Below are 113,935 nucleotides of genomic sequence, written 5' to 3'. Positions count from 1 at the left end.
CTGTCCAGGCTGTCGGGTTTACGCGACATCCTGCTGGCCATGTCAAAGCCCTTATCCACCCCTTTGGACACAAGACGGCGCACCACCTGACGCACGATCATGTCAATGATCCGGTTGGCGTTCATTGTTCTACTCCATTGCCTCGCCGCCAATATAGCCGATTGCGACGTCAGAAAAAGAGCGCTGTGATCACTCTCCTTCGAACATCTCGCTCTGGTCGTCGTCTTCGATCTCTTCGCGCCCCTCGCCCAACGGCATTGCACCGGGGGGCGGACGGTTTTCCAGCAGCCCTGCGGCGCGCAACTCCTTGAGGCCCGGCAAGTCGCGGGCGTTTTCCAACCCGAAATGATCCAGAAACTGCGGCGTCACCACAAATGTGACCGGACGGCCCGGGGTCATGCGTCTGCGGCCCAGCCGGATCCACTCCATTTCAAGCAGTTGATCAATCGTCCCGCGTGAGACGGAAACGCCCCGGATCTCTTCGATCTCGGCCCGGGTACAGGGTTGATGATAGGCGACAATCGCCAGCGTTTCGATCGCGGCCCGGCTCAGCTTGCGGGTCTCGACCGTTTCCTTTTGCATCAGAAAGCCCAGATCGGGTGCAGTGCGGATCGCCCAGGCATCCCCCACCTGCACCACGCGCACCCCGCGCCCTTCGTAACGTTTTTGCAGCATTTCAACCGCTTGCGCGGCATTGCTGCCATGGGGCATCCGCGCTTCAAGATCGGCCAGAGTGACCGGCTCGGCGCTGGCGAACAGCACGGCCTCGACCATACGTTCCTGTTCAGCCATGGGAGGGGCTTCGAACAGGGTGCCGGTCTCTTCGGGGGCGTCAGTCACGTGTCTGTCCTCTTGCGCAATTGGATCGGAGCAAACGTATCGCTTTGCTTCATCTCCATATGTCCTTCTTTCACCAGCTCAAGTGAAGCGGCGAATGTGGCCGCCGTGGCCGATCTGCGGCGAACCGGATCGGCATCCCAGCCCTCGGGCAAATAGGTCTCCATATCCGTCCAGGTACCGGCAAAGCCAATCAAGGGGCGCATCCGTTCCAGGGCTTGTTCCATCGTGAACACGGCATCACGGTCCATGACAAAGGGACGGAACTCATCGCGGGTGCGGATACGGGCATAGCCCTGCATCAGGTCCAGCAACGTGGCGGAATAGGTCACGGTGCGGATGCGGGTGACATCTTCGCCCTGCCCGCGTTTGAAGAAATCACGGCCCAGTTGGTCGCGGGCCATCAGCCGCGCGGCAGCATCGCGCATGGCTTGCAACCGTTCCAACTGAAACGCCAGATGCGCGGCCAGTTCCTCACCCGAGGGCCCCTCGTCATCGGGATCAGGCGGCAGAAGCAAGCGCGATTTCAGAAACGCCAGCCAAGCGGCCATCACCAAATAATCAGCGGCCAATTCAATGCGCAGCGCCCGCGCCTTTTCGACAAAAGCCAGATATTGCTGCGCCAGCGCTAGAACCGAGATTTTGCGCAGGTCGACCTTTTGGGTGCGCGACAGGGTCAGCAGCACGTCCAACGGGCCTTCAAACCCGTCCACATCAACGATCAGCGCTTCGGCGGCCAGCCGATCGGCGACCGAGACCGGGTCTTCGCTGAAAAGGTTATCGTTCATATACCTGCCCGCCCATTAGGGCAGATAGTTCCGCCTCAGCGGCGTCGATGTCAAGTTCCTGCGGCGGTTTACGCATGGCCAGCGCCCGCTCGGCCCGGCTTTGGGCCGCTTGGGTCATTTCGCCTGCGGCCTGCAACACCTCAACACGTTCGTCAAAGCTGCCATTGCAGTGCAGAACGACGTCGCAACCAGCATCCAGGGATTGCCGCGACAGATCGGCTAAAGACCCCCTGAGCGCTTTCATCGAGATATCGTCGGTCATGATCAACCCGTCAAATCCAATCTCGTCACGGATCAGGCGAATCATGGCAGCTGAGATTGTGGCGGGTTGCGGATCGATGCGGTCATAAACCAGATGCGCGGTCATGCCCAATGGCAGGTCGTTCAGCGCGTGGAACGGTGCGAAATCCTGTGACTTGAGGTCCTCAAGACCCAAATCCACATGTGGTAGGTCATAATGGCTGTCGAGCGTGGCGCGCCCGTGGCCGGGGATGTGTTTCAGAACAGGCAGCACACCGCCGTCCAGATGGCCCTGCGCCACGGCTCGGCCAATCCGGGAAATCGATTTTGGGTCAGTGCCATAGCACCGGTTCTTCAGAAATTCGTGTGTCTCATCCCGCGCCACATCGACCATGGGCGCGCAGTTGCTGTCGATGCCAAGCTCAAACAGCTCGCGCGCGATCAGGCGATAGCGCAGATACATGGCGCGTTCGGCCTGATCCCCGGCTGCCCTGGCGTGGTCCAAAGGGGGTAGCCATTCGCGCGCCAGCGGCGCGCGCAGACGTTGAACGCGGCCCCCTTCCTGATCGATCGTGATGGGACAGTTGCGCCCTACGGCCTCGCGGAAATCATCGCACAAGGCCCGCACCTGATCGGAGCTTTCGATGTTGCGCGCAAACAGAATAAACCCGAACGGGTTCATATCTCGAAACAGGGCGGTCTCTTCGGAACTCAGTCGAAGCCCTTCGGCATCGGTGATCGCGGCGCCAAAGTTCACCGGACGCTGACCGGGATACAGTCAGCCCCTTGTGCAACCAACGCGGCGCAGAACTGGCGCGAGTCGCTTAGGTCATCAAACCCCATGACACGCAGGCGATAGAACGTCCGCCCACCACTTGAGGTTTTCTGGATAACTCGTTGTTTTCCATTCATGAATTCACTAAACCGACTGTTCAGGCGATCCCATTCAGCCTGCGCCACATCGACACTTTCATAAGCCCCAACCTGCGCCAGACGCGTGCCCTTGGCCAGAGTATTTGGATCCACATCCAGACCTACGGCCGCTTTGACCGCTGCGTTAATGGCGTCTTCAGTGGCGCTGCTGGTGGTGGCTCGGCGCGAGATTACACGTGCAGGTCGCGTCTGTGGGCGCAGCGACCGGCGCACGCCCGGCAGCGCGGCCAGTTCCGGGTCTGGCAATTGGGCGGCAAGATCCGCGGGATCGATGGCAGGTTCGTCTTCAGGTGTCGCCAGCGAGGCCAGTTGAAGGCCCGGAATCTCGACCGGTTCGGTGATGGTCAGGCCTTCGGCTTCGGCGACGGCACCGTCTACTGCGGCTTGCCGTATGTCATCCGCCAACCGCGCCTTGGCCTCTTCCAGTTCTTTTTCGGTTTCTGCGGCCTGCAGCTGCCCCATCGGCGCGTCTTCGTCGCTGAGCGACACTGGTTTGGGGGCAAGGATCAGGCGATCCGCAGGGGCTGCGGCTGACCCAACGGCCGCCACAGTGTTTACGGCCAGACCCTGATGATCTGCTGGCGTTCCGCCCGGATTTTCAGGCTGTATGCGCATCGGCCCTTCGGCGGCGCGCACCACAGGAACACCGCTGACATCGCGCACGATCAGTTGATAGCCCCAAACCACGACACCGGCGACCAGCGCCAGCGACGCGGTGGCGCCCAGGAAATTCACGATACGGCTGAACCCGCCACCCCGCGGTGCTGGATCGCGATAATCGTCTTCAGAATAACCGTAATCTTCTTCGGGATGCGCCTGGTTTTTGAAATGCGCCCGCTCGGGGACTTGATGCCCCGAGTAATCATAACTCGCCATATCCGCCTCACTGCCCTGCTGCACCCTTAAAAGGGCGCGCGGGTCATTTCTTGCCTACCTCGATCCGGCGGTTCGGGCGAAATTTGTTATCGCATCTCCTGCGCCGGGGTAACGCCAAGAATACCCAAGCCCGCCGAAATCACAACAGAAACGGCACGGGCCAAAGCAATTTTCGACTGGCTTGTGGCAACATCGCCATCTTGGATGAACCGCAGTTGGGTCTCGTCATTGCCCTTGTTCCAGAGCGCATGAAAATCCCCGGCAAGTTCATAGAGATAGAATGCCACCCGATGAGGTTCGTTGGTGCGCGCAGCTATCTCGACCAGACGCGGCCATTCGGCCAGCTTCTTGGCCACGGTCAGCTCTGACTCATGGTCGTTCCGGCTTAGATCAGCGGCAGCCAAAGTAGCATCATCCGCCGCGATCCCGGCCTCAGCCGCTTTGCGCAGCACGCTCATGACCCGGGCATGGGCATATTGCACGTAGAACACCGGGTTCTCGCGGCTCTGCTCCAGCACCTTGTCGAAATCGAAATCCAGAGGCGCGTCGTTCTTACGGGTCAGCATCACGAACCGGGTCACATCCGGGCCCACCTGATCGACCACATCGCGCAGAGTGACGAAATTCCCTGCCCGTTTCGACATCTTGAAGGGCTCGCCGTTTTTCCACAGCTTCACCAGCTGCGTCAGTTTGATGTCCAGCGGCACCTTGCCATCCGACAGCGCCGACACCGCCGCTTTCATCCGTTTGACATAGCCGCCGTGATCTGCACCCAGAACATCGATCAGCGCGTCAAAGCCCCGATTTATCTTGTCGTAGTGATAGGCGATATCGGGGGCAAAATAGGTCCAGCTGCCATCTGACTTCTTGATCGGGCGGTCGACATCGTCGCCATGCTCGGTCGACTTGAACAGTGTCTGCTCACGTGGCTCCCAATCTTCGGGCTTTTTGCCTTTCGGCGGTTCCAGAACGCCGTCATAGATCAGGCCTTTGTCAGTCAGAGATTGCAGCGCGGATTCAATCCGCCCCGTGCCATAGAGCGACTTTTCCGAGAAGAACACGTCCATCTCGACGCCCAGCGCCTTCAGGTCAGCGCGGATCAGGTCCATCATCGCGTCGGTCGCGAAATTGCGCAGCTCTTCCAGCCAGTCGCTTTCCGGCTTGTCGATCAGGCTGTCGCCATATTTCTCTTTCAGCGCCTCACCGATCGGGATCAGGTAGTCACCGGGATACAAGCCCTCGGCAATCTCGGGGCTCAGCCCGTTGGCTTCGCGGTAGCGCTCGTAAGCCGACCGCGCCAGCACATCCACCTGCGCACCACCGTCGTTGATATAATATTCTCGCGTCACCTCATGGCCGGAATAGGCCAGCAGGCTGGCCAGAGCGTCGCCGAACACAGCGCCGCGCGTATGCCCCACATGCAGCGGCCCGGTTGGGTTGGCCGAGACATATTCCACATTGACCTTCTGACCATGGCCCATGGCCGAGCGTCCAAAATCAGTGCCTTTCTCCAAGACTGCCGCGAATACACCCTGCCAAACAGAGGGCGCCAACCGCAGGTTCAGGAACCCCGGTCCCGCGACTTCTGCACTGGTGATCCGATCATCCGCCGCCAGCTTACCGGCCAGTGCTTCGGCGATGTCGCGTGGCTTCATCTTGGCAGGCTTGGCCAGCACCATCGCCGCATTGGTCGCCATGTCCCCATGCGCAGCGTCGCGCGGCGGCTCAACGGCCACGTTGTCAAAGCTCAACCCCTCGGGCAGCGCGCCCTCGGACTGCATCTGCGCCAGCGCATCCAACACCAGGCTGCGGATCTCGGAAAACAGGTTCATTTCGAATGTCCTTTTGCTTGTCGGGCGGTTTACCACGCAAAGCGCCAAGGTCAATGGACGCCTATCGTTGGTTTAGCGCTGGCGCGCCGTCGCCTCGGCCCTGCCCCAGACAATCGCCCCCCATGCGCTGCGCCATCGTCGCCGTGCAAGCAGCCGACGCCCCAATCTGGAACCGAGGCTGTGGCCCCGCGATGATTGCGAACCCACAGACGCAAATATGACCAATGAGCAGCCCAGCCAGCGGGTCCGGGCCATCGTTTATATCGCGATTGAATGATCCCCGGTCAGTCGGGCGTGATCCTGCAGGGCAAACCTGTCGGTCATGCCCGCGATATAGTCGGATACGATCCGGGCGAGTGCGGTTTCATCCACAGCGGCCTCGATATCGCCATGCCAGTGACCGGGCATCTGTTTGGGGTCGTTCAGATAGATCGGGAACAGCTCTTCGACCACTTTACTGACCTTGGCCCGTACCTCCATCACGCTGGGTGCGCGGTACATGCGGGAAAACAGAAAAGCGCGGATTTGTTTGAGCTGCGCCCATAGCTCATCCGAGAACTGGATGACGGGATAGCCCAGATGTCGGATCTCTTCGACCGATTGCGCACCCGAAGCGGCGATCAACGCGCCAGACGTATCGATCACATCCGAGACCATGACCCCAAAAACCCGCCGCAAAGCCTCATGTCGGCGTCGGTAGGCATCGAGCTGCGGGTATTTGGCATCCACCTCGGCAAAACAACGGTCGATGATTGGAAGCTGTTGGATGTCCTCATCGCTGAACAGACCAGCGCGCAACCCGTCAAACAGATCGTGGTTGTTATAGGCGATGTCATCCGACAACGCCGCCACCTGCGCTTCGGCGCTGGCATGGGTGTGCAGTTCCAGATCAAACTCCTGAGTGCACGCAGCCAAGGCCCAAGGCAATTCGCCCACCACAGGGCCGTTATGTTTGGCGATGCCCTCCAGACACTCCCATGTCAGGTTGCAGCCGTCAAAATCGGCATAGTGACGCTCAAGCTTGGTCACGATCCGGATGGCCTGCGCGTTGTGATCGAACCCGCCATAAGGCTGCATCAGGGCGTGCAACGCGTCTTCGCCAGTATGCCCAAACGGCGTGTGGCCCAAATCATGCGCCAGTGCCACGGCCTCGGTCAGTTCGGGGTTCAGCCCCAGCGCACCCGCGATGGTCCGTGCCACCTGCGCCACTTCAATCGAATGGGTCAGACGAGTGCGATAACTGTCACCCTCATGTTCAACAAAGACCTGCGTTTTGTGTTTCAGCCGCCGAAAGGCGCTGGCATGAATGATCCGATCACGATCACGCTGAAAGCATGACCGGAAACTGCTTTCTTCCTCCGGTACAAGCCGCCCCCTTGCGCGACCTGGATCCGAGGCAAAACCCGCTATTTTCAAAGGTCTTGTCCTTGTCGCCTGTCTGTGGGTTTCATATATTGTACCTCAACCGGGAAATAAACCTTTGGAGTTTGGCATGAATCTGCCCCCAACCGTCACAGAACGCGCCTTTGATCGCCTGGCCGAGATTGGCGCCGCAGATCAGGGACAAGCCTTGCGCGTCGCAGTGGAAGGCGGAGGATGTTCCGGGTTTCAATACGAAATTGCTTTGGATGAGCCCAAAGAGGATGACCTGGTCCTGGAGGGCAAAGGCCAAAAGGTGATCGTCGATGCGATCTCGCTGCCGTTTCTGGAAAACGCGGTGATCGATTTCACCCAAGAACTGATCGGCGCGCGCTTTGTGATCGACAACCCCAATGCCACCTCTTCCTGCGGCTGCGGCACGTCGTTCTCGATGTAATTTCGCACGCACCAAGTACAGACAGAGGCTTGGGCAACGACGCCGAATGAGATCATTTCTTGGAACAGACCCATCTGAGAGAGTGGCCTTTCTCAGCCATATGCGAACAGATTGATCGGTCCTCGCTACCCGAGCGACCAGAATACGCCAAAGGCCTTTAGACCTCAGGGGTCGTTTCCCGTTCCCGGTGCCTTGACCCGGCGTGCGCAGCCATAACGACTGTTCGGCAGTCTCGACAATCGACCAAACACGATGAAACGCCCTGCTATCCGACGATTTTTGGCTTTGTGGAAAGCGTTTTCTTGATCTGTGAACCGTATCTCAGCATGATCCAAAGATGTCGGTCGATATCTACAAGTGGCTAAACGATCTCGAACTGGGTCAATACGCAGATGTTTTTGCGGAAAACGACATTGATGCGCGTGTTTTGCCCTTATTGTCCGGCGAAGACCTGAAAGAGCTTGGAGTCAGCCTCGGTCACCGCAAAATCATACTCGCAGCAATCCAGAGCCTGCAGGATCATCAAAGCGCGGCGCCTTCTATCAAAACCGCCGATGAACCTGTGCGTGAAATGCCACCGACCTCAGCTGCGGCTACTGCGAATGACAGCAATCCTTTGTCCCGAACACACGCCGCGCATAGTACCGCCGAGAGACGTCATGTAACCGTCGTGTTCGCTGATCTTGTGGGCTCGACCGAACTTACCAACCGGTTTGATCCAGAGGACATGCGGGACTTGCTGCAGAGCTACCAGGATGCCGTAGCAGGAGCGGTAAGCCGGTATGGGGGCTATGTCGCAAAGTATCTGGGTGACGGTCTGCTGGTGTTTTTTGGCTGGCCCAGGGCCTACGAAGATCACGCCATTCGAGCGATTAAAGCGGGCCTAGATGCTGTCCGACGTGTCAGCGTGCTTAAAGCGCCAGATGGAGAATGCTTATCGGTCCGACTTGGCATCGCAAGCGGCGATGTGGTGGTCGGCGACACCGTGGGTGAAAACACCTATGAAGAAGGAGCGATGACCGGCCCGGTCGTCAATCTTGCGGCGCGAATTCAGGAACATGCCGAACCAAATTCGGTCGTGGTTTCAGTTGAAGAAACCGAAACGGCGTTGCATCGGATATTCGAGTTCGACTCGCTTGGACAAGTCGAACTCAAAGGCTTTGCCGAGCCGCATACTTTGTTGAAAGCGGTATCGGAACGCAGTGCGGAAAGCCGGTTTCGAGCTGTGCATCGAGAAGATGTCGACAGCGTAATGATCGGTCGCGACTACGAAAAAGGGATCCTGCTGCAATCATGGCAACGTGCTCAGAGCGGCCATGGAGAGGTCGTCCTTCTTGCCGGAGAAGCCGGGATCGGCAAATCGCGGCTGACTGAGGAATTCCTTGCCTCCGACGCCGTCGTCGAACACGCTGATGTCATCAGGTTGAACTGTTCCCCCTATCTCAGCAGCAGCCCTTTTCATCCGGTTACCCAGCGAATTTCACAAGATGCCGGTGTTGAGCCGGACTTTGATGATGACCGGATCCTGCGGCATGTCCGAAAAGTACTGGAAAGCCGATCCGGGCTGGATTGGGAACAAGTTCTGCCGGTCTTTGCGGCACTGGTCGCCCCCCGCAGCGCGCTCGCGCGTACCGTTCTCGAGATGTCGCCACAGGAACAGCGCGACAAAACCATTCAAACCTTGATCCACACAGTACAGGTCAGGTCGAACGTTCAACCGGTTATTCTTTGTTTCGAAGACGCGCATTGGATGGATCCGTCCACACACGCCTTGTTGGAGCGGTTTAAGTCTATTTGCACCGATCTTCCGCTCATGATCCTGATCACACATAGGCCCGGTTGGGACTTGGCGTGTGATGAAGGGGATACGCATGTTCAGACTCTTGTCCTGCGCAGGTTCGGAACGGCGCATGTCGCGAACCTGGTTGAAAGCATCACAGGCCAAAGCCCGGACGACGCTCTGATATCAACAATCATCGAAAAGACAGATGGTGTGCCTTTGTTCGTCGAAGAACTGACACGGGCAATTGTTGAGGCGGGTGAGCAAGGGCAAGTCCACATACCCTCTTCTTTGAAGGGCGCGTTGATGGCGCGGCTTGATGCCGTGTCGAATGAGGCCAAACAGATTGCACTTACGGGCTCTGTCGTTGGTCGCGAGTTTGAGCCGGGTATTCTGGCAGCGGCGATGAACCTTGACGCCGCCCATGTTAACAAATGCCTCGAAGAACTTGCGCGCACAGGTCTGATCTTTGAAAGCGGGAACAATCGCGGGCATTTTGTTTTCCGCCATGCGCTGATCCGCGATACGGCCTATCAGTCAATGCTGAGTGCGACACGCAGAAAACAACACTCAGTGGTCGCACGTGCCCTCATGCAGTTGAGGCCCGCAGAGATCGAACGCCGACCGGAACTGGTTGCCCGCCACCTTTCTGAAGCTGAAGAATGGAAAGAGGCATTCGAAAAATGGAAGATTGCGACAGAAATGGCATTGGCACGATCTGCCAGCCAAGAGGCGATGACACACGCCCGGGAAACCCTCCGAGCCGCCCAAGAGCTTGGGTCTGAGGCCAAGGCAGAAAGGGTCGTGGGCCAAATCCTTGTTGGTCGCAGCCATGACAGCCTGGGCGAATTGCCGGAAGGCATCGCGATTTTGCAAGAGGCGTCGACAGCGGCCCGGGCGATCGGAAATGTCGAACTTGCTGCGGACGCGGCCAACCATTTTGCTGACTCGAGCATGATGTCGAGCAAGCGGCATGGCGACGCGATCGAGCTTTGCAGAAATGCGCTGAAAGACCTGCCCCAGGATGACGAAACCCGCCGCTGCCGTTTGATGAGCCAACTCGCACGCGCGTATATGTTTGTCGGCAATTTGGCCGAGGGCGCAGAATTCGGACAGAAGTCGATGGAACTGGCGGCAAAACTGGGCGACCACAAATCGCAGTTCTCGGTGATGATGATGCATTTTGGGGCCCCGTTCATCGCGCGCAAAGGAAGAGATGCGCACCGCTGGCGAGAGCACCTGGATGCGATGCACGAAGTGGCCGAGCATCTTGGCAGCATCGATCAGGGGCGAGACCGAACTCTCAGTCTGTTCGTCGGGGCTGAAATGGCTGATCGCGAATTGATGGACCATTCCCTGGATCTGCTCACCGAGATTTCCGAGAAGGACAATCATCTGCAACTCTATTGGGTGCAGAAGCACGCACGCGCCATGGTTGCAATCATGGATGGTGATTTTGACCAAGCCGAAACACACGCGACCGAAGCGGTAAAGATTGGTCGCAAGACCCATGGCGAGCATGTCGAAGGCGTGTTCGGGGTTCAGATGTTTACCATCCGGCGCGAGCAAAACCGTCTTCACGAGGTGGCGCCGGTCATCAAAAAACTGATGTCAGAAAGTCCTGAAGATATCTCGTGGAAGCCCGGCTTTGGGCTGATCGCAGCCGAACTTGGGTATAAAGAACCTGCCGAGCGCATTTTGAACGAAATGGCTGAAAACAATTTCGATTTACCGCCCGACGCCATGTATTCGACCACATTGTCCTATTTGGCCGACATTTGTGTCGCTGTTGAACATCAGGATCATGCCAAGACCCTTCTCGAATTACTGGCACCTTACGAAGAGCTAACGATCACCGCAGGGGCAACAACTGTTTGTTCCGGCGCGGCAGCGCGGCGGTTGGGTAATCTGTGCACCGTTCTGAAAGATTGGGACACCGCAGAGCAGTTGTTGTGCAAGGCCATCGAAATCGACACGCGCATGAAGTGCCCGCCCTGGATAGCGCATAGCAAAGCAGCGTATGCCAAGGCTTTGAGACGCAGGGGCCGCCCAAACGATGTTGAACAGGCTTTTCAACTGGAAGGGGAAGCGTTGGAAATTTCGCAAAAATTGAGTATGGTTTCCCTTAGGTCAAGGCTCGAAGGAGTAGCGAGTTAACATACGAAAAACAATCTGGGGGACCGTATGCCAAGGTATATAATCGAAAGAAACTTTGCCGAACAATTGAAAATCACCGATGATGCCAAGATCCACATCAAAGAGATTAATGACGAGGTTGGTGTTGAGTGGATTTTCTCGTTTCTGAGCGCTGACAAACGTAAGACATACTGTTTGTATGAGGCCCCAGATGAAGAAAGCCTGAGAAAGGCGGCCGAGCGTCTGAATATCCCAGCCGATGTAATAACGCCAGTGGATCGGATTGATCCCGCGATTTTTGCCTGACCTTGGGTTTCGTCCAAGTTCCAAGACCCCTTTTCGTTCGATTCATCTGAGCGGAAAACAATCATAAGAGGCAGACCTGCAAGAAGCCCCACCTAACAATAGGGAGGCCAAAACATGTTTGACCTAATAACACTCGACGGAAACAAGACACGTGTGAGTCAAGAGGCTTTGGACGCGCTTGATTCATCCCTTCGTGGCGGTGTGTATCAACGAGGTTCGGCAGAATACGAAGACGCTCGAACAACGTGGAACAGCATGTTCGAACGCTACCCCGGCTTTGTCGTCCGCGCCTTGGGCGCAAGCGACGTACAGAAAGCCGTGAATTTTGTACGCGACGCTGGCCTCGTAATGTCGGTTCGCTCGGGTGGGCATCAGATAGCAGGACACGCAGTTGCAGACGATGCGGTGATGCTTGACCTGTCGCAGATGCGCTCGGTCCATGTTGATCCGGTGAACAAGACAGCGCGGGTGGCACCCGGAGCGCTGCTCGGCGATGTTGATCGCGAAACGCAAGCGCATGGGCTTCTTGTCCCGACCGGGATCAATTCGACCACGGGTATTGCCGGTTTGACGCTGGGTGGTGGGTTTGGATGGACCACACGTAAATTCGGCATGACAATCGACAACCTTATCTCTGCAGAAGTCGTGACTGCGGACGGCACAATTGTCACCGCATCAGCCACGAGCCATCCGGATCTGTTCTGGGCCATCCGGGGAGGTGGTGGAAACTTCGGAGTTGTCACATCTTTCGAGTTTCAGTTGCACGAGCTTGGACCCGACGTCTTGTCAGGCCTGATTGTGCATCCGATTGAAAAGGCGCCCGAACTGCTTGCGGAATATGCTGTAATTGCAGACACATCGCCTGACGAACTCACCGTGTGGAGCGTGATGCGCAAAGCGCCCCCTTTGCCTTTCCTGCCCGAGGAATGGCATGGGCGGGAAGTCCTGATCTTCGCCGCCTGCTATAGCGGACCAATGGAAGACGGCGAAAAAGCCATGGCTTCACTGCGCGCATTGGGAGATCCGATCGCCGATGTTATTTCTCCACATAGATTCGTCGATTGGCAGGGTGCTTTTGACCCTCTTCTGACACCAGGGGCTCGCAATTATTGGAAAAGCCATGACTTCGACGCCCTGCCGTCGGACGCCATCTCGGAGCTTCTGAAAGCCATTTCCAACCTGCCTGATTCCGCTTGCGAGGTCTTCATAGCGCATGTCGGCGGAGCAATGGCGCGCGTTGATACGGGTTCAACAGCCTACCCCCAAAGATCGGCGCACTTTATCATGAATGTTCACACGCGCTGGGAAGATCCCGGAAAAGATGCCGAATGTATCGACTGGGCGCGCGATCTTTATGATAATATGCAACCGCATTCCAGCGGCAGCGCCTATGTAAACTTCATGCCCGAAGATGAAGCGGACCCAACAACCGGTGCTTACGGCGACAATGTTGACAGGCTATCCAAGATCAAACGCAGCTACGACCCCGCCAACCTATTTCGTGTTAACCACAACATCTTGCCAACCTAGCTGGTTACAAACGAAGGCGCTGCAACGGGTCTGAAACACGCGCCTTCGACCATCATCAGAGATGAGCAGACATCTCGCCGGCTCCGGGTAAAGCAGGCGCACTGGTCGTTCGTCATACGCTTTGAAACTGCGGTGCCGTTTGTTATGTCGATTTGACAAACGGTATGGGTCACACAGACCTCATCACATTTGGTCCCCGGTCAATTTGGCAAATATCAAGCTCGGACGCGGCCCCATACTTGCCGTTGGTCCCGTTCTACGCGATAGGTTGCCTCAGCCCATCGGAGGACCGCAGATGAAAATCGCCACGTTCAATATCAACGGCATCAAGGCGCGGATTGAAGCACTGCCCAGATGGCTGGATGACGCGCAACCCGATGTGGTGCTGCTGCAAGAGATCAAATCGGTCGATGAAAACTTCCCGCGCGAGATCTTTGAAGAGCGGGGATACAACGTCGAAACCCATGGCCAGAAGAGTTTCAACGGCGTAGCGATCCTGTCGAAGCTGCCTCTGGAAGACGTCACACGCGGCCTGCCCGGCGATGACAGTGACGAACAGGCTCGTTGGATCGAGACGACTGTGATCGGCAAACAGGCGCTGCGGATTTGCGGTTTGTACCTGCCCAATGGCAACCCGGCGCCGGGTCCGAAATATGATTACAAGCTTGCGTGGATGGAACGGCTCTTTGCACGGGCGCAAGCGCTGATCGGCTCGGAAGAGCCTGCCTTGATGGCTGGCGACTATAACATCATCCCGCAAGCGGAAGACGCCAAGCGCCCTGAGGCCTGGCGCGAGGACGCGTTGTTCCGGCCGGAAAGCCGGGCAGCGTTTCGCAAGATTCTGAACCTTGGGTTCACCGAAGCGTTTCGGGCCGTTACGCGCGGGCCTGAGCACTATTCCTTTTGGGACTATCAGGCGGGTGCCTGGAACCGAAATGACGGTATCAGGATCGATCATTTCCTGCTGACCCCTCAAGCCGCTGATCTGATGCGTGACTGCAAGATCGATGCGGAAATTCGCGGCCACGAAAAGCCATCAGATCACGTGCCGGTTTGGGTTGATCTGGATCTGTAACGGCTTAGGCCGTCGGATCGTAGTCATAAATCCAGTCATAGCGCCGCCCGAGTTGAGGGCCCAAAACCATCAATCCCGCTTGCGCGACAAATCGGGCCGGGCCGCGCAGATGGAAATTGCGCGCGTTCGCGCCTGCCGCCGCAACGACTTTTGTCGCGCGCGGTTTTCGGGTGGTTTCATACGCAGACAGTGCCCGCGCGATGTCGGGCTGGTTTTGAAAGGTACGCGCCAAACACCAAGCGTCCTCAAGTGCCAGACAGGCGCCTTGGGCCATGAAGGGCAATGTCGGATGTGCCGCATCGCCCAGCAGAGCAAGCCGCCCGTTTTGCCATTGCTGCGCCACAGGGCGCAGGAACAACGCCCATAGGTTCGCCTGCTCGACCCGATCCAGGATTTCACTGACCGTGCCGCCAAAATCGGCAAAGCGGGCGCGCAGGTCTTTTGGATCGCCCTCCTGCCGCCAGCCCTCGGCGCGCCAATCCGAGCGTTCTTCGACTGCGACGATATTCATCAGGTTCTGATCTCGCAGAGGATAGGTGACCACATGTCGACCTGGCCCCATCGTCAGCACCGCGCGCGGGGTGTCGTCTCGACCTTTCCAGGGCATGGTGGCGCGCCAGGCGGTCTGCCGGGTAAATCGGGGCTCTTCAGGACCATTCAGAATGGGTCGGATGCGGCTGCGGCCCCCGTCGGCAGCGATGATGCAGTCGGCCTCTAGCTGTGTGCCGTTTTCAAGCTGGACAAGCGCCCCGTCCGGGGTTGTCAGAACCGTTTCGACACAGGCATCCAGACGAATATCGACCCCTGCCTGAACGGCGCCCGCGTGCAATAGATCCAACAAATCAGCGCGGTGGTAATAGTAGGTGGGCCCAGCCTTGGGGCTTGGGATCCGACTGACCAAACGCCCGTGACGATAGTCGCGCAGCTCGGTGCCAAAGGATCTCTGGCCGGCTTCGGGCGTCTCGGATGCGACCCTCAAAGCGCGCAGAACTGCCATTCCATTGGCAGAAATCTGAAGGCCCGCGCCAACCTCGGTCAAGGCAGGGGCCTGTTCAAGCACGGTTATATCCCCGCCTTGCTGGCGCAGAGCCAAAGCGGCGGCCAGACCACCGATCCCGCCCCCGATGACACAGAATTTCAAACCGTTGACACCCATGCCCCCGCTTTAACGCAAAAACGCCGGAGCAACAGGCCCCGGCGTTTGATTTTCTTATTCAAAAGATGCGGCGATCAATCGTCGCGATGAACCTTTTCGCGACGCTCGTGACGCTCTTGCGCTTCCAGCGTCATGGTGGCGATCGGACGCGCATCCAGACGTTTCAGCGAGATCGGATCGCCGGTCATTTCGCAATAGCCATACTCACCCTCGTCGATACGGCGCAGGGCCGACTCGATCTTGGCCACCAGCTTGCGCTGACGGTCCCGTGTGCGCAGTTCCAGCGCGCGGTCAGTTTCTTCACTGGCGCGGTCTGCAACGTCGGGAATGTTACGGGTATTGTCCTGCAAACCCTCGATTGTATCGCGGCTGCCTGCAAGAAGTTCGGTTTTCCAATCCGTCAGCTTGCGACGAAAATATTCAAGCTGTCGGTCGTTCATGAACGGCTCATCTTCAGCCGGGCGGTAATCTTCCGGCAGGAAAACTTCCTGTTTCATTTTTGCTCCCTCGGTACGGGCTGAACCGTCGGTCGCGGTCGTGTCACCAGACATTCGGCACTCCCCTTCTGCGGTGCGTTTAACTGACGGCGCGAAGATTGTCACTATGCAAACGTTGCCTGTAAGCGTCGCCATGCGGCCTTGTCTAACTATGAGACATGCAACAAAAAAGCTTGTTTTCTGTGGAAATTAACGGGCTTTTTCAAGGCGCGGCCCACAACCTTTTCTGGTTGCATCGTTTCGAATCATACCGCGCAGACCTCAAACAGCTTCACATCCGCGTGAAGCTGCAACGCAGCGACCCGTCTTGCATTGCAGAACGCCCGACGGTAACCCAGAGCGGTCTGACCCGATCAGGGCTGACTGAACGTTGTCAACGAGGATCACATGACCGCACGTTTCCAGGGCACAGCCGAATATGTCGCCACCGACGATCTGACCATTGCCGTGAACGCTGCGGTCACGCTGGAACGCCCTTTGCTGGTCAAGGGGGAACCTGGAACCGGCAAGACCGAGCTGGCCAAGCAGGTGGCCGGAGCCTTGGGTCTGACCATGATCGAATGGAACATCAAATCGACCACCCGCGCGCAGCAGGGCCTTTATGAATATGACGCGGTCAGTCGACTGCGCGACAGCCAATTGGGCGAGGAACGCGTGCACGATGTCGCGAACTATATTCGCAAAGGCAAGCTGTGGCAGGCGTTTGAAGCGGATGAAAAGGTCGTGTTGCTGATTGATGAGATCGACAAGGCCGATATCGAGTTTCCCAATGACCTGCTGCAAGAGCTCGATAAGATGGAGTTCCATGTCTATGAGACAGGTCAGACGATCAAGGCCAAGCACCGCCCGATCGTGATCATCACCTCGAACAACGAAAAAGAACTGCCCGACGCCTTTTTGCGCCGTTGTTTCTTTCACTATATCCGCTTCCCCGATGAGCCCACGATGCGCCGCATCGTCGAAGTTCACCACCCCGGCATCAAAGACGCGCTGCTGACGACGGCTCTGACCCAATTCTATGAGATCCGCGAAACCCAGGGGCTGAAGAAAAAGCCCTCAACCTCGGAAGTGCTGGATTGGCTCAAGCTTTTGCTGGCCGAAGATCTGACACCCGAAGATCTCAAGCGCGACGGGGCCAATGCGCTGCCCAAGCTGCATGGCGCCTTGCTCAAGAACGAACAGGACGTCCATCTGTTTGAACGGCTTGCCTTTATGGCGCGCTCGCAGCGCTGAATACCGCCGCATTGTTGACGATCCGGTGATGATCGCTTGCCAAGGGTCAGGTCGGATGTCAGCATGACGACAATTCAGGGGGCGGTCCTGTCTTCTGCAGGAAAGGATGGCGCATTTGCCGAATACTCCTCTCATTCGCCCCCTTCGTGCCGAGGATCGCGAGGCCTGGTCAAAGCTGTGGCGCGCCTATTTGGCGTTTTACGAAAGCACAGTGAGTGATGAGGTCTATGACAGCACCTTTGCCCGGCTCATGGGTGAGGATCCGCAAGACTTCTCATGCCTGGTGGCCGAATTGGACGGGCAGTTGGTCGGTCTGACGCATTTCCTGTTTCATCGGCACGCGTGGAAGGTGGAAAACGTCTGTTATCTGCAGGATCTGTTCACCGCACCACAAGCCCGTGGTGCAGGTGTCGGGCGCGCATTGATCGAAGCGGTCTATGCCGAAGCCGACCATCAGGGTGCACCTGCTGTCTATTGGCTGACGCAAGATTTCAATGAAACGGCCAGAAAACTCTATGATCGTGTCGGCAAGCTGACGCCCTTCATCAGGTATCAGCGGCCATGAGAACGGCTCTGGCTCTCATAGCGGCGGCAGCGCTTGCCGCCTGCACCACCACCCCAGCGGTGGAACAGCCGACGCGGGTGCAGGCCATCGAAGCCGCCCTGCCCCCGGCGAAATCCTTTGGCGCCACTCGTCCGCAACCGGCGGCACGATCAAACGCAAATATTGCCGCCGATTTCCTGGATCTGCATTTTGCGCTGGAAAGCGGAGCGGAGTTGCCGGTTTTCACCCGGTTCGAAACCCCGATTACGGTGCGTCTGACCGGGACGGTTCCTCCAACCATGCAATCGGACCTGACCCGACTTCTGTCGCGCTTGCGCCGCGAGGCGCGTCTGGACATCAAACAGATCTCGGACGGACCGGCCAGCATCACGATCGAAGGCGTCAGCCAAGAGCAGATCCAACGCACCCTTCCCCAAGCGGCCTGTTTCGTGGTGCCAAATTCAGCCAGTCTGGAAGAATACCGGCGCGACCGGCGCAAGCAGAAAAGCAACTGGACCGCGCTGCGCAGCCGCGAGAAGATCGGCATCTTCATTCCCTATGACGCCAGCCCGCAAGAAATTCGCGATTGCCTTCACGAGGAACTCGCCCAGTCGCTTGGACCTCTGAACGATCTCTATCATCTGCCGGATTCGGTGTTCAACGACGACAATTTCCACACCATCCTGACCGGGTTCGACATGCTGATCCTGCGCACGGCCTATGCACCTGAACTTCGCAGCGGCATGACGCGTGATCAGGTCGCGGCGGTTCTGCCCGGCATATTGCGCCGGTTGAACCCGCGCGGTGAAAACATACCTGCCCAACCGGTATCCGAGACCCCGCGCGAGTGGATCAAGGCCGTCCAGACCTCGCTGGGATCAACATCGGCATCTGCCCGGCGGGTGCGCGCCGCGGAACAGGCCGTTCGCATCGGCGAAGAACAAGGCTGGACCGATCACCGGCGCGCCTATCCGCACTATCTTCTGGGCCGCATGGCGCAGTTTGACGATGCCGAGCGGGCCCAATGGCACTATGCGGTGGCGCTAAAATACCTCAAGGCAACCCCCGGCACCGAAATACATCAGGCTCACGTGACGGCGCAAACCGCGTCTTACGCCTTGGCCCGAGGACGGGGCCCATCGGTGATCCCCGAATTGGACGACGCCATCGCCGTCATGCAACAAGCGGAAAATGCTGCGTTGCTGGCAACGTTGCTATTGTTAAAATCCGAAGCGCTGCGGCAATCCGGTCGCCCGGATCAGGCACGCACCGTCAGGCTGGACAGTATCGGATGGGCACGCTACGGGTTCGGTTCGGATCTTGTGGCCCGTTCCGTGTCGGATGGCATCGCTGAACAGGCCGCGCGCAACACGAACGGGTAAGGCGCATGTTGGTTGTTTTGGGAATGGCGATCTTGGGGGCCGCGCTTGGTGCAATGGCGGCACGCAAGCGCAATGGCAACAAGGCCGATATGGCGCAATATGCGGCAGGGTATGGCATCGCCTTCGCTCTGCTAGGTCTGATCCTGTCTCTGATATTGGTGAGGTTCATCACGTAACCCCATGTTTTTACCCTTTTTCGAGAACCTTCGCAAAGCTGGTATCCCCGTTTCACTACGGGAGTACCTGACCTTTCTGGAGGGGATGAAAAAGGGTCTGGCCACATATGATGTCGAGGCGTTCTACTATCTCGCCCGCGTGTCGATGGTGAAGGATGAGCGCAATATCGACAAGTTCGACCGCGCCTTTGCCACCAGCTTTGAAGGGCTGTCTGAGATCGGTTTCGATCAGGTGCTGGAGGCTGTGGACATCCCCTCCGACTGGCTTGAGAAGATGGCCGAAAAGCATCTGACAGCCGAAGAAAAGGCCGAGATCGAGGCCATGGGCGGCTTTGACAAGCTCATGGACACGCTGCGCGAGCGTCTGAAGGAACAACAAGGCCGTCATCAGGGCGGCAATAAATGGATCGGCACCGCTGGCACCTCTCCCTTTGGGGCCTACGGCTACAACCCCGAAGGGGTGCGCATTGGCCAGAAAGAAAGCCGCCATCAGCGTGCGGTCAAAGTGTGGGATAAGCGTGAATTCAAGAACTTGGACGACACAGTTGAACTGGGTACGCGCAACATCAAGGTTGCGCTGAAGCGTCTGCGTCGATGGGCCCGTGAAGGTGCGGCGGAAGAGCTGGATCTGGACGGCACCATCCGCGCCACGGCCGAGCATGGCTATTTGGACGTCAAAACCCGCCCAGAACGCCACAACGCGGTCAAGGTACTGCTGTTTCTGGATGTGGGCGGCTCGATGGATCCGCATATCAAGGTGGTGGAAGAGCTGTTTTCGGCCGCGCGCACCGAGTTCAAACACCTGGAATATTTCTACTTCCACAATTGCCTGTATGAAGGCGTCTGGCGCGACAACCGCCGCCGGTGGTCAGAACAGACCCCCACCCATGAGGTGCTGCGCACCTATGGGCCGGATTACAAATGTATCTTCGTCGGCGATGCCTCGATGAGCCCCTACGAAATCGCCTATCCCGGTGGCGCGAACGAGCACTGGAACAAAGAGGCAGGCCAGGTTTGGCTGCAACGCGCGCGCGACCAATGGGCGTCAAACCTCTGGATCAACCCGGTGCCCGAGAAATACTGGGGCTACACCCACTCGATCAGCATGATCCAAGAGATTTTCGAGAACCGCATGGTGCCGATGACACTGGCCGGTCTGGAACAGGGTATGCGAGAGCTGACGCGGTAGCCCTCGGTTCCAATTGAGGCCTGTGTGCTTTGACGCATTAACGGACACCGCTGTAAAGGCTTGGTGTTTTCAAGCAGTTCCTCTTGCGGGGCGGTTATTTTCGATATTGAACTTCATACCGTCCAGCAACTCGTCCAAGTCGGGACGCGCAGCAGGCCCATTCGAGATGTCGACCAACATCAAGGTACCGTCAGGCCGAATGCCAAATGCGCCAGGTTCTGCAAATCGTTGCGATGTTTCGGCCTCGGACAGTGGATCTGACACATAGAGACCCAGCCCACGCATCTGCGTCTCGGTCATTCCGTAGCCTAGATCAAACGTCCATCCGAACTCGTCTTTGTCAGCCAGAGCTTTTTCCTTCGTGTCCGCTGACACGACCACCACATCCAAGACACTGACCCATTCGGATAGCATCGCATTCAGCTTGTTCAAAAACCGCTTGCACCGTGGACAATGGCGCCCGCGATAGACAAAAAGCATGGTCCATCGATCTTTGGGCTGACCCACTTCAATCCGGTCGCCAGATACACTGTCGAAACTGAGATCTCCAATTGGAGCGTTCACCTTTGGTTTTTGCGACATGTCGTTTCCTTTTCATCTCATCCGGCGAACGCCTTGGTCATACCGCGCAGCAGCCTGAAGATAGATGCGCGGCAACCTTTTGGGAAACACCCGGTTACACTATTCGCAGAGAAATGTCAGTGAGGAGCTTCAAAACGGTTTTGTCATTTCTGTTTAGGTTCACCACATCAGGCATAAAACCCGTCTTGTCCGGCGTCCATTCCCGATCTTTCGTGCCACGCATGAAGGGTTGATATGTAACAAACCCTATCTAGCACATCCTCAAGAAATCGGATCCCAGTTCAGCCAAACTGGCCTATGCGATACCGAAGAGAATGATTGCCCAGAAACACGACACAAGAGGGCTGACGCGGGAGAGCAAAAACCGTTGTAACACCCAGAAATTTCGCTTGACCTGAAGTTAGGTTGAGATTGCACGGTGTCACCATTGTGGATCCTGACTGAAAGGCCTTCAATGCACGTCTTAGCCGTTCTTGATCATCCCGATCCAAATTCTTTCACTGCCGCTGCCGTCGCCAGTTTCACAAAAGGCGCATTGGCCGCAGGGCACAGCACAGAGATCGCGGATTTGCATGCCGAAGGCTTTAATCCGCTTTGGTCGATGGGCGACATCGCCAATGATACCGGTTCAACACCACCCAAAGACATAGTCGCCGAGCAGCAGCGCATTGCCCGTGCAGACGCTATTTGCCTTGCCTTTCCTTTGTTCTGGTGGGGCATGCCTTCGATGATGAAGGGATGGGTTGATCGGGTCTGGTCATGGGGTTGGGCCTATGACCAGTTGGATGACCCGGAACAATCCAAACAAAGGGCTCGAACAGGTTTGCTTCTGGTTCCAGCCGGTGCCCGTTCTGACGAGATGGAGGCAGCCGGATATGTTGAGGCTCTCGACACCATTTGGCGCAAAGGTACGTTTGGGTATTTTGGATTTTCGCCAAGAAGGGTCGAATTTCTGAACGGCTCGACTGGGTCACAGCCACGGCGGCAGGCACTTCTGGATCGTTGTTTCGAAGTCGGACACAGTTTACCATCACCATCGAAATGCTAACCCTACTGTCCTAAGGCAATGTTTTTATTTTGCATTTAGGATTCTATGCCAGGAGGGCGATCGTTTCTATTTGCCCTATCCTCAATTCAAACCCATATCTAACGCATGTTGCGCCTCACCCCGATCCTTCTTGCCGTTCTCTATGGGCTGGTCATGTACCGGATTTCTGTCTGGCGCACGCACAAGGATCTGGATGCCAAGTCGACCGAACTGGCAGATCCGGCGTTGAAGCGGATGACGGATCGTCTGGCCGCAGCGCTCGAGATCGAACGGGTGCCGGTGTATATCTATGAAATTGATCCGGTGAACGGGCTTGCTGCACCCGATGGACGTATCTTTATCACGCGGGGGTTTTACCGGAAATTCCGTTCGGGCGAGGTTTCCGCCGAGGAAATGGCCAGCGTGATTGCACATGAGTTGGGTCATGTGGCGCTGGGGCATGCGCGGCGGCGGATGATTGATTTTTCCGGCCAGAACGCGCTGCGCACGGCGCTGATGCTGGTGTTGAACCGATTTATTCCCTTCGTAGGTGCGATGATCGCCAACGCGCTGACCGCCCTGTTGGCCTCGCGCCTGTCGCGCGGGGATGAGTATGAGGCGGATGAATATGCGGCTGCGTTGCTGACCAAGGCCGGGATCGGCATCGGGCCGCAAAAGTCGCTGTTTCACAAGCTTGAGGATCTGACCCAGCAGCGCGCCGGTGTTGTCCCGGCCTGGCTGATGAGCCACCCCAAGACAGAAGAGCGAATTGCCGCTTTGGAGGCGCTTGAGCAGCGCTGGGGTGCGGGCGGTTAAGGTAGGGACGAGAGACCTGCCTCTTGCGCTCTCCGGGATGTCTTCTTAACCAGATTATCGGGTATCCGCTTTAGACCGCGAGGGCTTTACCCAGTTTGGGCAGGCGTGCCTTTTTCATCAGACTGCGCCGGGTCCATTGATCCCCCGACAGACGATTGGCCTCAGTCAGGACCTTGTCGGCGAGGCTTTCAAGGCCTTCGGGGTCCACCTCCCAAAGGCTGCGCAAAAGGCTGTCGGGATCGCGACGGTCGAGCCCCTCTTCAGCCAGGATGTTGCGGGGAAAATCTTTGGCGTTCACGGTGATGACCAGATCGGCCGAGGCGGTGATCGCTGTGGCCAGAACGTGAATATCTGCGCTGTCGGGCAGCCAGAGCCGTTGTTCTGCGCCCGGGTCATGGCGGTGTTCGGCCTGCGGCCACAGTGCCTGTGTCAGGGCGATTTCGGCGCGGGCCTGCGCCTCACCGTCGGGGCCCAGTTTGCGGGCGGCGCGTGCCCATTCTTCGAGGATGCGCGCCGACCAGATGGGAGTGAAATGGCCAAGCTTTGCGGCGCCCAGCAGCATCTGACGCATCACCGTGGGGTAGATAACACAGGTGTCGAGCACGGCCTTCATAGCCGATAGAACACCGCTTTGAGGTATCCGCTTTCTGCCAGTTGCGGCAATTGCGGGTGATCCGGCCCGGCAAAGCCTGTGTGGATCAGTTGCGCTTGTCGCCCGGCCCGGCCAATGCCACGAGATGAGGCGTCGCGGAAGCGCGACAGGTCAGCGGCGTGGGAACAAGAGCAGAGACCCAGATAGCCACCCGGTTTGACCAACGGCGCGGCCAGACGTGCGATGCGCTCGTAAGCGCGCAGCCCGGCATCAAGCGCTTGTTTTGAGGGCGCAAAGGCGGGCGGGTCGCAGATCACCACGTCAAATTGCGCGCCCTCTTCGCCCAATTGGGTCAGCACGTCGAACGCGTCGCCCTGACGGGTTTGCAAGTGGTTGGCCAGCCCCGAGGCCTCGGCCCCTTGGGTGACCAACTCGAGCGCAGCGGCAGAACCATCGACGCAAAGCGCCTTCCCGGCCCCACCGGCCAGCATGGCCAGGCCAAACCCGCCCACATGGCTGAACACATCAAGCACCTGCGCGCCGGGTTGCACCAGCCTGGCCGCAAACGCATGGTTGGGGCGCTGGTCATAGAACAGGCCGGTTTTCTGACCACCGGTGAGATCGGCCATATAGGTGGCCCCGTTCATCGGTACCGGCAGCGGGGCCTGGGGTGCTTCGCCGCGCAGGGTCTGGCTCACATCGTCCAAACCTTCCAGCCCGCGCGTGCGGCCCGAGGCGTTTTTCAGCACGACAGTCACGTCCGTGACCTTGACCAGCGCGTCGGTCAACAGATCCAGATGCGCCTCGGCCCAGGCGGCGTTGGGCTGGATCACGCAGGCCGCGCCAAAGCGGTCGATGATCACACCGGGAAAGCCATCCGCCTCGGCATGGACCAGCCGGTAATAGGGCGCATCGAACAGGCGTTCGCGCAGTTCAAGCGCACGAAGCAGGCGGGTTTCGAACCATGTGGCATCCAAATCAGCCGTGATGTCGCGATCCAGCACGCGGCACATGATCTTTGAGTTCGGGTTCACCGCCACCAGCGCAATGGGCGCACGTTTGTCGTCTTCGAGCACTGCCAGCGCGCCTGCGGGGATCTTGCGAGTGCGGCGGTCGGTGACGACGTCGTTGCCATAGACCCAGGGAAAGCCATGGCGCAATCCACGGGCGTTGGCTTTGGGTTTCAGGCGGATGCGGGGGCGGTCGGCGGGTTCTGTCATGACGCCCTCTTAGTCGCGATAGCGCAGAGGCGAAAGCCCCTGCTTCGCCCCTATCGCGCGCGGGACCGCCAGCCGCCGCGCCGCTTGGGGGTTTGGGCCGCTTGCAGCCCTTCGGCCAGCACTTGCGTCATTGGATGGTCTGCGTCCTGCGCCGCATAGAGCGCGTGCAGATCGGTCAGGGCTTGCCTCTGGTCGCGCTCGGCAGGCAGGCTGAGCGCCCAGTCCAGAAAGATGCTGCGACATTCCTTCAGGGTGATACCCTCGATGCGATAAGCCTCGCGGATCAGGCCCTTGTGGTCGTTAGGATCGTCACTGCGCGCCATCTGTGCCCTCTTCCACTACGCGTCCGATAATGTCGGCAGCGGTTTCATAGCTGTTTTGCAGCGCCTCCTGCAACTGCGCCACATCGTCGAAACCGGTGGCCCGGCACAGGAACGCGGTGCCGCCCTCGCCGATCTTGTCTGCTTCGATTGTCTTGCCCGACAGCAGGCGCGCGGCGCATTGCACGGACCAGCATAAATCATAGCAATCCTTGAGTGTTTGCGCCTCTGCGACCTGCAAAAGCCCGGCTGCGACCGCGCCGTCCAACCCGGCATGTACATCGCGTTGAACCGAACCGGACAAGAGCGCGCCGGTTTGCGCCAGCAATTCGATATCCATCAGGCGCCCAGGCCCGTTCTTGGCGTCCCAGAGCCCAGCGGGTGCTTTGGCCGCCGCCAGACGGTCGCGCATCTCGGACACCTCTTTCAAGACCTTGGCCGGGTCGCGCGGCTCGGCCAAAAGCTGCGCACGGAAATCGGTGATGTCTTTGGCCAACCCTGCATCGCCAGCGACCACGCGGGCGCGGGTCAGGGCCAGATGTTCCCAAACCCAGGCCTCGTTGCGCTGATAGTTGGTGAAACTGGCCCAACTGGTCGCCACCGGCCCCTGATTGCCTGAGGGGCGCAGGCGCATGTCGACCTCATAAAGCCGCCCCTGCGACATCGGAGCGGTCAGAGCGGTGATCAACGCCTGCGTGAAACGCGCGTAATAGGTTCGGGTGGCCAAGGGGCGCGAGCCGTCGGACATGTCCTGATCCAGCGGGTCGTAGATCACGATTACATCCAGATCAGATTGCGAGTTGATCCGGCCCGCCCCGAGCGACCCCATGCCCAATACGGCAGCGCCCCGCCCCGGAGCCGGGCCGTGTTTCTGCGCGAATTGAGCAGCGACAAACGGCAGGATGGCCGCGATCACCGCGCCCGCCAGATCAGCATATTGCTGCCCGGCCTGCGCGCTGTTGATCAGCCCGCGTAAGTGGTGGACGCCAACGCGGAAATGCCATTCCTTGCACCAGCGCCGTGCCAGATCCAACTGCGTTTCATAATCGCTTTCGGCGCTCAGCGCCTGCGCCAACTCCGCCTGCAAAGCGGCTTGTCCGGGCCAGTCATCAAAGAAGCTGCCACCGATCACCGCGTCAAAAACAGATGCATTGCGCGACAGGTGCATGGCCAGCGCGTGCGAGGTGCCGACGATGTCGATCAGCAGATCGATCAGTTGCGGGTTGGCCTCGAACAGGGAAAACAGCTGCACCCCGGCAGGCAGGCCCGAAAGAAACCCATCCAGTGCCACCAGAGCCTCACTTGGTTGCGCCGCGCGCGACAGGCGTGACAACAGCTCGGGACGCAGACGGTCAAAGATGCGCCGGGCCCGTTGCGAGCGCAGCGCCGGGTAGCTGGGCCAGCGCGCCAAGATTTTCTGATCAAAGGCGTGATCGGGCGCAGGTGCCACTGTTTGGCCTGGGGCAAAGAACCCTTCGGTCAGTTCATGCACTTCGCTCAGGCGGCGGGTCAGGTCAGAGGTCAGCTCGGCACTGTCGATGCCCATCAGACAGGCGACCCGCGCGATGCCATCCTCGGATTGCGGCACCTTGTGGGTCTGCGCGTCATGAACCATCTGAATACGGTGTTCGACTTCGCGATGGGCGCGGTAGTGATCCGTCAGCTTCTCGGCCACATCGGCTTGTACCCAGCCTTTCTCTGCCAGGGCCGCTAGCCCCGGCACCGTGCCGCGCAGGCGCAAATCCGGGTCGCGCCCCCCGGCGATCAGTTGACGGGTCTGGGTGAAGAACTCGATCTCGCGGATACCGCCCTGCCCCAGCTTCATATCGTGGCCGGGGATACTGAGGCCCCCGCCGGTGCCTTTATTCTCGCGGATGCGCAGGCGCATGTCATGGGCGTCTTGAATGGCCGCGAAATCCAGATGCCTGCGCCAGACGAAGGGGCGCAGCGCGTCCAGAAATCGCTGACCGGCGGCCAGATCACCTGCGCAGGGGCGCGCCTTGATATAAGCTGCGCGTTCCCATGTTCGGCCTAAACTCTCATAATACCGCTCGGCCGCCTCGGTCGCCATGCACACAGGCGTCACGGCTGGGTCTGGCCGCAAGCGCAGATCGGTGCGGAAGACATAGCCATCGGCAGTCTTGTCGCTGAGCGTTGCGCACATGTTGCGCGTCGCACGCACCATGCCGTGGCGCGCCTCGTAGAAATCACCGGGATCAAAGCGCGTCTCGTCGAACAAGACGATCAGATCGATATCCGAGCTGTAGTTCAGCTCATGCGCACCCATTTTGCCCATGGCCAGAATGATCAGCCCGCCCGCTGTGGCCGCATCCTCTTCGGTCAGACCCGGCAGTTTACCGCGCCGGATCAGCGCTGCGATCTCGGCCTTGGCGGCCATATCGGCGGCCAAAGCGGCAAAATCCGTCAGCGCTGATGTCACCTTTTCCAATGGCCAGGCACCGGCCAAGTCGGCCAGAGCGGTCAACACTGCCATGCGCCGCTTGGCCAGACGCAAACCCGGTTTCAGCTGCGCCGGTTCCAAATCGCGCACCGCAGCCATCACATCTGACAGTACCTGATCGGGCTGCTGCAACGCTTCGGCCAACCAAGGGGCCTCTTGCTCGATCAAACCTTTCAGATAAGGGCTGGACCCTGCTGTGCCGGCGATCAGTTCAGCCTGTTCTGACGTGACATCCGAAACTTTTTCACGCGTCTCAGCCCCCAATTCTGGGTCGAATGCGCGCGGCATCCGTCGGACTGTCAGTGCCACGGTCATGATTGCTCCAGCGGCGTGTCCTGACTAAAGCTGTTGAGCCATTTGTCGTTGCGCCTTTCCCACAGCGACGAGATCAGCATCGCCTCCCATTCTGACGCGCCCGGTCGTTGATAATCGGCCCGGTAAGACAGCAGAACGATATCTGGGGTCAGTACCCGAAGCTTTTCTTCGCTCAACTCGAACCGGGCCATGGTCGGCGCGTCGGCGAATTGGCCCACATGATCATCGCGATTGGCAAACCCGGTGGGATAGACGCCCAGAAAATCCGAGCTTAGCAAAGCGCGATCTGCCTGGGCATCCCCTTCGACCAAAGCGGACCAGACCCGCTTCTCCAAAGCCAATATGTCATTCAGGGACGGAGCGTTTGTGTTTTCAGTCTTTTGCATGACGGGAACCTGCGCCTGAACGGCCACCGCGTCAACGGGCAAGTTGGCCAATCCGGACAAATGTAAATCTTTTTCACATTTGCCCCTTGCAAGCCGGACCAGGCCCTCCCATCTGTTAGATGTGAACGCAATTTACATCAACCCCGGAGACCTCAATATGACCGCATTGTCCGACACCGCCGTCCCTTCCAATCCGGGATGGCTGCACCGCGCCGAGGCCTGGCTGGACAGCAAGGGCAAAGGTGCCTGGATCGCTGCCATGGTGCTTGGTTTTATCTTCTTCTGGCCCATCGGCCTGGCCTTTCTTGCCTATATGATCTGGAGCAAACGCATGTTCAGCAAATCCTGTAGCCGCCGTTCTTCCTGGAACAGCCACATGAGCGCTATGAAACCTTCGGGCAACAGCGCGTTTGACGCCTATAAGGCCGATACTCTGGCCCGGCTGGAACGTGAGCAGAAAGACTTTGAAGCGTTCCTGCGCCGACTGCGCGAAGCCAAGGACAAGGCCGAGTTCGACGAGTTCATGGATGAACGCGCCCGCGACAACCGTGATGAACCTGAAAACGGTGAACCGGCCTGATCACGGCTTGCCCTGTCCCCTCAATCGGGACAGGGTATTTGAAAACCTACGTGGACATCAGAAATGACCTATTTGCCTGATCCGGATACCCAGCCGGAATTCTATCAATCTGTTGCGACCAAGCGCTTTGTCGCCTGGCTGTTCGACATCGCCTTCATTTCGCTTTTGTGCACAGTGGCTATCTTGCTGACCTTTGGCCTGGGCTTTTTCGTGCTGGCGCTGATCTATGGCGTGGTCAGTTTCATCTATCGCGTGGTGACGATCTCGAACGGATCAGCCACCCTGGGCATGCGCTTTATGGGGATCGAGCTGCGCGACGCGTTTGGCGCACGTATGGATTTGGGCAAGGCCATCGCACATACGGCCGGTTACTTTGTCAGCATGACGTTTTTTGTCCTGCAGATCATTTCGGTCGTCATGATGCTCACCAGCGCGCGGGGCCAGGGTCTGACCGATGCTTTCCTTGGAACTGTGATGATCAACAGGCGCGCATAATCGCCCAGTTTTGCGAAACACTTGGCGGGCCCGGAAACGGTTGCTATCATCCCGCCAAGGAAACGCGGGACCCATATGCGACACACGCTGCCAATTGCGCCACAATTCTATGTGACGGCTCCTCAGCCCTGCCCTTATCTTGAAGGCCGGATGGAGCGTAAGCTGTTCACCGCGCTTCAGGGCGAAGGTGCCGACCGGTTGAACAATTCCCTGTCACAACAAGGGTTTCGCCGATCACAAAACGTGCTCTACCGCCCGTCCTGCACCGATTGCGCCGCGTGTTTGTCGGCGCGGATCGATGTGTCGAAATTCCGCCCAAGCAAAAGCCAGAAGCGCGCTGCCAAACGTAACGCGCATCTGCAACGCCGTGCCACCTCGCCCTGGGCTACGGATGATCAGTTTGACCTGTTCCGCCGCTATCTGGACGTGCGCCACGCCGATGGCGGCATGGCCGATATGGATGTTTTCGAATTTGCCGCGATGATCGAAGAGACACCGATCCGCAGCCGCGTGGTGGAATACAGCGACCCGGGCAGTCAGGATCTGATTGCCGTCAGCCTGACAGATGTGCTCGATGACGGGCTCAGCATGGTCTATTCCTTCTATGATCCCGATCAGCACCAAAACTCTCTGGGCACCTACATGATCCTCGACCATATCGAGATCGCGCGCGAGGCGGGTCTGCCATACATCTATCTGGGCTATTGGGTGCCCGGCAGCCCCAAGATGGGCTACAAGGCCAAGTTCACGGGGCTTGAGGTCTTCCTGAACGGGGCGTGGCAGTCGGTAGAAAATCCGCAGGCACTGGCCAATACGTCGCATCACCCCCTGTCCTCGGCCCCCATTGCCGAACAGGTGGCCAATATCCAACTGCCGGACCGTCACCCAACCAAAGGCTGACCTTTTATGAGACAGACCCTTCACGCCGTCACCCTGGTGGTGCCGGACTACGATACCGCTATTGCCTTTTACACCGATACGCTCGGTTTCACGCTGCTACAGGATATTGATCTGGGCGACGGCAAACGATGGGTGCGTGTCGCACCACCAGGATCCTCTAATGGCTCATTACTGCTGGCACGCGCCGAAGGACCTGAACAAAGCGCTGCAATCGGCAATCAGACCGGTGGGCGCGTGGGCTTTTTCCTCGAAACCGACGATTTCGCCCGCGATCACGCTGCCATGCGCGCCGCGGGTGTCACCTTCGAAGAACACCCCCGCACCGAGCCCTATGGTATCGTCGCCGTCTGGCAAGATCCGTTTGGCAATCGCTGGGATCTGATTCAGTTCACCTGATCGTTTCTTCATTTGGCCAGAAATGTCCCGGGGTTGAATTGGCCGCAGGCCAAGAAGGGGCTGGCCCCTTCCCCAAAGCATAAAGAAAAGGGGGCCCGGCGGCCCCCTTTCCATTCTAACAGCGATCTGCACGATCAGTTCGGGATCAGATCCGGGATGATGGTCACGATCGTCGGGAAGAACCACAGGATCGCAATCCCAACCACCTGAATGATCACAAACGGGATGATGCCGCGATAGATATGGCCTGTGGTGACCTCTTTTGGTGCCACGCCCCGCAGGTAGAACAGCGCAAAGCCGAACGGCGGGGTCAGGAACGAGGTCTGAAGGTTCACCGCCACCATGATCGTCACCCATTTCGGGTCAAACGACCCGCCATAGATCACCGGGCCCACGATGGGGATCACGATGTAGATGATCTCGAGGAAATCCAGCACAAATCCCAAGATGAACAACACCAGCATCACGATCAGGAAAACCGTGAACTCGTTGTCGAAACTCCGCAGGAACTGCTGGATGTAATGCTCGCCTCCGAACGAGATCACCACAAGGTTCAGCAATTGCGACCCGATCAGGATGGTAAAGACCATCGAGGTTACCTTGGCGGTCTCACGCACCACCGGTGTAAGCACGCCACTGGTATAGAGCACCCAGCAGCCAAACAGCAGGCCGAACACCGCGTAGAGATAAGTCGCATAGGCAAAGACGAAGGCGACCCAGCTTTCGAACGGCACGCTTTCCTGATTGACACGCAAATCAAAGTTCACACCCAGCAGCAGACAGATGATCACGGCAAAGGTTGCCCAGATGATCACCTTGGCCGAACGATCCTGATCCTTCAGCTTGCGATAGGCCGCCAACATGATGGCCCCGCCTGCGCCCAGAGCCGCAGCGGGCGTTGGGTTGGTCACACCACCCAGGATCGAGCCCAGCACCGCGATGATCAGAACCAGCGGGGGGAAGACCACGCGGATCAGATCATTTGTGGCACAGCGCATCGCTGCTTCTTTACAGCCATAGATCGCCAGACCAAAGGGGATCGCCAGCCTGACAAAGGTCCAGCCGGACGACGTGGTTGGTGAGATGAAGAGAATATCCACCAGCAGCATCAGCACCAAGCCAATCGCCCCGACGATCAAGGGCTGAGGCGACCGCGACGGTGCAATGCCACGACCCAGCGCCAGCGTCAGACCCAGCAGAACCACGATCACTGCAACACCGTTACCGATCGGTGCGGCATTGGCGATCTTGGCCTCGCGCGCTGCGGCCAGTTCCTCTTCGGTCAAGCGCTCGGACTGCTCCGCACCACCGGCGGCGTCGATCTCTTCCTGTTCGGCCACCGCCTGATCCCAGGCGGCCTGCCCGTGCAGGTCGATCATCGAAGTTTTACACTCTTCCGACACATTGGTCCGCAACGACGCGCCTTCTGTGATGTCCGAGAAGGCCGAGACCGAGATGTTCTGGCTGCCGACAACTCCGGCACTGCCCAAAAGAACCGTCCCGACGATCAGCGCGACAGGCACACCCAGCAGCCAGGTCAGGCCTTCCGAACGGGTGATCGGCTCGCCCGATCCGCCAGAAACGGCCACAGCCGGCGCTTTGTCAGGGTTCAGCAACGCATAACCAAAGGCATAAAGTGCATAGAGAAGCGCCAGCATGATCCCCGGCAGCAAGGCCGCTTGGAACAATGTGCCCACCGAAACCACAGCAGGCTCACCTAGATAGGTCAGCGCATCGGTACATCCGGCCTCTTGCGCGCGGGTTTCCTGTGCCGTAGAATAGAGATCCCCGGCCAATGTGCCCAGCAGAACGATCACAATCGACGGCGGAATAATCTGACCCAGCGTGCCCGAGGCGGCAATGACACCGGTGGCAAGCTCGGGCGAATAATTATTGCGCAGCATGGTCGGCAGGGCCAGCAGGCCCATGGTGACCACGGTTGCGCCCACAATCCCGGTCGAAGCGGCCAGAAACGCGCCCACAACCACGATCGACACGGCCAGACCACCGGGCAGTGGACCAAAGACGCGCGCCATCGTGGTCAGCAGATCGTTGGCGATCTTCGAACGTTCCAGCGTGATGCCCATCAGAACGAACATCAGAACCGCCAGCAGCGTCTCAATCGACTGACCAGCCAGAACACGCTCGTTCATGCGGTTCACAATGAAGGATACGTTGCGGTCCAGCGCGGTTTCCCAGCCCGAGGGGAACACCGGCTCACCAATGCGCGGTAACTCGGGGTATCGGAAAACCGATATGACATCGGGTTTGACCCCGGAATTCACCAGATCGCGATACGCGGTCGAGCTTGTGTCAATTGCCTGGTGGATCAACAGCCCGGCACTGTCCAGCGCAGCGATGATCCCGAACGAGATCACCCCGGCACCACCAATGGCGAAAGCCACCGGAAAGCCTGACAAGATGCCTCCGAAGAGGCAGAAGAATACAATAATGAGGCCTATTTCGACGCCATCAAGTCCGAATAGCATAGTCTGGGTCTCCGTCCCTAATGTGCGCCTTCGTAGGCTTCTTCACCTTCGCCAAGGCTGTCCTTGTCGAGGTATTTCCCGGTGCTTTCCTGTCCTTCGACATATTCCAGGTAGGATCGCCACAGGAAGGCTATGGCATGCAGGAACACCATGCCTGCAAACAACATCAGCAGGATCTTGAACAGGAAATACGCGTTGAACCCGTTCGGGCTGAACCCGATCGTTTCAACGTTCCAGCGCAGGGCGCGCGACTTGGCCACCAAACGATCCAGAGTGTCACTGGCCGACGGTTTCGGCACGATCAGGTGACGCCACATGAAGTACCAGCCATACATCCAGGTCAGAACCGCCATTGGCATCATGAACAGCAGCGCGCCGCACATATCGACCACGCGCTTGGCGCGGTGGCTGATCCCCGCATAGATCAGGTCAACACGCACATGCCCGCCCTGCACGAAGGTGTAGGTACAGCACATGCAGACTACCATAGCGTTATAAAGCTTAAGCTCTTCCGCGAACCAACTGATATCCTTCTGAAAAGGGATACCGAACCCAAAGGCCATATCAGCCCGGGTAAAGACGCGCTGCATGAAGACGATGATGATCTGTTGCACCACCATCAACAGCCCCGCCCAGGCAAAGAAGCGCCCCGTCACGTTGGCAAACCCTTCCAGCCCGCGCACCATGTTCCACATGACATTGCGGTACATGACACCAATCACGGTCAGCACCAGAAACAGGGTGAACACCACAAAGAAGAACTCGACGGAACCGCCGTAATAGACAAAGCGCATGATCGCCTCTTTGTCTGACCAGTCCAGCCACAGCTGCGGATGCGTGATGGCGTATCCGAAATTATAGAAGGCTTCGGCGATATTCTGAACGAACCAGATCAGTCCGTTCCACAGGGCGCCGAAGAACGAGATACCGTTTTCGTCCTGCATGTTGTCCCCAGGTCGTCTCGGTTGCACGTGTGTTTATGGCGGTGTCCGCACCGCTTATGTGCAACGGGAAGGGCTTCCCCGCGACCGCGGGGAAACCGATTGATCAAGCGCGTTGCGATTAGCCGCGAACGCGGTCGCGCTGTGCTGTATAGGCACCCGACGACAGGTTCTGCCAACCCGACGACGCTGCCATCGAAGTCATTGCACTGTCGTGGATTTTCTTGAACAGCTCGTCGCCCATGTTCTCGTCCAGAACTTCCTGGCTTGCGGCACCGAACGCATCCCAGACCGAATCCGGGAACTCCAGAACCTTCACGCCACCGGCTTGCAGACGCTGCAGCGCTGCACCGTTATTGGCCAGGAATTGCGCCAGGTTCCACTGGTGCGCTTCACCAGCTGCGATCTCGATGATCTTTTGCTGGGCCGGTGTCAGCTCTTCAAACACGTCGCGGTTTGTCGCCAGCGACAGACCTGCGCCCGGCTCATGGAAGCCCGCGGTGTAGTAGGTCTTGGTGATTTCCTGGAAGCCCGCTTTTTCGTCTGCCCAGGGACCAATCCACTCGGTTCCGTCAATCGCACCGGATGACAGCGCCTGATACACTTCCGAGCCCGGAATGTTCTGAACCGATGCGCCCAGTTTACCCAGCGCCTGACCACCCAGACCCGGCATACGGAACTTCAGACCCTGGAAGTCTTCGGGGCTGTTGATCTCTTTCGAGTACCAGCCACCCGCCTGAGCACCGGTGTTCCCTGCAATGAACGATTTCAGGCCAAAGATTTGGCCCAGCTCATCATGCAGTTCCATACCACCATCGTGATAGTACCAGTTTACCAGTTCTTGCGCGGTCATACCGAACGGAACGGCTGTAAAGAACGCATAACCCGGGTGCTGACCTACAAAGTAATAGTCAGCGGCGTGATACATGTCGGCCTGACCGGATGACACGGCGTCGAAAACCTCGAACGCGCCAACCAGTTCACCAGCAGCTTTGATTTCAACCGTCAGGCTGCCATCCGACATCGCGTTGATGCTGTCGGCGCAACGCTGAGCGCTGTCAAACACGCCTGCCAGACCACGACCCCACGAGGTCACCATGGTCAGTTTGCGATTGCCCTGCGCATAAGCCGGAGCTGCCAGCGTGGTGGCCGCAGCCGCCGAGCCGCCCAGTGCAGATGTTTTCAGAAATGAACGACGATCCATATGAGTGTTCCTCCCCTGCATATTCAAATACCCGGCAAATCACCGGGTCAGTCGAGTTCAGTGCCCGTCACCCTAATGCGGCAGAAATTTATGTGAATACCTACTACTGCGTAGGCGAGTGGCTTTTTTCAGCTCATTTGGGTCAATTCTGGGCAGATTTGATCTGCAACACAGGTCTCTCCCAAGCGCTGGCTGCAAAATACGCCCAATCTTTTTGCAATTTCAGCCCGTCTTGCGTATCGATTCGTCCATGGGCGGATTGCGAAACCTCATCACGTTGACCTACGCGCAGAAACTGTCGCTGGTGGCAGCGCTGCCATTGCTTTTGGCGGTTGCTGCGATTGCGCTTGTCGTGGCCTATGAGTCCCGCGCCACCGCGGAAAGCGAAATCCAAGCGCTCGAGGCACGCCTGATCGAAGCCAAGCAAGAGGAGTTACGCAATTACGTCACACAGGCCCGCAACGGCTTTGCCTATATCTACGGGCGCGCAGCACCTGATGATGATATTGCCAAAAACCTGGTAACCCAAATCCTGTCGGCCATGATCTATGGCAAGGACGGGTTCTTCTTTGTCTATGACTATGATGGCACCAATCTGGTCAGTCCACGCCAGACCGAGTATATCAACCGCAATTGGGAAGGCCTGACCGATGCGGATGGAACGCCGATTGTCGATGAATTCATCCGCCTCGCCCGCCAGGGGGCCGGTTGGCACAGCTTCATGTGGCAAAAGCCCTCGACCGGGGAAGAGGCGCAGATGATCGCCTATGTGGTTGGATTGCAGGATTGGCGGTGGGCCGTGGGCACCGGTGTTTTCATCGACGATATCGTGGCAACAGTTGCCAATGCGCGCGCCGAGGTCGAGGCGCGGGTACAGCGCACCTTCCGCTATATCGGCGCTATTGTTCTGGCCGCCGTGCTGATCGTGTTTGCCTCGGGGATGCTGCTCAATATCCGGGAAAGACGACTTGCAGATGCGCGGCTCAAGGAACTGACCCAGCGGGTTTTCGATGCGCAAGAAGAGGAACGCGGCCGGGTTGCCCGCGAATTGCATGACGGGATCAGCCAGATTCTGGTGGGTGTGCGCTATGCGCTCGACAACGCGCGCCGTCGGCTGACGCGGGGTGATGAGGCTGGTGCACAAGATCCGCTGGAAAAAGGTATCGACAATCTGGGCACCGCCATTTCCGAGGTGCGTCGCATCAGCCGCGACCTGCGCCCGGGCGTGCTTGACGATCTGGGCCTTGGCCCCGCGCTCAAGGCGTTGACCGATGATTTCCGCGAGCGCACGGGAATTGAAACCGAATTCTCGACCGTTGTGTTCCGTAACCGACTGGATCAGGACAGCAAAATCGCGCTCTACCGTATCGCGCAAGAGGCGCTGACCAATATCGAACGTCACTCGGGCGCCACCCGCGTGACCATTGATCTGCGCGGCCATACCAAGGGTGCTACCATGCGCATCACCGATAACGGGCGCGGTCTGCCCAGCGATCGCAGCAGCGTCGGCACCGGGATCGGGCTGCGCAACATGCAGGAACGGATCGAGCAGCTTGACGGGTCGTTGCGTATTCTGTCATCACGCGGCGCGCAAAGCGGTACGGTGATCGAAGCGAGCCTGCCACTGAGCCACCTGCTCTCGCCGCAGGATGACGCAACGCCCAAGCGAAAGGCCAGCCCCTGATGTCCGATCCCATCCGCGTGCTAATCGTCGATGACCACCCGATGGTGGCCGAAGGTATCCAGTCACTGCTGGAAAGCTATGACGAAATCGAAGTGGTCGGCACGCTCCATAATGGTCAAGAGGCCGTGGATCAGGTTCTGCGTCTGAACCCGCATGTAATCCTGATGGATCTGAACATGCCCGGCCTCGGCGGGCTCAGCGCCACCGAGATGATCCTCGAACGCCTGCCAGATACCCGCGTTCTGATCCTGTCCATGCATGACAGCCCCGAATATATCTCGACCGCGCTCAGCCACGGAGCACGGGGATATGTGCTCAAAGACGTGCCGACAGATGAAATCAAACAAGCGATCGACGCGGTCATGCAGGGCGAGCAATATCTCTGCACCGGGGCTCGTGGTTCGTTGCAACCCAAACAGGATGACACGCGCGAGGCGCTGACCGGGCGTGAACAGACCATCCTGCTGGAACTGGCCCAGGGCAAATCCAACAAAGAGGTGGCTCAAGCTTTGGAGATCTCGGTGCGCACTGTCGAAACCCACCGCAAGAACATAAAGCGCAAGCTTGGCATCTCCTCGACCGCAGGGCTGACCCGCTACGCGCTGGAACATGGCATGCTGCAGGGCACCGGTCACAATTTCTGACCGCAGCGCGGAACGCGCTGCCTGGCCCAACCAGAGAAGACGCGCCGCAGGCGTGTCGCCGATGGGCGGGAGACCTAGCTTTCCGCGCTCTGAATACCCTCGCCAAAAAACACCAAAGCTCCGTCCTCATCCAGAACATGAAACTCCCGCTGCATGTATGGCTGGTCAAACGGGGCACGCACGCGGGTTTCGGGCAGGTCTTCCAAGCCCGGACGCAGGCTTTCGTACAATTCATCGATGCCTTCGACGTCGATATAAAAGGAGTGTTCATCCCCCAGCGGTTTGCCATCAGCACGCGGCGGGCATTCCAGCAATCGGATCGCCACCGCGCCATGACGCAAGAACGCGTAATTGTCTTGCCGGAATGTGCAGGTGAACCCCAACCGATCACAGTAGAACCGGATCTGCCGCTCCAGCGATGCGCAAAGGACAAAAGGGGTGAGTTGCAAAAGCTGCGCCACAGAAAGCCTCCAAGCTGAATTCACCTACAAAATAGCATAACTCTGATCCGGCAGCTTGGCTTGATACCGAGCTGCATCGCAGCCCCAAAGGCCGGACTCCGGCGCGCTCGACACGACTCTCACAGCATCAGCTTCGCGGAAATTTCTCAACATGCGTCATTTTGCGCAACAAAATGTCAAAATTTTACACTCTTGGGTTAGAAAATTGGCGCAATTGCCTGTTGACGCCCCCATTCCCTGATCATAATGTCGCTGCCAACGCAAAAAGGAGCCTCTGGCGATGAGAACGCTAGTCGTAATCGTGGGAACCAAGCGCATGGGCCGGTAACGGTAAACCATAATCGAACCCATGCGCCTCCGAAATCATCGGGGGCTTTTTTTATGCGAAACGCAAGACACATGTCGCCAACGGAGCAAAGCAGATGACACGTGAGATGACCGGCGCAAAGATGGTGGTTCAGGCCCTCAAGGATCAGGGCGTGGACACGGTATTCGGATATCCCGGTGGCGCCGTGCTACCCATCTATGACGAGATCTTTCTGCAAAACGACATCCGGCACATTCTGGTGCGCCACGAACAGGGTGCTGTTCATGCCGCCGAGGGCTATGCCCGTGCGACGGGAAAGCCGGGTGTTGCCCTGGTGACCTCGGGGCCTGGCGCCACCAACGCTGTCACAGGACTGACTGACGCGCTGATGGATTCAATCCCGATTGTAGTTCTGACAGGACAGGTTCCCACTTTCATGATCGGCTCGGACGCGTTTCAGGAGGCCGATACCGTCGGCATCACCCGCCCCTGCACCAAGCATAACTGGCTGGTGAAGGACACGGATTCGCTGCCCGGAACGATGCACGAAGCGTTCCACGTCGCCACCTCGGGCCGCCCCGGCCCGGTGCTGATCGACATCCCCAAGGACGTGCAGTTTGCATCGGGCACCTATAGCGCACCCAAGCCTTCTACATCGCATTACCAGCCGGTTCTGAAAGGTGATCTGGAAGAGATCACTGAACTGGTCGCCGCGATGGAGACCGCCAAAAAACCCGTCTTCTATACGGGCGGTGGCGTTATCAACTCGGGCCCCGCCGCCAGCCATTTGCTGCGTGAACTGGTCGATGCCACGGGATTCCCGATCACCTCGACCCTGATGGGTCTGGGCGCATATCCGGCCTCGGGCAAGAACTGGCTGGGGATGCTGGGAATGCATGGTCTCTACGAGGCTAATCTGGCGATGCATGATTGCGACCTGATGATCAATATCGGCGCACGCTTTGATGACCGGATCACCGGTCGCGTGGATGCGTTCTCGCCCAATTCCAAGAAAGCGCATGTGGATATTGATCCCTCGTCGATCAACAAGGTGATCCGCGTCGATATCCCGATTGTCGGCGATGTCGCCCATGTGCTGGAAGACATCCTGAAAGTTTGGAAATCGCGCGGCCGCAAGACGGACGCGGCGGCTGTGAAAAGCTGGCAGGCGCAAATTTCCGAGTGGCGCAAGGTGAACTGTCTGGCCTTCACCGCCAGCGAAAAGACCATCAAGCCGCAACACGCGCTGCAACGGCTGGAAGAGCTGACCAAAAACCACGACCGGTATATCTGCACCGAAGTGGGCCAGCATCAGATGTGGGCGGCACAGTATCTGGGGTTCGAAGACCCCAACCGCTGGATGACTTCGGGCGGGCTGGGCACGATGGGCTATGGCTTCCCCGCTTCAATCGGCGTGCAAATGGCGCACCCCGATGCGCTGGTTATCAACGTGGCGGGTGAGGCCTCGTGGCTGATGAACATGCAAGAGATGGGCACCGCTGTGCAGTACCGCCTGCCGGTGAAACAGTTCATCCTCAACAATGAACGTCTGGGCATGGTCCGCCAGTGGCAGGAACTGCTGCATGGCGAGCGCTACTCGCATAGCTGGTCCGAGGCCCTGCCCGATTTCGTCAAACTCGCCGAGGCCTTTGGCGCCAAGGGCATCCTGTGTTCCGATCCAGCCGATCTGGACGACGCGATCATGGAGATGATCAAATACGACGGTCCGGTGATCTTCGACTGTCTTGTCGAAAAGCACGAAAACTGCTTCCCCATGATCCCGTCAGGCAAAGCCCATAACGAGATGCTGCTGGGTGAGGCCGAAACACAGGGTGTGATCGATTCCAAAGGATCGGTGTTGGTCTGAACTTGTTGCGAGATTTTGCCGGGCGTTGCGACACGCCCGGCGTCAAAAGGATGACGAAAGGGACTTAAATGTCTGCCCTACATATCAAAAAAGGCTCCACCCGCCATTCGGCCTATAATCTACGCCCCACCTTCTCGGACGTGCAGGAGCGCCATACGATCGCCGTTCTGGTTGAGAACGAACCCGGTGTGTTGGCCCGTGTGATCGGGCTGTTCTCGGGCCGCGGCTATAACATCGAAAGCCTGACCGTGGCCGAGGTGGACCATACCGGGCACCTCAGCCGGATCACCATCGTCACCACGGGCACGCCGCAGGTGATCGAACAGATCAAGGCGCAGTTGGGTCGGATTGTGACCGTGCATGACGTGCATGACCTGACCGTCGAAGGCCCCTCGGTCGAACGGGAACTGGCGATTATCAAGGTCGTGGGCGAAGGCGACAAACGGGTCGAGGCGCTGCGGCTGGCCGATATCTTCCGCGCCAATGTGGTCGACAGCACTCTGAACTCGTTCATTTTCGAAATCACCGGTGCACCCGACAAGATTGATGCTTTCGCCGATCTGATGCGCCCTCTGGGCCTGATCGAGGTTGCCCGAACTGGTGTTGCGGCACTGTTGCGTGGCGATTGATGAAAAAGTACACCCCCGGTGATCGCTCCGAGGGTTTTGCGCTAAACATCAGACAATACCTCAAAAAGACCATTGAACTTCAGGCTTATCCGATTAGCCTGAAGGCCGCTGCGTGGTTGATTTCTCTGCCCGCCGCTTTTGGTTGATGAGTGTGACTGCAGCACGTACCAGATTGGTACGGTTGTGTTTTTTCCTGCAATACGAACTTGGGACAAGCATGACCGACCTAAGCGTCAGCCGATCTGAAACACAGGGTGTTTTTGGGGCTAATCTACGCGTAACGGCGAGCCAATACCCGTCGGTCTCGGGGTTGTGTCGTCAACTGGGGATGAACCGCACACAGTTCAACCGTTATCTGTCAGGACAGAACTTTCCCCGGCCCGAGGTATTGGAGCGCATTTGCCGATTTTTCGGCGTGGACGCCCGAATTCTATTGCAGCCTTTGGATGAAATCACCCAGACGCACGCACATCCTGCCACCGAGATGCTCGACCGTTTTTTGGTACCCAAAGAAAAACCCACCCTCGCGAGCGGTTTTTACCAATTGCTTGCCGGTGCACCCGAGGCGCATGCCACAACGCATCATAGCCTGGTACATATTCGTCATGTTGGGCACACGACCCTGTTGCGCGGATATGAACCGCGCGGCGCGAATTCAGCGCACACACCTCAGGGACGCGAGGTTCAAGGCATGGTTGTTGCAACACAGAACAGCCTTTTGATCCTGATGTCGCGCCGCAATGCACAAGATCAGCGCATGATTGTGCTTTCCCGCGCGACAGAGGATGAGGAATGGTCCGGCACGCTGTCGAAGATGTCACACGGCTCTTCGCTCACGCCGCAACAGCTCAAACTGCGCTATCTTGGGCGCTTGGTGTCGACGGCACTGCCCATTGCACGCCTGTCACGCGGCTGAGGCGCCGTCACTATCAACAGTGATCAACCGGTAGAGGTGCCAGCTGGCATGACCCAGCAGCGGCAGCACCAGAAACAGACCCAGGAACCAGGGGATCATCGCCACGAAAGTAAAGACCGCGATCAGCAAACCCCAGATCAGCATCACTTTCAGATTGTCCCGGACATAGGAAAAACTTGCGATCATGGCCGAGACGAAATCCAGCTCGCGGTCCAGCAGCATCGGAATCGACAACACGGTGATCATATAGAGCACCAGGGCAAAAACCGCGCCCACCGCTGTTCCGACCACCAGCATGGTCAACCCGTTGGGCGTCAGGAACACTTGCAGCGACGAGGACACATTGGTCATGGTCGACAGCCCCATGAACAGCGCAAAGATCATGTGGCCAAGAAAGAACCAGAACAGGAACATCACCACGATGATGGCGCAGATCGACGGCAGCTGCCGACGGCTTTGCTGCAGGACAACCCCGAAGATTGCCTTGAACTCCAAAGGCTCACCCTGTTCCAATCGGTGCGATACCTCATAAAGCCCCACGGCGGCGAAAGGGCCCAGCAGTGGAAACCCGATGGCCGCCAGAACCAGCCAATAGGATGTGCCGGTTTCGAGCGTGACCCAGGCCATGAGCCAGCCCGTGATGACGTAAAAGCCCGCAAACAGCAGACCAAAAACCGGCGCGCGGCGCAGATCGGCCCAGGCCATATGCAGCGCCTGTTTCAGCATCCCCGTATTGGCCGGGCGCAGGTCTGGGACCCCAAAGGATTTATCCATCACCCTGTTCCTCCTCCCTTAGAATTCCGCGTCACAAGGCCGGTCTGGTTTGCGGCCATTGCGTCGCCGCATGGTAGGCGGCGCCCATCGACAAGATTCGCGCGTCCGATCCGCGTGGCCCGAAGAGCTGTACGCCCATGGGCAGCCCCGCTGCGCCAAAACCTGCAGGAACCGAGAGACAGGGTAAGCCGATCAGGCTGACGGGTACGACCACCTGCATCCAGCGATGATACGTATCCATCGCCTGCCCCGCGATCTGCGTTGGATAAGGCTGATCGATCTCAAAAGGCCAAACCTGTGCCGAGGGCAAAACCAGCGCGTCATAGCGCTCGAACAGTTGAACCGCCGCTTGGGCCCACTCGGACCTGATGACACTGGCGCGATGCACATCCATCGCCGACAGGGCCAGGCCCCGATCCAGCTCCCATTGCGCGGTGTCCTTGAGCGCCCCCCGCTGCGCAGCCAAGGGGACCAACCCCACCGCCACGCTCCACGAGCGCAAGGTGATCCAACTGTCCCACAGCCGTTCGGCCTCAAAAGGGGGTGCCACGGATTCAACAACTGCGCCCAGGTCGGAAAACACCTGCAGTGCCTCGGTGCTCAACTCCAGAATCCCCGGCTCAAATGGCAGCGCGCCATCCCAATCCCCCAACCAGCCAATCCGCACCCCCGTGAGGTCTGCAGCTTGCACCGGCGAAACGGGTGCCGTTTCAACCGACAAGGGCTGGCGCGGGTCTGCGCCCGAGATCACGTCCAGCAGCAAACCAATATCTTCGGGGCTGCGCGCCATCGGCCCAAGCGTCGAGAGCTGATGCAAGAACACATCTCCGACCGGCTCGGACGGCACCCTGCCCCAGCTGGGTCGAAAGCCGTAGACGTTGTTCCATGCCGCCGGATTGCGCAGGCTGCCCATCATGTCCGACCCGTCCGCGAGGCTTAGCATCCCCGTGGCCAACGCCACCGCCGCCCCACCCGAAGACCCGCCGCAAGACAGATCCAGATCATAGGGGTTGCGCGTAGCGCCGTAGACCGGGTTGAACGTGTGGGAGCCTAGGCCAAATTCAGGCGTATTGGTCTTGCCAATCAGGATCGCGCCTGCCGCCCGCAAACGCGCCGCCAGCAGATCATCGCGGTCGGGTACATGATCCCGAAACAATGGCGAACCCTGGGTCGAGGCAATGCCGGCCACATTCACCAGATCCTTCACCGCAATCGGCAGCCCGTGCAACGGGCCTTTCACCTCGCTTTTGTCAGCGGCCTGCGCCTCTGCCAGCAATTCCTGCGCATCCCGCAAAGCTACAACGGCATTTACCCGGGGATTCACCGCCTCGATCCGATCCAGCGTTGCGCGCATCAGTTCTTGCGCCGACAGGCGGCCCGCTGACAATTCGCTCAGCAGCTGGGTGGCAGAGGTTCGGCTTAGATTCATGAGGGCTCCACTTGGAAAAGACTGGTCCTTCAAACCAGCCTAGCCAAGCCCTTGCAGCAAGAAAACCCGTTGTTTGGATGTATGTTTTTGCCGGTCAGCCCGCTCAACCCCGATCCGCGACAACGGGCCGAAGAAACCTCGGTCGCTTAGCCCAGCAGAACTCCCAGCCGACCTCAGTCGCCCTGCGCCTCGGACCGGCTTTTACCCGCAACGTCTAGCGCGAGCGTTGCGGCCATGAATTCATCCAGATCCCCATCCAGCACCCCTTTGGTGTCCGAGGTCTCGTGATTGGTCCGCAGATCCTTGACCATCTGATAGGGCTGCAACACATAAGAGCGGATCTGGTTGCCCCAGCCCGCGTCACCTTTGGCCTCGTGCGCTGCGTTGATATCGGCGTTCCGGCGATCCAGTTCCTGCTGATAAAGCCGTGATTTCAGCGCCTTCATGGCGATATCCCGGTTCTGGTGCTGAGACTTTTCCGAGCTTGTCACAACAATCCCGGTGGGAATATGTGTGATCCGAACCGCCGAGTCGGTCGTGTTCACGTGCTGTCCGCCCGCGCCTGACGACCGGTAGGTGTCGATGCGAATGTCCGAAGGGTTCACTTCGATCTCGATATTGTCGTCCACCACCGGATAGACCCAGACAGAACTGAACGAGGTATGCCGCTTGGCTGCCGAGTCAAAAGGCGAAATCCGCACCAACCGGTGCACGCCGGATTCGGATTTCAACCAGCCATAGGCGTTGTGCCCCGAAATCTTGTAAGCTGCGGATTTAATCCCCGCCTCTTCGCCCGCTGTCTCGGATTGCAGCTCGACCGTATAGCCCTTTTTCTCGGCCCAGCGTACATACATCCGCGCCAGCATCGAGGCCCAGTCGCAGCTTTCCGTGCCGCCCGCGCCCGAGTTGATCTCGAGGAAGGTATCATTGCTGTCGGCCTCGCCATCCAGCAACGCCTCAAGCTCTTTCTTGGCGGCCTTGTCCTGCAGCGCTTTGATAGCGGCTTCGGCATCATCTACGACGTCCTGATCGTCTTCCATCTCACCCAATTCGATCAGTTCGATATTGTCGCTGAGATCGGTCTTGATCGACTCGTAGGTCTCGATCGCATCCACCAGCATCTGCCGTTCGCGCATCAGCTTTTGTGCGTTTTCGGGGTTGTCCCACAGGTTGGGATCTTCAACCCGCGCGTTGAATTCTTCAAGCCGGTGCGGTGCGGTTTCATAGTCCATGCGCTGCGCCAGCAGCTCCAGCGACTTTTCGATTTCCACCACAATATTCTGGGTTTCGGCGCGCATGGTCTTGTCCCAACTTGCTCAATCAGGCCTGCGTGATAGCAAGAGGCGTGAGGCACCACAAGACAGGCAGGACGCGAATGCAGGGCACAGCCCGAGAGTTTATGACCCAATGGCACCTGACCGAGATGTGCCACATCGCCGATACCGGGCACGCGCAGGTCTGGAAGGTCAGAACGCAGAGCGGCCAAGAGGCCGCGCTCAAGGTCTATCGGCGCGCAGATATGGGCAATGAAGGCCCCGGTCTGCACCTGTTGGAGCGCTGGCAGGATCGTGGTGCGGTGGAGATTTTGGCGCGGGCAGAGAGCGCTGTTCTGATGGAGTGGCTTGAGGGCCCCTCACTGGGCGATATCGCCCGCGATGGTGCGCCTGACCGCGCCGCAGAGATGCTGGCCGAGACGGCCCGGCGCCTGCATCAGGGCCCGCCCCCGTCTCAAACCGGGCTGGAGCCGTTGGAGACAACCTTTGCCGCAATGTTTGACTGCCAGTTTGCCTCCGACTGCCCCGCCGGATTGAAACAGGACATGACGCGAGGGATGGCGCTTGCGCGCGCCTTGTTGAACGGAACCGAAATCAAACAGCCGCTGCATGGCGATCTGCATCATGACAACGTGATCGTCACGGATGCTGGACTGCGGGTCATTGACGCCAAGGGCTACGTCGGCGATCCGGCCTTTGAGCTGGCCAATGCGCTGCGCAATCCCAAAGGGTTGGAAGATCTGATGCGTCAGCCCGCTCATATCGAGTGCTGCCTGACGCTCTACGCCGATGCCATGAACGCCCACCGCGGCCGCGTCGCGAAATGGGCGGCGGCCAAATGCACCCTGTCGATCTTCTGGCGTTCGGGTGGCACTCTGTCAGGCGACCGCGAGGCTGATCTGCTGAACCTGCTTTTGGCAGTTGCCGATCAATAAAGACCGCCGGTACTCAGATCCCCTTGCGAGGCATTGGGGGCAACGATCACAGTTTCCCCGGTCGAGGTCTGAACCTGAACGCCTGCGCGCTGAACCTCTTCGAACAGCGGCAGATCCGAGCCGATGGCAAAACCGCCATCATAGATCCGGTCGATAAATCCATCCACGCCATCGCGGAAATACTCGGCCACGACATAGTCGCCGGTTGCGTCCGGTGGCAGACGCGCACCGCTGAACCGGTCGATCTTGATGAAGTGGCCACCGGGCGGCACTTCGAACGGGCCACCGCCATATTTCTCGACCGCTTTCTCCATAAAGCTCTGGAAGACGGGGCCACACAATGTGCCGCCATAGGCCCCCCGCCCCATCGGACGCGGACGGTCATATCCGATATAGCAGCCTGCGACGATGTTCGACGTAAAGCCAATGAACCAGGCGTCTTTGGATTCGTTGGTTGTGCCGGTCTTGCCTGCGGTTGGCACCGGCAGATCGATTTGCGACGAGGCCGTACCGCGGTCGACCACACCGGTCATCATCGATGTCAGCTGATAAGCGGTGATCGGGTCCATCACCTGCCAGCGATCCGTAACAATGCGTGGCGACTGATCAGGCGCGATCCAGCCCGAGTTACAATCCACGCATTCACGATCATCATGGCGGTAGATCGTCTTCCCGAACCGGTCCTGAATGCGGTCCACCAGCGTGGGTTCGACCCTCTGACCACCATTGGCAAACATCGCATACGCGGCCACCATTTTGTAGAGCGTTGTCTCTTCAGAGCCCAGCGAGTTGGCAAGAAACGCGCCCATCCGGTCGTAGACCCCGAACCGTTCCGCATAGCCCGCCACAACCGGCATCGTGACCTCTTGCGCCAGACGGATGGTCATAAGATTGCGCGATTGTTCGATCCCGGTGCGCAGCGGCGTTGGGCCGTAAAACTTGTTCGATGAGTTCTTGGGCCGCCAGAGGCCCTGCGGTGTGTTCACCTCAATCGGTGCGTCCACAACGATGGTGGCGGGGCTGTATCCGCTGTCAAGCGCGGCGGCATAGACAAAGGGCTTGAACGATGATCCGGGCTGACGCTGCGCCTGGGTGGCGCGGTTGAAAACGGTGTCCTGATAAGAGAACCCACCTTGCATCGCCAGAACACGGCCCGAATTCACATCCATCGCGACAAAGCCGCCCTGAACCTCGGGCACCTGGCGGGCGGACCACTGGCCCTCTTCCCCGGCCATGACAAGGATCACGTCGCCGCGTTTGAAATTGTCAAAGAAGTTGCCTTGCATCCACTGGATGTCCGAGCGCGGAATGACGCCATCGGCGGGGCCATCCTCGATCCCGACGGTCAGGCTTTGATCCGCCACCTTTAGCACCACCGCCGGATACCATTGCGTTGGCAGTTCAACATCGCGCGGAATCTTCACAAGCGACAGAGCTTCGCGCCACTGCGCCTCATCTGCCAGTTGCTCTTCGGCAATCACCTCGCCAGTGCCGCGCCAGCGGCCGCGTGACCGGTCGTATTTCTGCAATGCGGTGCGCAGCGCCTTGGCGGCTTCGACCTGCATTTCTTCATCGACCGAGGCGCGCACGGTGAAGCCTCCGGTAAAGAACTCGCCTTCACCAAAGTCTTCGCTCAGCTGACGGCGGATTTCGTCGGTGAAATAATCGCGTGGCGGCAGGGCCGTACGGAAGCTTTCGAAATCACCGTTCTGGACCGAGCGCAATGGCATCTCGACCTCGGTCTCATACGTAGCCTGGTCGATATAACCGTTCTGCTGCATCTCGCGCAGAACATAGTTGCGGCGATCCAACAGCCGCTCTTTCCGGCGCACCGGATGAAAATCCGACGGAGCTTTGGGCATCGCAGCAAGGGTCGCGGCCTCATGCGGTTCCAGCTCTTGCAGGGTCTTGTTGAAATAGGTCTGCGCCGCGGCGGTCACACCATAGGAGTTCTGCCCCAGAAAGATCTCGTTCATATAAAGTTCGAGGATCTGTTCCTTGTCCAACGTGTCTTCAAGCCGCGTAGCCAGAATGATCTCTTTGATCTTGCGCTCGGCCTGACGGTCACCGGACAAAAGGAAGTTTTTCATCACCTGCTGAGTGATGGTCGACGCACCGCGCACGGTACCGCCTTTGGTGCGCACAGCTTCGACACCGGCGGCCACGATACCGCGCGGGTCATAGCCGTGATGGGAATAGAAATTTTTGTCTTCGGCAGAAATAAAGGCCTGCTTCACCAGATCCGGGATTTCCTCGGCGGGTGTAAACAGGCGGCGTTCCTGAGCAAACTCGTCAATCAGCTTGCCTTCACCCGAATAGATCCGGCTGATCGTTGGCGGTTTATACTGCGCCAACGACTCGTGGCTGGGCAGATCGCGCCCATACATCCAGAACACACCGCCCACGGTCAGGGCGGTCATGAAGATACCCAGGGTGATGAAGCTGAACAGCCCACCGAAAATCGAAAGAATGAACCGGATCACGTTACTGCCTTTTCTTCGCGGTGCCGTCTATATAAGGGCGCCCCGTGTCAGGGTCAAAACACGAAACGCTGCAAGGCTGAATTACGCCGCCCCGTCATTGCACTGTCATTGCCCGATCAACGCCCGCCGGACCTGATCTTCGTGACGCCATTGGATAAGCCCCTGTGTCAACCCTGTGGCCATGCGCGCACGCCACTGGGCGTCGCGGATATTCGTCAGATCGCGTGGGCTGGACAGAAAGCCAAGCTCGACCAGTACCGACGGGATATCAGCCGCCTTGAGCACCGAAAAAGACGCGGCCCGGATCGGTCGGTTGTTCATTGGCCCGCCCTGTTGCGCCATACCATCGGCCAGCGCCTGTGCCAAAGCGTCGGTGCGCGGCTTGGTCTCGCGCCGGGCCATGTCCAGCAAAACATCGGTCACCTGGTCGTCCGTCCCGCTCAGGTCAATGCCCGAGATCAAATCACCGCGATCATGACGTTCGGCCAGTTTCACGCTGGCCACATCCGACGCCTCATCTGACAAGGTATAGACCGCAGCCCCATGCGCGCGCCCTTCGGACAGGATATCCGCGTGAAGCGAGATGAACACATCCGCACCCGCCCGATGCGCCAGCGCGATGCGGCGTTCAAGCGAGACAAAATGATCGTCGCCCCGAGTCAGCGACACCTCGAACCCACCCGCGCGCAACAGAGCCTCGCGCAGCTCGCGAGCGAAGGTCAACATCAGCGTCTTTTCATCCGACCCGTCGACCTCGGCCCCCGGATCAATGCCCCCATGCCCGGGGTCGAGCATCACATGCACCGGGCGTCCACCTTCCATCAAAGGCAACGCGGGGGCCACCGACGGCTCGGGCAGGTCCCAGCCCGGTTGACGCGGCGCACCTGCGCCCGCGACGAAACTGTCGAAGTCCGTGCCAGTCAGATGCAGGGCCAACACAGCTTGCCCGCTGGCCTCGTCGACCCGCATATCCGAAGACGAGACCATCAATGGGGCTCCAAGTTCCAGCACCATACGCGACCAACCCTGAACATAAGCGCCATATTGCACATCACTGATCCGGTCGGATTGCAGAAATCCATCGCGCTTCAGCCCTGTCCAGTCGACCTCTTGGAAGTCCAGTACCAAGCGATAGGGATCTTTGAGCGTGAATACACGATAGGGAACGCCTTGGCTAAGACCCAATTGCACCCTAACGCCGGATCGGCCTTCGTTGACGATACGGCTCTGTTCGGGCAAAACCCGCGCCAGCGCGTTGAAATCATGCGCGAACGCAGCAGAGGTCAACGCCCAGATCAGGGCGAATGCGTAGAAAATCCTGCTCATGGCCTCAAGTTTTCCCGAGATCGTTTGAACCCGAGCCTACCGCATTTCGCGCGCCTTGTGAACGCCCTAAGCTTGTTCGGCAATCGCGCCGCGTTCGGCCATGAAGTGCCGCAGCCGGGCCAAACCTTCTTCGATATCCGCCGTGGCGCGCGCGTAGGAAAAGCGCAAAGTGCCATGCCCGCGCACCGGGTCGAAATCCAGCCCCGGCGTCACCGCAACCCCGGCCTTGTCCAGAATCTCGGCCGCAAAGGCGCGGCTGTCCTCTGTCAGATCGGACACATCCGCATAGACATAAAACGCGCCATCCGGCGGGGCGATATTGGTGAACCCGGCCTTGGGCAAGCCCTCGAGCATCAGCGCGCGATTGCGGCGATAGACATCCAGATTGGCCTGCAACTCATCTTCGCAATCCATCGCCGCAAGTGCCGCCACCTGACTGGCATGGGGCGCGCAGATGAACATGTTCTGCGCGATCCGCTCGACGACGCGCACCTGATCTTCGGGCACCACCATCCAGCCGACGCGCCAGCCGGTCATCGAAAAATACTTCGAAAACGAGTTGATCACGTAACACTCATCGGTCAGTTCCAGCGCCGTGACCGCTTTGGCCTCATATTCCAGCCCATGATAGATCTCATCACTGATGAAAGACGCCCCCTGCCCCTGCGCAGCCTCGATCAGCGCTTTCATCGCCGCGTGATCCAGCATGGTGCCAGTGGGATTGGCCGGAGAGGCCACCATCAGCCCTTGCAGGTTCAACCCCGCGAAATCCCCTGGCACCGGTTGTAAGCGGTTTTCCGGCGCGGTCGGCAGATCGACCGGCACCAGCCCCAGGGCCGACAAGATTTGCCGGTAAGACGGATAGCCGGGCGCGCCGATGCCCACCCGGTCACCGCTGTCGAACAGAGCGGTAAAGGCCAGCAGAAATCCGCCGGACGATCCGGGCGTGATCACCACCCTGTTGGGATCAAGATCGACATTGTACCACTCACCATAAAGTCGTGCGATCCGCTGGCGCAGTGCGGGCAGCCCTAGCGCCACGGTATACCCCAGCATATCCTGCTGCATCGCCTTGGCCAAAGCCTCAACCGCCTTTTTGGGTGCGCCGGTCCCGGGCTGGCCGACCTCCATATGGATCACGCTGCGCCCGGCCTCTTCGGCGCGGCGTGCGGCTTCCATGACATCCATCACGATGAACGGATCGACCTTGGACCGGGTTGAGTTTCTCATGCCCATCTCTCATGTTGTTGCCATGGCTTTTGACCGCGTATCCCGGCCCGCGTCAATCCCGGCGCTGCTGCTGGCCATTCTTCTGTGGATGGCCTCGGTTGTGGGAAGCGTTGCGCAAAGCCTGATCCGCGATCCCGATATCGAACACGGGCTGCGCGAACTGGCCTTTCCCATCCTGCGCGCTGCCGGGCTGAACACAAACCGCGTGCAGGTCATCGTGGTCAATGATGACACGTTCAACGCCTTTGTCATCGACTACAACACCATCTATGTGCACTACGGGCTGATCCTGTCAGTCGAAACCCCAGAGATGCTGCAAGCGGTGATCGCCCATGAGGCCGCGCATATCGCCAACGGTCATCTGGCGCGCCGGGCCGAAAACCTGCGTGCTGCTCAGCGCAATGCATCACTTGGCCTTGCGGTGGCCATCGCAGCCGCTGCCGCAGGTGGAGGTGAGGCCGCTGCCGGCATCGCTGCTGGTACGCAATCCTCGGCCCTGCGCAGCTTTCTCAGCCATACACGGGCTGAAGAAGCCGCCGCCGACCGCAGTGCTGCCAGTTATTTGCGCTGGGCCGGGATATCCCCCATGGGCATGGTCGCCTTGCACCGCAAATTCGCAGGGCAGGAATTGCTGAGCGAGGCGCGGCGCGATCCTTACATGCGCTCGCACCCCACGGATCGCGACCGCCTGCGCGCGGCCGAAGCGTTTTTGGACGAGTTTGGAGATCGCGCAGAACCCAATGCCAATGCCGATTACTGGTTCGCGCGAGTGAAAGGGAAACTTTCAGCCTTCCTGCGGTCCCCCAGTTGGACCTTGCGCCGTGCTGCCGAAGAGAGCAACCGCGATATTCGACTGATGCGCGAAGCAGCGGCCCACCACCAGAACCGGGATCTGAGCCGTGCGCGAGCTGCCATCGACGCAGCATTGGAAATGCGCCCCGATGACCCATATTACTATGATCTGAAAGGGCAGATCCTGCTGGAGAACCGTCAAGTGAGCGAAGCCATTACAGCCTATGGCGATGCCGTAAAAATGGCACCGACCAACGCTTTGATCCTGGCGGGGTATGGCCGGGCTCTGCTGGCGGGTGGCGACACCAAAGCGGCCCTGCCCGTGTTGGAAAAGGCCCGCGCCCGAGATGATCGCAATCAGCGGTTGCTGCGCGATCTGGGAACGGCCTATTCGCAGCTGGGAAATAACGGCATGGCCTCTGCCGTGACCGCAGAACGATATGCGCTGCAGGGCCGGTTGGCCGATGCGGGCATCCATGCCAAACGCGCTGTCCGGCTGCTGCCCGAAGGATCTCCGGGTTGGCAACGGGCCCAGGATGTGTTGATTGCATCAGAGCGCGCCGAGAAACGGAAAAGGAAACGGAAATGATCCTCAAACACGCAGCCCCGGCCCTGGTGGGTCTTTCCTTGTTGTCAGCCCCTGCCCAGGCGCTGGACCTGAACGCCATGAGCGACGCCGAAAAAGCCGAGTTTGGCGCGCAGGTCCGCGAATACCTGCTGGAAAACCCGGAAGTGATCATCGAGGCGATCAATATTCTGGAACAGCGCAACGCTGCAGCCGAAGCGCAAGCCGACAAGCTGCTGGTGGCCGAAAACGCCGAGGCTTTGTTCAATGACGGCTATAGCTGGGTGGGTGGCAATCCCGATGGTGACATCACCCTGGTCGAGTTCATGGATTACCGCTGCGGTTTTTGTCGCAGGGCCGTGCCCGAAATCGCCACGCTCTTGGCCGAAGACGGCAATATCAGGCTGGTGATCAAAGAACTGCCCATTCTGGGCGAGGCTTCGGTGGCCTCTGCCCGCTTTGCCGTGGCCACCAAACAGGTTGCCGGTGACGACGCCTATAAACAGGTCCATGACGCTCTGTTGGAGTTCACCGGCGAGCCCAACGAAGTGTCCCTGCGCCGTATTTCAGAGGGTTTGGGCCTGGACAGCGACGCGATCATCGCCGCGATGAACAGCGACGAGGTCACCGCAGAAATCGCCGAAACCCGCGAGTTGGCACAACGGATGCAGATTTCGGGCACGCCGTCTTTTGTTCTGGGCACCGAGATGCTGCGCGGCTTCCTGCCCGCTGATCAAATGCTGGAGATCGCCAACGGCGTCCGCGCTGAACAGGGATAAGAGGATCAAGGCGGATATGCTTGCGCCGGGCGTGTCAATCGCATAAGCGCTGTCTGTCTGCACCTTAAGCTCAGGAAAAATTCGTTTTGACCACAAACGTCCTTATTGCAGGTATTCCGCGTTCCGGCAGCACCTGGCTCTATAACGCTGCGCGGCTGGCCATCCTTGAGGCGGGCAGGTCGGTAAACGCAGCGTGGTTCGAAGATTATCAAGCTGAGAAAGAGGCCGATTTTCAGCTGGTCAAAGTGCATGGCCCCGATACCGTACCGCTTGAACCCGATATCACCCTGACCAGTCAACGCGCAACGGAAGATTGTGTGTCCTCTCTCATTCGCATGGGATGGGTCTCGGAAGACCCGGATGCTATTCGCAAGGCATGGGCGGATCACCAGAAACTCAGGGACTTCTGGAAGCAGAAATCCGATCTGGAAGTCACCTTCGAAGACATCGTCAGCGCACCAGAAGAAGCAGTGACCGCCATCGCCGAAAAAATCGGCCTGTCGCTGTCAGAGGCACAATGCACCCGGGTCGTGGAACAATTATCGCAACTATCACCACCCGCAGAAGGCAGCACATTCGACCCCGTGACGCTGTTGCATCCAAAACACAAACGTTCAGCCTCGGAACATGTTCCGAGCGCAGAATATGTGCGCGAGATTTGCCAGTCTTAGTACGCTGACATAGGACTCATCCGAACACATATTCTGTGCAGTTTGCGTGAGCGCTCGTTTGAAGTTTTCTTGATATTTCAGACGCCCAACAATGACTCAAAATCTGGCGCGTTGCCGGTCAGCCGGTCAGCATCAGCGCTGCAAGAACGGTTATCTCACTCTGTGACAGCAGGTTGTGCTCTGGAAACGGCATCATAAGGCGGCCGATTGCGGCCCAGTACAACAAGCGCGCGCGCGGCGTGGCTTGGGCTTTGGCAATCCCGCTTTTGACAAGCAAGTTTTCGGCTACCTTAATTCGGGCGTTGTCGACCTTCTCAACCTCTTGTGCGACCAAGGGCTGAACGGTCGCCCAGGACCGGACAGCGCGTTCCAACTGCTCGCCGGAACGCAATGTCTTTTGCAGTAAATCATCCAGCGCGGCTTTCGGGTCATCTGCCTCTTGGGCCGCGCGGATTACGGCGTCACTTGTGTTTCTTGACCAATGGGCAATCAGCGCTTTGTGAAACTCATCCAGACTTGGAAAATGATGATAAAAGCTGCCGCGCGTCACGTTCAGCTTTCTTGACAGGGGTAACGCCTTCAAAGCGGTATACCCCTCTTGCCTCAGTTCGTTCAGGGCAAGATCCAGCCAATCTTCGGTTGTGAGTGCTTTGGGTTGCATTGGCCTAACATACAGTTATGTATGTAGGGTGCAACATACACATATGTATGCCGATTGTCCAAACCTCAGGAGACTCTGATGAACCGCGCTTTTACCAATATCCTAACCGGCAATGTCGAACAGACGGCAGAGTTCTACGAAGACCTTCTCGGGCTGAAAAGAACCGGTGATTTCGGTTGGTTTGTCCTTTTGTCGAACGAGGATAAGCCCGGTTTCGAACTGGGCATACTGAACAAGCATCATGACACCATACCGGAAGGCGTCGCCAAGACGCACGGAGGTTGCATCTTCACCTTTGTGGTCTCGGATCTGGAAGTCGTCGTTGCAAATGCGCAAGCAATGCAGGCTGAAATCATTCAAGAGCCGACGGACCTGCCCTATGGGCAAAGACGCCTGATGCTACGCGATCCAAACGGTGCAGCCGTCGATATCAGCGCGCCAATCCGATAGCCTTGAACGGCGGCTACTCTGCTGCCTCAGCCGCGGCATCCAACTCGGCCGCCTTCTGTTCGATTTGCTCGACAATGTGGTCGATCATCTGATCGTTCGACATTTTGTGGCTAGCCTTGCCCGCCAGATAGACCATCCCCGACCCTGCGCCGCCGCCGGTAAAGCCAACATCGGTCATCAGAGCCTCACCCGGTCCGTTTACGACGCAGCCGATGATCGACAGGCTCATGGGCGTCTTGATGTGCTCCAGCCGGTGCTCCAGCGCCTCGACCGTTTTGATCACGTCAAATCCCTGCCGTGCGCAGGACGGGCACGAGATGATATTGACGCCGCGATGGCGCAGGCCCAGAGATTTGAGGATTTCGAAGCCGACCTTGACCTCTTCCACCGGATCCGCCGACAGGCTGACGCGGATCGTATCGCCGATGCCCATCCACAGAAGGTTGCCCAGCCCGATGGCGGATTTGATTGTACCGCTGACCAGCCCGCCAGCCTCGGTGATGCCCAGATGGATCGGCGCGTCGGTGGCCTCGGCAATCCCCTGATAGGCCGCAGCCGACAGGAACACATCGCTGGCCTTCACACTGATTTTGAACTCGTGAAAGTCGTTGTCCTGCAGAATGCGGATATGTTCGAGCCCGCTTTCGACCATCGCCTCGGGGCATGGCTCGCCATATTTCTCAAGCAGATGCTTTTCCAAAGAGCCCGCGTTCACGCCGATGCGGATCGAGCAATTGTGGTCGCGCGCGGCCTGGATAACCTCTTTCACCCGCGATTCATCGCCGATATTGCCGGGGTTGATGCGCAGACAGGCGGCGCCGGCTTCGGCGGCCTCAATGCCGCGGCGATAGTGGAAATGGATATCCGCGACGATCGGAACCGGGCTTTCGCGCACGATCTCTTTCAGTGCTTTTGACGAGGCTTCATCCGGAACAGACACGCGCACGATATCCGCGCCCGCCTCGGCTGCGGCCTGAACCTGCGCCACCGTTGCCGCCACATCTGTGGTCAGCGTGTTGGTCATGGTCTGCACTGCAATCGGCGCATCACCCCCGACAGGGACATTGCCCACCATGATCTGGCGAGACTTGCGACGATAGATGTCACGCCACGGGCGCACATGATTGAGAGACATGGGGCTGATCCAACTCTGCCAAACTTGACTGTTAGATAGTCCGGCAACCGCTGCGCTGCAATGGTCAGATTACTCTGCCGGTGCCTCGGCTGCCTGTGTCTGTAACTCGGCCACCAGCTGCTTGAGCGCGCTGTTCTGGTCCGCCTCGAGATCCGCCACCTGATAACGTTCGCTGACCGCCTCTTTCGACAGCACGACGCCCTTGGTCACAGTGCCAGGTGCGCCAACTGGTCCGAAATGTTCGCCGTTCATCGAGAAATAGACCTGACCCGAGGCCCCTGCCCGCAATTGCGGCGGTTCTTCGGTCAGCGGCACTTCGAAGGTATTGCCCTGTTCGACCGTGCCAAGCGTGCCTTCGAACAGAATACTGCCATCCGCAGCACTGACCCGCATCCAGGCGGGGCCAACAGCCACGATCTTGAGCGTTGTGTCGATCTGTTCGACCACTTGTGGCAAAACGGTCGGACGTTCGACAGTGTGCACCTCGGCCACTTCGATCTTGGGCGGCTCTGGTGGGCGGAACGTGCCAACGGTGCGGGGATCCAGTGTCGAGATCGGCGCATCGCGGGCAACCAGAACCGGCACGTCCAGCGCTTGGGGGCGATAGAGGCGATCCAGAGCCTCGGCGCTTGGCGCTTCGACAGTTTCAACTTCGGTTTGGTTGGATGTGCTGCGAACCGCATCCAGCGGATCAAGATCGGTCAAGATCACGGGGGCCTGTTCCACGGGGCTGACCTGAACCTGTTGAATCCGGTTCAGCACCGACCAACCGCCATAGCCGATCCCGCCGATCACCGCCAACAATACCAGCGAAGACCCGATAGCCCGTGGCTCGATCTGGCTGACGAATGACTCCTTGCCCGGAACAAACGGCGTGTTCGGAGACATGAACGGGTCTTGCCCCATCGGGCCACGGTTCGGAAGGCCGCCCGAAGGCTTGCGCACGACGGAAGCCTCGGCAGACATGCCGTGTGCAACCTCAAACCCGCTTTCCTTGCAGAAATTGGCAAAGGTCTCATCCGGGTCCATGCCCAGATAACGCGCGTAAGACCGAACATAGCCCGCGATGAACCCTGGCGTGTCGAACGCGTCGGGGTCTGCATTCTCGATGGCTGCAATATAGTTGGCTTTGATCCGCAACTCGCGCTGAACATCCAGCAGCGATTTGCCCATGGTGGCACGTTCACCGCGCATCACGTCGCCCAGACTCACCTCATAATCGTCAAACCCTTTCAGCTTGACGTCTTCGGCGTCTTCTTCGGACTCGCGCTGCGACTTGCGCCCTATCATTCTTGCTGCCCCATTACTGCCTTGTGCGTGTTACACGCTCGGAGCGAATCATTCCCACATGATTCGTCCGCCAATCTTGTTAGCGTAAGCTTAACACGCGCAAAACGCGTTGCACACTTTGCTCTGAGGCTATCCAGCAAGTTCGGCGCGATTTAGCGCACAATGTGACCAAAGTTCGTCCATTGCCTGGACCAATTTGTTCATCTCATTCGGGCCATGCACAGGCGACGGGGTAAAGCGCAAACGCTCGGTCCCGCGCGGTACAGTCGGGAAGTTGATCGGCTGCACATAGATCCCGTGATCCTGAAGCAGGCGATCACTGAGGATTTTGGTGTGCACCGGGTCGCCCACGATCACCGGCACGATATGACTTCCATGGTCGATCAGCGGCAAGCCCAGTCCCTTCAAGCGAAGCTTGAGGATCTTGGCCTGGGTCTGATGGCGCTCCCGCAATTCAGGGGCATTCTTCAAATAGGCAACCGAGGCTGCCGCACCAGCCGCGACTGCGGGCGGCAGCGATGTGGTAAAGATGAAGCCCGGCGCGTAAGAGCGTACAGCGTCACACATTTTCGCGCTTGCCGCAATGTAGCCCCCCATCACGCCATAGGCCTTTGCCAGAGTGCCGTTGATGATATCGATCCGATGCGCAAGATTGTCACGTTCGGTCACGCCACCACCGCGCGGGCCATACATGCCTACTGCATGTACTTCGTCGATATAGGTCAAAGCGCCAAATTCATCGGCCAGGTCACAGATCTCCTCGATGGGACCAAAATCGCCATCCATCGAATAGACCGACTCAAATGCGATCAGCTTGGGCGCGGCTGGGTCGTCGGCTTCCAGCAATTCCCGCAGATGGGCCACATCATTATGGCGGAAGATGCGTTTCGCACCACCGTTGCGGCGCACACCTTCGATCATCGAGGCGTGATTCAACGCGTCGGAATAGATGATCAGGCCGGGGAACAGCTTAGGCAAAGTCGAGAGGGTTGCGTCATTGGCAATATAGGCGCTGGTGAACAGCAGAGCAGCCTCTTTGCCATGCAGATCGGCCAGTTCGGCCTCAAGCCGCTTGTGATAGACCGTTGTGCCCGAGATGTTACGCGTTCCGCCCGAGCCAGCGCCAGCGGCGTCCACGGCCTCGTGCATGGCCTCGAGAACAACCGGATGCTGGCCCATCCCCAGATAGTCATTGCCACACCACACGGTGATGTCGCGCTGTGACCCGTCGGGGCATGTCCAAACGGCATGAGGGAATTGTCCGTTCTTGCGTTCGATGTCGATGAAAGTGCGGTATCGACCTTCTTCGTGCAGCCTGGCAATCGCAGTATCGAGCTGGGCAGTATAGTCCAACGGACCCTCCTAACGTTCCCTGTCACTGCGAACAGCAACCGGGCCTTCCTATTCCGCCGCCAGCATTCAGATCACTCTGCCCTGGCGATTGTGGTTCTCTGGGTATCCGGTCTATGGGCCAGAGCAAAACCTATCATTGATCTGCATCAAATATCCCCTTGGAACCGATCCGGCAAGAGATCTTCCTGCGCCAAGACGCGAGGAAACGCCGCAGTCTTCGACACCGGTTCCCTCCGCAGTTCGGGCTGGACGGTGCGGCTGACGCTGCTAGGGTCGCGCCAGAATCCAGATACTCAGGAGTTTCCCATGTCGCTAGACGCCGTGCTCAGCCGCATCGATGACGATCTATCCACCTCGATCGATCGCCTGATGGACCTGTTGCGGATCCCATCAATCTCAACCGATCCAGCCTATAAGGACCAGGTCGACAAGGCAGCGGATTGGTTGGTTTCCGACCTGCAAAGCATTGGCGTTGCAGCAGAAAAACGGGAAACACCGGGCCATCCGATGGTTGTTGGGCATGTGGGCGAAGATGGTGACGCACCGCATCTTCTGTTCTACGGGCACTACGATGTCCAACCGGTTGACCCACTGGACCTGTGGCATCGCGACCCGTTCGACCCGGCGCTGGAAGACAGCGAGCACGGCCAGGTCATCCGCGGGCGCGGCGCCTCGGATGACAAGGGGCAACTGATGACCTTCATCGAAGCCTGCCGCGCCTGGAAAGCTGTTCACGGTAAATTGCCCTGCCGCATCACATTTTTCTTTGAAGGCGAAGAAGAATCGGGCTCGCCGTCGCTGGTCCCGTTCCTGCAAGAGAACGCAGCCGAACTGAAGGCGGATATCGCGCTGGTCTGCGACACATCCATGGTCTCACGCGGGGTGCCGTCGATTGCCGCGCAGCTGCGCGGAATGCTCAAGGATGAGTTCACCATTCAAGGCCCCCGGATCGATCTGCACTCGGGCCACTATGGCGGCCCTGGCCTGAACCCGCTGCGGGAATTGTCGCGCATCGTTGCATCTTTCTACGATGAGGAAACCGGTCGCGTGGCGGTCGACGGGTTTTACGAAGGCGTGCACGAGGTCCCCGCCGATCAGCTGCGGCAATGGGAGAATTGCGGGTTTGACGAAGCGGACTATTTGAATTCGGTCGGCTATACCCAGCCGCATGGCGAAAAGGCCTATTCCACGCTGGAACAGCAATGGGCCCGACCGACACTTGAAGTGAATGGGCTTTGGGGGGGCTATAACGGAGCCGGATCAAAAACGGTGATCCCATCCCTGGCCCATTGCAAAATCACATGCCGTCTGGTGGGCGATATGGACCCGGTCGCGCTGCGCGGGAAAATCCGCAAACATGTCGAGGATCGCCTGTCACCAGATGCAAGCGTCGAGTGGGACACCGACCTCGACGGCTCGCCCGCCTCGGTGATGAACCTGAACCGTCCCGAATTCGAAGCCGCGCGCGGCGCGCTGTCTGCCGAATGGGATCGCGAAGCCGTCTTTACCGGCATGGGCGGATCGATCCCGGTCGTCGGTTATTTCGACACGGTTTTAGGGCTGGACTCGATGCTGGTGGGTTATGCGAATGACGACGACGCCATCCATTCTCCAAACGAGAAATATGATGTGAAGAGCTTCCACAAGGGAATACGCTCCTGGGCTCGAATTCTGGACGCTTTGACAACGTAAAGAAATCTTAGCGAGGCTCTGCCTCGCGCTCCGAGGTATTTAAGAACAGAAGAAGTCAGGACGCTTCGCCAGCTTCTTCTGTTTGAAAAATACCTCGGGGGAGTCGCGGCTCGCCGCGGCGGGGGCAGAGCCCCCTTCTGCTACATATGGATCACGCGCCCATAGGCGTCCAACACGCTTTCATGCATCATCTCTGACAGCGTGGGGTGCGGGAAGACGGTGTTCATCAGGTCTTCTTCGGTGGTCTCCAACTGGCGGCCCACCACGTACCCCTGAATAAGCTCGGTCACTTCCGCGCCGATCATGTGTGCGCCCAGCAGTTCGCCCGTTTTGGCGTCGAAGATCGTCTTGATCAGACCTTCGGGTTCACCCAAGGCAATGGCCTTACCATTGCCGATGAAGGGGAAGCGGCCGACTTTGATGTCATATCCCAGCTCTTTGGCCTTCGCTTCGGAATACCCCACCGATGCAACCTGCGGCTGGCAGTATGTACAGCCCGCGATGCTTTCAGGTTTCACAGGGTGGGCATGTTTGCCTGCGATCAACTCGGCGACCATGACACCTTCGTGGCTGGCCTTGTGCGCAAGCCAGGGCGCGCCTGCGATGTCGCCGATTGCGTACAGTCCATCGACGCCGGTGCGACAGAACTCGTCTGTGACCACATGGGTGCGGTCGATCTTCACGCCCAGCGCCTCGAGTCCAAGGTTTTCGACATTGCCGACAATTCCAACGGCCGAGATAACGGTATCGAAATCGTGTTTCTCGACCTTGCCCTTCACCTCGATATGCGCGGTGACTTTGCCTTTGGCACGGTCCAGTTGCTTGACCATCGCCTTTTCCATGATGGTCATGCCCTGTTTGGTGAAGGCTTTCTTGGCGAATGCGCTGATCTCGGCATCTTCCACCGGCAGGACGCGATCCATCACCTCGACCACGGTCGTGTCTGCGCCCAGCGTGTTGTAGAAGCTGGCAAATTCGATCCCGATCGCGCCCGAGCCGATCACCAGCAGCTTCTTGGGCATCCGGGGCGGTTGCAGCGCGTGCTTATAGGTCCAGACCAGATCGCCATCAGCCTCAAGCCCCGGCAATTCCCGCGCGCGCGCGCCCGTGGCCAATACGATGTTCTTGGCGGTCAGTTCTTCGGTGCCCTTGTCGGTCTTGACGCTGACCTTGCCCTTGGCTGGCAGTGTTGCCTCGCCCATGAACACAGTGACTTTGTTTTTCTTCAGCAGGTGACCGATACCACCCGACAGTTGCGCCGCCACCCCGCGCGAGCGTTTGACCACCGCATCGAGATCATATCCGACCTTGTCTGCTTTCAGGCCAAAATCCTTGGCGCGCTCCATCAGGTGGAACACTTCGGACGAGCGCAGCAATGCCTTGGTGGGAATACAACCCCAGTTCAGGCAAATGCCACCAAGATGCTCGCGCTCTATCACGGCTGTTTTCAGGCCCAGCTGAGCCGCGCGGATCGCAGCAACATACCCGCCAGGACCGGCGCCGATTACGATCAGATCAAAGGATTGTGCAGCCATGTTAACCTCGCGGCGCAGATCAGTTTCAAAACTAGTTTACCATTAAACTATTTTTCTCCACGCATCAACATGACCGCCCGCGACATATGTGACGCAGGGGCAATCGACGACGTGGCACCAATTTTGAGCCTATACCCGCATGTCCTCAATGGCTAGAAGAGAGAACAAATCCAAAGGGTACTGATTTCTTAACTCATTGAAAAACAGGAGGCATAGATGGCCAAAACAATAAAGGATCTTCTTCTGGCTCTGCTGAACGCAACGTTGATCCTGGTGGCTTTGTGCTTGTTCCTTGGGTGGAAACTCGCCCAATCGGTGGAAAACATCCGAACCGGCTTCGCCGAAAACCTTCAACAAGTGGCTCCGCTTCGGGATCAGGCGCAAGCCATTCGCGGAGAGTTGGCAGGCCTTCGCAGCGATTTGGCTGATCTGCGCGTACAAGGCGGAAACCTGGATCAGACCACACGCACGAATTTAAACGATGCGCTAAAGCGTTTGAACGACGTCGAAGAAAAACTGTCAGCAACCCAAGCGCGCCTAAATGGCTTGGTGGACAATCCCGAAGACCTCATAAACCATGCGATAACCACCGCATCCGAGGCGGTTACCGATCAACTGCATGACCTGCGCGGCTGTACGCCTGCGAGTTAACCTGCCGTTTGCAAGGCGCGCACGGTAGACCCGTAGCCGCCATTGCTGACATAGGCCGCTTCGTGCTGCGTCGTTGACCGCTCGAGCGCTTCGTTGCGATAGGGGAACCGGCCAAACTGGCGGATCACCTCGCGATGCGCCCGGGCGTGCAGCAGGTTGCTGGCCCCGTCGTTGGGCATCCGTTCGTGCATCAGGCGCACGCAACGTTCCTGATCACAAAGGTTTTCTGAATGCATCATCGGCAAATAGAAAAACTGTCGAGCAGGTTCGTCGATCTTGAGGTCCCAGCCCCTGTCAACGGCCGCTTTGGCCGCTGCCAGCGCTGCCTTATCCGTAGAAAACGCCTTGGCGCTTCCCCGGAACATGTTGCGCGGGAACTGATCCATCAGGATGATGTAAGCCAGCGTACCGCTGGGATATGTCAGCCAAAGGGAAAAGCGACCTTCACACGCGGCCTGCCAAGTGGCCAAAAATCGTTCGCGGATCTGCGCGTCCAGCGCATCATCCTGAACGTACCAACCGTCGGGGCCAATTTCATCTAACCAAAAACTCAGTACATCTTCAGGACCAGTCATGTCCTAAACTCCACATCTATTCCCACCCCAGGGATATGGATCAAGTATGGCAGTTTTACAGATTTGTAACAGTAACATATTGCAACATTGACGACATATTTCCGGCGCTTAGCCCTGTTCTTGTGAGCTTGATTCGTCTTGCGCCGCCTCGATGGCAACTTCTTGCGCAACTTCCATGGCCACCGGAGAGGCGGTGGGATAGATCGGAGCGATAGCGCCGGTTTCGTCCACAGGGACATAAGCGCGCTGGGTCATGCGATAGGCGGCATAAAGCGCCATGGCAAACATCAAGGTCGCGATGAACAGGAAAAAGCCTGATGGCCCCAGCAACCCGAGCCCCATCAACCAACCCGTTATGACCGGTCCGGCGATGGCGCCAAGGCCGTTGATGAACACCAGCCCACCGGATGCGGCGGACATGTCGTCATATTCCAGATAGTCATTGGTATAGGCGATCAACAGTGAATAGAGGGGGCTGGTCATGCCCCCAATAATGAATGCGGCCAGCAAAAGGATCGGAAAGGCCCCCGCGCCAAAGAACATCCCAAAGACCGCTCCGGCACCGCCCACCGCAGACACCAGAAGGATCAAAATCCGCCGGTCCATCCGGTCCGATACCCAACCCAGCGGATATTGCAGCAGCACCGCCCCGATATAGAAGGCAGCCACGAAGGTGGAAATCTCAACCAGGGTCAGCCCGGCCTGCGCGCCATAGACAGCGCTCATCCCGAACTGGGCCGAAAAGACACCGCCCAAAAGGAACATGCCGACACAGCCCAGCGGTGACGTGTCCATCAACTTGCGCAGCGTCATCGGTTTGGTGGTGTCAAAGGCCGGTGTTGGCGAGATCGACAGCAGGATAGGCGCAAAAGAGATCGAAACCAAAATCGACGCGATCACAAAGGTCTCGTACCCTGCGGGATCACCTACCAGCAGCAAGGCCTGCGCGCTGACCACCCCGATCATCTGAACGATCATATAGAGTGACAGCGCCTGCCCCCTGTTTTCGTTGCTGGCCGCGTTGTTGAGCCAGCTTTCCGCGGTCACGTAAACGCCCGAGAAACAGAACCCGATCACCACCCGGCCCAGCGACCACGCAATCGGGTCTGCAAGCATCGGATACATGATCATCACAGCCGAGATAAACGAGGCCAGCGCCGCAAAGACGCGCACATGTCCAACACGGCGGATCATCTCGGGTGCAAGGCGCGATCCGCCCAGAAAGCCAACGAAATAGGCCGACATGACAAAGGACATCTCGAAGGTTGAAAACCCTTCGATATCGCCCCGCACGCCCAGCAGGGTGCCCTGCAGGCCATTGCCGACCATCAGCAAACCCATGCCGAGGAGAAGCGCCCAAGCGCTGGAAAGGACTTGTAACATGGCTGCTCCCTCGTCGTGGCTGCGGGTATCACCCGTGGTGAAAGATAGAATCGTCAGTGTCGCGCTTGTCTACGACATCTTGAGGCAATCCGCGCCCCGGCGACGGTTACGGGATCAGCAATGATGCGTCCCCATAGGAAAAGAAACGGTATTTCTGATCAACGGCATGGCGATAGACTGCCTTGACCCGGTCCTGACCGATCAGGGCCGAGACCAGCATCAGCAATGTGGATTTGGGCAGATGGAAATTGGTCATCAGCGCATCGGTGACGTGAAAGTCGAAGCCGGGATAGATGAAAATATCCGTCTCGCCCTCCCAGGGTGCAATCCGACCGCCGCGCGCCGCGCTTTCGATCAGCCGCAGGGCGGTGGTGCCTACGGGGATCACCCGCCCACCCGTGTCCTTGGTGGCTTGGATCTCGGCAGCAGCATCCGCACTAACGCGACCCCATTCGGCATGCATCTTGTGCGTGGTCACATCCTCGACTTTGACCGGTAGAAAGGTGCCCGCGCCCACATGCAATGTGACATGGGTAAAGGCCACGCCGCGATCAGATAAAGCCCGCAATAATGCATCGTCGAAATGCAATGAGGCGGTTGGCGCCGCAACCGCACCTGAATGGCGCGCCCAAACGGTCTGATAATCGCTTTTGTCGCGCTCATCGGCAGGGCGTTTGGCGGCGATGTAGGGAGGCAGCGGCATCGCACCTGCCTGTTCGAGCGCGGCGTCAAAATCGTCGCCTGAAAGATTGAACCGCAGAAACGCCTGACCGTCGGCAACTCGATCCAGTTGCGCGCTGAGGTCATCGGAAAAGACGATCTCTTCACCCGGCTTGACCTTTTTCAGAGGTTTGATCAGCGCCGACCATGTGCCGTCGGCTTGCGGGTCCAGCAAAGTCGCTTCGATCGCAGCCGAGACCGGACCCTGCGCGCTGTTGCGGTGGCGGCGTCCATTCAGGCGCGCCGGGATAACACGGGTGTCGTTCAGAACCAGCCGATCCCCGGGGCGGAGCCATTTGGGCAGGTCCAACACCCTCTGGTCGTGGATTGCAGTGCCCTCCGAGACCAGCAGGCGCGCAGAGGATCTCGGGCTAGCGGGCCGCGTGGCAATCAGGTCTTCAGGCAGGTCAAAATCAAAATCGGTAAGTTTCATGCAGGCGCACTACATTGCGCGGATAGATTCGGCCACTCTGATTGGGCTATCGATCCTCACCTCTCGGCGTTTTCGGTGGTGGGGGTCTTTCGGGCTTGGCATTTGGCCCGTCTGAGACCGTGGGCGGCGGGGCCCGCATGAGGTTGCGCAAGAACAGCGGTGCAAGACCAGATAGCGGATTGACTGCCACCTTCGGATCGCTGAGCGGGCCGGTCAGCGTGTAGTTGAACGCAAACACCCCCTCCCCTTTGCGGGTCAACACGCTGCCAACCGCATTCAGCAGATAGATCGGAGAGATCGCCCCGCGCAGGTTCATCATCCCTGTCACCATGTCGATGGTGCCATCAAAGGACAGCCCCATAGAAGGACCAACAGCGCTGCCGCTAAGCACTTTGACCTCGGTTGGCGTGATGCGCATTTTGCTATCGATGGCCGAGAAAAAGATCCCTTGCCCGGCCATTTCGTCCAACAGCCCGACCAGGCTGATCGCGTTCAGCAACGCGGCCATGGCGGGGGCGTTTTGGATGCGTGTATTCTCGATACGCATGTCAACGTCATAGTTGCCGGGGTCGCCGATTGGGTTCAGATTCAGATCCAACGAACCTGAACGCGCCTGCGTCAACAGCCCAGCAGAAAGCAAGACCGCGCCTGCATCTTCTGAAGTAAGACTGACCGCACTGCGACTTGAAACGGGTGTCACCTGCCCATTTACCGCAGCACCACCATTTACCTGCGCCGAGAAGCCCCCTTTTAGGCCACCTGTGGTTTCAAATGTCCCATTCAGACCGGTCAGCGCCACCGACTCGGTGATTTGCAATCGATCCAGGGACACATCCAGTCGCGGTCCGGCGCCACCGTCCGCGCCACCGCCGCTTCCACCTTCGCCAATGGTTGATTTGGCCAGGTTCAGAACGCCGCCAAGAACACGGATATCCGGTACCGCGTTTCCTCGCGCAATCAACTCGGCCGGGACCGCAAGCCAGTCGCCCAGCTCGAATGAACTGAAGCGCACCCGCTCGAACCCACCATTCGCAAACGAGATCGACGCACGGCTGCGCAACCCGGCAGCGTCGATCTGCAGGTCATTGACCGCAAGCGCACTACCCAATGTCGCCTGCGCATTCAAACTACCGCCGCGCGACGCGGGTTTGCGCCACCCCAGCTCAGGGATGGCCAACACAACACCCACCAGATCCGATTGCGCCTGCAATTCTGGAGCCTCACCGCCGCCGATACCCAAGCTGAAATCGGCAATGCCAAGGCCCGTCAGCATCCCTTGTGGCAAACCCGCATTGATCTCGTCCATCAAGCGCGGCGACAGCTCGATCTGCCCTGTCAATTGACTGCGCTGCGCCTCGGGGCCCCCGATCGGTTGCAGCCATTGGGCGGTCACGGGGACCGCACCAAAAAGACCATTCCCGTCGATTTCGATCTCGCTTTGGTCGCCTCGTATTCCCAGCCGATCAGCGCTGATTTCGAAACCTGGCACCAAACGGCTGCTGTTCAGGTTGGCCAGATCCCCTTCGAAATGAAATTCGGCATCAGAAAAACGCAGTTTTTTCTTTAGTGGCAGCGCCAGGGTACCTTCAAGCGCCACGCCCCCTGCCCCGAGATCAACCGGCAATCCAGCTTTTGTGAGCAATTGAAGCGGAGGGCGGTCCAGCAAAGACAGCGCCGCAGTCACGCTGCTGTTGGCTTTGATCCTGACGACACTGGGGGTAATTCCTTTGCTTTCGGTGTCCGGGATGATGAACGACGTGCCAGCAGCGTCTACTTCGCCCCCCTCATCCGCCACCACAATCCCTTGCTGTGCCGTGACTGTAAATCGACCGTTCAATAGGCTGGCCTGGCCTTGTGCGCGCTGGATCGGCGGCAAGGTTTTGGCAAACGTCAACTCTGTGTCGTCAAAGTCAAAATCCAGATAGATATTCGGCTTTTGATTGGGACTTAGACGCAAGGCAAAATCCATGTCAGAGAGATTGCCCTTGTGGATGTTCTTCGTCACCCACTCACGCGGTTTGGAGGCGAGACGTTCCGGCCAATAGGGCAACAATTGCTCCGAGCTCAGTTCAGCAAGTTGAGCGTCGATACGTGCCGACCAACCCTCTGGCTCGGCGGCAAGATCGCCTGTCAGATGCAAACGGTGCTCATCATCAGCAATTGTCGCCTGCCCAAGCCGCATCCGAAACGGGGCAAGCTTGATCTGGAAATCAAGATCGGCGCGCGTCAGTTCAAGATCTTGCGGAAACAAATCCGCCGGATTTACGCGGATGCCGCTGAAGCGGAACTGACCATCCATGCTTTGCAGGCTACCGCTGTCGACCCCATGCAGATAAGCCGTTCCATCCGCCTGTACGGTACCCCAGGCCGAGTCTATCAATACCTCGTTGAAGTCCAAAACTTCAGCTTTTGGATCATAGGTGAAATAGGTCCGAGCAGATTCGAATTTGACGGGACGCGTCGCGGTCGTGGGCTGCACAGCGCCTGCGCCCAGGTTCAATGTTGCAAATACTGGCCCCAGATCCGCGTTCTCATTAACCGATCCGCGCAAGGCACCCGATATTGGCGCCCGCAGAACCTGCATCCAAGCCAGCGCCGGTGAGTGTCCTGCTACATCCTCTGTCGGCAAGTCCGTGATGTTGACTCCGAACTCGGCCGCCGCACTGTCCAACGAGCTGGTGTAGTTCGCTTCGATGGTGCTGACAAAATCACGCCCCGACAAAACCGAAAACCCGGTGCCCAGACGCAATTGGCGCGCGTCTCGCGTCAACAGGATGTGACCACCATCCAGAACCCAGGAACGTCCTTGTCGCAGATCCTGATAATCCAGCGTGATCGCATCCAGCCGAACAGATACCAACGCAGACAAATTGGGCGATTTGAAGAGCTCATCGGTTTCTTCAATCAGTTGCGCCAAGTTGGGAGCTTCGCCGACCGGGGCACTGCTAGACCCCACGGTCAAGGACAGCGCACCATCCAACCCGCGGGTGAGCGCCACTTGCGCGCCCTGCAAGTCTATTCGCTTTGGTTGGACCTGCCCGCGCAACAAGGGCCGCATCGCAAGGCTGGCCGACATATGCGAGACTTCGGCAACCTGTTGCCCCTCGGCGTCGCTGACGCGCACATCGCTAAGCTGCAACCGAGGCCGCCAACCTTGATGAACCGTGAGGCTGACATCGCCAAAGGTCACCTTGATCCCACCAAGCGCGCGATCAAGCCGCGCCTCAACGCGATCCCGCACCCATTGCGGTGCGTGCATTTGCTGGCCCAACGTCATGAAACCGGTGAACAGTGCCAGCGCGATCAGGATGAAAACACCACGCAAAGCCCAGAACAAAGTCGACAGGCTGCGCGAACGCCGACGCGGCTTTCGCGCCGGTTTCACACCGTCTTTCGGTTCTGGTTGCACCACTTTGCTTTCCACGTCTTTCAACCTGCCCGCAGCGCCCTATTATACCCCGTAACCGTTTACAAATTCAGCCGGAGTATAAAATGCCCGACGTCTCAGATCTTGCCCCTGACTTCACTTTGCCGCGCGATGGTGGCGGCGACGTAACCCTGTCCGCGCTACGCGGCAAGGCCGTCGTTTTATTTTTCTACCCTCGCGATGATACGCCGGGCTGCACCAAGGAATCCATTGGTTTTTCAGAGCAGTTAGAAGCGTTTGAGCAAGCCGGGGCTCACGTTTTCGGCATCTCGAAAGATACGGTGGCGAAACATGACAAGTTCGTCGCCAAGCACAGTTTGACCACACCGCTGCTGTCAGATGACGGATCAACTGTCTGCGAAGACTATGGTGTCTGGGTCGAAAAGAACATGTATGGGCGCAAATCCATGGGGATTGAAAGGTCAACTTTTCTGATCGACAAGGATGGAAAAATCGCACGTATGTGGCGAAAGGTCAAAGTGCCCGGCCATGTGGATGAGGTGCTGCAAGCCGTTCAAGAAATGTGATCTGACCGGCCGAAAACCCGACACAGCCCCGCGGCACAGAAGGTTGCGGCGGGGCGCAAATCGATACTCAGAGTTTCAACTATCGCCGCCACGATCTGCGTGATCGAGATCGTGAGTTTACCCGTCGTCAATCGGCCGCAGAGCCTTCAAATACCGGATTTTCGGCGATTTCCCGCCGATCTCAAGCACGATTCTTCCGCTTATGCTGACTCTTTGGTCAAGAAACTTGCTCAAAACACGACACCCCATTATGCACTCTGCCCAAGGGCAGGCCACTCACTCACAACCAGCCCGAATATGGGGACAATGGGGTAGGACGCGTGCGAACACGCCTAGCTATTAAACTACACGCACTGCTTGAGCGGATTTTTCCTGAACGCAGGGTGTTTCTGAAATCCGACAGTGATACACGGTATATCCGGCTGAGTTCCGAAACACAGGTTATTGCGGTAACTGGCGTTGCCGTGATGGTCGGCTGGACCGCAGTGGCAACTTCAATCTTGCTGATGGACAGTATCGGGTCGGGCAACTTTCGAGATCAGGCAAAACGCGATCAGGCCGTCTATCAAGAGCGGTTGAATGTTCTGTCTGCAGAACGCGATGCGCGCGCAGCCGAAGCTCTGGCTGCGCATGATCGGTTCAACGCAGCGCTGGAACAGGTTTCGGCGATGCAGTCAGAACTGCTGGCGTCAGAAAACCGCCGCCGCGAGCTGGAAACCGGGATTGAGGTGATCCAGACAACCTTGCGGGCGACCATGAAACAGCGCGAAGAGGCGCGCGCTGAGCTGGCCAGAATGCAGCAACTGACCGAAGCGGACGCGCCTTACATGATGGCCGCCGCAAACCCAGAGCAGATGGCGTTCATGACCGACGCGCTTGCGCGCACCGCACTTGAGCGTGACGCGATTGCAGCCGATGCACAGGGCGCGTTGGAACAGCGCGCTGAGCTGGAGCTGGAGATCCGTCTGATGCAGGAACGCAGCGACGAGATATTCCGCCAGCTGGAAGAGGCAATGGTGATTTCGGTCGAGCCGCTGGACAAGATGTTCCGCCAGGCCGGGATGCCGACAGATCGTATCATCGAAGAGGTCCGGCGCGGATATAGCGGTATGGGCGGTCCGCTGACCCCTTTATCCTTCAGCACGCGCGGTGAGTCGGAACTGACCCCCGACCAGATCCGCGCGAATACTCTGCTGCAGCAGATGGATCAGTTGAACCTTTATCGCATCGCCGCCGAGAAAGCCCCTTTCGCCAGCCCCGTGAACGCAGCTGTGCGCTATACCAGTGGGTTTGGCACACGGCGCGACCCAAAAACGGGCGGCCGCCGTATGCATAATGGGGCGGATTTCGCAGGATCACCCGGAACGGACATCTTCGCTACGGCCGATGGCGTGGTCACACATGCGGGTTGGCAATCGGGCTTTGGCCGTCTGGTCAGAATTCGCCATGCCTTTGGAATTGAGACACTTTACGCTCATAACACAAGTATCCGGGTCAAGGTGGGTCAAAGGGTCTCGCGCGGGGATCATATAGCTGATATGGGTAGCACTGGACGGTCAACCGGAACACATCTGCACTATGAGGTGCGCGTGAACGGAAAGCCCGTAAACCCAATGACTTACATCAAGGCTGCGAGAAATGTTTTCTAAGAGCAAAATCAACGAGCCCGGAACCAAGGCCGCCGAGTCGGAAAAAGCAGCAGCACCGGCTGCTCCGGCCCCTGCACCAGCCGAGCCAAAGGCAAGCACGGCGCCCAAGCCGAAACCCCCTGCCTCGGTGCTGTCCTCGGATCTGCACATCACCGGTAACCTCAAGACATCGGGTGATATTCAGGTTGAAGGCACTGTCGAAGGCGACATCCGCGCGCATTTGCTGACCATTGGCGAAACCGCCACCATCAAGGGCGAAGTGACCGCCGATGACGTTGTGGTCAATGGCCGCATCGTGGGTCGCGTGCGCGGCCTGAAGGTTCGCCTGACCTCGACCGCGCGGGTCGAAGGTGACATCATCCACAAAACAATCGCGATCGAAAGCGGTGCGCATTTCGAAGGATCTGTGCAGCGCCAGGACGACCCGCTGAACCCCGGTCGCGGTGGCAAAGCCGCCGCCAACGCAGCGGCAGACGTAAAACAGTAGGACCCCCTCTCTTACTGAAGATCGACGCCGTGGACCTAGGTCTGCGGCGTTTTTCGTTGCAGCACAACCGCGCAAATTCGCGACTTGACGCCCAAGCGGACACACGCGACACAAGTCCAAGACATTGTATTTGGAACATAAAGTGTTTTGGTCGCGTCAATTGATCTCTGATGACTTACGGTCTTGGGTTGAAGACTGCTTTGACTGGTTCGATGAACATTTCGAACCGCCACGTAAGGTCATCCTGCCAACCAAAGAATTCTTCTCGGCTCCCGGCGGCGAAGATCATGAGACAGCCGAGCGCATTTTGGACGACGTCAAACGCCTGTTGCACCTTACGAAGCCGGTCATCCTGTTACCGCTGGATGTGTTGCCCGAGGAATACCGACACACGTATGAATCCGCTACATCGATTGCTGGGACACATCAGTCCATCGATTGTGCAGCGGTGATCCGATATGATCCCGCGCTGCTGAAACGGCCCTTACAATTCATCAACCTTCTGGCGCATGAGCTTATGCACGACCGGCTGGACGGCCATGAGGACGCTGTGCCTGGCGGATATGAAGCCCATGAGCTTGCCACGGATCTGGGATGTATCATCGCCGGTTTCGGCGTGTTCCAGTTGCAAGGCGCTGATGACGCCGGCTGGTCGGGGTACATGACCCAACCCACGCGTGCTTTTGCCCTGGCGCTATTTCTGAACCGACGTGGTCTGGGCACCGAGGAAGTGTCTCCTTTTCTGTCAGGTCGATGCAACCGACCGCTGCTTAAGGCGATCAAGGCGGTTTGATCCGTGGTGCCGCAAATCGGGCGGTCTTATCGTGGGGTTCTGACGCCGGAGCGGTAAAGATTCCCCGCTCACAAAACGTAAAAAAACATGTTATTCGAATGAGTATAAGACGTTTGTTTTTCGGAGGGATTTTGATGTCATCTAAACTAATGGCCGAGTTCTTCGGCACGTTCTGGCTGGTTCTGGGGGGCTGCGGGAGTGCGGTGCTGGCGGCGGGTGTGGCCGATGTGGGCATCGGCTGGCTGGGCGTTTCCTTTGCCTTCGGCCTGACTGTCCTAACCATGGCCTATACGGTTGGCCATATCTCGGGCGGGCATTTCAATCCTGCCGTGAGTCTGGGTCTGATGGTCGGTGGGCGCTTTCCGGCCAAAGATCTGCTTCCGTACTGGGCTGCGCAGGTCGCGGGTGCCGTTGTTGCAGCGCTTGTACTCTATATCATCGTCAGCGGTGCGCCCGGTTTCGAAGGCGTTGGAGGGTTTGCCTCGAACGGGTATGGCGCGGCCTCGCCCGAAGGGTATTCGTTGATGTCGGCCTTGGTGATCGAGATAGTGCTGACCGCATTCTTTATCCTGATCATCCTTGGCGCCACGTCCAAGGGCGCCCCAGCTGGCTTTGCCCCCATCGCTATTGGTCTGGCATTGACGCTGATCCACCTGATTTCGATCCCAGTAACCAACACTTCGGTCAACCCGGCGCGGTCGACCGGCGTTGCGCTCTTTGCGGATGGTCCCGCATTGGCACAGCTGTGGCTGTTTTGGGTCGCCCCGCTGATCGGCGGAGCCGTAGGTGCGCTGATTTGGAAGGTGATGTCGTCTGAAGACTGACTTGCAAAAGTGCGGGGTTCAGACGCCGCCGCGCAAAGCCTCAAAAAACCCGGCGCTGTCATGAGCGCCGGGTTTGGTCTTTCTACTCGGTCACCGTGACCGTTTTCATCGCGTCCGGCTGGCCTATGACAGCGCCATTCGGTCCATCGCCGCGCTTGATTGCGTCAACCACGTCCATGCCGTCGGTGACCTGCCCGATAACGGTGTATTGACCATTCAGGAACGGCCCCGGCTCGAACATGATGAAGAACTGCGAGTTGGCGCTGTTGGGATCCTGCGCCCTTGCCATGCCCACAACGCCTCGGTCAAAGTTGAAATCCGAGAACTCGGCGGGCAGGTCAGGACGGTCTGACCCACCTGTACCTGCGCGGCGCAGATCACTGCCCAGACGGCCATGTTCCACATCGCCGGTCTGAGCCATGAAACCTTCGATCACCCGGTGAAACACCACATTGTCATACTGGCCGGCGGCGGCCAGTGCGGTGATCTGTTCCACATGTTGGGGGGCGAGATCTTCGAACAGGTCGACGGTGACGGTGCCATTGGCCCCCTCACCTTCGATTTCGATCTGCAAACCGGTCGCAAGCGCAGGACCGGCCAGCAGGGCAAATGCAGCCGCCAGCTTATACATCGGCAGCCACTTTCACGCTGATCATGCGATCGGGGCTTTGCGGCGGCTCTCCGCGTACAATCGCGTCCACATGCTCCATCCCGTCAATCACACGGCCATAGACCGTGTACTGGCCGTTCAGGAAATGGTTGTCCTTGAAGTTGATGAAGAACTGCGAGTTGGCTGAATCGGGGTTCTGCGACCGGGCCGCACCCAAGGTGCCGCGATCATGCGGCAGCGACGAAAATTCGGCGGGAACGTTTGGCAGCGACGAACCGCCGGTGCCCGCCATACGCAGGTTAAAGCCGTCTTCCATATCGCCGTGTTGCACATCGCCGGTTTGCGCCATGAACCCGTCAATCACACGGTGAAAGGCCACGTTGTCATACTCGCCCCCCCGGGCCAGTTCCTTCATCCGCGCGCTGTGCTGCGGCGCGACATCGGGCAGAAGCTCAATGGTCACGTTGCCATCCTTCAGCTCGATGATGATCGTGTTTTCGGGGTCTTTGATCTCGGCCATGAGGCCCTCCTGTCATTTATTCTTGGCAAATAGTTATGACGCGCGCGCCTGAAAGCCAAGTGACGCATTGACCTGAGGGCAAATAGCAGGAAAAGAACCGCCTAAACGGATTGCAAACAGCGAGGATCGCAGGATGGGCTGGAAGACACTGGATGACATGGACCTGAACGGCAAGCGCGTTTTGGTGCGTGTCGACATCAATGTACCGGTTTCAGACGGTGTTGTGACCGACGACACCCGCATTCAGCGCATTGTGCCGACGGTTCAAGATATTCTGGCCGCTGGCGGTATGCCGATCCTTCTGGCTCATTTCGGGCGCCCCAAGGGCGAACGCGTGCCCAAGATGTCGCTTAAACAGCTGGTGCCCGCGCTTGAGACGGCCTTTGGCACGCCCGTTGTCTTTGCCGAGGATTGCGTAGGGCCCGCAGCAGAACAGGCGGCAGAGGTGCTGCAACCCGGTCAGGTCCTGTTGCTGGAAAACACGCGCTATCACGCGGCAGAAACCAAAAACGACGCCGATCTGGCCGCGGGTATAGCCAAGCTGGGCGATGTCTATTGCAATGACGCCTTTTCCGCCGCCCACCGCGCCCATAGCTCGACCGAGGCCATTGCCCGCCTGCTGCCCGCCTGTGCGGGCCGTCTGATGCAGGCCGAGTTGCAAGCGCTTGAAGGTGCATTGGGCGCTCCCAAACGCCCCGTGACGGCGGTTGTGGGTGGCGCCAAGGTTTCAACTAAGCTGGAGCTGTTGGGCAATCTGATCGAGAAGGTCGATTATCTGGTCATCGGCGGTGGGATGGCCAACACCTTTCTGGTGGCGCAAGGCATCAGTGTTGGGAAATCTCTTGCCGAAACCGCGATGAAGGACACAGCGGCCGAGATCCTTGCCAAAGCGCAAAGCGCGGGTTGTCAGATCGTTCTGCCCAGCGACGTGGTGGTCGCCACTGCATTCGAGGCCAACGCCCCGCATCAGGTCCTGCCCGCCGATCAATGCCCCGAAGACAGCATGATCCTGGATGCAGGGCCCGACAGCGTAGCCACCATCACTGAGGTGTTTGCAAAAAGCCAGACCCTGATCTGGAACGGCCCCCTGGGCGCGTTCGAGTTGACGCCGTTTGATGCCGCCACCAATGCGGCCGCGTTGAAAGCGGCTGAACTGAGCCGTTCGGGTCAATTGATCTCGGTCGCGGGCGGTGGTGACACTGTCGCAGCGCTGAACGCCTCGGGCGCGGCTGCGGATTTCACCTATATCTCAACCGCTGGCGGTGCCTTCCTGGAGTGGATGGAAGGCAAAACCCTGCCCGGCGTCGCGGTGTTGGACCAGTAAAACAGAGCTTGCACAAAGCGCCCGTCAGCGGCGCTTTGCCAATCTCGTTTTTGGCCCCTGTTTTTGTAGCACAGGGGATTCACAAGCCGAATCACCTGTGACATAGTGTTTCCAGATGTCCGCTAAGGGCACATGTTCGAGGCAGTTTCTATTCGGTGGTTTCCCTAGTGACCCGTTCTCATCGCCCCGGTTTGGGTGCAGTCCTGTTCTTCTCGGTCGCCTTCATGTTGGGCGCCTATTTCACCTTTGCCGCCGTGCAAGGTGACTATGGTCTGTTCCGCCGTGTCGAGATCGCTGCCGAACGGGACGCGCTGTCGCGGGATCTTACGCAGTTGAACGCCGAAATCGCGAAGATGGAAAACCTGACCCTACGCCTGTCAGATACCTACCTGGATCTGGATCTGCTGGATCAGCAGGCGCGGTCCATTCTGGGCCTGATCCGCGCGGATGAGATCGTTATTCAATAGTTCCATCCACCTTGTAAGACCTCATGGCATAGCGCGTCAGAGCGCATTAATTTCGCGTAAATGACCATGCGTCACATTTACCCTCGCCAGCACGCGCCAAATGCTTTATGAAATAGTTTAACGCTAAACTATCTTGCCGAGAGGGGGAGATCGCCACTATGGCTGCGCGAAAAACCACAAAGAAACCAAATGTTTCTGCGGAAGAACTCACGACATATTACCGCGAGATGCTGCTGATCCGGCGATTCGAGGAAAAGGCGGGCCAGCTTTATGGCATGGGCCTGATCGGCGGTTTCTGTCACCTGTATATCGGTCAGGAAGCAGTTGTTGTCGGGCTTGAAGCCGCGGCCAAAGAAGGTGACAAGCGGATCACATCCTATCGCGACCACGGCCATATGCTGGCCTGCGGCATGGATCCGGGTGGCGTGATGGCCGAACTGACCGGGCGCGAGGGCGGCTTGTCCAAAGGCAAGGGCGGCTCGATGCACATGTTCTCGAAAGAGAAGCACTTCTATGGTGGTCATGGCATCGTTGGCGCGCAGGTACCGTTGGGGGCCGGTCTGGCCTTTGCCGACAAGTACAAGGAAAACGGCGGTGTGACCTTCACCTATTTCGGGGATGGTGCCGCCAACCAGGGACAGGTCTATGAGACCTTCAACATGGCCGCGATCTGGGATCTGCCGGTGGTGTTCGTGATCGAGAACAACCAATACGCCATGGGCACATCGCAGGCACGCTCGACCTCGACGAAAGACATTTACCTGCGCGGTGAAGCATTCGGCATCCCCGGCGAGATTGTCGATGGTATGGATGTGCTGGCGGTCAAGGCTGCGGGCGAAAAGGCCGTTGCTCACTGCCGCGCGGGCAAGGGCCCCTATATCCTTGAGGTCAAGACCTACCGTTATCGCGGCCACTCGATGTCGGACCCGGCCAAGTACCGCACCCGCGAAGAGGTTCAGAAGGTCCGCGAACAAAGTGACCCGATCGAACATGTGCGCGAGATGCTTCTAACTGGCAAACACGCGACCGAAGAGGATCTGAAGGCGATCGACAAAGAGATCAAAGAGATCGTCAATCAGGCCGCCGAATTCTCAAAAGAAAGCCCCGAGCCTTCGGTCGAAGAGCTCTGGACAGACATTTACGCCTGAGAGGACGATTAAGACATGGCAACCGAAATTCTCATGCCCGCCCTTTCGCCCACGATGGAAGAGGGCACGCTGGCCAAGTGGCTGGTCAAGGAAGGCGACACTGTATCCTCGGGCGACATCATGGCCGAGATCGAAACCGACAAGGCGACGATGGAGTTCGAAGCCGTTGATGAAGGCATCATCGGCAAGATCCTGATCGCGGAAGGCAGCGAAGGGGTCAAGGTCAACACCCCCATCGCGATCCTGGTCGAGGAAGGCGAAGACGCCTCCGCCCTGCCCGCGGCAGCCCCCGCCGCCGCAGCAGAGACCGAAGCCGCCTCAGCGGCGGTTGAGGCCCCTGCTCCCGCCGCTGCTGCCCCCGCCGCACCGGTTGTGGACTTGTCGCCCGATTGGCCCGCTGATGCCGAGATGAAAGCCGAAACCGTCCGCGAAGCCCTGCGCGACGCGATGGCCGAGGAAATGCGCAGCGACGAAGACGTCTATCTGATGGGCGAAGAGGTCGCCGAATATCAAGGCGCCTACAAGATCAGCCAGGGCCTGCTGGATGAATTCGGCCCCAAGCGCGTGATTGACACGCCGATTACTGAACATGGTTTTGCGGGTATCGCTGTGGGCTCTGCCTTTGGTGGCCTGAAACCGATTGTCGAGTTCATGACCTTCAACTTCGCTATGCAGGCGATTGACCAGATCATCAATTCTGCCGCCAAGACGCTCTATATGTCTGGCGGTCAGATGGGCTGCCCCATCGTGTTCCGGGGCCCCAACGGCGCCGCCGCCCGCGTGGCAGCACAGCACAGCCAGGACTATGCCGCTTGGTATATGCAGATCCCCGGCCTGAAAGTTGTCATGCCCTATTCGGCAGCCGACGCCAAAGGCTTGCTGAAATCCGCAATTCGTGATCCGAACCCGGTGGTTTTCCTGGAGAACGAAATCCTCTACGGCCGGTCCTTCGACATGCCGCAAGTGGATGATCTGACCATCCCGCTGGGAAAGGCCCGCATTTGGCGCGAAGGCTCGGATGTGACGATCGTCAGCTTTGGCATCGGCATGCAATACGCGCTTGAGGCCGCCGACAAGCTGGCCGAAGACGGCATCAGCGCCGAAGTGATCGACCTGCGCACCATCCGCCCGATGGATACCGGCGCGATCATCAATTCGGTGATGAAAACCAACCGCCTGGTGACCGTCGAAGAAGGCTGGCCGCAAGGCTCAGTCGGCAGCTATATCAGCTCGGTGGTGATGCAAGAGGCGTTCGACTATCTCGACGCCCCGGTCATCAACTGCACCGGCAAGGACGTTCCGATGCCTTACGCCGCAAACCTCGAAAAACTGGCCCTGATCACCACCGACGAAGTGATTGCAGCCGTGAAACAAGTGACCTACCGGTAAGGAGCGAGACAGATGCCCACTGAAATTCTGATGCCCGCCCTTTCGCCGACGATGGAAGAAGGCACGCTTGCCAAATGGCTGGTCAAGGAAGGCGATACCGTCTCGTCCGGTGACCTGCTGGCCGAGATCGAAACCGACAAGGCGACGATGGAATTCGAAGCCGTGGATGAAGGCACCATAGGCAAGATCCTGATCCCCGAAGGCTCGGAAGGCGTCAAGGTCAACACGGCCATCGCGGTTCTGTTGGAAGACGGCGAAAGCGCTGATGACATCGCAGCCGCACCAGCCGCAGCGCCAGCGGCTGCCCCCGCAGCCGCCGCGGGTAACGAGGCCGCCCCTGTGGCGTCCGAGGCCCCCGCCGCACCGGCAGCCCCAGCCCCGGCGGCGCCGGTCAAAGCCGACGGTGGCCGTATCTTTGCCTCGCCCCTGGCGCGTCGGATCGCGGCGCAAAAAGGTCTCGACCTGGCGCAGATCACCGGCTCAGGCCCGCATGGCCGCATTGTCAAAGCCGATGTGGAAAGCGCCACAGCGGCGCCAGCCGCTGCTGCGCCCGCACCAGCCGCTGCGGCCCCGGCCCCCGCTGCTGCGCCCACAGGCCCCTCAGCCGATATGGTTGCGCGCATGTACGAGGGTCGCGAATACGAGGAAATCCAGCTGGACGGCATGCGCAAAACCATTGCCGCACGTCTGGGCGAGGCCAAGCAGACCATCCCGCATTTCTATCTGCGCCGTGACATCAAACTGGACGCGCTGCTCAAGTTCCGCAGCCAGTTGAACAAGCAGCTGGAAGGCCGCGGCGTCAAGCTGAGCGTCAACGATTTCATCATCAAAGCCGTTGCCAACGCTTTGCAACAGGTTCCGGCCTGTAATGCGGTTTGGGCAGGCGACCGGGTGCTGCAACTGAAACCCTCGGACGTGGCCGTGGCCGTCGCCATCGAAGGCGGGCTTTTCACGCCGGTGTTGCAGGATGCCGATATGAAATCACTCTCGGCGCTATCGACCGAGATGAAAGACCTCGCAGCCCGCGCCCGCGAACGCAAACTGGCTCCGCACGAATATCAGGGCGGCACCTTTGCAATCTCGAACCTGGGCATGTTCGGCATCGATAATTTCGACGCCATCGTGAACCCACCCCATGCCGGTATTCTCGCCGTGGGTACCGGGGTCAAGAAACCGGTGGTCGGCGATGATGGAGAGCTGACCGTGGCCACCGTCATGTCGGTCACGATGTCGGTCGATCACCGCGTCATCGACGGCGCGCTGGGGGCCGAGTTGCTCAAGGCCATTGTCGAGAACCTGGAAAACCCGATGGTGATGTTGGCGTAATCCCAGTAAACCACTTAAAAAAAGGCCGCCTCAACCCACGAGGCGGCCTTTTTACGTTTCTCAAGTCCGACTTATTGATCTTTGCCCAACATATGATCCATCGAAATTGACGGCTGATCACAGCCGGCTTCTCCGACGATCTTTGCAGGGATCCCCGCCACTGTTTTGCACGGCGGCACTTCTTGCAGAACAACAGACCCGGCGGCGATACGGCTGCAATGGCCAACTTCGATATTGCCCAGCACCTTGGCGCCGGCCCCGATCAATACGCCATCGCCGATCTTGGGATGGCGTTGTTCTTCTTCTTTTCCGGTTCCGCCCAAGGTCACGGAATGCAGCATCGAGACATTGTCACCCACCACCGCGGTCTCACCGATGACAATGGAGTGGGCGTGATCGATCATGATACCTTTGCCAATTTTTGCAGCGGGGTGAATGTCGATCCCAAAGATCTCAGACGAACGCATCTGGAAGAAATAGGCCAGATCATGACGGCCCTTGCGCCACAGCCAATGAGCCACGCGATAGGCCTGCATGGCCTGGTAGCCTTTGAAATAAAGAACTGGCTGCAACAGGCGATGACAGGCCGGGTCGCGTTCGTAGACGGCCATAAGGTCGGCCCGCGCAGCTTCGACCAGCGCCGGTTCGTCCGCATAGGCTTCATCCACGATTTCGCGCAGAACCATCATCGACATCTCGTTCGAGCTCAGTTTGGCTGAGACACGATACGACAGCGCGCGTTCAAGGCTGCGGTGGTGAAGGATACAGGCATGCACCAAGCCGCCCATGAGCGGCTCTTTATCGACCGCAGCCTGAGCTTCTTCAGTGATTCTGGTCCAGACCGGGTCAACAGTGGTGACGTGATTGCGCTTTTCCAACATGGCTTATGTCCTTTTGCTGCGCCTAGAATGCCATTTAGTGGTAAAATTACCAAACGCAAACCCGTGATCGACAGGGCAACAAAAATGAATGATGCCGATATTCAGCATTTCAAAGGCCGAATTCGGACCCTGTTGGCAGAAATCCGGGCCCAGACAGAAGGCACAAACGACGCTCGGTCGGTTGTGGAGCTGGATCAACAGGCTGTTGGGCGTCTCAGTCGGATGGATGCGCTGCAAAACCAGGCGATGGCGCAGGCACAGCAAAGCCGCCGCGATCTGGAAACCCTCAGACTACAGGCCGCGCTTGCGCGAATTGCAGAAGGAGAGTTTGGATATTGCGAAGATTGCGGTGAAGACATCGCGCGTGGGCGGTTGGATCTGGACCCCGCCGCCAGCAAATGCATCAGCTGCGCCGCAGGTTAGTGTGAAACCCAATGAGATGCCGCAAGACCATCTCGAAGCAGGCGCAGTAACTAAGATTGTCAAATCCCGGCTCGTCCGCAAGGTGGCGACCACGTGCCGCCGCCATCAATGAGCCGTTTCCAAAGACTGGATGCAGGCGCCCCGTTTGGGCCACGTGCTGGTCCGCAGCTTCGGCTTCGGCGATCATACGCCCGCACAGTCGCTCTCGATCTGCGGCGGGCACGGCCAAAAGGGCGCGTGCCGCCACGCTGACATCTCCGTGAAGAACGGGGCGCATGATCGGACCTACCCGACCACCAGGGCCGCAAAGGGACCCGGCCCATAAGTGGCAGACACCTGCGCCACACGGAATTCAAAGGGTCCGACGACGCCGTCAGCCGCTTTCATCGCCGGGGTATAGCTCCAGTGCGGTGTTTGAGAGACCTCTTCGCGTATGACAATGCCACTGACAACAACTCGGATCAGATAGCTCTCGGTCTCTTCTGCCAAAGGCACATCCAACCCATCCCAGTCGTCCCCGTCGATACGGGTCCGGCGTATCCAGGTGAAGCTGTCCTCGCCCCCTGAACCTGTGCGTTTCAGATGCACAGGCCGATATGGGCGCAAGCCATTGCCTTCGAAGGTTTCGATCAGATGCAAATAAGACGGGTCATCATTGCCGCGCGTGGCCGGGCCGATCCGGTAGTGCTTGGTCAGCCGTCGCTCACCGCGTGTCAGCCCGGTTTGATAGACACGGCTGTCCAGCAACACGAAATATGAACGCGCTGGCCAGACATCCGGCATCAGCGCATCGGTGCCCAACTGCCCACGCAACCGGGTCGACAGGTTGTATACGCCGACATCTTGCAGGTCAGCCTCGGCAAATTGGAACACTTCCCAATTGCCAGGTGTGCCATCTCCGATTGCGGCCAGATTGGCCCCGTTCAACAGGCTCGACCTCGGTTGTGTGTCCAGAACTCCGTCGATCAGGTTGACCCGCAAAGGCGCGGCCTGATCCCAGACCCCGGGGCTTGCGCGCCATAATGGCGTTTCGGTAAAGCCGATCACTGCCTGACCCGCGATGATCTCGCTCAGGGCATAGTTCTCGTCCTGCGCCGCTGAATAGACCGCGACATTGCCGGGCCATGGATTGGCCGACACCGCCAGATACGGCGCGTGTGGCGCTTCACCGCCGGTGATCAGCGGCAGATCCAAAAACACCGGCAAGACCGGAACCGGCGCGGTAAAGGGCCGTTCGGCCACCACATCATCGGCGATCTCGGCGGGCGAATAATTGCCGGGTTCGATCCGCACCAGATCGGCCAATTGCATCTCGGCCTGCTCCAGCCTGTCGATCCGGTACAGCATGCCATCTTGACGATCCGGCAGTTTGACCACATCGCCCGCCCCCAGATGCAGCATCGATGGCGGCAGCGCGAACCGCGCCGTCTCGCGCGAGACACGGGATTCGCTCAGCCAGCGCTCGACCGTCTGCCGCCCTTCTCCTCGGGTCAGGGACAGAGGCATCTCGTTCACCGAAACCGCATGGGTTGCGTCGTCAGGCAACACAGCCTCTTCAGCGACCACATCATGGTTGGCATCCGATTGCACAAATCTCAGCCGCACCCGGCCGCTCATCTCGGCCTCAGCCTCGCGGCGGTGTTCGATTGTGCCGTCAATATCGGACGAGATGGCCAGAAGATCAGGATCCAAACCAACCGGAGACAATACGTTGCGCATGCGGAACACCAAAAGGCCGTCGCGTTCGATCGCGTCGAACCCATAGCTCAGCATCAGCGGTTGCAAGGCCTGCCGCGCGTTCATCACATCATGCATCGCATACCCGCGCACCACGCCATAAAGACCCGATACATCGATATGGGTCACACCGGCACTGTGACAGATCTCGGTCACCACCGAGGCCAGCGTGCGTGCACCCGACCGCCCGTTCAGCCAATGGCCGCGTGCATAGTTCGCCCCATCCGACCAAAGCGAACGGTGGTTTGGAAAGCTGGGAAAGGGCCGCGCGTCCCACGCCCAGACATAGGCGTTGGACATATCAATCATGGGCGCGCCATAGCGCGATGAAACCGGGTTGTTGGCCGGATCCCCCCAATACCCCAGCACCGCCTCAAGGTAACGTGTCTGGATGAAATCGTCCCTCAAGCCATTGGAATACTTGGGCAGTTTTGATTCCGATGATTTAGGGTCCAAAAATTTGTTCGGCTGGTTGGTGCCTTTGTCAATTGCCGCGCAGCCAAGCTCTGCAAACCAGATTGGCTTGGACTCCGGCACCCAACTTGTCGCATTCGCCTGCCGCATAGCTGACCGAGTTGCCTGGCTGAACCAGCAAGATCTGCATCCTCCCCGGCTCCGATTTGCCTGCGCAGTTCTTCCGCTGCCTGGCGCAAACCGCGAATGGACGCCTCAAGCGACTGCAACAAGTCTGCCGTCTGAGAAATCCGCTCTTCCGGGGTAATCAAAGTCATGTTTTGCTTGTGACCTCATGCGTGAGTTTTTCCGCACGAGAGAAACGAGAAACGGCCACCGGGTTTCCCCGGGGCCGTTGCCCACTTCTTCTAGCATGACATAAGGGATACCAAATTAAGTTCGCAATGTCAATGTGTTACGCAACACCCCTGCAACACTCAGCGCGCGCCGTGTTTACGATTGGCCCCTCAACTGCGAACCACCTCCAACAGGGCTGCGCTCACGATCAAAGTGGCTCCGATCAACTCGCGCAATCCAAACGGCTCACCCGAGAACAAAGCAGCCGAAATCAAGCCAACAACCACCTCGCTCATCAGCAGCAGCCCAACGCGTGCTGGTGTCAGTAAGGTCGCAGGCCAGATGGTCAGAAAGATCATCGGCAAGGTATAAAGCGCCGAAAGCAATGCCACAGGTCCGACCTGAAGCACCGCTTCACCAATCGCTCTTTCAAGCCCAGCCCCAAATGGCAGGCTGCACAGCGACAAAATCAAGGCACCCAGAATAAAGGCAAAGACCTGTCCCCGTACCGAAATGCCCGAAGCACGGTACAGTCCAAGCGTTCCAAAGGCCCATGTCATGCCCGAGTTCAGCGCCAGCCAATCTCCGGTATTCCGAGGCCAGGGCAGCCCCTGTTCACCTCCCAAGATGATGAACATTCCGCCCAGACCGCAGACAAGCCCCAAAAGCCGCAAAGGCCCCGGTCGCTCGCCTAGCACCACCATGCCCAGGATCGTTCCCCAGACCGGAGTGAGATAAAACAGCAGGATGGCGCGGACGACATCCGTATAAACCAGACTGATGGTGAACAGGCTGAAGGCGGCGCCTGTAAACATGCCGCTAAAGATCAGACTGCGCCAAGCGCGCTGCAACGACCTGCGTTCCCGCCACAAAAACGGCAACAGAACCAAAATGGCCGAGCTATACATGACGATGCCCGGCCATGCGCCGCTCAGCCCTTGACTCACGAAGTATCGGACCGGGATCCAATAGAGTCCCCACATCATTCCCCCGATGACAAGGGCAATGCTGGCGGTTCTCAAATCCGCCCTGTCAAAAGCTCTGAGCATACACAGCCATCCCGCGAATCCTTCTGTCCGGTATCTGGCAAAGGCCCGCCCTTCGCAAGCGTCGCGCTTATTGAGTGCTTGACTTTCAACCCTTCAGGGCGCATGTGCCACCAAACAGCGCTGCAGCGTGAGCACACAGGCCGAAAAGCCAGCCAGCGCCCGATCAACCCCATAGTTCCCCATCACGCAGGGTTCTTGACGCGACGACCAGGCTAAGCAGGAACCGCCTGCTTGTCCCAAGGTCTCGTACACCCCTGTCGGTCGCGGACGCGGCCCATCACGATTTGCCCGTGGCCTGATGCCTTGGGCAGCAGAAGGATAGTTTTTTGTTCGATTTCGATATGCTGGGCCTTGCGCCCGCACTGAATGACGCGCTCAAACGCGCAAACCTTACACAACCGACACCGATCCAGAACCAGGCGATCCCGCTGGCTCTGAATGGGCATGATATTCTTGGGCTGGCGCAGACCGGCACTGGCAAAACTCTGGCCTTTGGCCTGCCCCTGATCGACCATTTGCTGGCGCAGCCCGGCAAACCGGCACCAAAGACAGCCAAGGCACTGATCCTTGCGCCCACGCGCGAGTTGGTGAACCAGATCGCCGACAGCCTGCGCGGGCTGACGCAAAAGACCAAACTGCGCGTGGCCACTGTTGTGGGTGGGCAGTCGATCAACAAACAAGTGATGTTTCTGTCGCGTGGCACGGACATTCTGGTCGCCACACCGGGCCGTCTGATCGACCTGATGGAGCGCGGGGCCGTTGATCTTGGCTCCGTTCGGCATCTGGTGTTGGATGAGGCGGATCAGATGCTCGACATGGGCTTTATCCATGCGCTCCGTCGCATTGCGCCCGCCCTAGGCACACCCCGCCAAACCATGTTGTTCTCGGCGACCATGCCGAAGCAGATGGAAGAGCTCAGCCGTGCCTATCTGGATAACCCGCAGCGGGTGCAAGTGTCACCTCCGGGCAAAGCAGCCGACAAGATCACGCAATCGATCCATTTCGTTTCCAAGCCCGAGAAACCCGGCAAGCTGCGCGAGATCCTGTCTCAGGACCCCGACGCACTGACGCTAGTGTTCTCGCGGACCAAGCATGGGGCCGAAAAGCTAATGAAAGGCCTTGTCGCTGACGGGTTCAACGCTGCCTCGATTCACGGCAACAAAAGCCAGGGGCAGCGGGATCGCGCCATCAAAGCTTTCCGCGCCGGAGAAGTTACCATTCTGGTGGCAACAGACGTCGCCGCCCGCGGAATCGACATCCCTGGTGTAGCCTATGTGATCAACTATGACTTGCCGGAAGTGCCCGACAACTATGTGCACCGCATTGGGCGTACCGCACGCGCAGGTCGCGAGGGTGAGGCGATAGCGTTTTGTGCCGGTGATGAGATCGACAAGCTGATCCAGATCCAAAAGCTGATGAAGATCGAAATTCCTGTGGCCAGCGGAACCATGCCCGAGCGTGAGGAACCAGCGAAACCCGGTCGTCGTCCGGGCAACCGCCGCCGCGGCCCCAAGCAACAGAACAAATCAGGTGCTGCACCATCACAAAGTCAAAGACGCCGCCGCCCCCGGCGCCGTTCAGCAGCATAAACAAAAAAAGGCGGGCCGCAGCCCGCCTTTTTTTCTTCTAAACGTTCAGGGCTAAACCCAAACCGCTTTAGTTCCCCGAATTACGTTCGGCTTCGATCTCGCGCCATTTTGCAACGTTGCGGTTATGCTCCTGCAACGTCTCGGCAAACGCGTGACCGCCTGTGCCATCCGCCACGAAGAACACGAAATCCGTGTCATCAGGGGCCACAGCGGCTTCAAGGCTCGCCAGACCCGGATTGGCAATCGGGGTCGGCGGCAACCCGTCGATCTGATAGGTATTCCAAGGGGTTGGACGGTTAAGTTCACTACGCCGCAACCCGCGACCCAGTGTTCCCTGACCTTTGGTGACACCATAGATCACAGTAGGGTCTGTCTGCAGACGCATCCCTTGGTTCAGACGGTTCACAAACACGCTCGCGACCTGCCCGCGTTCTTCCGGCACGCCGGTTTCCTTTTCGATGATCGAGGCCAGGATCAACATCTCTTCAGGGCTCGAGATCGGCAGCCCTTCTTGACGGGCCTCCCAGACCGCGTTGATCCGCCGCTGCTGCTCTTCCATCATGTCCCGCAAAACGTCTGCGCGCGCCGCGCCTGGCGTCACGTCATAGCTGTCGGGGGCCAGCATCCCCTCGGGTGGGATTTCGGCAATATCGCCACTCAGCGCCCCAAAGCTCTTGAGCGCTTCCACAACCTGCCACGACGTCACACCTTCGGCCAGCGATACACGGTACCGCGTATCCGCATTGTCTCGCTTCTCAGTATAGGCATCAGGGATCTGTTCATCACTTGCGTCAAACGCAGCAATCTCGACGAAATCCAACGTGGCCGGGTCAAGCTCGCGCACGCGGGTCTGAATACGTGTTACACCGATCCGGTACTCGATCTCTGAGCCGCAAGTACTGGCACCCGAGCTGGTGATCTCGTCAATGATCTGCTCCATCGACGCGCCTTCGCGCACCAGAAAACTGCCCGCTTTCAACTGCTGGGACTTGTCGCTGTAATCGGCGGCCATGCGGAAGATCGTGCCACTGCTGATCGCGCCCTGATCTTCCAGATCACGGCTGACACGCGTCATGTTCGAGCCCGGCTGCACCTGCAGGCAAATCGCGGTTTCCAAAGGGCCTTCAGCCCGGTATTGCGATTGCCCCCACAGGACCACACCGCCCATGATGAACAGGCCAACCACAAGGATGGTCAACATGTTCGATGCAAGGGCCCGCCACATTCAGCTGACCTTTCCGAAGATCACGCTGGCATTGGTCCCGCCAAAGCCGAACGAGTTTGAAAGGGCCACGTCGATCTTGCGCTCACGCTTGGTGTTGGGTGCCAGATCGATAGGCGTTTCCACGGCAGGGTTTTCCAAGTTGATTGTCGGCGGCGCAACCTGATCGCGGATCGCGAGGATCGAGAATATGGCCTCAATCGCACCTGCAGCCCCCAGCAAGTGACCTGTTGCTGACTTTGTCGAGGTCATGGTCGCCTCACTGGCGTGATCGCCTAGCAAACGCTCGACCGCACCCAGTTCGATGGTATCGGCCATGGTCGACGTGCCATGCGCGTTGATATAGTCCAGATCCTTCGGCTCCAACCCGGCGCTGCGCAGCGCGGCGCGCATCGAACGTTCGGCGCCGTCACCGTCCTCGGATGGGGCAGTAATGTGATATGCGTCCCCAGACATGCCATAGCCCAGAACTTCGGCGTAAATCTTGGCACCGCGCGCCTTGGCATGCTCATAGTCTTCCAGCACCACGATACCGGCGCCCTCACCCATGACAAAGCCGTCCCGGTCAACGTCATAAGGGCGGCTCGCTTTCTTGGGATCATCGGCATATTTCGTCGAAAGCGCCTTACAGGCGTTGAAACCCGCGATACCGATTTCGCAGATACAACCCTCGCCGCCACCGGCGATCATGACGTCGGCATCACCCGCCCGGATGATACGGCTTGCGTCCCCAATCGCATGTGCACCCGTCGAACAGGCTGTCACAACCGAGTGGTTCGGCCCCTTGAAGCCGTGGCGGATCGATACCTGTCCCGAAGCCAGGTTGATCAGCGCGCCGGGAATAAAGAAGGGCGACACACGTCGCGGGCCTTTGTCGCGGATCAGGTTCGCAGTGTTTGCGATAGATCCCAGACCACCAATTCCGGAACCGATCAAGACACCGGTGCGCAGCCGCGCCTCTTCATCTTCGGGCAACCAATTCGCATCCTGACACGCCATATCGGCTGCAGCGATGGAATAGAGGATAAAATCTTCGATCTTGCGCTGTTCTTTTGGTGGCATCCAATCGTCAGGATTGAACGTGCCATCGGTGCCATCGCCGCGCGGGACTTCACAGGCGTAGGTCGTGGTGACGCCGCTTTCAACCGCGTCGAAATGAGTGATCGGACCCGCACCGGATTCACCATCCAGCAGCCGCGACCAGGATTCCTCGACCCCGCTGGCCAAAGGAGTGACCAATCCAAGGCCGGTAACAACGACTCTGCGCATAGATATGCCTCTTGCCTGCTTACTGTTATTAGAACCGCTCATACCCCGGCACGGGGTCCGGGGGCAAGACCATCAGCGTATTCGCATATGCGGTCGCCACGGCAACTTGCCCGGGCGACCGCACTGAAACGCAAGCTGGGCTCGTCGTAACGCTTGGCGCTGACATGCTCAGGTCAGACCGCGCGCCTCGGCGAACACCGCAGTCTTACTGGAACTGAGCCACCGGCTCATGAGCGCCCCGGGCGACGCGCAACGCGTCCTCCAATGACAATTTTTTGCGGAACAATGCGCGCCCCACAATTGCCCCGGAAATGTTCGGAATATAAGCCAGGCGCGAAATGTCATCCGCGCTGCGCACCACACCGCTGGCAATCACCGGTGTGCGAGACTGCGCCGCCAAACCCGATATCAACCCCAACTGCGCCTCGACATCTTCCATGTCGCTGTCGATATCTGTCACAAGGATCGCCGCAAAAGGCGTATCCGCAAATGCGTCGATAAAGGCTTCGGCCGTAAACGCGCTCTGGCTGCGCCAGCCTTCGGTCATCACACGACCTTTCCAGACATCCACCGCCAGAACAATCTGGTCTGGATACAGCTTGGCCAATTCCTTCACCAGATTCGGCTCCCATGCCGCCATGGTGCCGATCACGATCCGGCCTGCACCTTTATCTAGCCAATGCTCAACATGTTCGCGGGTGCGCATTCCTCCGGCCAATTGCACAGGGATCTCGGCCGAGCGAATGATCTCCTCCACCAAAGCGGCGTTGGTATCGCGACCCTCGATTGCGTCAAAATCGGTCAGTTGCATCCACTCGGCACCCGCAGCCGCCCAGCCGCGCACCGTTTCCACCGGATCCACATGCCAGATCAACGCATCTTCCAACCGCCCCTTGTCCAGGGTCACGCACCGACCGTTCTGCAACTCCATCGTGGGGTAGATCATCATGACTCATTTCCTCCGCTGAATCACTCTGGATTTCCACGGTAGCATAGAGTCTCAAAATGGGTTCCGGTTTCACAAGATCGGCAAACCCGGACTGTTTTGCGGCATCGATCAATGTCGCGTCGGTGGACGATCCCGCTTGAGCAAGTGAACATCGGTTCCGCGATACTTGGCCTCGCGCATCAATGTATAGCCGAGTTTCTGCGCCAGTTTCAGCGACGCTTCGTTCTTGCTGCCTATCAAGGACACCAACGGGCCGGGAATCACGCGATCAAACCAGTCATGCGCGGCCTGCGCCGCCTCAAACCCAAAGCCCTGCCCCTGACCTTCTTGGGCCAAAACCCAGCCAGCCTCTGGGAAAGTATCGAAATCTTCACCCAAGTCTCGGTTCCCATAAAAGAAACCCGCTTGGCCAATCAGCGTCCGGTTGGCTTGCAGCACAACAGCCCATTGTCCAAACCCTGCCATTTGCCAATGCCCGGCATTGCGCACGAACGATTCCCAGGCTTCGCCACGGGTTTTGGGTTTGCCGCCGATATGGCACACGACCTTGGGGTCGCGCCATATCTCTGCGAACCGGTTAAAGTCCTCAGGTCGCATCGCGCACAGCGTCAACCGTGCGGTGTTGATCATCGGGGTGGATCTTATCATGCCCTTGCCCGCTTATGTTTTCTGCCTCAGACAATACGTTGCGAAGGGTAAACATCTCATGCAAGAGAGAAATTTGTCTGGCCACAAAAAAACGGCGCCTCCGTTGCCCGGAAGCGCCGCTTTTTTCAGAACCGAAGCTCTTAGGAAGCTTCGCTGATGAATTTGACGGCGTCGCCAAAGGTCTGGATGGTTTCAGCCGCGTCATCAGGGATCTCGATGCCGAATTCTTCTTCGAAGGCCATAACCAGCTCAACAGTGTCCAAGCTGTCTGCGCCCAGATCGTCGATGAAGGATGCGTTTTCCGCAACTTTGTCTTCTTCAACACCCAGGTGCTCAACAACGATCTTCTTTACGCGATCTGCGACGTCGCTCATGTCTATTCCTCATTCTATTTCAGGGCTGTTTGCCCGGTTCTGCCCTTGCCCGCGCGGGGTGGCCTTGGTTTGCCCATTCCGGGCGGTTTGGGTCCCGGGTCCCCGGGAAAACAAAGAACCGATCGGAACCGGTCCCTTTTAAGATGCGCCGCCTATAGCATACACAACGCACAAGGCAAACGCTTTCGCGCCTGCCAATTGCAGCGCCTACAACATGGCCATGCCGCCGTTCACATGCAAGGTTGTCCCGGTGACATAACCCGCCTCGGGGCTTGCAAGATACAGAACAGCCGCGGCAATTTCGCCCGGATCGCCCATGCGACCGGCAGGAACTTGCCCCAGAATACCAGCTTTCTGGTCATCGGTCAGCTTGTCGGTCATGGCGGTGGTGATGAAACCGGGCGCCACCGCATTTGCAGTGATTCCTCGGCTGGCAACCTCATAGGCCAGCGATTTGGTCATGCCCACCATACCCGCCTTGGACGCGGCATAGTTTGCCTGTCCCGGGTTCCCGGTCGCGCCAACCACGGATGAGATGTTGATGATCCGCCCCCAACGGGCCTTCATCATGCCGCGCATCACGCCTTTGCACAGCTTCATGGTCGAGGTCAGGTTCACGTTGATCACGCTTTGCCAGTCTTCATCCGACATGCGCATGAACAGGTTGTCCCGCGTGATCCCGGCATTGTTGACCAGAATATCGACCGACCCCATTGCCTCGATCGCCTGTTTCGGCAGCGCCTCAACAGCCTCGGCATCGCTCAGGTTGCACGGCAGCACATGAGCGCGTTCGCCCAACTCGTCAGCCAGCGCCTGCAACGGCTCAACACGTGTACCGGACAGACCCACGGTTGCGCCCGCGCCGTGCAAAGCACGCGCGATGTCACCACCGATACCGCCTGACGCGCCGGTGACCAGAGCATTCTTTCCTGTCAAATCAAACATGTAAAACTTCCTCGTTGCGCACCCTGTCGGGTGTCATCCCTGTTATTGACCCGCGCCCAGCGCCGCTTGAACATCATCCGGCGATCCCACGGCCTGACATGCAACCGCCCGGTCGATCTTGCGGATCATCCCCGACAAAGCCTTGCCCGCTCCGATCTCCCAGACGCTATCGACCCCTTGGGCCACCATGTACTGCACACTTTCGCGCCAGCGGACCGAGCCGGTGACTTGCTCAACCAGCAGCGACCGGATCTGATCCGGGTCGGTGACTGCTTCGGCCCGTACATTTGCCACCAGCGGCACCGCAGGTGTTTTGATTTCAACACCGGCCAAAGCTTCGGCCATCACATCAGCGGCGGGCTGCATCAGCGCGCAATGGAACGGCGCGCTGACGGGCAGCATCACCGCCCGCTTGGCACCTTTTTCCTTGGCGATCACCGCAGCGCGTTCCACAGCGGCCTTCGCACCGGACACAACAACCTGAGTGGGATCGTTGTCATTTGCGGCTTGGCACGCCTCGCCTTGTGCGGCCTCTTCGGCCACTGCGCGCACCGCGTCCAGATCAAGGCCCAGAACGGCGGCCATCGCGCCCTCACCCACCGGCACGGCAGATTGCATCGCCTGCCCCCGCGTGCGCAGCAGGCGCGCGGTATCCGCGACAGACAATGCGCCCGCAGCAGCCAGCGCGGAATATTCGCCCAGAGAATGCCCCGCCACAAACGCCGCATCCGTAATCGACGCGCCTTCGGCCTCCAATGCGCGCATCGCCGCGATCGAGGTCGCCATCAGCGCCGGTTGTGCGTTCTGGGTCAGCGTCAGATCAGCAATGTCACCCTCCCAGATCAAGGCGCTCAGCTTTTCGCCCAGGGCCTCATCAACCTCATTGAACACGGCTTGGGCCGCCGGATAAGCCTCGGCCAGAGCCTTCCCCATGCCAATGGTCTGGGCGCCCTGCCCCGGAAATACGAACGCGCGTGTCATAGATGCCTCTTGGATGACGTCAGGTTGCCGCGCGGTGTAAACCGACAGGCCGCGCGGCACAAGCATTGCCTGCGCTCTGCATCTGGGCACCGGTTCTGTGCGTTTCTCGCACTTGTGTCCCATGGGCAGCGATTTAGGGTGTAGCGAACTGAATGTCCCGGAGATTTCCCCGATGTCCCTGAGCAATACTTACTCAAGCTACGGCAGTGTCACCAAGGCCTTTCACTGGATGACCGCCTTGCTGATCTTAACGGCTTTACCGCTGGGCTGGATCGCCAACGACCTGGCTCATGTCTTGTTTGATCCAACGGTCACACCGACCGAAGCGCAGATTGCCCGCGCGGCCAATCTGTTTTCGCTGCACAAGACTGTAGGGGTAACGGTTTTCTTTGTCGCCCTGGCCCGCATCCTCTGGGCAGTCACGCAAACCAAACCAGGCCTTCTGAATGCGGATAACAAACCCGAAGCCTTTGCTGCCGAAACGGTTCACTGGCTGCTCTATGGCTCTTTGGTTCTGGTCCCTCTGACCGGATGGATCCACCACGCGGCAAGCGAGGGTTTTGCGCCGATTCTCTGGCCCTTTGGACAGAACCTGCCTTTCGTCCCGAAATCTCTCGGCCTGGCCGAGCTGACAGGTACATTGCACGAGCTTTTGATGTGGGTTCTGGTCGCGTCACTGGGCCTGCATATTGCCGGTGGGCTCAAGCACCATATTGTCGACAAGGACAGCACTCTGCGTCGCATGTTGCCGGGTCGCTCAGACTCACCGCAACCACCGCAACAACATCACAGCCCGGTCCCGGCTGTCGCGGCGCTTGCCGTTTGGGTGGCCGTCCTCACTGGTGGCTGGGCGATGGGAGAGTTCTCGCACGGTCGTCACGATAATGTGGATCACGATCACGGAGACGCGCAGCTGGCCGAAGTTCAATCCGATTGGCAGGTTCAGGACGGTACTCTGTCGATTACGATTTCGCAATTGGGCAGCCCGGTCACAGGAGCGTTCTCAGATTGGACGGCTGCGATCACCTTTGACGAGCCTGATGCACCCGGACCCGCCGGGTCGGTCGATGTCACCGTCGCCATCGCTTCACTTAGTCTGGGCACTGTGACGGATCAGGCCATGGGGGCAGATTTCTTCGATGCGACCCAGTTTCCAACCGCACAGTTCAAGGCGGATCTGTTCAAGACGGAAACAGGTTACGAAGCCCGCGGTCCGCTGACCATACGTGACAAAACCATGGAAATCGTCCTGCCCTTCTCGCTGGACCTTCAGGACAACACAGCAGCCATGAGTGGCGCATTGGAGTTGAACCGGTTGGAGTTTGACGTCGGGACCTCACAGCCCACCGAAGACTCTTTGGGTTTTGTTGTCACCGTTGGGGTCGAGTTGACGGCCACGCGGACTCAATAAGAAAAAACCGCCAGAGCGTTTGGCTCTGGCGGCTGAATTTCATCCGGTAGAGGCTGGCTTATTCGGCCTTTTGCGCCTCGACCGAGATTTGAACCGTCACTTCGTCACCAACGAACGGCGCAAACTGGCCCAAATCAAACTCGCTGCGCGTCAGTGTGGTTGTCGCGTTGAAACCTGCCCATGGCTTGTTGGCCATCGGGTGGTTGTCGACCTTGTTCAGCGAGGCATCCAAAACAACAGATTTGGTGACACCGTTCATCGTCAGGTCACCCGTGATATTTGCGGTGTCGTCACCGGTCACTTCAATGCCGGTCGAGGTGAAAGTGATCAGGTCACCCTCTTTCGCACCAAAAAAGTCCTCGGACATGAAATGACCTTCACGTGCTTCCCAGCCGGTGAACATGGACATGACAGGCATGGAAACACTCACGCTTGAAGCAGCCGGGTTTTCTTGATCGAACATGATCTCACCTTCAAAACCCGAGAACATCCCGTAGGTGGTCGAAAAACCCAGGTGGTCATAGGAAAACAAAACCTGACTATGGCTGGGATCCAAAACGTATTTTTCGGCGCCGGCAAACGCTGTTGTCGCCGATACGGCCAGTGCTGCAGCAATAATGGTGGATTTCATGGTTATCTCCGCGGTGTTAAGTTCGCAAACCTCAAGGCTCGCTCATAACACATTTGTGCCGCCCAAGGGCGGCACTCAAGTTTTTTTGATCAACAGGTTCTGTTCTTTTTTGAACAGAATAAAACTCAGCCGAGGATTGTTACGTTCTGGCTCAGTTGTCCTTTCAGCGCGCGGCTGACATCCGCCGATTGCAGGGGAAGCTTCATCAGCAAGCTGCCATCAACGTCAAACAGTTCGACCTGATCATCCGAGAAACGGGCACCACCCAAAGATTCATAGCTGCGGCGCAGAACGGTTTGCGGACGACCATTCTCGTTCTTTTGCAGGATACGAACCTCACGGCGGATCGGGTCAAAATAGGCGTCAGGACGGGTATCCAGCAATTCTACGGTCAGCAGGCTGACACCGCCAATCAGAAACGCCAGCGATGCGATCAACTTGAACGGCCATACCTCGGCACCCATCACCGAACCTGGCATCAACCACATCGAGAAGGCGATCATGATCAACAGTGCTCCGGCGATCCGAGCGAGTACAAGTCGTGCCTTCCAATTCGGTGCGAAATTGATCAGCAGAGGTACGGATTTTTCATAGACTGCGCTCTGCGCTGTCTTTTCGAAAGTGTTCGTATTCACTACGGCCATTGGTTTGCCCTGTCTTTATCTGTTGCGATGTTCCGGGTGTCCCCGTCTTAATGAACAACCTCGAGGAGAAAAGCGTCAGGAATTGGGCACCCTGGTGGAAATAGCACGGCGTCTCAAAGGCATGTAAGGCAGGGCTTGTTCCCACCGCCCAAACGTGTATATGGGGCCATCCTTCGCACAGATGTGAATCGCGCAGCCTCTCGTGGCAGGGTCGCGAAGGACAAAATGGCCCCGCCTTTGAAATGCGCCTTGATATAAACAGGAGTGAACATGCCACTGTATGAGCATGTAATGATCGCGCGTCAGGATCTGTCCAACGCGCAGGCCGAAGGCCTGATCGAACACTTTGGCACCGTACTGTCCGACAATGGCGGCAAACTCGTCGATAGCGAGTATTGGGGTGTCAAGACGATGGCCTACAAGATCAACAAGAACCGCAAGGGTCACTATTCCTTCCTGAAGACCGATGCCCCCTCGGGCGCGGTGCAGGAAATGGAACGCCTGATGCGCCTGCATGACGACGTCATGCGTGTTCTGACCATCAAAGTTGACGAGCACGCCGAAGGCCCGTCGGTTCAGATGCAAAAGCGTGACGAACGTGGCGACCGCCGCGAGCGCCGTTGATCAACGCCTGACGAAAGGACATAAACCATGGCCGCAAAACCGTTTTTCCGCCGTCGCAAAGTTTGCCCGTTCTCGGGTGAAAACGCGCCGAAGATCGACTATAAAGACACTCGTCTGCTGCAGCGCTACATTTCTGAGCGCGGCAAGATCGTTCCCTCGCGTATCACTGCCGTTTCGGCGAAGAAGCAGCGTGAACTGGCCCGTGCCATCAAGCGCGCCCGCTTCCTCGCCCTGCTGCCCTACGCCGTTAAGTAAGGAGAGACTGACATGCAAGTTATCCTTCTGGAACGTGTTGCGAAACTGGGTCAGATGGGCGACGTCGTTGACGTCAAGCCCGGCTACGCCCGCAACTTCCTGCTGCCCCAAGGCAAAGCCCTGAGCGCGTCCGAGTCGAACATCGCCTCGTTCGAAGCCCAAAAGGCTCAGCTTGAAGCACGCAACCTGGAAACCAAGAAAGAAGCTGAAGCGCTGGCTGAAAAGCTGGACGATCAGCAGTTCATCGTGATTCGCTCGGCCTCGGATGCCGGTGCGCTCTATGGCTCTGTCACTCCACGTGACGCCGCAGACGCCGCCACCGAAGCAGGTTTCACCGTCGACAAGAAACAGATCGCCCTGATCGCTCCGATCAAAGAGTTGGGTCTGCACACCGTCGCCGTTCACCTGCACCCCGAAGTTGAAGTTTCGATCAAGCTGAACGTCGCGCGCTCGGAAGAAGAGGCCGAATTGCAAGCTTCGGGCAAATCGATCCAGGAACTGGCCGCAGAAGAAGAAGCTGCAGCCGAGTTCGAGATCGCCGAACTGTTTGATGATATCGGTTCTGCGGCATCGGAAGACGACGAACTGGTCGCCGATGCAGCTCCTGCCGAAGAGGCTGCCGAAGACGAAACCCAAGCCTAACAAGGTATTTGGACGAGCCACTTGAAAGGCCGTGCTGACAACAGCGCGGCCTTTTCCATTTTCAGCTTATACGGGCAAAATTTCGCCAGATTAAATGCCTAGGCTTGCGAGGTAACGGCCGTTCCTTATGATCCGCAAGCAATGACAAAGAGGTTCCAAATGCTCTCGTTCAAACGTCGCGACTTTCTGGCTTTGACTGCAATTCTTCCGCTCGCAGCCTGCGGCGGAGCTGACAACGCTGTATCGCGTGGGGATACGTTTGATCCACCGCTTTATCCTAACGAAACCCCCGAACTTCGCGCATCAATCAACAGATGGGCCGACCATTATGAACTCCCGCGCGAGCTGGTACACAAGCTCGCCATCCGCGAAAGCACCCACCGTCCCTGGGCTGTAAACCGTCCCTACTATGGCTTGCTTCAAATTCTACCGGCAACGGCTCGCTCAATGGGATACAGCGGAAACGCCAAGGGGTTGTTGGATGCGGACACCAATCTGGAATTCGCGGGCAAGTATCTGCGTGGGGCCTGGCTGCTTTCAGACGGCAATCAGGATCGAGCTATTTTTCTATACGCCAAAGGGTTTTACCCCGAGGCCAAAGCGCGCGGAATGCTTGTCGAAACCGGGCTGCGCTCGAACTAAGCGTGGCTTTTTTCTCAGGTTTTGACGGAATGGCAGCAACACCGGGGCCAAACCGTTCTTGACCCGACAAAAAATGCGCCTTTCTGTCAAATGAAATTCGAATTAAGATTACAGTATGTGCACCCCTCACTTGCATCCGTATCAGAAGCTGCCCTAACGTAAACATTGGACACCCCTGAATTGGCAAAGTGTCAAAAGATGCATCGCTCTAAAGGTTTGAACGGTGAAACTCATAGACCTGGCTGCGCTCGACCAAGATGAAAAGTCGACCGCAGATATCATAAACGCTGTTTGCCACGAGCTGGGCTTTGACTATGCGTCTTATGCCACGATGAACACCGCCGGAGGCGATGTACAGGGATATGCCAACTATCCCGATGAGTGGAAGATTCACTACGGTAGCCACGGCTACCACAAATTCGACCCCACCATTTATACCTCCATGCTCAGTATTGCACCGGTGGATTGGGGGCGTTTCCAGAAAGATGAAAAGTTTAATGCGGTTTTCCGGGACGCGCATGATTTCGGCATAACATCGCGCGGTCTGACGGTTCCAGTGCGCGGTCCCTACGGCGAATGTGGCTTGCTGAACGTCACGCGGGATTGTTCCGATGCCGAATGGGACAAGTACAAACGGTACGTGATGGGCGACCTTCAAATGGCAGCCGTCAATGCACATGATACAGTCATGCAATCGGGTGTCCTGTCCCGCGCGCTTTATCTTCCTTCCCTGTCCACCCGTGAAAAAGAAATCCTGCAATGGGTTGCTGAAGGCAAGTCACAACAAGATATCGGTGACATCCTTTCGATCTCGCACCGGACTGTCGAGGTTCACATGCGTTCGGGTCGGGAAAAACTTGGCGCTTTGACCACGCCGCAGGCTATTGGCCGGGCAATAGGTCTAGGCTTAATCACGCCAGGTTAACAAAAAAAATACAAAAATACGGGAAACCCCCAATAGTCTCATTTCAAATGTTCGTTAATCCTGCTCCTACGGTAACCAATCTGTAGGGGGATGGAAATGATCATCGTTATCGATGGTATCAACCAACACTTATTCACTGACATCTTGGACGAGATGTACCAACTCCGCGCGCGCGTTTTCGGGGATCGCCTGGGCTGGGAAGTCAATATCGAAAACGGGCGCGAGCGCGATGCGTTCGACGACCTGCATCCGGCACATGTCGTAAGCATCAACGACGATGGGGACGTCGTTGGGTGCATGCGCCTGTTGCAGACAACCGGGCCACATATGATGGCCGACGTCTTTAACGCGATCCTGGATGGCGAACCGCCGATCCGAAGCGCCCAGGTTTGGGAGGCAACGCGCTTTTGCGTGGACACGAAAAAACTGGGGCGCGGCCGCGGGAAGAACTCGATTTCCTATGTGACCAGCGAGGTCATGATCGGGTCGTTTGAATATGCGATGCAGGCCGGAGTGCTGGATTCGATTGCGGTGATCGATCCGGTCATGAACCGGGTGCTGCAACGATCGGGCAACGCTCCATACGACTATCTTGGCACGGCTAAACCAATGGGCAAAGTCGTGGCCATGGCTGCAATGATGGACTGTTCGGAAGAACGGATCGCTGACATCCGCGCGTATGCGGGTATTGAACATGACGTCTTCTTGTCCGAAGACGAAGCGCTGGCGCTGTTTGCGCGGTCAAAATCGCCTCTGCCTGCGAACCAAGACCACAAGCCACTCACCGATCTTGAAAGGTATTTTGTGGAGCAGATAAGCGCCTCGACCACCGAAGACGAACGGATGGCCACGCTGAAGCTGATCGAAACTCTAACAGATACATTCTCGCCAGAGCAAAAAGTTGCTCTGCTTGGACCCCCCCGTGCTTTTGCTCATGAGGTCTGACCCCCTCGCCTCATAGAACCAAAAGCCACCCATGCGGAGCCGTCTTCGAGATAAGTCGGCTCCGCATTTTTTGTCACCCTGGATCGCCCCGGGAGGAAGAGGTTTATTCCTCTTCCAGTGCCTCAACCGCTTTTTGCAGGTCGTCTTTGCTGACTTCCTTGTCGGCGACCTGGGCCAGTTCAAATACGTAGTCAACGACCTTGTCTTCAAAGATCGGCGCCCGCAACTGCTGCTGCATCTGGGCGTTCTGCTGCACGAACTCAAAGAACTGGCGTTCCTGACCAGGATATTGACGCGCCTGGTTCATGATCGCCTGAGTCATTTCGGCATCGGTAACTTCAACTTCGGCCTTTTGCCCAAGTTCAGCCAGCAACAGCCCCAGACGCACGCGGCGCTCGGCCAGCTTGGTGTGCTCTTCTGTCGGCTCGATCTCACCATGATCGTGGCCTTCCACATCGGGGTTTTCCTCGTGGAACAACTGATGTGCAATCTGCTTGGCTTCGGCTTCAACCAGCGACGGCGGCAGGTCGAAGGAAACCTTCTCGTCCAGAACATCCAAGAGACCACGCTTCATTACGGCGCGGGACGCACCGGCATATTCTGCCTCAAGACGTTCCGAGATCTGCTCTTTCAAACCAGCCAGATCCTCGGCGCCAAATTTCTTGGCCAGCTCATCATTGACCTCTGCCGCGACAGGCTCTTTCACCTCTTTGATGGTGCAGGTAAAGACCGCATCTTTGCCCGCCAGATGCTCGGCACCGTATTCTTCCGGGAAAGTGACGTTGACGTCTTTTTCTTCCTCGGCCTTCACACCGACCAGTTGCTCTTCAAAGCCGGGGATGAAGCTGTTCGAGCCCAGAACCAGCGGATAGTCTTCGGCCGATCCACCTTCAAACTCTTCGCCGTCAACCTTGCCGACAAAGTCAAACACGATCTGATCGCCGTCCTTGGCCTTTGAGCCCTTGCGGCGCGCTTTGAAATCCTGCGCGGTTTCGGCCAGGTTGTTCAGCGCTTCTTCAATGGCTGCATCGTCTGCTTTGACAACCAGCTTCTCCAGCTCAACCGTGCTCAAGTCAACTTCGGGGATCTCGGGCAGCGCTTCATAGGACATGGCGACCTCGACATCGTCGCCTTCTTTCCAGTCCTCGTTGGTCATCTTGACCTCAGGCTGCAACGCAGGACGCTCGCCGCTGTCCTCGAAATGCTTGTTCATCGCGCCGTCGATGCTTTCCTGCATCGCTTCACCCAGCAGACGCTGGCCGAACTGCTTTTTCAGCAGGGCCATAGGCACCTTGCCTTTGCGGAAACCTTTCATTTCGATTTCCGGCTGTGCCTCGGTCAGTTTCTCGTTAACCTTGTCGTCCAGCTCGGATGCGGTCACAACGATGTTGTAGCCGCGTTTCAGACCTTCGTTCAGCGTCTCGGTAACCTGCATTATGGTAGTCCCCATAGGATTCGGGGCGCGCAACACGGGCGCGCCAGGCAAATTTGACGCCTTCTATTTGCCCAGCCGCGCGCGTGCAAGAGGCAAAGGCGCCATCAGCCCCGGATTTGACCGCCTTGAACCGAAAAATCGCCCCGGATCGACCGGGGCGATAAGGTGTGTCGTTAAACCGGCTCAGAACCGCCAGCGCGCACCCAGAACCCAAGTGTCATTGCTGTCGAACGATGTTCCGTCATCAAAATCGTGATTCCGGTATTTCAGGTATGCATCAGTGTTGATGCTTTGGATTTTCTGAACAACCGCGAAACCCCATGACTCGGTACTGGATCCGCTGCTGTTGAAATCCGAACCATCGTAATAGTCGATCCCGATCCCCGTCTTCCCCCACGAGACCCAATTGCCTTCATATGAGACCTTGCCATAGAAATAGTCCGGATCGCTCGCACCTGCCCTTTTGTCGTCGCGCGTGCCTGCCGCAACCGTAAAACCAAGCCCGTTGCGCAGCAGAACCGAAGCAGACCCGAAAAAGTCTTCCTGGTCCCCGGAATTATCGTCCCGATCGCGAACCGCATAGGCAAGCGCCGCTCCGAACTCCACCCCGTCCCCGAACGTGTTGGAATACGAGACGCGAACGTCGTAATAGGTATCATCATCACTGCTGGACAATATGTTCTGGCCATAGGCAAATCCCGCCGAAAAACCATTGAACTCCGGGGTGTCATAACGCACACGCCCGCGCCGAGCGCCATCAAAGTTACTGCTGGAGTCGCCTATGGTTATTCCGCTCAGAACCCCATTTGTACCACGGTAGAAGAAGGCCGAGTTTTCATCATTGGTAAAGGAATACAGCGCAGTCCCAACGTAGGACAAATCCACTTCGGCAGCGCCATCGGCAGCCATGCTGCCCTGGCCGGCAGAAAACTTGCCATAGCTTCCTTCCAACGCGAAATCCACGTGACGGATGTCAGTGCGGGTCCAACCGCTGAAACTTGTGCCCAACTGGTTCCACTCTGTTGAATTGGGCAGACCCAAGGCCGTTTCGAGCAGAAAAGTAAATTCGTTGCTGCCATAAGGTTGCATCAGGCGCAGCCCGACCCTGCTGTTCGAGAGGTCGTTGTCCAAAAGGCGCGTTTCAGTTTGCTGCCCGTCATCGACCGAGATCAGCGCCGGGTGCAACTGGCCGTAAAGCAATACATACCCGCCGCTGTTGTTTTCATATTTCAATTCGGCAGCTGCAGGCGATACCAACCCTGCGACCAACGCGGCCCCAGAAACAGAAATTCGGAAATTGCGTGACATCTTTCATACCTCAAATAAGGGTCCGACCGGTTCGAGTCTGGATACTCACTGGGTAACGAAGCGCTGCGACATACCAGCAAGCCTCTGATCAGAAGTTCTTTTCACTCCGAAAGCAGGAAAGGAGTGAGTCTCATCGTGATATCATAATATGTGTCTATTTGATACCGAAACCTCGGCTCAGCACGCAGAAAATCGCCCGCGCCACGCGGTCATGACGACCTTTGGACCCGCGTCAGTTTTTTTGATCACTCAGTAGGTTACGCAGAACCGCAGGCAATTGCTCAGGTAGGTCTTCAGCAATCAAACCCGGCCCGAACTGTCTTGCGCATTCCACATGCAACCAAGCTGCGGTTTCTGCCGCGCTTTGGGGCGCAATCCCGCGTGCCAGAAGCCCCGTGATAAACCCCGCCAAAACGTCACCCGATCCAGCGGTGGCTAACCAGGGGGCCGCGCGCTCATACATCGCCGCGTTGATCGTACATCTTCCATCAGGGTCAGCAATGACAGTATCGGGCCCTTTGAACAGAACAACACACCCCGCCCGTCTCGCCGCTTCACGCGTGGCATCCACCTTGGAATAGGCCGGCCCCACCGTCGGAGCTGATGTCAGCTTTTCGGCAATATCCGGAAACAGGCGCGCAAACTCGCCCCCATGCGGCGTCAGAACACAATTCGGATGCAAGAGTTCGAAAAGCTTGTCCGGATCCTCGCCAAACGCAGTCAAAGCATCTGCGTCCAATACTGTCGCCCGTTGCGCGGCTAAAGCCACCGGCACCAACGCCCGCGCACGCTCCAACCCCAAGCCGGGCCCAAGGCAAAGCGCGCTCAGCCGCGGGTCTTGCAAGAGTTCATCCAAACCCTCTGCGCCTTCAACCCGGCGCATCATCAAGGCTGTAATCTGACACGCCACTTCCATCTGCGCCGCAGGCGGCACGCCAAGCGTCACCAACCCCGCTCCGATCCGCAACGCCCCCCGCGCCGCCAACCGCGCCGCCCCGGTCTGGCCGGAACCACCTGACAGGATCAGCGCGTGGCCGTGGGTGTATTTGTGGGCATCATTATCCTTGCGGTCGGCGTGACGCATTCCGAACGACACCGGCCCGTCGATCAATCGCACCAAAGACCGCGCCTCAGCCTTTTGACGTTCATGGTATTCCTTCAACTGGGCGCCGGTCATTTTCTCGCGCGCCGGGTCATTTACATAAGCGACTAATTCATCAGTACTGCGAAATTTCGGGGCCGGCAGACCAATATCCGCGACCCGCACATTACCACAACGCGCAGGGCCCTCCGCGAGAAAGTGACCGCATTTGGCCTTGTGAAACGTGACCGTCAAATCCGCCTTGCCCGCCACCCCGATCGGGCGCCCGCTATCAGCACATAACCCGGATGGCAGGTCCACAGAGACCGCAACAAAAGGGGGATGACGCTTATGCAGATACGAGAGTGAATATGAAATGCTCTCGGGCACCGGCCGCGTCAGGCCCGTCCCAAACAACGCATCCACGTGCAAATCGCACTGCGGCAGCCAGACACCCTCCGGCAAAGGCGCGACAGTACCGATCTCGAGCCAGCGCTCATAGTTCACCCGCGCGTCCGGCGGCAGCTTGTCTGGGTCCCCATACAGAAAAACCTCCAGCTGCCAACCAAGCTGAAACAAAAGCCGCGCCACGACAAAGCCGTCGCCACCATTGTTCCCAGGGCCGCACAGCACAACTGCTCGAAAGGCATCCCCTTTATCTGGCTCCGAACTTTCCGGGGAAGTTGAGAGGCTGACCCTCGGATCGTTGAACGCGGGCCATTCCTCTAAGATCGCGTCCACCACGCCCTGCCCAGCACGCTCCATCAGCTCCAGCCCGGTGACCTCACCCGAGTCGATTGCGGCCTGCTCAACCGCGCGCATCTGAGCTGCTGTCAACACTTCCGTCATCTCAACACCGCTCGATTCAAAAACGATTACTTTTTAGGCAAGCCGATAAAACTTTAATCGACAGCTTGATTTCGATGGGCCCTGACCGGGCAGAATCCGCATTCACATTGCTGCCTGATCTTAGACGTGATCACTGCCATCCAGACAACCATTCAAGGTGAGCTGTGATGAAAAAGATTGAGGCGATCATCAAGCCGTTCAAACTGGACGAGGTGAAAGAGGCGCTGCAAGACGTTGGTGTGCAGGGGCTCAGCGTGATCGAGGTCAAAGGATTTGGCCGTCAGAAAGGTCATACAGAACTCTATCGCGGCGCCGAATACGTAGTGGATTTCCTGCCCAAGGTTAAAATCGAAGTTGTGTTGGACGATGATCAGGTTGATGCCGCCATCGATGCCATCGTATCGGCCGCTAAAACAGACAAGATCGGCGACGGCAAGATTTTTGTCTCACCCGTAGAACAAGCCATCCGCATTCGTACCGGTGAAACCGGCTCGGACGCGTTGTAATCGACTAATCTCCAATCAGAGGAATAGAGAGAATGAGCAAGGACGCAGTTCTTCAGCTGATCCGTGAAGAAGACGCAGAATATGTCGACATCCGCTTCACCGACCCGCGCGGTAAGCTTCAGCACGTAACCATCATGTCTGACCAGGTTGACGAGGACTTCCTGGAAGAAGGCTTTATGTTTGACGGCTCGTCCATTGCCGGCTGGAAGTCGATTGAAGCATCCGACATGAAACTGATGCCCGACACCGAAAGCGCCTATGTCGATCCGTTCTATGCGGAAAAGACCATCTGCCTGCACTGCTCGGTTGTCGAGCCCGACACTGGCGAAGCTTATGAGCGTGACCCGCGCGGCACCGCCGAAAAGGCCGAAGCCTACCTGAAATCCTCGGGCATCGGCGACGTAGCCTATTTCGGACCCGAAGCTGAGTTCTTCCTGTTCGACGATGTGCGTTTCTCGAACAGTATCAACAAAGTATCCTACGAAGTTGATGCAACCGACGCGTCCTGGAACACCGACACCGAATATGAGATGGGCAACATGGGACACCGCCCTGGTGTCAAAGGCGGCTATTTCCCGGTCAACCCTGTAGACGAAGCGCAAGATCTGCGTTCCGAGATGCTGTCGACCATGAAGCGTCTGGGCATGAAGGTCGACAAGCACCACCACGAGGTCGCCTCGTGTCAGCACGAGCTGGGTCTGATCTTTGACAGCCTGACCAAGCAGGCCGACGAGCTGCAGAAATACAAATACGTGATCCACAACGTGGCGCACGCTTATGGCAAGTCGGCAACCTTCATGCCGAAGCCGATCGCAGGTGACAACGGCACCGGCATGCACTGCAACATGTCGATCTGGAAAGACGGCAAGCCTTTGTTTGCAGGCGACAAATACGCCGACCTGTCCGACGAGGCGCTGTATTTCATCGGTGGTGTCCTGAAGCACGCCAAGACACTGAACGCCTTCACCAACCCGTCGACCAACAGCTACAAGCGCCTGATCCCGGGCTTTGAAGCTCCTGTTCTGCGCGCCTACTCGGCCCGTAACCGTTCGGGTTGTGTCCGTATCCCATGGACCGAAAGCCCCAAAGCCAAGCGCGTCGAAGCTCGCTTCCCCGATCCGGCCGCAAACCCATACCTGGCCTTTGCTGCTCTTCTGATGGCCGGTCTGGACGGCATCAAGAACAAGATCGATCCGGGCGAAGCCATGGACAAGAACCTGTACGATCTGCCTGCCGAAGAACTGGCCGACATCCCGACCGTTTGTGGCAGCCTGCGCGAAGCTCTGGAAGCTCTGGCCTCGGACCACGACTTCCTGCTGCAGGGCGACGTGTTCACCAAAGACCAGATCGACGGTTACATCGAACTGAAGATGGAAGAGGTCGAAACCTACGAGCATACGCCGCACCCTGTTGAGTACGGCATGTACTACAGCTGCTAATCCTTTTTTGGATTTGAAATGCAAGGGCGTCCCAATGGGGCGCCCTTATTCGTTCGCCCCCGGTTTGACCACATCATGCTGATCCCTCACTATCGTCTGGCATAATCAGATCGGAGCCCGCAAATGCCCCCTGAGCCTTCGCCCTTCGCCCCCTATTCCGATTTCATCACATCCGCCGATGAGCTCGAAGCACTGGCCGGTCATCCGCTGCCGCAGATCGTCGCCAAAGAGATCCCAGCGCTGGACCAGATGTGCCGCGACTTCATTGCAGCTTCGGGGTTTTGTCTGATCGCAACCACCAACCCGGATGGCTATATCGATATTTCGCCCCGCGGCGACCCGCCCGGATTTGTGCATGTTATTTCGGACCAACTGATCGCGATCCCGGATCGGCCCGGCAACAAACGGATGGACACGTTCCACAACATCCTGCGCGATCCGCGTGCCGGGGTGATTTTTTTGGTTCCGGGCAAATTGGAAACGCTGCGCCTGCGCGGCACTGCCCGTCTGTGCAAAGACCCAGACCTGCTGAACCAAATGCAGGTAAATGGCAAAGCGCCAAAGCTCGCCTTGCTGATCCATGTTCGATCTGTCTTTGCCCATTGTCCAAAATGCGTCATCCGCGCGAATCTCTGGCAGCCTGAAAACTGGCCCGACACGTCCAGCCTGGCGGATATGAATGCCATGATGGTCAAGCACGCGCGGATTCAGTCCACCCCGGATGAGTGGTTCGAAAAGCTCAAAGAAGCAGGAGAGCTTGATCTGTATTGAAGACTGCTTGCGTTTGAACCCGTCCGGCCTAGGCTGACCTTGATGGCCTAGCCTGAAAGGTAAAGACATGCTTCGATTGACCGCCGCGTTCGTTTTGGGGCTCGCCCTGACTTCCGCTGCTGCAGCTGCCCCCTGCGGTAACACCAGCGCGGGTTTCGAGGCTTGGAAAGCAGACTTCGCCAAGACCGCGAAACGCGCTGGTGTCAAACGCAAGGGGCTGCAGGCCCTGGCACAGACCCAATACGCAACCCGCACCATCGCAGCCGACCGAAACCAGAAAAGTTTTAAATACTCGCTGGACAAGTTCATGCAGGTGCGCGGCGCAGACGCTATCGTGGCCCAAGGCCGCAAACGCAAGGCACGCAACCCCGAATTCTACGCTGCCCTGGAGCGCCAATTTGGCGTCCCTTCAGGTGTGCTGATCGCCATTCACGGAATGGAAACAGGCTTTGGTAATTTCATGGGTGACAGCCCCGTCGTGTCATCAATCACGACGCTGGCCTATGATTGTCGCCGATCCGAGTTTTTTATTCCCCATGCCATTGGGGCCCTGAAACTGGTGGACCAAGGTAGCATCACCATGGCCACAAAAGGGGCAAAACATGGCGAGTTGGGACACACACAGTTCCTGCCTGGCAACGCCCTGACCTATGGTATCGACGCCACCGGAGACCGCGAAGTTGACTTCTACAACATGACCGATGCGCTGGCCTCAACGGCTAATTTCCTTCGCAAGAAAGGCTGGAAACCCGGTCGAGGCTATCAGCAAGGAGAGCCCAATTTTGCGGTGATCAAACAGTGGAATGCAGCGTCTGTCTATCAGCAGTCAATTGCGATTATTGCGTGGCGAATCGATAACTAACACCCACATCCCGAACCGGGTGGACAAGCCCCATCTTGCCATCTTTTGGACACAACAATTTAATGAAATCCAATGTTTCTTGGTTTCCAATGCGTAACCAATCCCTGATATTTCTCGATTTTTTCTTAAAGCGCCAAATTTTGCCCAAGTTCGCTCCTTATGATTGCTGGTGAAAACGACCACTGCGGCGGAAAGAGGAAAAGTCTTTGACCTCAAAACACGACTATCACGGCGGCGTTCAATTTGACGGTGAAGCTAAGGATGCGCTGACACATTTCAGTGACATCGTTGCCGCAACGCTTGAGGACTATGGCTACCAGGTGGAACGCAAGGCGCAGCTGAGCGAGACCGAAGCCAGCATCGTGTCCAGCCAATACCTTGTACGGCTGACGCTTGACTCGCTCCCGCAACATGCTGACCCCCGCTACCAACGCATGGACAATGCAGCCGGGTTGAAGACGCTTGAGCGTCAAAAGAGTAAACAGCCCGAGAACCGGCTCGCGCTGACTGTTACTCCGGTTTCGGCGATTTTGGACGACACTGAAGTCTCGGAACTGATGTTGGTCGTGATGCTCTACCGGATGATCGATATCTGTTCGACCCGTCGTATCGAATGGTTGTCGGAAAAGACCGTCTTAACAGCCGAGCAGTTCCTCAGCGCATTCGACTCATTCGCACCACGCAGGCTGCGTGACAAGAAGCAGATTTTTGATGTGATCAGCGGCCCGTTTGCGGGTTTGAACATGGCAAACCATGAAGCCGATGTGGTGGCTTTTGCCGAACCAACTGCGCGCCCGATCCAGCTGACAGATGACCAATTGCTCAGCATCGCCTTTCGCACTGAACCCGTCGATGGCGAGGGATCCGAGCAAGTCTTGGTAACCTGTGCACCCGAGGAGCAACCCAGCGATATTCTGCGCCTGTCCAGCTGGGGCATGACCGGTGCGATTGCAAGCGTCTCGGCCCCGATTGCATTGTCGCTGGCAGCGGTCAATCTGATCCGTGGTGAGGATTTCCGTCTGAACACGCAAGTCGTCGCTCTTACAGTGGCTCTTTTCGGGCTGAACACCAGTGGCGCCATTGCCGGAGTGACTTCTGCTATCGGCTTTTGAACAAGACAACCCTAAGACCCTCCTAGGAAGGCCCCGTCATTTGGCGGGGTTTTCCATTTTGGGCAGGGTTTGAGCGTCCAGGACATAGGTGTGGATCGAAAAAACCACAGCGCGGGTTCTTGGCAAACGGAGTAGAACCTGCCGCTCGCTGCGCAGAAACCGAGCAGAGCCCCGATCCCTGATCTCGCGTGGATCGTTCACGCTGCGTGGCTGATACAACTCAGCGTCGTGATACCAGAGGGCATTGAAGCGCCATAAAGGGCGGCCGGGCTGTATACCATCGAACAGCCGTTGGACTCGGCGGGCGATATTGGCGTCATAGGGATCAACTCGATCATGAATGCCGATCAAAGGGCGCATGAACTTCTCGGACAAGCACCAACTGGCCGGAAAGCACAGAATGGCTCCGGTCAGAACGTGTTCGTCACCCTGTTTCTGCAAGATACACAGATCTTCCTGCACCAGATGGCACAGCGTCTCTAGAGGCTTGGCGCGATCAATCTTGACCCGAACACCATCCGGGCGCAGCGCATGATCCCCTGCATCAGGGTAATGTAGCGCCAGAGCCATTTCCAAAAGCTCTTGCGCGGGTTCAAATGCCTGCGCGTCCATCGCCAGAACATCCTTGCGATGATCTCGCAAAACCTCGGCCCTACGGCGCATTTGCGCATCAAAGGCATCATCCCGACGCAGCCAATCATCTGCGTCAGCAGCGCCGATACCGGGGAGTGCGGTTTCAGTCAGCGGGTCATAGGGAATGGAGCTCTGTAAGATCGTAGTCATGCGCCCGCACTAGCAGCCTCACCCAGAAATGTCGGTAAAAAAGCGACGTCCGAACGGTCGCAAACAACTGCGACCCGAAAAATGGCACCTTGCACAGTCATCTGGCAAGGATGGAGGCCCTAAGTGAACGTTCCATATCGCGACACGCGCAAGATTGACCCGACCAAAGGGGCAGCTCTGGGCGACGGCACACCAAATGACAATGACCGGATCGAGATCGGACCGACGCAGCTGGCGTTTTCTGAATGGGCCGCAGCCGGGCTTGAGCTGCCAAACCTGGAGACCATGCGCAACTATCGCTGGCAGCGCCTGACACAGGCCGTTGTCGACCGAGGCTATGGTGGATTGCTGATCTTTGATCCGCTCAATATCCGCTATGCCACCGACAGCACCAATATGCAGCTGTGGAACACGCATAATCCGTTTCGCGCCGTTCTGCTTTGTGCTGATGGGTATATGGTGATCTGGGACTATAAGAATTCGCCGTTTCTGTCCAAGTTCAACCTGCTTGTGCGCGAGCAGCGCTCGGGCGCGGACTTGTTCTATTTTGACCGTGGCGACAAGGTCGATGTTGCGGCTGATGTGTTCTCGAACGAGGTGCGCGTGCTGATCGACGAACATGGCGGCGGCAATAAACGCCTGGCGGTCGACAAGATCATGCTGCACGGCCTGCGCGCACTTGAGGCGCAGGGCTTTGAGATCATGGAAGGTGAGGAGCTAACGGAAAAAACTCGCGCCGTCAAAGGCCCGGACGAGATTCTGGCAATGCGATGCGCCAACCATGCCTGCGAAACCGCCGTGGCCGAAATGGAAAGATTCGCCCGTGCGAATGCGGGGGATGGCAAAACCTCGGAAGATGACATCTGGGCCGTTCTTCACGCCGAGAATATCAAGCGCGGAGGCGAATGGATCGAGACCCGCCTGCTGGCCTCGGGGCAACGTACCAACCCGTGGTTTCAGGAATGCGGCCCCCGGATCACGCAGCAAAACGAGATCATTGCCTTTGATACCGACCTCATTGGATCATACGGCATATGCGTTGATATCTCACGCACCTGGTGGATCGGCGACCAAAAGCCTCGCGCCGACATGATCTATGCGATGCAGCACGCGCATGAGCACATCATGACCAACATGGAAATGCTGAAACCCGGTGTGATGATCCCCGAACTGACTGCGAACAGCCATCGTTTGGACGACAAGTTTCAAGCGCAGAAATACGGCTGCCTGATGCACGGCGTTGGCCTGTGTGACGAATGGCCCCTGGTCGCCTACCCTGACAAGGCGGTAGCCGGATCATATGACCATCCGCTTGAACCCGGTATGGTATTGTGCGTCGAAGCAGCAGTGGGTGAGGTTGGCGGCGACTTCTCGATCAAGCTGGAAGATCAGGTCCTGATCACCGAAGACGGTTATGAGAACCTGACCAAATACCCGTTCGATGCGCAACTGATGGGCACCGCTTAAAAACTATTCGCTCTGCCCCCAACCTGACCTTCTGACATTGCCATGCCAGTCCTCTTGCCTGGCGGCGTTCTGGTCGGCCATATCAAGCGGCCAGTTCTGCCCTAAGGCAAATCCAGCTGCTCCGGTCAGAAAAACCGCAAAGATAAGGCTTGGCTGAATGATGGGTTTGTGCGGGACACAAGGTGCATGTGCCATTTTGGCCTCCGTTCGTGACTTATCTGTAAGCCCAATGTGGTTGCCGCCGAGAAATAATGAAAATGAATGTTTAATCGGTATTGAATCACAAAATGTGATATATTGATCCAATGCTCCGCTGAACGGTTGGATCATTCGAGACAAAGTTTCAGTCCCTCACCTTACCGTTACGGTTCTGACATAGGGGTTGAGCCGCTCCCCGTCAGCACCCAGTATGGTTCCGCCTCCAAACACCAAGGATTCCCTATGCCAACGGAACGCGTAACTTTTGCCGGACATGACGGCAGCCGACTTGCGGCCCGGTTAGACCTGCCGGATGGGCCTGTCTTGGCCACTGCCCTGTTTGCCCATTGTTTCACATGCTCAAAGGATATCCCGGCAGCGCGGCGCATTTCGGCACGTCTTGCAGCCATGGGAATTGCCGTCTTGCGGTTCGACTTCACCGGGCTGGGGCATTCTGAAGGGGAGTTTGCGAATACGACCTTCACATCGAACGTCCAGGACCTGACTGCAGCAGCTCAGTATCTGGCGGGGCGGGATATGGCACCTGCGCTGTTGATTGGTCATTCGCTTGGTGGGGCTGCGGTTTTACGGGCCCGTGCATCAATCGCGTCGGTCAAGGCCGTTGTGACATTGGGCGCCCCGGCGGATCCCGGCCATGTCTCGCACCATTTCGAGGCCGCCCTCCCGGAAATCGAAAAGGATGGCAGTGCCGAAGTATCGCTCGGTGGTCGACCTTTCCGTATAGGCAAGGCCTTTGTCGACGATATCTCGGAAACCGCGCTGACGCCTGCGATTGCCAATCTGAACGCAGCGCTTCTGATCCTGCATGCGCCGTTGGATTCCACGGTCAGCATCGACAATGCCAGCAGTATCTTCATGGCTGCTAAACATCCCAAAAGCTTTGTGACGCTGGATGACGCAGACCATTTGATCACGCGCATCGAAGACGCGAATTACGCAGCAGATGTGATCACCGCCTGGGTGTCACGCTATGTTAAGCTAAGCCCTCCCGCCCCGCCGATCGGCGCGCCTGAGGGTGTTGTGCGCGTGACCGAAGCCGATCCCAGCGGATTTCTGCAGGACATCCAGTCCGGTCCCCACCATCACGCCATAGCTGACGAGCCGGTGTCCTACGGAGGCACGGACCGAGGCATGTCGCCCTATGGCTTTGTATCCTCGGGCTTAGGCGCCTGCACGTCGATGACCATCCGCATGTATGCACGGCGTAAGCGCTGGCCGCTGACCAGTGTCAGTGTGGATGTGTGTCACAACAAGGTACACGCACAGGACGCCGGTCTCGCCATCAACGAAGGCAAAGTGGACGTCTTTCGCCGCAAGATCCGATTGCAAGGTCCGCTGGACGATGCACAACGGGCCAAATTGATGGAGATCGCGGACAGATGTCCGGTACATCGCACCCTGGAAGGGACAGTTCAGATCACGACCGAACTATTGCCCACTGAATAGGTCTGCGCCACGGGCCCACCCCGCAGCGCAGTCAGAACTATCTGCGCGGGCCAGGCCGGTGGATTGGCGGTCGCGCTGTGGGTGGGCGCGCAACTGGCGGGCGTGGTCGGGCCGGAGGCTTAGCGACAGGCGGTTTGGGACGCGCGGGCGGTTTCCCGGCAGGTGGGTTTGGTCTGGACGGTGGTTTGCCCGCAGGCGGATTGGGCCTGACTGGTCGATCAACGTCGATATCCACATCGACATCGCGACGGTAATAGTCGTTCCAAAGCATCGAATCGTAGAACGGATCATATCCGTAACCGACGCCAAACCCGACAGCGACACCATCGCAACCAGACAGAGCAAACGCCGAACCTCCCAGTCCCAGAGCCAGCACCGTTCGCTTAAGGATCGAATACGCCATTTGCTACCCTCCTATCGCAGTGACCGGAAGGATTCGAACACGGCGTTCAAATCCTCAACATAGCCCGCATCGGCGCTGTCACGAAGGATGGCAACGCCAACAGCCACACGGTCGCGCGGAAGGTCGATCACGGTCGCGGTAAAGTTCACACCTCGCCCATCGCGCCGCCCGGTGCCGCGGATGACTTGAGCTGGCAATCCGCCAATGCGCTGACGCGTGTTGCTGCTCACCTGCGGGTCCTTGACCAGGAACTTGTCGATATCTCGCAGGTATTGGATCCCCCCATCGATCGTCGAAACACCTTCGGGCGAAATGAACCCGATCCAAGCCGCATCATCGGTTACAGGCCGCATGCCCATGACCCGGGACACGCTGCGCGGGTCATTGCCGCTGGTGTCTTCAATCTCGCGTGGGCCACCGACCCGAAGCGCCCAGAAGTCAGGGACAATGAACTGGAACAACGGCGCGCCACCATCTGTATAGGTGACGGGAGTATCTGCACTGGCAGGCACAGCGCTGCCCAGTAAAAGCGC

The 113,935-nt window shown here is 58.2% G+C and carries 110 protein-coding genes (2 of these 110 only partly in view); 54 read left to right on the top strand and 56 right to left on the bottom strand.

Annotated elements, in window-relative coordinates; translation table 11 throughout:
- The 7 genes from GOV38_RS00820 to GOV38_RS00790 form a co-directional block, all read right to left on the bottom strand.
- Positions 1–125, bottom strand: partial view of a hypothetical protein gene (locus GOV38_RS00820; protein WP_171099610.1) — the 5' portion only. Its footprint begins 115 nt before the window's first position; only the first 125 of its 240 coding nucleotides appear in the window; its start codon is at positions 123–125; its stop codon lies off the left edge, out of view.
- A gap of 64 nt (positions 126–189) precedes the next feature.
- Complete coding sequence (scpB, locus tag GOV38_RS00815) at positions 190–840, bottom strand: SMC-Scp complex subunit ScpB (protein WP_171207280.1); 651 nt, start codon at positions 838–840, stop codon at positions 190–192.
- Entirely contained in the window at positions 837–1,625 is a 789-nt protein-coding gene (locus GOV38_RS00810; protein ID WP_171099615.1) for a ScpA family protein, read from the bottom strand. The genes scpB and GOV38_RS00810 overlap by 4 nt, the downstream gene beginning before the upstream one ends.
- Positions 1,615–2,622, bottom strand: coding sequence for a beta-N-acetylhexosaminidase (gene nagZ, locus GOV38_RS00805; protein WP_171207279.1), 1,008 nt, complete (start codon positions 2,620–2,622; stop codon positions 1,615–1,617). The genes GOV38_RS00810 and nagZ overlap by 11 nt, the downstream gene beginning before the upstream one ends.
- Positions 2,619–3,674 carry an SPOR domain-containing protein gene (locus GOV38_RS00800; protein WP_171207278.1) on the bottom strand — a complete coding sequence of 352 codons (1,056 nt, stop codon included), beginning with the start codon at positions 3,672–3,674 and terminating at the stop codon, positions 2,619–2,621. The genes nagZ and GOV38_RS00800 overlap by 4 nt, the downstream gene beginning before the upstream one ends.
- A gap of 86 nt (positions 3,675–3,760) precedes the next feature.
- Positions 3,761–5,506, bottom strand: coding sequence for an arginine--tRNA ligase (argS, locus tag GOV38_RS00795; RefSeq protein ID WP_171207277.1), 1,746 nt, complete (start codon positions 5,504–5,506; stop codon positions 3,761–3,763).
- A gap of 258 nt (positions 5,507–5,764) precedes the next feature.
- On the bottom strand, positions 5,765–6,922 hold the full coding sequence (locus GOV38_RS00790) for a deoxyguanosinetriphosphate triphosphohydrolase (protein WP_171207276.1): 1,158 nt from the start codon (positions 6,920–6,922) through the stop codon (positions 5,765–5,767).
- Positions 6,923–6,998: 76 nt separating this feature from the next.
- Here GOV38_RS00790 and GOV38_RS00785 point away from each other — a divergent pair, with 76 nt between their 5' ends.
- The 5 genes from GOV38_RS00785 (at position 6,999) to xth (ending at position 14,149) form a co-directional block, all read left to right on the top strand.
- Positions 6,999–7,322, top strand: coding sequence for an iron-sulfur cluster assembly accessory protein (locus GOV38_RS00785; RefSeq protein ID WP_170714874.1), 324 nt, complete (start codon positions 6,999–7,001; stop codon positions 7,320–7,322).
- 337 nt (positions 7,323–7,659) lie between these two features.
- Complete coding sequence (locus GOV38_RS00780; RefSeq protein ID WP_171207275.1) at positions 7,660–11,259, top strand: adenylate/guanylate cyclase domain-containing protein; 3,600 nt, start codon at positions 7,660–7,662, stop codon at positions 11,257–11,259.
- Between the two features lie 27 nt (positions 11,260–11,286).
- A complete protein-coding gene (locus tag GOV38_RS00775; protein ID WP_171207274.1) occupies positions 11,287–11,544 on the top strand; it encodes a DUF4242 domain-containing protein in 258 nt (85 codons plus the stop codon).
- Positions 11,545–11,658: 114 nt separating this feature from the next.
- A complete protein-coding gene (locus tag GOV38_RS00770; protein ID WP_171207273.1) occupies positions 11,659–13,074 on the top strand; it encodes an FAD-binding oxidoreductase in 1,416 nt (471 codons plus the stop codon).
- Between the two features lie 295 nt (positions 13,075–13,369).
- On the top strand, positions 13,370–14,149 hold the full coding sequence (gene xth, locus GOV38_RS00765) for an exodeoxyribonuclease III (protein WP_171207272.1): 780 nt from the start codon (positions 13,370–13,372) through the stop codon (positions 14,147–14,149).
- Positions 14,150–14,153: 4 nt separating this feature from the next.
- Here xth and GOV38_RS00760 read toward each other — a convergent pair whose 3' ends face one another.
- Both GOV38_RS00760 and dksA read right to left on the bottom strand, forming a co-directional pair.
- Positions 14,154–15,305 carry an FAD-dependent monooxygenase gene (locus tag GOV38_RS00760; protein ID WP_171207271.1) on the bottom strand — a complete coding sequence of 384 codons (1,152 nt, stop codon included), beginning with the start codon at positions 15,303–15,305 and terminating at the stop codon, positions 14,154–14,156.
- A gap of 74 nt (positions 15,306–15,379) precedes the next feature.
- On the bottom strand, positions 15,380–15,802 hold the full coding sequence (gene dksA / locus GOV38_RS00755) for an RNA polymerase-binding protein DksA (protein WP_171099633.1): 423 nt from the start codon (positions 15,800–15,802) through the stop codon (positions 15,380–15,382).
- Positions 15,803–16,189: 387 nt separating this feature from the next.
- On the opposite strand from dksA, the gene GOV38_RS00750 reads away from it, so the two are divergent.
- The 5 genes from GOV38_RS00750 to GOV38_RS00730 all read left to right on the top strand — a co-directional run bounded on the left by GOV38_RS00750 (position 16,190) and on the right by GOV38_RS00730 (position 20,326).
- Entirely contained in the window at positions 16,190–17,035 is an 846-nt protein-coding gene (locus tag GOV38_RS00750; protein ID WP_171207270.1) for a MoxR family ATPase, read from the top strand.
- A gap of 106 nt (positions 17,036–17,141) precedes the next feature.
- On the top strand, positions 17,142–17,600 hold the full coding sequence (locus tag GOV38_RS00745) for a GNAT family N-acetyltransferase (RefSeq protein WP_171207269.1): 459 nt from the start codon (positions 17,142–17,144) through the stop codon (positions 17,598–17,600).
- On the top strand, positions 17,597–18,961 hold the full coding sequence (locus tag GOV38_RS00740) for a DUF2927 domain-containing protein (protein ID WP_171207268.1): 1,365 nt from the start codon (positions 17,597–17,599) through the stop codon (positions 18,959–18,961). The genes GOV38_RS00745 and GOV38_RS00740 overlap by 4 nt, the downstream gene beginning before the upstream one ends.
- Positions 18,962–18,966: 5 nt before the next feature.
- The gene (locus GOV38_RS00735) at positions 18,967–19,137 is read left to right on the top strand and encodes a hypothetical protein (protein ID WP_171129983.1); all 171 of its coding nucleotides are present in this window, start codon (positions 18,967–18,969) and stop codon (positions 19,135–19,137) included.
- A 4-nt stretch (positions 19,138–19,141) separates the two neighbouring features.
- Positions 19,142–20,326, top strand: coding sequence for a VWA domain-containing protein (locus GOV38_RS00730; RefSeq protein ID WP_171207267.1), 1,185 nt, complete (start codon positions 19,142–19,144; stop codon positions 20,324–20,326).
- A 69-nt stretch (positions 20,327–20,395) separates the two neighbouring features.
- Here the strand turns inward: GOV38_RS00730 and GOV38_RS00725 are convergent, their stop codons facing one another.
- Positions 20,396–20,908, bottom strand: coding sequence for a peroxiredoxin (locus GOV38_RS00725; protein WP_171207266.1), 513 nt, complete (start codon positions 20,906–20,908; stop codon positions 20,396–20,398).
- Between the two features lie 454 nt (positions 20,909–21,362).
- Between GOV38_RS00725 and GOV38_RS00720 the strand changes: the two genes are divergently transcribed.
- Positions 21,363–21,956, top strand: coding sequence for an NAD(P)H-dependent oxidoreductase (locus GOV38_RS00720; protein ID WP_171207265.1), 594 nt, complete (start codon positions 21,363–21,365; stop codon positions 21,954–21,956).
- A gap of 105 nt (positions 21,957–22,061) precedes the next feature.
- Entirely contained in the window at positions 22,062–22,751 is a 690-nt protein-coding gene (locus GOV38_RS00715; protein ID WP_171129989.1) for a M48 family metallopeptidase, read from the top strand.
- A 70-nt stretch (positions 22,752–22,821) separates the two neighbouring features.
- Here the strand turns inward: GOV38_RS00715 and GOV38_RS00710 are convergent, their stop codons facing one another.
- The 5 genes from GOV38_RS00710 to GOV38_RS00690 are packed head-to-tail and all read right to left on the bottom strand — an operon-like array spanning position 22,822 to position 28,105.
- On the bottom strand, positions 22,822–23,364 hold the full coding sequence (locus GOV38_RS00710; RefSeq protein WP_171207264.1) for an RSP_2648 family PIN domain-containing protein: 543 nt from the start codon (positions 23,362–23,364) through the stop codon (positions 22,822–22,824).
- Positions 23,361–24,563 carry an RSP_2647 family RNA methyltransferase gene (locus GOV38_RS00705; RefSeq protein WP_171207263.1) on the bottom strand — a complete coding sequence of 401 codons (1,203 nt, stop codon included), beginning with the start codon at positions 24,561–24,563 and terminating at the stop codon, positions 23,361–23,363. The genes GOV38_RS00710 and GOV38_RS00705 overlap by 4 nt, the downstream gene beginning before the upstream one ends.
- A gap of 50 nt (positions 24,564–24,613) precedes the next feature.
- Complete coding sequence (locus GOV38_RS00700) at positions 24,614–24,886, bottom strand: hypothetical protein (RefSeq protein ID WP_171207262.1); 273 nt, start codon at positions 24,884–24,886, stop codon at positions 24,614–24,616.
- Positions 24,873–27,659 (bottom strand): glutamine-synthetase adenylyltransferase, encoded by a 2,787-nt coding sequence (locus tag GOV38_RS00695; RefSeq protein WP_171207261.1) that lies wholly within the window; start codon positions 27,657–27,659, stop codon positions 24,873–24,875. Before GOV38_RS00695 ends, GOV38_RS00700 begins: the two co-directional genes overlap by 14 nt.
- Positions 27,656–28,105: a DUF4440 domain-containing protein gene (locus GOV38_RS00690; RefSeq protein WP_371808489.1), complete on the bottom strand. Its 450-nt coding sequence runs from the start codon at positions 28,103–28,105 to the stop codon at positions 27,656–27,658. Before GOV38_RS00690 ends, GOV38_RS00695 begins: the two co-directional genes overlap by 4 nt.
- A 97-nt stretch (positions 28,106–28,202) precedes the next feature.
- On the opposite strand from GOV38_RS00690, the gene GOV38_RS00685 reads away from it, so the two are divergent.
- The 4 genes from GOV38_RS00685 (at position 28,203) to GOV38_RS00670 (ending at position 30,416) form a co-directional block, all read left to right on the top strand.
- The gene (locus GOV38_RS00685) at positions 28,203–28,625 is read left to right on the top strand and encodes a DUF2852 domain-containing protein (RefSeq protein ID WP_171100143.1); all 423 of its coding nucleotides are present in this window, start codon (positions 28,203–28,205) and stop codon (positions 28,623–28,625) included.
- 63 nt (positions 28,626–28,688) lie between these two features.
- Complete coding sequence (locus GOV38_RS00680) at positions 28,689–29,120, top strand: RDD family protein (protein WP_171099656.1); 432 nt, start codon at positions 28,689–28,691, stop codon at positions 29,118–29,120.
- Positions 29,121–29,195: 75 nt separating this feature from the next.
- Positions 29,196–30,020, top strand: a complete 825-nt coding sequence (locus GOV38_RS00675) for an arginyltransferase (RefSeq protein ID WP_171207260.1) — start codon at positions 29,196–29,198, stop codon at positions 30,018–30,020.
- A 6-nt stretch (positions 30,021–30,026) separates the two neighbouring features.
- Entirely contained in the window at positions 30,027–30,416 is a 390-nt protein-coding gene (locus GOV38_RS00670) for a VOC family protein (RefSeq protein WP_171207259.1), read from the top strand.
- Between the two features lie 134 nt (positions 30,417–30,550).
- Here the strand turns inward: GOV38_RS00670 and GOV38_RS00665 are convergent, their stop codons facing one another.
- From GOV38_RS00665 to GOV38_RS00655, 3 genes are all read right to left on the bottom strand, one after another.
- Complete coding sequence (locus GOV38_RS00665; protein WP_171207258.1) at positions 30,551–32,905, bottom strand: TRAP transporter large permease subunit; 2,355 nt, start codon at positions 32,903–32,905, stop codon at positions 30,551–30,553.
- 17 nt (positions 32,906–32,922) lie between these two features.
- Positions 32,923–33,849 (bottom strand): TRAP transporter small permease subunit, encoded by a 927-nt coding sequence (locus GOV38_RS00660; protein WP_171130010.1) that lies wholly within the window; start codon positions 33,847–33,849, stop codon positions 32,923–32,925.
- A gap of 118 nt (positions 33,850–33,967) precedes the next feature.
- On the bottom strand, positions 33,968–35,050 hold the full coding sequence (locus tag GOV38_RS00655; RefSeq protein ID WP_171099665.1) for a TRAP transporter substrate-binding protein: 1,083 nt from the start codon (positions 35,048–35,050) through the stop codon (positions 33,968–33,970).
- A 250-nt stretch (positions 35,051–35,300) separates the two neighbouring features.
- Here GOV38_RS00655 and GOV38_RS00650 point away from each other — a divergent pair, with 250 nt between their 5' ends.
- Positions 35,301–36,734: a cache domain-containing protein gene (locus GOV38_RS00650; protein ID WP_171207257.1), complete on the top strand. Its 1,434-nt coding sequence runs from the start codon at positions 35,301–35,303 to the stop codon at positions 36,732–36,734.
- On the top strand, positions 36,734–37,378 hold the full coding sequence (locus GOV38_RS00645) for a response regulator transcription factor (protein ID WP_171130012.1): 645 nt from the start codon (positions 36,734–36,736) through the stop codon (positions 37,376–37,378). Before GOV38_RS00650 ends, GOV38_RS00645 begins: the two co-directional genes overlap by 1 nt.
- A 74-nt stretch (positions 37,379–37,452) precedes the next feature.
- On the opposite strand, the gene GOV38_RS00640 is transcribed toward GOV38_RS00645, so the two are convergent.
- Positions 37,453–37,839, bottom strand: coding sequence for a VOC family protein (locus GOV38_RS00640; protein WP_171207256.1), 387 nt, complete (start codon positions 37,837–37,839; stop codon positions 37,453–37,455).
- 422 nt (positions 37,840–38,261) lie between these two features.
- Here GOV38_RS00640 and GOV38_RS00635 point away from each other — a divergent pair, with 422 nt between their 5' ends.
- From GOV38_RS00635 to GOV38_RS00625, 3 genes are all read left to right on the top strand, one after another.
- A complete protein-coding gene (locus tag GOV38_RS00635) occupies positions 38,262–40,013 on the top strand; it encodes an acetolactate synthase 3 large subunit (protein WP_171207255.1) in 1,752 nt (583 codons plus the stop codon).
- A 68-nt stretch (positions 40,014–40,081) separates the two neighbouring features.
- A complete protein-coding gene (gene ilvN / locus GOV38_RS00630; RefSeq protein WP_171130023.1) occupies positions 40,082–40,642 on the top strand; it encodes an acetolactate synthase small subunit in 561 nt (186 codons plus the stop codon).
- A 217-nt stretch (positions 40,643–40,859) separates the two neighbouring features.
- Positions 40,860–41,558: a helix-turn-helix transcriptional regulator gene (locus GOV38_RS00625; protein WP_171207254.1), complete on the top strand. Its 699-nt coding sequence runs from the start codon at positions 40,860–40,862 to the stop codon at positions 41,556–41,558.
- On the opposite strand, the gene GOV38_RS00620 is transcribed toward GOV38_RS00625, so the two are convergent.
- The 3 genes from GOV38_RS00620 to prfB form a co-directional block, all read right to left on the bottom strand.
- On the bottom strand, positions 41,547–42,332 hold the full coding sequence (locus GOV38_RS00620; protein ID WP_171099676.1) for a DUF2189 domain-containing protein: 786 nt from the start codon (positions 42,330–42,332) through the stop codon (positions 41,547–41,549). The genes GOV38_RS00625 and GOV38_RS00620 overlap by 12 nt on opposite strands.
- A gap of 31 nt (positions 42,333–42,363) precedes the next feature.
- Positions 42,364–43,761, bottom strand: coding sequence for an amidase (locus GOV38_RS00615; protein WP_171207253.1), 1,398 nt, complete (start codon positions 43,759–43,761; stop codon positions 42,364–42,366).
- Between the two features lie 173 nt (positions 43,762–43,934).
- Positions 43,935–45,059, bottom strand: a complete 1,125-nt coding sequence (gene prfB, locus GOV38_RS00610; protein WP_171130034.1) for a peptide chain release factor 2 — start codon at positions 45,057–45,059, stop codon at positions 43,935–43,937.
- A 77-nt stretch (positions 45,060–45,136) separates the two neighbouring features.
- Here prfB and GOV38_RS00605 point away from each other — a divergent pair, with 77 nt between their 5' ends.
- On the top strand, positions 45,137–45,970 hold the full coding sequence (locus tag GOV38_RS00605) for an aminoglycoside phosphotransferase family protein (protein WP_171207252.1): 834 nt from the start codon (positions 45,137–45,139) through the stop codon (positions 45,968–45,970).
- On the opposite strand, the gene GOV38_RS00600 is transcribed toward GOV38_RS00605, so the two are convergent.
- The 3 genes from GOV38_RS00600 to GOV38_RS00590 form a co-directional block, all read right to left on the bottom strand.
- The gene (locus tag GOV38_RS00600) at positions 45,964–48,453 is read right to left on the bottom strand and encodes a PBP1A family penicillin-binding protein (protein ID WP_171207251.1); all 2,490 of its coding nucleotides are present in this window, start codon (positions 48,451–48,453) and stop codon (positions 45,964–45,966) included. The genes GOV38_RS00605 and GOV38_RS00600 overlap by 7 nt on opposite strands.
- Before the next feature lie 105 nt (positions 48,454–48,558).
- Entirely contained in the window at positions 48,559–49,779 is a 1,221-nt protein-coding gene (locus tag GOV38_RS00595; protein WP_171207250.1) for an N-acetylmuramoyl-L-alanine amidase, read from the bottom strand.
- Between the two features lie 66 nt (positions 49,780–49,845).
- Positions 49,846–51,009: a pyridoxal phosphate-dependent aminotransferase gene (locus tag GOV38_RS00590; protein WP_171207249.1), complete on the bottom strand. Its 1,164-nt coding sequence runs from the start codon at positions 51,007–51,009 to the stop codon at positions 49,846–49,848.
- Between GOV38_RS00590 and GOV38_RS00585 the strand changes: the two genes are divergently transcribed.
- The 3 genes from GOV38_RS00585 (at position 51,008) to GOV38_RS00575 (ending at position 53,816) form a co-directional block, all read left to right on the top strand.
- Positions 51,008–52,390, top strand: a complete 1,383-nt coding sequence (locus GOV38_RS00585; protein WP_171207248.1) for a M48 family metalloprotease — start codon at positions 51,008–51,010, stop codon at positions 52,388–52,390. The genes GOV38_RS00590 and GOV38_RS00585 overlap by 2 nt on opposite strands.
- Positions 52,387–53,145, top strand: a complete 759-nt coding sequence (locus tag GOV38_RS00580) for a DsbA family protein (protein ID WP_171099690.1) — start codon at positions 52,387–52,389, stop codon at positions 53,143–53,145. Before GOV38_RS00585 ends, GOV38_RS00580 begins: the two co-directional genes overlap by 4 nt.
- Before the next feature lie 86 nt (positions 53,146–53,231).
- The gene (locus GOV38_RS00575) at positions 53,232–53,816 is read left to right on the top strand and encodes a hypothetical protein (RefSeq protein ID WP_171207247.1); all 585 of its coding nucleotides are present in this window, start codon (positions 53,232–53,234) and stop codon (positions 53,814–53,816) included.
- 118 nt (positions 53,817–53,934) lie between these two features.
- Here GOV38_RS00575 and GOV38_RS00570 read toward each other — a convergent pair whose 3' ends face one another.
- Positions 53,935–54,477 (bottom strand): TetR/AcrR family transcriptional regulator, encoded by a 543-nt coding sequence (locus GOV38_RS00570; protein WP_171207246.1) that lies wholly within the window; start codon positions 54,475–54,477, stop codon positions 53,935–53,937.
- A gap of 78 nt (positions 54,478–54,555) precedes the next feature.
- On the opposite strand from GOV38_RS00570, the gene GOV38_RS00565 reads away from it, so the two are divergent.
- Positions 54,556–54,927 carry a VOC family protein gene (locus GOV38_RS00565; protein WP_171207245.1) on the top strand — a complete coding sequence of 124 codons (372 nt, stop codon included), beginning with the start codon at positions 54,556–54,558 and terminating at the stop codon, positions 54,925–54,927.
- Positions 54,928–54,940: 13 nt separating this feature from the next.
- Here GOV38_RS00565 and ispG read toward each other — a convergent pair whose 3' ends face one another.
- The 3 genes from ispG to hemA all read right to left on the bottom strand — a co-directional run bounded on the left by ispG (position 54,941) and on the right by hemA (position 58,705).
- Positions 54,941–56,062 (bottom strand): flavodoxin-dependent (E)-4-hydroxy-3-methylbut-2-enyl-diphosphate synthase, encoded by a 1,122-nt coding sequence (ispG, locus tag GOV38_RS00560; protein ID WP_171207244.1) that lies wholly within the window; start codon positions 56,060–56,062, stop codon positions 54,941–54,943.
- A 69-nt stretch (positions 56,063–56,131) separates the two neighbouring features.
- Entirely contained in the window at positions 56,132–57,352 is a 1,221-nt protein-coding gene (locus GOV38_RS00555; RefSeq protein ID WP_171207243.1) for a helix-turn-helix domain-containing protein, read from the bottom strand.
- Positions 57,353–57,481: 129 nt separating this feature from the next.
- On the bottom strand, positions 57,482–58,705 hold the full coding sequence (gene hemA, locus GOV38_RS00550; protein ID WP_171207242.1) for a 5-aminolevulinate synthase: 1,224 nt from the start codon (positions 58,703–58,705) through the stop codon (positions 57,482–57,484).
- Between the two features lie 306 nt (positions 58,706–59,011).
- Between hemA and GOV38_RS00545 the strand changes: the two genes are divergently transcribed.
- On the top strand, positions 59,012–60,397 hold the full coding sequence (locus GOV38_RS00545) for a M20/M25/M40 family metallo-hydrolase (protein WP_171207241.1): 1,386 nt from the start codon (positions 59,012–59,014) through the stop codon (positions 60,395–60,397).
- 140 nt (positions 60,398–60,537) lie between these two features.
- On the opposite strand, the gene lpdA is transcribed toward GOV38_RS00545, so the two are convergent.
- Positions 60,538–61,932 carry a dihydrolipoyl dehydrogenase gene (lpdA, locus tag GOV38_RS00540; RefSeq protein ID WP_171207240.1) on the bottom strand — a complete coding sequence of 465 codons (1,395 nt, stop codon included), beginning with the start codon at positions 61,930–61,932 and terminating at the stop codon, positions 60,538–60,540.
- 216 nt (positions 61,933–62,148) lie between these two features.
- Here lpdA and GOV38_RS00535 point away from each other — a divergent pair, with 216 nt between their 5' ends.
- Positions 62,149–62,583: a hypothetical protein gene (locus GOV38_RS00535; RefSeq protein WP_171207239.1), complete on the top strand. Its 435-nt coding sequence runs from the start codon at positions 62,149–62,151 to the stop codon at positions 62,581–62,583.
- Here the strand turns inward: GOV38_RS00535 and GOV38_RS00530 are convergent.
- From GOV38_RS00530 to GOV38_RS00515, 4 genes are all read right to left on the bottom strand, one after another.
- Entirely contained in the window at positions 62,580–63,158 is a 579-nt protein-coding gene (locus tag GOV38_RS00530; RefSeq protein WP_171207238.1) for a DUF924 family protein, read from the bottom strand. The two genes, GOV38_RS00535 and GOV38_RS00530, sit on opposite strands and share 4 nt — an antisense overlap.
- A 108-nt stretch (positions 63,159–63,266) precedes the next feature.
- Positions 63,267–64,541, bottom strand: a complete 1,275-nt coding sequence (locus GOV38_RS00525) for an MFS transporter (protein WP_171099711.1) — start codon at positions 64,539–64,541, stop codon at positions 63,267–63,269.
- 106 nt (positions 64,542–64,647) lie between these two features.
- On the bottom strand, positions 64,648–65,694 hold the full coding sequence (gene queA, locus GOV38_RS00520; protein ID WP_171207237.1) for a tRNA preQ1(34) S-adenosylmethionine ribosyltransferase-isomerase QueA: 1,047 nt from the start codon (positions 65,692–65,694) through the stop codon (positions 64,648–64,650).
- 46 nt (positions 65,695–65,740) lie between these two features.
- The gene (locus GOV38_RS00515; RefSeq protein ID WP_371808488.1) at positions 65,741–69,106 is read right to left on the bottom strand and encodes an AsmA-like C-terminal region-containing protein; all 3,366 of its coding nucleotides are present in this window, start codon (positions 69,104–69,106) and stop codon (positions 65,741–65,743) included.
- 80 nt (positions 69,107–69,186) lie between these two features.
- On the opposite strand from GOV38_RS00515, the gene GOV38_RS00510 reads away from it, so the two are divergent.
- From GOV38_RS00510 to aqpZ, 5 genes are all read left to right on the top strand, one after another.
- Positions 69,187–69,648 (top strand): peroxiredoxin, encoded by a 462-nt coding sequence (locus GOV38_RS00510; protein ID WP_171099716.1) that lies wholly within the window; start codon positions 69,187–69,189, stop codon positions 69,646–69,648.
- A gap of 320 nt (positions 69,649–69,968) precedes the next feature.
- Positions 69,969–71,297 (top strand): DUF5930 domain-containing protein, encoded by a 1,329-nt coding sequence (locus GOV38_RS00505; RefSeq protein WP_171207235.1) that lies wholly within the window; start codon positions 69,969–69,971, stop codon positions 71,295–71,297.
- Positions 71,287–71,784, top strand: coding sequence for a polymer-forming cytoskeletal protein (locus GOV38_RS00500; RefSeq protein WP_171099720.1), 498 nt, complete (start codon positions 71,287–71,289; stop codon positions 71,782–71,784). Before GOV38_RS00505 ends, GOV38_RS00500 begins: the two co-directional genes overlap by 11 nt.
- A gap of 142 nt (positions 71,785–71,926) precedes the next feature.
- The gene (locus GOV38_RS00495) at positions 71,927–72,577 is read left to right on the top strand and encodes a hypothetical protein (RefSeq protein ID WP_171207234.1); all 651 of its coding nucleotides are present in this window, start codon (positions 71,927–71,929) and stop codon (positions 72,575–72,577) included.
- 134 nt (positions 72,578–72,711) lie between these two features.
- Positions 72,712–73,401 (top strand): aquaporin Z, encoded by a 690-nt coding sequence (gene aqpZ, locus GOV38_RS00490; protein ID WP_171130071.1) that lies wholly within the window; start codon positions 72,712–72,714, stop codon positions 73,399–73,401.
- Positions 73,402–73,483: 82 nt separating this feature from the next.
- Here aqpZ and GOV38_RS00485 read toward each other — a convergent pair whose 3' ends face one another.
- Complete coding sequence (locus GOV38_RS00485) at positions 73,484–74,032, bottom strand: peptidylprolyl isomerase (protein WP_171099726.1); 549 nt, start codon at positions 74,030–74,032, stop codon at positions 73,484–73,486.
- Complete coding sequence (locus GOV38_RS00480; RefSeq protein WP_171099728.1) at positions 74,025–74,531, bottom strand: peptidylprolyl isomerase; 507 nt, start codon at positions 74,529–74,531, stop codon at positions 74,025–74,027. Before GOV38_RS00480 ends, GOV38_RS00485 begins: the two co-directional genes overlap by 8 nt.
- A gap of 133 nt (positions 74,532–74,664) precedes the next feature.
- Between GOV38_RS00480 and pgk the strand changes: the two genes are divergently transcribed.
- The 5 genes from pgk (at position 74,665) to GOV38_RS00455 (ending at position 80,185) form a co-directional block, all read left to right on the top strand.
- Entirely contained in the window at positions 74,665–75,855 is a 1,191-nt protein-coding gene (gene pgk, locus GOV38_RS00475; protein ID WP_171207233.1) for a phosphoglycerate kinase, read from the top strand.
- Positions 75,856–76,022: 167 nt separating this feature from the next.
- Positions 76,023–76,322 carry a septum formation initiator family protein gene (locus tag GOV38_RS00470; protein ID WP_171099732.1) on the top strand — a complete coding sequence of 100 codons (300 nt, stop codon included), beginning with the start codon at positions 76,023–76,025 and terminating at the stop codon, positions 76,320–76,322.
- Between the two features lie 158 nt (positions 76,323–76,480).
- Positions 76,481–77,470: a pyruvate dehydrogenase (acetyl-transferring) E1 component subunit alpha gene (gene pdhA, locus GOV38_RS00465; RefSeq protein ID WP_171099734.1), complete on the top strand. Its 990-nt coding sequence runs from the start codon at positions 76,481–76,483 to the stop codon at positions 77,468–77,470.
- Positions 77,471–77,485: 15 nt separating this feature from the next.
- Complete coding sequence (locus GOV38_RS00460; RefSeq protein ID WP_171207232.1) at positions 77,486–78,859, top strand: pyruvate dehydrogenase complex E1 component subunit beta; 1,374 nt, start codon at positions 77,486–77,488, stop codon at positions 78,857–78,859.
- A 12-nt stretch (positions 78,860–78,871) separates the two neighbouring features.
- A complete protein-coding gene (locus tag GOV38_RS00455; protein ID WP_171207231.1) occupies positions 78,872–80,185 on the top strand; it encodes a pyruvate dehydrogenase complex dihydrolipoamide acetyltransferase in 1,314 nt (437 codons plus the stop codon).
- 71 nt (positions 80,186–80,256) lie between these two features.
- Here the strand turns inward: GOV38_RS00455 and cysE are convergent, their stop codons facing one another.
- Entirely contained in the window at positions 80,257–81,066 is an 810-nt protein-coding gene (gene cysE / locus GOV38_RS00450) for a serine O-acetyltransferase (protein ID WP_171207230.1), read from the bottom strand.
- An 84-nt stretch (positions 81,067–81,150) separates the two neighbouring features.
- Here cysE and GOV38_RS00445 point away from each other — a divergent pair, with 84 nt between their 5' ends.
- Positions 81,151–81,489 (top strand): TraR/DksA C4-type zinc finger protein, encoded by a 339-nt coding sequence (locus GOV38_RS00445; protein ID WP_171100146.1) that lies wholly within the window; start codon positions 81,151–81,153, stop codon positions 81,487–81,489.
- Here the strand turns inward: GOV38_RS00445 and GOV38_RS00440 are convergent.
- The 3 genes from GOV38_RS00440 to GOV38_RS00430 all read right to left on the bottom strand — a co-directional run bounded on the left by GOV38_RS00440 (position 81,470) and on the right by GOV38_RS00430 (position 85,025).
- Positions 81,470–81,766 carry a hypothetical protein gene (locus GOV38_RS00440; RefSeq protein WP_171207229.1) on the bottom strand — a complete coding sequence of 99 codons (297 nt, stop codon included), beginning with the start codon at positions 81,764–81,766 and terminating at the stop codon, positions 81,470–81,472. The two genes, GOV38_RS00445 and GOV38_RS00440, sit on opposite strands and share 20 nt — an antisense overlap.
- A gap of 8 nt (positions 81,767–81,774) precedes the next feature.
- Positions 81,775–83,763 (bottom strand): glycoside hydrolase TIM-barrel-like domain-containing protein, encoded by a 1,989-nt coding sequence (locus tag GOV38_RS00435; protein WP_371808487.1) that lies wholly within the window; start codon positions 83,761–83,763, stop codon positions 81,775–81,777.
- 383 nt (positions 83,764–84,146) lie between these two features.
- Complete coding sequence (locus tag GOV38_RS00430; RefSeq protein ID WP_256368624.1) at positions 84,147–85,025, bottom strand: DMT family transporter; 879 nt, start codon at positions 85,023–85,025, stop codon at positions 84,147–84,149.
- Between the two features lie 326 nt (positions 85,026–85,351).
- Between GOV38_RS00430 and GOV38_RS00425 the strand changes: the two genes are divergently transcribed.
- Positions 85,352–86,614, top strand: coding sequence for a DEAD/DEAH box helicase (locus GOV38_RS00425; RefSeq protein WP_171207226.1), 1,263 nt, complete (start codon positions 85,352–85,354; stop codon positions 86,612–86,614).
- A 67-nt stretch (positions 86,615–86,681) separates the two neighbouring features.
- Here the strand turns inward: GOV38_RS00425 and mltG are convergent, their stop codons facing one another.
- The 7 genes from mltG to fabD all read right to left on the bottom strand — a co-directional run bounded on the left by mltG (position 86,682) and on the right by fabD (position 93,002).
- Positions 86,682–87,839, bottom strand: a complete 1,158-nt coding sequence (gene mltG / locus GOV38_RS00420) for an endolytic transglycosylase MltG (protein ID WP_171207225.1) — start codon at positions 87,837–87,839, stop codon at positions 86,682–86,684.
- On the bottom strand, positions 87,840–89,105 hold the full coding sequence (fabF, locus tag GOV38_RS00415; RefSeq protein ID WP_171099751.1) for a beta-ketoacyl-ACP synthase II: 1,266 nt from the start codon (positions 89,103–89,105) through the stop codon (positions 87,840–87,842).
- 205 nt (positions 89,106–89,310) lie between these two features.
- A complete protein-coding gene (locus GOV38_RS00410) occupies positions 89,311–90,054 on the bottom strand; it encodes a HisA/HisF-related TIM barrel protein (RefSeq protein ID WP_171099753.1) in 744 nt (247 codons plus the stop codon).
- 108 nt (positions 90,055–90,162) lie between these two features.
- Positions 90,163–90,702: a GNAT family N-acetyltransferase gene (locus tag GOV38_RS00405; protein WP_171099755.1), complete on the bottom strand. Its 540-nt coding sequence runs from the start codon at positions 90,700–90,702 to the stop codon at positions 90,163–90,165.
- A 140-nt stretch (positions 90,703–90,842) separates the two neighbouring features.
- Positions 90,843–91,076: an acyl carrier protein gene (locus tag GOV38_RS00400; RefSeq protein ID WP_008756330.1), complete on the bottom strand. Its 234-nt coding sequence runs from the start codon at positions 91,074–91,076 to the stop codon at positions 90,843–90,845.
- Between the two features lie 207 nt (positions 91,077–91,283).
- A complete protein-coding gene (gene fabG, locus GOV38_RS00395; RefSeq protein WP_171130089.1) occupies positions 91,284–92,021 on the bottom strand; it encodes a 3-oxoacyl-[acyl-carrier-protein] reductase in 738 nt (245 codons plus the stop codon).
- 42 nt (positions 92,022–92,063) lie between these two features.
- Positions 92,064–93,002 carry an ACP S-malonyltransferase gene (fabD, locus tag GOV38_RS00390; protein ID WP_171207224.1) on the bottom strand — a complete coding sequence of 313 codons (939 nt, stop codon included), beginning with the start codon at positions 93,000–93,002 and terminating at the stop codon, positions 92,064–92,066.
- Between the two features lie 172 nt (positions 93,003–93,174).
- Between fabD and GOV38_RS00385 the strand changes: the two genes are divergently transcribed.
- The gene (locus GOV38_RS00385; protein WP_171207223.1) at positions 93,175–94,413 is read left to right on the top strand and encodes a cytochrome b/b6 domain-containing protein; all 1,239 of its coding nucleotides are present in this window, start codon (positions 93,175–93,177) and stop codon (positions 94,411–94,413) included.
- A gap of 58 nt (positions 94,414–94,471) precedes the next feature.
- Here GOV38_RS00385 and GOV38_RS00380 read toward each other — a convergent pair whose 3' ends face one another.
- Entirely contained in the window at positions 94,472–95,044 is a 573-nt protein-coding gene (locus GOV38_RS00380) for a YceI family protein (RefSeq protein ID WP_171099762.1), read from the bottom strand.
- Positions 95,045–95,169: 125 nt separating this feature from the next.
- The gene (locus GOV38_RS00375; RefSeq protein ID WP_171099764.1) at positions 95,170–95,688 is read right to left on the bottom strand and encodes a hypothetical protein; all 519 of its coding nucleotides are present in this window, start codon (positions 95,686–95,688) and stop codon (positions 95,170–95,172) included.
- A gap of 270 nt (positions 95,689–95,958) precedes the next feature.
- Here GOV38_RS00375 and rpsF point away from each other — a divergent pair, with 270 nt between their 5' ends.
- The 6 genes from rpsF to GOV38_RS00345 all read left to right on the top strand — a co-directional run bounded on the left by rpsF (position 95,959) and on the right by GOV38_RS00345 (position 99,721).
- Positions 95,959–96,312, top strand: coding sequence for a 30S ribosomal protein S6 (gene rpsF, locus GOV38_RS00370; RefSeq protein ID WP_171099766.1), 354 nt, complete (start codon positions 95,959–95,961; stop codon positions 96,310–96,312).
- 27 nt (positions 96,313–96,339) lie between these two features.
- Positions 96,340–96,567 (top strand): 30S ribosomal protein S18, encoded by a 228-nt coding sequence (rpsR, locus tag GOV38_RS00365; protein ID WP_005608650.1) that lies wholly within the window; start codon positions 96,340–96,342, stop codon positions 96,565–96,567.
- 12 nt (positions 96,568–96,579) lie between these two features.
- Positions 96,580–97,209, top strand: a complete 630-nt coding sequence (rplI, locus tag GOV38_RS00360) for a 50S ribosomal protein L9 (protein WP_171099767.1) — start codon at positions 96,580–96,582, stop codon at positions 97,207–97,209.
- Positions 97,210–97,368: 159 nt separating this feature from the next.
- Complete coding sequence (locus GOV38_RS00355) at positions 97,369–97,851, top strand: lytic transglycosylase domain-containing protein (RefSeq protein ID WP_171207222.1); 483 nt, start codon at positions 97,369–97,371, stop codon at positions 97,849–97,851.
- Positions 97,852–98,074: 223 nt separating this feature from the next.
- Positions 98,075–98,776, top strand: a complete 702-nt coding sequence (locus tag GOV38_RS00350) for a LuxR family transcriptional regulator (RefSeq protein ID WP_171130099.1) — start codon at positions 98,075–98,077, stop codon at positions 98,774–98,776.
- Between the two features lie 96 nt (positions 98,777–98,872).
- Positions 98,873–99,721, top strand: a complete 849-nt coding sequence (locus tag GOV38_RS00345; protein ID WP_171207221.1) for an acyl-homoserine-lactone synthase — start codon at positions 98,873–98,875, stop codon at positions 99,719–99,721.
- A 103-nt stretch (positions 99,722–99,824) separates the two neighbouring features.
- Here GOV38_RS00345 and tig read toward each other — a convergent pair whose 3' ends face one another.
- From tig to GOV38_RS00330, 3 genes are all read right to left on the bottom strand, one after another.
- A complete protein-coding gene (tig, locus tag GOV38_RS00340) occupies positions 99,825–101,156 on the bottom strand; it encodes a trigger factor (RefSeq protein ID WP_171100150.1) in 1,332 nt (443 codons plus the stop codon).
- A 183-nt stretch (positions 101,157–101,339) separates the two neighbouring features.
- Complete coding sequence (locus GOV38_RS00335; RefSeq protein WP_171099772.1) at positions 101,340–102,464, bottom strand: porin; 1,125 nt, start codon at positions 102,462–102,464, stop codon at positions 101,340–101,342.
- A gap of 232 nt (positions 102,465–102,696) precedes the next feature.
- Positions 102,697–104,394, bottom strand: coding sequence for an NAD(P)H-hydrate dehydratase (locus tag GOV38_RS00330; RefSeq protein ID WP_171207220.1), 1,698 nt, complete (start codon positions 104,392–104,394; stop codon positions 102,697–102,699).
- A 167-nt stretch (positions 104,395–104,561) separates the two neighbouring features.
- On the opposite strand from GOV38_RS00330, the gene GOV38_RS00325 reads away from it, so the two are divergent.
- The 5 genes from GOV38_RS00325 to GOV38_RS00305 all read left to right on the top strand — a co-directional run bounded on the left by GOV38_RS00325 (position 104,562) and on the right by GOV38_RS00305 (position 109,084).
- Positions 104,562–104,900 carry a P-II family nitrogen regulator gene (locus GOV38_RS00325; protein ID WP_171099777.1) on the top strand — a complete coding sequence of 113 codons (339 nt, stop codon included), beginning with the start codon at positions 104,562–104,564 and terminating at the stop codon, positions 104,898–104,900.
- A 32-nt stretch (positions 104,901–104,932) separates the two neighbouring features.
- Complete coding sequence (glnA, locus tag GOV38_RS00320) at positions 104,933–106,339, top strand: type I glutamate--ammonia ligase (protein WP_171099779.1); 1,407 nt, start codon at positions 104,933–104,935, stop codon at positions 106,337–106,339.
- A gap of 123 nt (positions 106,340–106,462) precedes the next feature.
- Entirely contained in the window at positions 106,463–107,110 is a 648-nt protein-coding gene (locus GOV38_RS00315) for an MSMEG_1061 family FMN-dependent PPOX-type flavoprotein (protein WP_171207219.1), read from the top strand.
- A gap of 67 nt (positions 107,111–107,177) precedes the next feature.
- A complete protein-coding gene (locus GOV38_RS00310) occupies positions 107,178–107,972 on the top strand; it encodes a lytic transglycosylase domain-containing protein (protein WP_171207218.1) in 795 nt (264 codons plus the stop codon).
- A 206-nt stretch (positions 107,973–108,178) separates the two neighbouring features.
- The gene (locus GOV38_RS00305; protein WP_254430420.1) at positions 108,179–109,084 is read left to right on the top strand and encodes a hypothetical protein; all 906 of its coding nucleotides are present in this window, start codon (positions 108,179–108,181) and stop codon (positions 109,082–109,084) included.
- Between the two features lie 36 nt (positions 109,085–109,120).
- On the opposite strand, the gene GOV38_RS00300 is transcribed toward GOV38_RS00305, so the two are convergent.
- Positions 109,121–109,867 carry a DUF3445 domain-containing protein gene (locus tag GOV38_RS00300; protein WP_171207217.1) on the bottom strand — a complete coding sequence of 249 codons (747 nt, stop codon included), beginning with the start codon at positions 109,865–109,867 and terminating at the stop codon, positions 109,121–109,123.
- Between the two features lie 123 nt (positions 109,868–109,990).
- On the opposite strand from GOV38_RS00300, the gene dddP reads away from it, so the two are divergent.
- A complete protein-coding gene (gene dddP / locus GOV38_RS00295) occupies positions 109,991–111,334 on the top strand; it encodes a dimethylsulfonioproprionate lyase DddP (RefSeq protein WP_171207216.1) in 1,344 nt (447 codons plus the stop codon).
- Between the two features lie 3 nt (positions 111,335–111,337).
- On the opposite strand, the gene GOV38_RS00290 is transcribed toward dddP, so the two are convergent.
- On the bottom strand, positions 111,338–111,529 hold the full coding sequence (locus GOV38_RS00290) for a hypothetical protein (protein ID WP_171207215.1): 192 nt from the start codon (positions 111,527–111,529) through the stop codon (positions 111,338–111,340).
- A 246-nt stretch (positions 111,530–111,775) separates the two neighbouring features.
- On the opposite strand from GOV38_RS00290, the gene GOV38_RS00285 reads away from it, so the two are divergent.
- On the top strand, positions 111,776–112,999 hold the full coding sequence (locus tag GOV38_RS00285) for a bifunctional alpha/beta hydrolase/OsmC family protein (RefSeq protein WP_171207214.1): 1,224 nt from the start codon (positions 111,776–111,778) through the stop codon (positions 112,997–112,999).
- Positions 113,000–113,036: 37 nt separating this feature from the next.
- On the opposite strand, the gene GOV38_RS00280 is transcribed toward GOV38_RS00285, so the two are convergent.
- The gene (locus GOV38_RS00280; protein WP_171099794.1) at positions 113,037–113,402 is read right to left on the bottom strand and encodes a hypothetical protein; all 366 of its coding nucleotides are present in this window, start codon (positions 113,400–113,402) and stop codon (positions 113,037–113,039) included.
- Positions 113,403–113,413: 11 nt separating this feature from the next.
- Positions 113,414–113,935 carry the 3' portion of a hypothetical protein gene (locus tag GOV38_RS00275; RefSeq protein WP_171099796.1) on the bottom strand. 39 nt of this gene lie beyond the right edge of the window, so only the last 522 of its 561 coding nucleotides appear in the window; the start codon falls outside the window, past its right edge; it ends in the stop codon at positions 113,414–113,416.

It is taken from the genome of Ruegeria sp. HKCCA5839 (genome assembly GCF_013035585.1).
Taxonomy (GTDB): Bacteria; Pseudomonadota; Alphaproteobacteria; order Rhodobacterales; family Rhodobacteraceae; genus Ruegeria.
The sequence above is the reverse complement of the archived record's forward strand: the minus strand, read 5'-3'. Positions and strand labels throughout refer to the sequence as shown.

Excerpts from the sequence above, each read along its gene's own strand:
- GOV38_RS00300 (WP_171207217.1), bottom strand. The coding sequence starts at position 109,867 with ATGACTACGATCTTACAGAGCTCCATTCCCTATGACCCGCTGACTGAA.
- GOV38_RS00810 (WP_171099615.1), bottom strand. The coding sequence starts at position 1,625 with ATGAACGATAACCTTTTCAGCGAAGACCCGGTCTCGGTCGCCGATCGG.
- GOV38_RS00290 (WP_171207215.1), bottom strand. The coding sequence starts at position 111,529 with ATGGCACATGCACCTTGTGTCCCGCACAAACCCATCATTCAGCCAAGC.
- GOV38_RS00715 (WP_171129989.1), top strand. The coding sequence starts at position 22,062 with ATGTTGCGCCTCACCCCGATCCTTCTTGCCGTTCTCTATGGGCTGGTC.
- GOV38_RS00565 (WP_171207245.1), top strand. The coding sequence starts at position 54,556 with ATGAACCGCGCTTTTACCAATATCCTAACCGGCAATGTCGAACAGACG.
- GOV38_RS00335 (WP_171099772.1), bottom strand. The coding sequence starts at position 102,464 with ATGTCACGCAATTTCCGAATTTCTGTTTCTGGGGCCGCGTTGGTCGCA.
- GOV38_RS00660 (WP_171130010.1), bottom strand. The coding sequence starts at position 33,849 with ATGCAGGACGAAAACGGTATCTCGTTCTTCGGCGCCCTGTGGAACGGA.
- pdhA (WP_171099734.1), top strand. The coding sequence starts at position 76,481 with ATGGCTGCGCGAAAAACCACAAAGAAACCAAATGTTTCTGCGGAAGAA.
- GOV38_RS00700 (WP_171207262.1), bottom strand. The coding sequence starts at position 24,886 with ATGGCGCGCAGTGACGATCCTAACGACCACAAGGGCCTGATCCGCGAG.
- GOV38_RS00330 (WP_171207220.1), bottom strand. The coding sequence starts at position 104,394 with ATGACGGAAGTGTTGACAGCAGCTCAGATGCGCGCGGTTGAGCAGGCC.
- GOV38_RS00705 (WP_171207263.1), bottom strand. The coding sequence starts at position 24,563 with ATGACAGAACCCGCCGACCGCCCCCGCATCCGCCTGAAACCCAAAGCC.
- GOV38_RS00745 (WP_171207269.1), top strand. The coding sequence starts at position 17,142 with ATGGCGCATTTGCCGAATACTCCTCTCATTCGCCCCCTTCGTGCCGAG.
- GOV38_RS00555 (WP_171207243.1), bottom strand. The coding sequence starts at position 57,352 with ATGATAGGGCGCAAGTCGCAGCGCGAGTCCGAAGAAGACGCCGAAGAC.
- GOV38_RS00380 (WP_171099762.1), bottom strand. The coding sequence starts at position 95,044 with ATGAAATCCACCATTATTGCTGCAGCACTGGCCGTATCGGCGACAACA.
- prfB (WP_171130034.1), bottom strand. The coding sequence starts at position 45,059 with ATGCGCGCCGAAACCCAGAATATTGTGGTGGAAATCGAAAAGTCGCTG.
- GOV38_RS00310 (WP_171207218.1), top strand. The coding sequence starts at position 107,178 with ATGCTTCGATTGACCGCCGCGTTCGTTTTGGGGCTCGCCCTGACTTCC.
- GOV38_RS00800 (WP_171207278.1), bottom strand. The coding sequence starts at position 3,674 with ATGGCGAGTTATGATTACTCGGGGCATCAAGTCCCCGAGCGGGCGCAT.
- ilvN (WP_171130023.1), top strand. The coding sequence starts at position 40,082 with ATGTCTGCCCTACATATCAAAAAAGGCTCCACCCGCCATTCGGCCTAT.
- GOV38_RS00580 (WP_171099690.1), top strand. The coding sequence starts at position 52,387 with ATGATCCTCAAACACGCAGCCCCGGCCCTGGTGGGTCTTTCCTTGTTG.
- GOV38_RS00485 (WP_171099726.1), bottom strand. The coding sequence starts at position 74,032 with ATGTATAAGCTGGCGGCTGCATTTGCCCTGCTGGCCGGTCCTGCGCTT.
- GOV38_RS00685 (WP_171100143.1), top strand. The coding sequence starts at position 28,203 with ATGACCGCATTGTCCGACACCGCCGTCCCTTCCAATCCGGGATGGCTG.
- GOV38_RS00345 (WP_171207221.1), top strand. The coding sequence starts at position 98,873 with ATGATCATCGTTATCGATGGTATCAACCAACACTTATTCACTGACATC.
- GOV38_RS00445 (WP_171100146.1), top strand. The coding sequence starts at position 81,151 with ATGAATGATGCCGATATTCAGCATTTCAAAGGCCGAATTCGGACCCTG.
- GOV38_RS00530 (WP_171207238.1), bottom strand. The coding sequence starts at position 63,158 with ATGACTGGTCCTGAAGATGTACTGAGTTTTTGGTTAGATGAAATTGGC.
- GOV38_RS00635 (WP_171207255.1), top strand. The coding sequence starts at position 38,262 with ATGACACGTGAGATGACCGGCGCAAAGATGGTGGTTCAGGCCCTCAAG.
- GOV38_RS00650 (WP_171207257.1), top strand. The coding sequence starts at position 35,301 with ATGGGCGGATTGCGAAACCTCATCACGTTGACCTACGCGCAGAAACTG.
- GOV38_RS00460 (WP_171207232.1), top strand. The coding sequence starts at position 77,486 with ATGGCAACCGAAATTCTCATGCCCGCCCTTTCGCCCACGATGGAAGAG.
- GOV38_RS00285 (WP_171207214.1), top strand. The coding sequence starts at position 111,776 with ATGCCAACGGAACGCGTAACTTTTGCCGGACATGACGGCAGCCGACTT.
- ispG (WP_171207244.1), bottom strand. The coding sequence starts at position 56,062 with ATGTCTCTCAATCATGTGCGCCCGTGGCGTGACATCTATCGTCGCAAG.
- tig (WP_171100150.1), bottom strand. The coding sequence starts at position 101,156 with ATGCAGGTTACCGAGACGCTGAACGAAGGTCTGAAACGCGGCTACAAC.
- GOV38_RS00760 (WP_171207271.1), bottom strand. The coding sequence starts at position 15,305 with ATGGGTGTCAACGGTTTGAAATTCTGTGTCATCGGGGGCGGGATCGGT.
- lpdA (WP_171207240.1), bottom strand. The coding sequence starts at position 61,932 with ATGGCTGCACAATCCTTTGATCTGATCGTAATCGGCGCCGGTCCTGGC.
- GOV38_RS00510 (WP_171099716.1), top strand. The coding sequence starts at position 69,187 with ATGCCCGACGTCTCAGATCTTGCCCCTGACTTCACTTTGCCGCGCGAT.
- GOV38_RS00680 (WP_171099656.1), top strand. The coding sequence starts at position 28,689 with ATGACCTATTTGCCTGATCCGGATACCCAGCCGGAATTCTATCAATCT.
- dksA (WP_171099633.1), bottom strand. The coding sequence starts at position 15,802 with ATGAAACAGGAAGTTTTCCTGCCGGAAGATTACCGCCCGGCTGAAGAT.
- GOV38_RS00780 (WP_171207275.1), top strand. The coding sequence starts at position 7,660 with ATGTCGGTCGATATCTACAAGTGGCTAAACGATCTCGAACTGGGTCAA.
- GOV38_RS00670 (WP_171207259.1), top strand. The coding sequence starts at position 30,027 with ATGAGACAGACCCTTCACGCCGTCACCCTGGTGGTGCCGGACTACGAT.
- GOV38_RS00730 (WP_171207267.1), top strand. The coding sequence starts at position 19,142 with ATGTTTTTACCCTTTTTCGAGAACCTTCGCAAAGCTGGTATCCCCGTT.
- GOV38_RS00500 (WP_171099720.1), top strand. The coding sequence starts at position 71,287 with ATGTTTTCTAAGAGCAAAATCAACGAGCCCGGAACCAAGGCCGCCGAG.
- aqpZ (WP_171130071.1), top strand. The coding sequence starts at position 72,712 with ATGTCATCTAAACTAATGGCCGAGTTCTTCGGCACGTTCTGGCTGGTT.
- GOV38_RS00405 (WP_171099755.1), bottom strand. The coding sequence starts at position 90,702 with ATGATAAGATCCACCCCGATGATCAACACCGCACGGTTGACGCTGTGC.
- GOV38_RS00545 (WP_171207241.1), top strand. The coding sequence starts at position 59,012 with ATGTCGCTAGACGCCGTGCTCAGCCGCATCGATGACGATCTATCCACC.
- GOV38_RS00720 (WP_171207265.1), top strand. The coding sequence starts at position 21,363 with ATGCACGTCTTAGCCGTTCTTGATCATCCCGATCCAAATTCTTTCACT.
- GOV38_RS00620 (WP_171099676.1), bottom strand. The coding sequence starts at position 42,332 with ATGGATAAATCCTTTGGGGTCCCAGACCTGCGCCCGGCCAATACGGGG.
- GOV38_RS00430 (WP_256368624.1), bottom strand. The coding sequence starts at position 85,025 with ATGCTCAGAGCTTTTGACAGGGCGGATTTGAGAACCGCCAGCATTGCC.
- GOV38_RS00735 (WP_171129983.1), top strand. The coding sequence starts at position 18,967 with ATGTTGGTTGTTTTGGGAATGGCGATCTTGGGGGCCGCGCTTGGTGCA.
- fabD (WP_171207224.1), bottom strand. The coding sequence starts at position 93,002 with ATGACACGCGCGTTCGTATTTCCGGGGCAGGGCGCCCAGACCATTGGC.
- GOV38_RS00590 (WP_171207249.1), bottom strand. The coding sequence starts at position 51,009 with ATGAGAAACTCAACCCGGTCCAAGGTCGATCCGTTCATCGTGATGGAT.
- GOV38_RS00725 (WP_171207266.1), bottom strand. The coding sequence starts at position 20,908 with ATGTCGCAAAAACCAAAGGTGAACGCTCCAATTGGAGATCTCAGTTTC.
- GOV38_RS00595 (WP_171207250.1), bottom strand. The coding sequence starts at position 49,779 with ATGAGCAGGATTTTCTACGCATTCGCCCTGATCTGGGCGTTGACCTCT.
- rpsR (WP_005608650.1), top strand. The coding sequence starts at position 96,340 with ATGGCCGCAAAACCGTTTTTCCGCCGTCGCAAAGTTTGCCCGTTCTCG.
- GOV38_RS00410 (WP_171099753.1), bottom strand. The coding sequence starts at position 90,054 with ATGATGATCTACCCCACGATGGAGTTGCAGAACGGTCGGTGCGTGACC.
- pgk (WP_171207233.1), top strand. The coding sequence starts at position 74,665 with ATGGGCTGGAAGACACTGGATGACATGGACCTGAACGGCAAGCGCGTT.
- GOV38_RS00675 (WP_171207260.1), top strand. The coding sequence starts at position 29,196 with ATGCGACACACGCTGCCAATTGCGCCACAATTCTATGTGACGGCTCCT.
- GOV38_RS00525 (WP_171099711.1), bottom strand. The coding sequence starts at position 64,541 with ATGTTACAAGTCCTTTCCAGCGCTTGGGCGCTTCTCCTCGGCATGGGT.
- fabG (WP_171130089.1), bottom strand. The coding sequence starts at position 92,021 with ATGTTTGATTTGACAGGAAAGAATGCTCTGGTCACCGGCGCGTCAGGC.
- GOV38_RS00455 (WP_171207231.1), top strand. The coding sequence starts at position 78,872 with ATGCCCACTGAAATTCTGATGCCCGCCCTTTCGCCGACGATGGAAGAA.
- GOV38_RS00585 (WP_171207248.1), top strand. The coding sequence starts at position 51,008 with ATGCCCATCTCTCATGTTGTTGCCATGGCTTTTGACCGCGTATCCCGG.
- GOV38_RS00775 (WP_171207274.1), top strand. The coding sequence starts at position 11,287 with ATGCCAAGGTATATAATCGAAAGAAACTTTGCCGAACAATTGAAAATC.
- GOV38_RS00665 (WP_171207258.1), bottom strand. The coding sequence starts at position 32,905 with ATGCTATTCGGACTTGATGGCGTCGAAATAGGCCTCATTATTGTATTC.
- GOV38_RS00710 (WP_171207264.1), bottom strand. The coding sequence starts at position 23,364 with ATGAAGGCCGTGCTCGACACCTGTGTTATCTACCCCACGGTGATGCGT.
- GOV38_RS00785 (WP_170714874.1), top strand. The coding sequence starts at position 6,999 with ATGAATCTGCCCCCAACCGTCACAGAACGCGCCTTTGATCGCCTGGCC.
- GOV38_RS00385 (WP_171207223.1), top strand. The coding sequence starts at position 93,175 with ATGTCCCTGAGCAATACTTACTCAAGCTACGGCAGTGTCACCAAGGCC.
- GOV38_RS00770 (WP_171207273.1), top strand. The coding sequence starts at position 11,659 with ATGTTTGACCTAATAACACTCGACGGAAACAAGACACGTGTGAGTCAA.
- GOV38_RS00740 (WP_171207268.1), top strand. The coding sequence starts at position 17,597 with ATGAGAACGGCTCTGGCTCTCATAGCGGCGGCAGCGCTTGCCGCCTGC.
- GOV38_RS00375 (WP_171099764.1), bottom strand. The coding sequence starts at position 95,688 with ATGGCCGTAGTGAATACGAACACTTTCGAAAAGACAGCGCAGAGCGCA.
- mltG (WP_171207225.1), bottom strand. The coding sequence starts at position 87,839 with ATGTGGCGGGCCCTTGCATCGAACATGTTGACCATCCTTGTGGTTGGC.
- GOV38_RS00615 (WP_171207253.1), bottom strand. The coding sequence starts at position 43,761 with ATGAATCTAAGCCGAACCTCTGCCACCCAGCTGCTGAGCGAATTGTCA.
- fabF (WP_171099751.1), bottom strand. The coding sequence starts at position 89,105 with ATGCGCAGAGTCGTTGTTACCGGCCTTGGATTGGTCACTCCTTTGGCC.
- GOV38_RS00280 (WP_171099794.1), bottom strand. The coding sequence starts at position 113,402 with ATGGCGTATTCGATCCTTAAGCGAACGGTGCTGGCTCTGGGACTGGGA.
- GOV38_RS00655 (WP_171099665.1), bottom strand. The coding sequence starts at position 35,050 with ATGGATCGTCGTTCATTTCTGAAAACATCTGCACTGGGCGGCTCGGCG.
- GOV38_RS00695 (WP_171207261.1), bottom strand. The coding sequence starts at position 27,659 with ATGACCGTGGCACTGACAGTCCGACGGATGCCGCGCGCATTCGACCCA.
- GOV38_RS00625 (WP_171207254.1), top strand. The coding sequence starts at position 40,860 with ATGACCGACCTAAGCGTCAGCCGATCTGAAACACAGGGTGTTTTTGGG.
- GOV38_RS00570 (WP_171207246.1), bottom strand. The coding sequence starts at position 54,477 with ATGCAACCCAAAGCACTCACAACCGAAGATTGGCTGGATCTTGCCCTG.
- GOV38_RS00645 (WP_171130012.1), top strand. The coding sequence starts at position 36,734 with ATGTCCGATCCCATCCGCGTGCTAATCGTCGATGACCACCCGATGGTG.
- GOV38_RS00325 (WP_171099777.1), top strand. The coding sequence starts at position 104,562 with ATGAAAAAGATTGAGGCGATCATCAAGCCGTTCAAACTGGACGAGGTG.
- glnA (WP_171099779.1), top strand. The coding sequence starts at position 104,933 with ATGAGCAAGGACGCAGTTCTTCAGCTGATCCGTGAAGAAGACGCAGAA.
- rpsF (WP_171099766.1), top strand. The coding sequence starts at position 95,959 with ATGCCACTGTATGAGCATGTAATGATCGCGCGTCAGGATCTGTCCAAC.
- xth (WP_171207272.1), top strand. The coding sequence starts at position 13,370 with ATGAAAATCGCCACGTTCAATATCAACGGCATCAAGGCGCGGATTGAA.
- cysE (WP_171207230.1), bottom strand. The coding sequence starts at position 81,066 with ATGTTGGAAAAGCGCAATCACGTCACCACTGTTGACCCGGTCTGGACC.
- GOV38_RS00535 (WP_171207239.1), top strand. The coding sequence starts at position 62,149 with ATGGCCAAAACAATAAAGGATCTTCTTCTGGCTCTGCTGAACGCAACG.
- queA (WP_171207237.1), bottom strand. The coding sequence starts at position 65,694 with ATGAAACTTACCGATTTTGATTTTGACCTGCCTGAAGACCTGATTGCC.
- rplI (WP_171099767.1), top strand. The coding sequence starts at position 96,580 with ATGCAAGTTATCCTTCTGGAACGTGTTGCGAAACTGGGTCAGATGGGC.
- GOV38_RS00480 (WP_171099728.1), bottom strand. The coding sequence starts at position 74,531 with ATGGCCGAGATCAAAGACCCCGAAAACACGATCATCATCGAGCTGAAG.
- argS (WP_171207277.1), bottom strand. The coding sequence starts at position 5,506 with ATGAACCTGTTTTCCGAGATCCGCAGCCTGGTGTTGGATGCGCTGGCG.
- GOV38_RS00605 (WP_171207252.1), top strand. The coding sequence starts at position 45,137 with ATGCAGGGCACAGCCCGAGAGTTTATGACCCAATGGCACCTGACCGAG.
- GOV38_RS00440 (WP_171207229.1), bottom strand. The coding sequence starts at position 81,766 with ATGCGCCCCGTTCTTCACGGAGATGTCAGCGTGGCGGCACGCGCCCTT.
- GOV38_RS00750 (WP_171207270.1), top strand. The coding sequence starts at position 16,190 with ATGACCGCACGTTTCCAGGGCACAGCCGAATATGTCGCCACCGACGAT.
- GOV38_RS00315 (WP_171207219.1), top strand. The coding sequence starts at position 106,463 with ATGCCCCCTGAGCCTTCGCCCTTCGCCCCCTATTCCGATTTCATCACA.
- GOV38_RS00355 (WP_171207222.1), top strand. The coding sequence starts at position 97,369 with ATGCTCTCGTTCAAACGTCGCGACTTTCTGGCTTTGACTGCAATTCTT.
- GOV38_RS00400 (WP_008756330.1), bottom strand. The coding sequence starts at position 91,076 with ATGAGCGACGTCGCAGATCGCGTAAAGAAGATCGTTGTTGAGCACCTG.